Annotated in this window: 115 protein-coding genes, 1 tRNA gene, 3 pseudogenes and 1 riboswitch (2 of these 120 running past the window's edge); of the genes and pseudogenes, 67 read left to right on the forward strand and 52 right to left on the reverse strand. The window is 70.3% G+C overall.

Features of this window, described 5'->3' with window-relative positions:
- Positions 1-282, forward strand: partial view of a GNAT family N-acetyltransferase gene (locus OG542_RS21845; protein ID WP_328413139.1) — the 3' portion only. It extends 981 nt beyond the left edge of the window; only the last 282 of its 1,263 coding nucleotides appear in the window; the start codon falls outside the window, past its left edge; it ends in the stop codon at positions 280-282.
- A gap of 264 nt (positions 283-546) precedes the next feature.
- On the forward strand, positions 547-1,458 hold the full coding sequence (locus tag OG542_RS21850; RefSeq protein WP_328413141.1) for a FadR/GntR family transcriptional regulator: 912 nt from the start codon (positions 547-549) through the stop codon (positions 1,456-1,458).
- Here the strand turns inward: OG542_RS21850 and OG542_RS21855 are convergent.
- Complete coding sequence (locus tag OG542_RS21855) at positions 1,453-1,641, reverse strand: hypothetical protein (protein ID WP_189729472.1); 189 nt, start codon at positions 1,639-1,641, stop codon at positions 1,453-1,455. The genes OG542_RS21850 and OG542_RS21855 overlap by 6 nt on opposite strands.
- 197 nt (positions 1,642-1,838) lie before the next feature.
- Between OG542_RS21855 and OG542_RS21860 the strand changes: the two genes are divergently transcribed.
- From OG542_RS21860 to OG542_RS21880, 5 genes are all read left to right on the forward strand, one after another.
- Positions 1,839-2,690 carry a winged helix-turn-helix domain-containing protein gene (locus tag OG542_RS21860; RefSeq protein ID WP_311130326.1) on the forward strand — a complete coding sequence of 284 codons (852 nt, stop codon included), beginning with the start codon at positions 1,839-1,841 and terminating at the stop codon, positions 2,688-2,690.
- A gap of 29 nt (positions 2,691-2,719) precedes the next feature.
- Positions 2,720-3,433, forward strand: coding sequence for an HAD family hydrolase (locus tag OG542_RS21865; protein ID WP_311126430.1), 714 nt, complete (start codon positions 2,720-2,722; stop codon positions 3,431-3,433).
- Positions 3,434-3,826: 393 nt separating this feature from the next.
- On the forward strand, positions 3,827-4,912 hold the full coding sequence (locus tag OG542_RS21870) for an aminoglycoside phosphotransferase family protein (protein ID WP_328413145.1): 1,086 nt from the start codon (positions 3,827-3,829) through the stop codon (positions 4,910-4,912).
- A gap of 39 nt (positions 4,913-4,951) precedes the next feature.
- On the forward strand, positions 4,952-5,575 hold the full coding sequence (locus OG542_RS21875; protein ID WP_328413147.1) for a TetR family transcriptional regulator: 624 nt from the start codon (positions 4,952-4,954) through the stop codon (positions 5,573-5,575).
- A gap of 41 nt (positions 5,576-5,616) precedes the next feature.
- Positions 5,617-7,638: a HelD family protein gene (locus OG542_RS21880; RefSeq protein WP_328413149.1), complete on the forward strand. Its 2,022-nt coding sequence runs from the start codon at positions 5,617-5,619 to the stop codon at positions 7,636-7,638.
- A 70-nt stretch (positions 7,639-7,708) separates the two neighbouring features.
- Here the strand turns inward: OG542_RS21880 and OG542_RS21885 are convergent, their stop codons facing one another.
- The 3 genes from OG542_RS21885 to OG542_RS21895 form a co-directional block, all read right to left on the reverse strand.
- Positions 7,709-8,890 (reverse strand): GDSL-type esterase/lipase family protein, encoded by a 1,182-nt coding sequence (locus OG542_RS21885; RefSeq protein ID WP_328413152.1) that lies wholly within the window; start codon positions 8,888-8,890, stop codon positions 7,709-7,711.
- A 4-nt stretch (positions 8,891-8,894) separates the two neighbouring features.
- The gene (locus tag OG542_RS21890) at positions 8,895-9,482 is read right to left on the reverse strand and encodes a TetR/AcrR family transcriptional regulator (protein ID WP_328413154.1); all 588 of its coding nucleotides are present in this window, start codon (positions 9,480-9,482) and stop codon (positions 8,895-8,897) included.
- A 69-nt stretch (positions 9,483-9,551) separates the two neighbouring features.
- On the reverse strand, positions 9,552-10,088 hold the full coding sequence (locus OG542_RS21895) for a DUF2269 family protein (RefSeq protein ID WP_328413156.1): 537 nt from the start codon (positions 10,086-10,088) through the stop codon (positions 9,552-9,554).
- Between the two features lie 110 nt (positions 10,089-10,198).
- Between OG542_RS21895 and OG542_RS21900 the strand changes: the two genes are divergently transcribed.
- The gene (locus tag OG542_RS21900) at positions 10,199-10,846 is read left to right on the forward strand and encodes a class I SAM-dependent DNA methyltransferase (protein WP_328413158.1); all 648 of its coding nucleotides are present in this window, start codon (positions 10,199-10,201) and stop codon (positions 10,844-10,846) included.
- Positions 10,847-10,857: 11 nt separating this feature from the next.
- Here OG542_RS21900 and OG542_RS21905 read toward each other — a convergent pair whose 3' ends face one another.
- The gene (locus OG542_RS21905; RefSeq protein WP_311126422.1) at positions 10,858-11,607 is read right to left on the reverse strand and encodes a hypothetical protein; all 750 of its coding nucleotides are present in this window, start codon (positions 11,605-11,607) and stop codon (positions 10,858-10,860) included.
- Between the two features lie 107 nt (positions 11,608-11,714).
- Between OG542_RS21905 and OG542_RS21910 the strand changes: the two genes are divergently transcribed.
- The gene (locus tag OG542_RS21910; RefSeq protein ID WP_328413161.1) at positions 11,715-12,125 is read left to right on the forward strand and encodes a VOC family protein; all 411 of its coding nucleotides are present in this window, start codon (positions 11,715-11,717) and stop codon (positions 12,123-12,125) included.
- Between the two features lie 96 nt (positions 12,126-12,221).
- Entirely contained in the window at positions 12,222-12,785 is a 564-nt protein-coding gene (locus tag OG542_RS21915) for a DUF6817 domain-containing protein (protein ID WP_328413163.1), read from the forward strand.
- A gap of 138 nt (positions 12,786-12,923) precedes the next feature.
- Here OG542_RS21915 and OG542_RS21920 read toward each other — a convergent pair.
- Positions 12,924-13,412 (reverse strand): annotated as a pseudogene (locus OG542_RS21920) (imine reductase family protein); the annotation flags it as partial.
- 722 nt (positions 13,413-14,134) lie between these two features.
- Between OG542_RS21920 and OG542_RS21925 the strand changes: the two are divergent.
- The 4 genes from OG542_RS21925 to OG542_RS21940 all read left to right on the forward strand — a co-directional run bounded on the left by OG542_RS21925 (position 14,135) and on the right by OG542_RS21940 (position 18,560).
- Entirely contained in the window at positions 14,135-15,571 is a 1,437-nt protein-coding gene (locus OG542_RS21925; protein ID WP_328413165.1) for a carboxylesterase family protein, read from the forward strand.
- A 41-nt stretch (positions 15,572-15,612) separates the two neighbouring features.
- Positions 15,613-16,671: an alcohol dehydrogenase catalytic domain-containing protein gene (locus OG542_RS21930; protein WP_328413167.1), complete on the forward strand. Its 1,059-nt coding sequence runs from the start codon at positions 15,613-15,615 to the stop codon at positions 16,669-16,671.
- Positions 16,672-16,884: 213 nt separating this feature from the next.
- Positions 16,885-17,724, forward strand: coding sequence for an alpha/beta hydrolase fold domain-containing protein (locus OG542_RS21935; RefSeq protein WP_328413169.1), 840 nt, complete (start codon positions 16,885-16,887; stop codon positions 17,722-17,724).
- A 227-nt stretch (positions 17,725-17,951) separates the two neighbouring features.
- Positions 17,952-18,560 carry a TetR family transcriptional regulator gene (locus tag OG542_RS21940; RefSeq protein WP_328413171.1) on the forward strand — a complete coding sequence of 203 codons (609 nt, stop codon included), beginning with the start codon at positions 17,952-17,954 and terminating at the stop codon, positions 18,558-18,560.
- Between the two features lie 48 nt (positions 18,561-18,608).
- Here OG542_RS21940 and OG542_RS21945 read toward each other — a convergent pair whose 3' ends face one another.
- A complete protein-coding gene (locus OG542_RS21945; RefSeq protein WP_328413173.1) occupies positions 18,609-18,848 on the reverse strand; it encodes a hypothetical protein in 240 nt (79 codons plus the stop codon).
- A gap of 98 nt (positions 18,849-18,946) precedes the next feature.
- Here OG542_RS21945 and OG542_RS21950 point away from each other — a divergent pair, with 98 nt between their 5' ends.
- The 3 genes from OG542_RS21950 (at position 18,947) to OG542_RS21960 (ending at position 20,435) form a co-directional block, all read left to right on the forward strand.
- Entirely contained in the window at positions 18,947-19,933 is a 987-nt protein-coding gene (locus OG542_RS21950) for an aldo/keto reductase (RefSeq protein ID WP_328413175.1), read from the forward strand.
- A gap of 154 nt (positions 19,934-20,087) precedes the next feature.
- Complete coding sequence (locus OG542_RS21955) at positions 20,088-20,213, forward strand: hypothetical protein (RefSeq protein WP_328413177.1); 126 nt, start codon at positions 20,088-20,090, stop codon at positions 20,211-20,213.
- Between the two features lie 75 nt (positions 20,214-20,288).
- Positions 20,289-20,435, forward strand: a complete 147-nt coding sequence (locus OG542_RS21960) for a hypothetical protein (RefSeq protein ID WP_328413179.1) — start codon at positions 20,289-20,291, stop codon at positions 20,433-20,435.
- A 10-nt stretch (positions 20,436-20,445) separates the two neighbouring features.
- On the opposite strand, the gene OG542_RS21965 is transcribed toward OG542_RS21960, so the two are convergent.
- Positions 20,446-21,384, reverse strand: coding sequence for a helix-turn-helix domain-containing protein (locus tag OG542_RS21965; RefSeq protein WP_328413180.1), 939 nt, complete (start codon positions 21,382-21,384; stop codon positions 20,446-20,448).
- A gap of 88 nt (positions 21,385-21,472) precedes the next feature.
- On the opposite strand from OG542_RS21965, the gene OG542_RS21970 reads away from it, so the two are divergent.
- The 6 genes from OG542_RS21970 to OG542_RS21995 all read left to right on the forward strand — a co-directional run bounded on the left by OG542_RS21970 (position 21,473) and on the right by OG542_RS21995 (position 25,728).
- On the forward strand, positions 21,473-21,868 hold the full coding sequence (locus tag OG542_RS21970; RefSeq protein WP_328413182.1) for an MmcQ/YjbR family DNA-binding protein: 396 nt from the start codon (positions 21,473-21,475) through the stop codon (positions 21,866-21,868).
- Positions 21,865-22,233, forward strand: coding sequence for an MmcQ/YjbR family DNA-binding protein (locus OG542_RS21975; protein ID WP_328413185.1), 369 nt, complete (start codon positions 21,865-21,867; stop codon positions 22,231-22,233). The genes OG542_RS21970 and OG542_RS21975 overlap by 4 nt, the downstream gene beginning before the upstream one ends.
- A gap of 101 nt (positions 22,234-22,334) precedes the next feature.
- Positions 22,335-23,639 (forward strand): replication-associated recombination protein A, encoded by a 1,305-nt coding sequence (locus OG542_RS21980; protein WP_328413189.1) that lies wholly within the window; start codon positions 22,335-22,337, stop codon positions 23,637-23,639.
- Between the two features lie 156 nt (positions 23,640-23,795).
- Positions 23,796-24,506: a helix-turn-helix domain-containing protein gene (locus tag OG542_RS21985; RefSeq protein WP_328413191.1), complete on the forward strand. Its 711-nt coding sequence runs from the start codon at positions 23,796-23,798 to the stop codon at positions 24,504-24,506.
- Positions 24,507-24,595: 89 nt separating this feature from the next.
- The gene (locus tag OG542_RS21990) at positions 24,596-25,270 is read left to right on the forward strand and encodes a hypothetical protein (RefSeq protein ID WP_328413193.1); all 675 of its coding nucleotides are present in this window, start codon (positions 24,596-24,598) and stop codon (positions 25,268-25,270) included.
- Between the two features lie 125 nt (positions 25,271-25,395).
- Positions 25,396-25,728 carry a DUF2516 family protein gene (locus tag OG542_RS21995; protein ID WP_184599452.1) on the forward strand — a complete coding sequence of 111 codons (333 nt, stop codon included), beginning with the start codon at positions 25,396-25,398 and terminating at the stop codon, positions 25,726-25,728.
- A gap of 75 nt (positions 25,729-25,803) precedes the next feature.
- Here OG542_RS21995 and OG542_RS22000 read toward each other — a convergent pair whose 3' ends face one another.
- The 5 genes from OG542_RS22000 to OG542_RS22020 form a co-directional block, all read right to left on the reverse strand.
- Positions 25,804-27,153: a PP2C family protein-serine/threonine phosphatase gene (locus OG542_RS22000; protein ID WP_311126414.1), complete on the reverse strand. Its 1,350-nt coding sequence runs from the start codon at positions 27,151-27,153 to the stop codon at positions 25,804-25,806.
- 279 nt (positions 27,154-27,432) lie between these two features.
- A complete protein-coding gene (locus tag OG542_RS22005) occupies positions 27,433-28,521 on the reverse strand; it encodes a C40 family peptidase (RefSeq protein WP_328413195.1) in 1,089 nt (362 codons plus the stop codon).
- A gap of 252 nt (positions 28,522-28,773) precedes the next feature.
- Positions 28,774-29,598 carry a class I SAM-dependent methyltransferase gene (locus OG542_RS22010; protein ID WP_328413197.1) on the reverse strand — a complete coding sequence of 275 codons (825 nt, stop codon included), beginning with the start codon at positions 29,596-29,598 and terminating at the stop codon, positions 28,774-28,776.
- A gap of 54 nt (positions 29,599-29,652) precedes the next feature.
- Positions 29,653-30,264, reverse strand: coding sequence for a dihydrofolate reductase family protein (locus tag OG542_RS22015; RefSeq protein ID WP_328413199.1), 612 nt, complete (start codon positions 30,262-30,264; stop codon positions 29,653-29,655).
- 134 nt (positions 30,265-30,398) lie between these two features.
- Positions 30,399-31,199: a calcium-binding protein gene (locus OG542_RS22020; RefSeq protein ID WP_328413201.1), complete on the reverse strand. Its 801-nt coding sequence runs from the start codon at positions 31,197-31,199 to the stop codon at positions 30,399-30,401.
- 398 nt (positions 31,200-31,597) lie between these two features.
- On the opposite strand from OG542_RS22020, the gene mshA reads away from it, so the two are divergent.
- Together mshA and OG542_RS22030 are read left to right on the forward strand one after the other, a co-directional pair.
- Positions 31,598-32,935 carry a D-inositol-3-phosphate glycosyltransferase gene (gene mshA, locus OG542_RS22025; RefSeq protein WP_261679625.1) on the forward strand — a complete coding sequence of 446 codons (1,338 nt, stop codon included), beginning with the start codon at positions 31,598-31,600 and terminating at the stop codon, positions 32,933-32,935.
- A complete protein-coding gene (locus tag OG542_RS22030; protein WP_328413203.1) occupies positions 32,928-33,434 on the forward strand; it encodes a type III secretion system chaperone family protein in 507 nt (168 codons plus the stop codon). The genes mshA and OG542_RS22030 overlap by 8 nt, the downstream gene beginning before the upstream one ends.
- Here OG542_RS22030 and OG542_RS22035 read toward each other — a convergent pair.
- Positions 33,431-34,243 carry a helix-turn-helix transcriptional regulator gene (locus OG542_RS22035; RefSeq protein WP_311126409.1) on the reverse strand — a complete coding sequence of 271 codons (813 nt, stop codon included), beginning with the start codon at positions 34,241-34,243 and terminating at the stop codon, positions 33,431-33,433. The genes OG542_RS22030 and OG542_RS22035 overlap by 4 nt on opposite strands.
- A gap of 49 nt (positions 34,244-34,292) precedes the next feature.
- On the opposite strand from OG542_RS22035, the gene OG542_RS22040 reads away from it, so the two are divergent.
- The 3 genes from OG542_RS22040 (at position 34,293) to OG542_RS22050 (ending at position 36,698) form a co-directional block, all read left to right on the forward strand.
- On the forward strand, positions 34,293-34,739 hold the full coding sequence (locus OG542_RS22040) for a DUF2000 domain-containing protein (protein ID WP_261679628.1): 447 nt from the start codon (positions 34,293-34,295) through the stop codon (positions 34,737-34,739).
- A gap of 181 nt (positions 34,740-34,920) precedes the next feature.
- On the forward strand, positions 34,921-35,619 hold the full coding sequence (locus tag OG542_RS22045; RefSeq protein WP_328413206.1) for a YqeB family protein: 699 nt from the start codon (positions 34,921-34,923) through the stop codon (positions 35,617-35,619).
- Positions 35,620-35,675: 56 nt separating this feature from the next.
- Entirely contained in the window at positions 35,676-36,698 is a 1,023-nt protein-coding gene (locus OG542_RS22050) for a hypothetical protein (protein ID WP_328413208.1), read from the forward strand.
- Positions 36,699-36,720: 22 nt separating this feature from the next.
- Here the strand turns inward: OG542_RS22050 and OG542_RS22055 are convergent, their stop codons facing one another.
- Entirely contained in the window at positions 36,721-37,158 is a 438-nt protein-coding gene (locus OG542_RS22055; protein WP_328413210.1) for a nuclear transport factor 2 family protein, read from the reverse strand.
- Positions 37,159-37,264: 106 nt separating this feature from the next.
- Positions 37,265-37,888: a DinB family protein gene (locus OG542_RS22060; RefSeq protein ID WP_408057778.1), complete on the reverse strand. Its 624-nt coding sequence runs from the start codon at positions 37,886-37,888 to the stop codon at positions 37,265-37,267.
- Between the two features lie 5 nt (positions 37,889-37,893).
- On the opposite strand from OG542_RS22060, the gene OG542_RS22065 reads away from it, so the two are divergent.
- Positions 37,894-38,508, forward strand: a complete 615-nt coding sequence (locus OG542_RS22065) for an AAA family ATPase (RefSeq protein ID WP_328413213.1) — start codon at positions 37,894-37,896, stop codon at positions 38,506-38,508.
- 392 nt (positions 38,509-38,900) lie between these two features.
- Here OG542_RS22065 and OG542_RS22070 read toward each other — a convergent pair whose 3' ends face one another.
- Positions 38,901-39,812 carry an alpha/beta fold hydrolase gene (locus tag OG542_RS22070; RefSeq protein ID WP_328418043.1) on the reverse strand — a complete coding sequence of 304 codons (912 nt, stop codon included), beginning with the start codon at positions 39,810-39,812 and terminating at the stop codon, positions 38,901-38,903.
- A gap of 109 nt (positions 39,813-39,921) precedes the next feature.
- Between OG542_RS22070 and OG542_RS22075 the strand changes: the two genes are divergently transcribed.
- The 3 genes from OG542_RS22075 (at position 39,922) to OG542_RS22085 (ending at position 42,015) form a co-directional block, all read left to right on the forward strand.
- Positions 39,922-40,542 carry a TetR/AcrR family transcriptional regulator gene (locus OG542_RS22075; RefSeq protein WP_311126398.1) on the forward strand — a complete coding sequence of 207 codons (621 nt, stop codon included), beginning with the start codon at positions 39,922-39,924 and terminating at the stop codon, positions 40,540-40,542.
- Positions 40,543-40,562: 20 nt separating this feature from the next.
- On the forward strand, positions 40,563-41,120 hold the full coding sequence (locus OG542_RS22080; RefSeq protein ID WP_328413217.1) for a GNAT family N-acetyltransferase: 558 nt from the start codon (positions 40,563-40,565) through the stop codon (positions 41,118-41,120).
- A 412-nt stretch (positions 41,121-41,532) separates the two neighbouring features.
- Positions 41,533-42,015, forward strand: a complete 483-nt coding sequence (locus OG542_RS22085) for a GNAT family N-acetyltransferase (RefSeq protein ID WP_328413219.1) — start codon at positions 41,533-41,535, stop codon at positions 42,013-42,015.
- Between the two features lie 458 nt (positions 42,016-42,473).
- Here the strand turns inward: OG542_RS22085 and OG542_RS22090 are convergent, their stop codons facing one another.
- The gene (locus OG542_RS22090) at positions 42,474-43,046 is read right to left on the reverse strand and encodes an HD domain-containing protein (RefSeq protein WP_328413221.1); all 573 of its coding nucleotides are present in this window, start codon (positions 43,044-43,046) and stop codon (positions 42,474-42,476) included.
- A 14-nt stretch (positions 43,047-43,060) separates the two neighbouring features.
- Positions 43,061-44,176, reverse strand: coding sequence for a helix-turn-helix domain-containing protein (locus tag OG542_RS22095; protein ID WP_328413223.1), 1,116 nt, complete (start codon positions 44,174-44,176; stop codon positions 43,061-43,063).
- Between the two features lie 246 nt (positions 44,177-44,422).
- Between OG542_RS22095 and OG542_RS22100 the strand changes: the two genes are divergently transcribed.
- From OG542_RS22100 to OG542_RS22115, 4 genes are all read left to right on the forward strand, one after another.
- The gene (locus OG542_RS22100) at positions 44,423-44,920 is read left to right on the forward strand and encodes a hypothetical protein (protein WP_328413224.1); all 498 of its coding nucleotides are present in this window, start codon (positions 44,423-44,425) and stop codon (positions 44,918-44,920) included.
- A complete protein-coding gene (locus OG542_RS22105; RefSeq protein ID WP_328413226.1) occupies positions 44,917-45,135 on the forward strand; it encodes a hypothetical protein in 219 nt (72 codons plus the stop codon). Before OG542_RS22100 ends, OG542_RS22105 begins: the two co-directional genes overlap by 4 nt.
- A 951-nt stretch (positions 45,136-46,086) precedes the next feature.
- On the forward strand, positions 46,087-46,620 hold the full coding sequence (locus tag OG542_RS22110) for a hypothetical protein (RefSeq protein ID WP_328413228.1): 534 nt from the start codon (positions 46,087-46,089) through the stop codon (positions 46,618-46,620).
- Positions 46,617-47,093: a hypothetical protein gene (locus OG542_RS22115; protein WP_328413230.1), complete on the forward strand. Its 477-nt coding sequence runs from the start codon at positions 46,617-46,619 to the stop codon at positions 47,091-47,093. Before OG542_RS22110 ends, OG542_RS22115 begins: the two co-directional genes overlap by 4 nt.
- Before the next feature lie 135 nt (positions 47,094-47,228).
- Here OG542_RS22115 and OG542_RS22120 read toward each other — a convergent pair whose 3' ends face one another.
- Positions 47,229-48,476: a helix-turn-helix domain-containing protein gene (locus tag OG542_RS22120; RefSeq protein WP_328413232.1), complete on the reverse strand. Its 1,248-nt coding sequence runs from the start codon at positions 48,474-48,476 to the stop codon at positions 47,229-47,231.
- 135 nt (positions 48,477-48,611) lie between these two features.
- Between OG542_RS22120 and OG542_RS22125 the strand changes: the two genes are divergently transcribed.
- Positions 48,612-49,145: a hypothetical protein gene (locus tag OG542_RS22125; protein WP_328413234.1), complete on the forward strand. Its 534-nt coding sequence runs from the start codon at positions 48,612-48,614 to the stop codon at positions 49,143-49,145.
- Positions 49,142-49,678, forward strand: a complete 537-nt coding sequence (locus OG542_RS22130) for a DUF6415 family natural product biosynthesis protein (protein WP_328413236.1) — start codon at positions 49,142-49,144, stop codon at positions 49,676-49,678. Before OG542_RS22125 ends, OG542_RS22130 begins: the two co-directional genes overlap by 4 nt.
- Positions 49,679-49,759: 81 nt before the next feature.
- Here OG542_RS22130 and OG542_RS22135 read toward each other — a convergent pair whose 3' ends face one another.
- Entirely contained in the window at positions 49,760-50,521 is a 762-nt protein-coding gene (locus OG542_RS22135) for a phosphoglyceromutase (RefSeq protein ID WP_328340375.1), read from the reverse strand.
- Between the two features lie 189 nt (positions 50,522-50,710).
- Between OG542_RS22135 and OG542_RS22140 the strand changes: the two genes are divergently transcribed.
- Both OG542_RS22140 and OG542_RS22145 read left to right on the forward strand, forming a co-directional pair.
- Positions 50,711-51,997: an MDR family MFS transporter gene (locus tag OG542_RS22140; protein ID WP_328413238.1), complete on the forward strand. Its 1,287-nt coding sequence runs from the start codon at positions 50,711-50,713 to the stop codon at positions 51,995-51,997.
- 57 nt (positions 51,998-52,054) lie between these two features.
- Positions 52,055-53,350, forward strand: a complete 1,296-nt coding sequence (locus tag OG542_RS22145; protein ID WP_328413240.1) for a serine hydrolase domain-containing protein — start codon at positions 52,055-52,057, stop codon at positions 53,348-53,350.
- Between the two features lie 32 nt (positions 53,351-53,382).
- On the opposite strand, the gene OG542_RS22150 is transcribed toward OG542_RS22145, so the two are convergent.
- From OG542_RS22150 to phoU, 3 genes are all read right to left on the reverse strand, one after another.
- Positions 53,383-53,634: an SCO4226 family nickel-binding protein gene (locus OG542_RS22150; RefSeq protein ID WP_193479694.1), complete on the reverse strand. Its 252-nt coding sequence runs from the start codon at positions 53,632-53,634 to the stop codon at positions 53,383-53,385.
- Between the two features lie 149 nt (positions 53,635-53,783).
- Positions 53,784-53,939, reverse strand: coding sequence for a hypothetical protein (locus tag OG542_RS22155; RefSeq protein WP_184599362.1), 156 nt, complete (start codon positions 53,937-53,939; stop codon positions 53,784-53,786).
- A gap of 151 nt (positions 53,940-54,090) precedes the next feature.
- A complete protein-coding gene (phoU, locus tag OG542_RS22160) occupies positions 54,091-54,795 on the reverse strand; it encodes a phosphate signaling complex protein PhoU (RefSeq protein WP_311126391.1) in 705 nt (234 codons plus the stop codon).
- Positions 54,796-55,059: 264 nt separating this feature from the next.
- Between phoU and OG542_RS22165 the strand changes: the two genes are divergently transcribed.
- Positions 55,060-56,403, forward strand: coding sequence for a sensor histidine kinase (locus OG542_RS22165; RefSeq protein ID WP_311126390.1), 1,344 nt, complete (start codon positions 55,060-55,062; stop codon positions 56,401-56,403).
- Positions 56,400-57,080, forward strand: a complete 681-nt coding sequence (locus OG542_RS22170; protein WP_004929857.1) for a response regulator transcription factor — start codon at positions 56,400-56,402, stop codon at positions 57,078-57,080. Before OG542_RS22165 ends, OG542_RS22170 begins: the two co-directional genes overlap by 4 nt.
- 76 nt (positions 57,081-57,156) lie before the next feature.
- Here OG542_RS22170 and OG542_RS22175 read toward each other — a convergent pair whose 3' ends face one another.
- A complete protein-coding gene (locus OG542_RS22175; protein WP_328413243.1) occupies positions 57,157-57,861 on the reverse strand; it encodes a DUF461 domain-containing protein in 705 nt (234 codons plus the stop codon).
- Between the two features lie 600 nt (positions 57,862-58,461).
- On the opposite strand from OG542_RS22175, the gene OG542_RS22180 reads away from it, so the two are divergent.
- The 6 genes from OG542_RS22180 (at position 58,462) to OG542_RS22205 (ending at position 64,875) form a co-directional block, all read left to right on the forward strand.
- A complete protein-coding gene (locus OG542_RS22180; protein ID WP_003953493.1) occupies positions 58,462-58,944 on the forward strand; it encodes a CarD family transcriptional regulator in 483 nt (160 codons plus the stop codon).
- 287 nt (positions 58,945-59,231) lie between these two features.
- A complete protein-coding gene (gene ispD / locus OG542_RS22185) occupies positions 59,232-59,996 on the forward strand; it encodes a 2-C-methyl-D-erythritol 4-phosphate cytidylyltransferase (RefSeq protein WP_311126388.1) in 765 nt (254 codons plus the stop codon).
- On the forward strand, positions 59,986-60,480 hold the full coding sequence (gene ispF, locus OG542_RS22190; RefSeq protein WP_311126387.1) for a 2-C-methyl-D-erythritol 2,4-cyclodiphosphate synthase: 495 nt from the start codon (positions 59,986-59,988) through the stop codon (positions 60,478-60,480). The genes ispD and ispF overlap by 11 nt, the downstream gene beginning before the upstream one ends.
- A gap of 127 nt (positions 60,481-60,607) precedes the next feature.
- Entirely contained in the window at positions 60,608-62,005 is a 1,398-nt protein-coding gene (cysS, locus tag OG542_RS22195) for a cysteine--tRNA ligase (RefSeq protein ID WP_328413246.1), read from the forward strand.
- 117 nt (positions 62,006-62,122) lie between these two features.
- Positions 62,123-63,058, forward strand: a complete 936-nt coding sequence (gene rlmB / locus OG542_RS22200) for a 23S rRNA (guanosine(2251)-2'-O)-methyltransferase RlmB (RefSeq protein ID WP_311126386.1) — start codon at positions 62,123-62,125, stop codon at positions 63,056-63,058.
- A gap of 128 nt (positions 63,059-63,186) precedes the next feature.
- Positions 63,187-64,875, forward strand: a complete 1,689-nt coding sequence (locus tag OG542_RS22205; RefSeq protein ID WP_328413248.1) for a DoxX family protein — start codon at positions 63,187-63,189, stop codon at positions 64,873-64,875.
- Between the two features lie 79 nt (positions 64,876-64,954).
- Here OG542_RS22205 and OG542_RS22210 read toward each other — a convergent pair whose 3' ends face one another.
- The 3 genes from OG542_RS22210 to OG542_RS22220 all read right to left on the reverse strand — a co-directional run bounded on the left by OG542_RS22210 (position 64,955) and on the right by OG542_RS22220 (position 67,545).
- A complete protein-coding gene (locus OG542_RS22210) occupies positions 64,955-65,686 on the reverse strand; it encodes a nucleotidyltransferase family protein (RefSeq protein ID WP_311126384.1) in 732 nt (243 codons plus the stop codon).
- 101 nt (positions 65,687-65,787) lie between these two features.
- Positions 65,788-66,243 (reverse strand): hypothetical protein, encoded by a 456-nt coding sequence (locus OG542_RS22215; RefSeq protein WP_328413250.1) that lies wholly within the window; start codon positions 66,241-66,243, stop codon positions 65,788-65,790.
- A gap of 219 nt (positions 66,244-66,462) precedes the next feature.
- Positions 66,463-67,545 carry an ABC transporter ATP-binding protein gene (locus OG542_RS22220; protein WP_328413252.1) on the reverse strand — a complete coding sequence of 361 codons (1,083 nt, stop codon included), beginning with the start codon at positions 67,543-67,545 and terminating at the stop codon, positions 66,463-66,465.
- Positions 67,546-67,783: 238 nt separating this feature from the next.
- Here OG542_RS22220 and OG542_RS22225 point away from each other — a divergent pair.
- Positions 67,784-67,857: transfer RNA gene (locus tag OG542_RS22225), tRNA-Thr, on the forward strand.
- Between the two features lie 2 nt (positions 67,858-67,859).
- Here OG542_RS22225 and OG542_RS22230 read toward each other — a convergent pair.
- Both OG542_RS22230 and OG542_RS22235 read right to left on the reverse strand, forming a co-directional pair.
- Positions 67,860-68,963 carry a DUF4037 domain-containing protein gene (locus tag OG542_RS22230; RefSeq protein WP_328413254.1) on the reverse strand — a complete coding sequence of 368 codons (1,104 nt, stop codon included), beginning with the start codon at positions 68,961-68,963 and terminating at the stop codon, positions 67,860-67,862.
- A gap of 3 nt (positions 68,964-68,966) precedes the next feature.
- On the reverse strand, positions 68,967-69,890 hold the full coding sequence (locus OG542_RS22235) for an aminoglycoside phosphotransferase family protein (protein ID WP_408057779.1): 924 nt from the start codon (positions 69,888-69,890) through the stop codon (positions 68,967-68,969).
- Between the two features lie 119 nt (positions 69,891-70,009).
- On the opposite strand from OG542_RS22235, the gene OG542_RS22240 reads away from it, so the two are divergent.
- On the forward strand, positions 70,010-73,288 hold the full coding sequence (locus OG542_RS22240; protein ID WP_328413258.1) for a Tat pathway signal protein: 3,279 nt from the start codon (positions 70,010-70,012) through the stop codon (positions 73,286-73,288).
- A 105-nt stretch (positions 73,289-73,393) separates the two neighbouring features.
- On the opposite strand, the gene OG542_RS22245 is transcribed toward OG542_RS22240, so the two are convergent.
- Entirely contained in the window at positions 73,394-74,377 is a 984-nt protein-coding gene (locus tag OG542_RS22245; protein WP_328413260.1) for a zinc-binding dehydrogenase, read from the reverse strand.
- Positions 74,378-74,442: 65 nt separating this feature from the next.
- Positions 74,443-75,602, reverse strand: a pseudogene (locus OG542_RS22250) (FAD-dependent oxidoreductase).
- Between the two features lie 134 nt (positions 75,603-75,736).
- On the opposite strand from OG542_RS22250, the gene OG542_RS22255 reads away from it, so the two are divergent.
- Positions 75,737-76,414 (forward strand): pentapeptide repeat-containing protein, encoded by a 678-nt coding sequence (locus OG542_RS22255; protein WP_184599390.1) that lies wholly within the window; start codon positions 75,737-75,739, stop codon positions 76,412-76,414.
- Between the two features lie 11 nt (positions 76,415-76,425).
- Here OG542_RS22255 and OG542_RS22260 read toward each other — a convergent pair whose 3' ends face one another.
- Complete coding sequence (locus tag OG542_RS22260; protein WP_328413263.1) at positions 76,426-77,082, reverse strand: hypothetical protein; 657 nt, start codon at positions 77,080-77,082, stop codon at positions 76,426-76,428.
- A gap of 103 nt (positions 77,083-77,185) precedes the next feature.
- Positions 77,186-77,686, reverse strand: a complete 501-nt coding sequence (locus tag OG542_RS22265; RefSeq protein ID WP_311126375.1) for a hypothetical protein — start codon at positions 77,684-77,686, stop codon at positions 77,186-77,188.
- Between OG542_RS22265 and OG542_RS22270 the strand changes: the two genes are divergently transcribed.
- Complete coding sequence (locus OG542_RS22270; RefSeq protein ID WP_328413266.1) at positions 77,676-79,115, forward strand: M1 family metallopeptidase; 1,440 nt, start codon at positions 77,676-77,678, stop codon at positions 79,113-79,115. The genes OG542_RS22265 and OG542_RS22270 overlap by 11 nt on opposite strands.
- Before the next feature lie 11 nt (positions 79,116-79,126).
- Here OG542_RS22270 and OG542_RS22275 read toward each other — a convergent pair whose 3' ends face one another.
- Together OG542_RS22275 and OG542_RS22280 are read right to left on the reverse strand one after the other, a co-directional pair.
- Positions 79,127-79,651 (reverse strand): GNAT family N-acetyltransferase, encoded by a 525-nt coding sequence (locus OG542_RS22275; RefSeq protein ID WP_328413268.1) that lies wholly within the window; start codon positions 79,649-79,651, stop codon positions 79,127-79,129.
- A 118-nt stretch (positions 79,652-79,769) separates the two neighbouring features.
- Complete coding sequence (locus OG542_RS22280) at positions 79,770-80,345, reverse strand: TerD family protein (protein WP_184599395.1); 576 nt, start codon at positions 80,343-80,345, stop codon at positions 79,770-79,772.
- 153 nt (positions 80,346-80,498) lie between these two features.
- Between OG542_RS22280 and arfB the strand changes: the two genes are divergently transcribed.
- Positions 80,499-80,936: an alternative ribosome rescue aminoacyl-tRNA hydrolase ArfB gene (gene arfB / locus OG542_RS22285; protein WP_261681860.1), complete on the forward strand. Its 438-nt coding sequence runs from the start codon at positions 80,499-80,501 to the stop codon at positions 80,934-80,936.
- On the opposite strand, the gene OG542_RS22290 is transcribed toward arfB, so the two are convergent.
- The 3 genes from OG542_RS22290 to OG542_RS22300 all read right to left on the reverse strand — a co-directional run bounded on the left by OG542_RS22290 (position 80,933) and on the right by OG542_RS22300 (position 82,600).
- Positions 80,933-81,400: a GNAT family N-acetyltransferase gene (locus OG542_RS22290; protein ID WP_328413270.1), complete on the reverse strand. Its 468-nt coding sequence runs from the start codon at positions 81,398-81,400 to the stop codon at positions 80,933-80,935. The two genes, arfB and OG542_RS22290, sit on opposite strands and share 4 nt — an antisense overlap.
- Positions 81,401-81,449: 49 nt before the next feature.
- Complete coding sequence (locus OG542_RS22295; protein ID WP_328413272.1) at positions 81,450-82,034, reverse strand: flavin reductase family protein; 585 nt, start codon at positions 82,032-82,034, stop codon at positions 81,450-81,452.
- Positions 82,035-82,138: 104 nt separating this feature from the next.
- Positions 82,139-82,600, reverse strand: coding sequence for an ester cyclase (locus OG542_RS22300; RefSeq protein ID WP_328413274.1), 462 nt, complete (start codon positions 82,598-82,600; stop codon positions 82,139-82,141).
- 118 nt (positions 82,601-82,718) lie between these two features.
- Here OG542_RS22300 and OG542_RS22305 point away from each other — a divergent pair, with 118 nt between their 5' ends.
- The 3 genes from OG542_RS22305 (at position 82,719) to OG542_RS22315 (ending at position 86,201) form a co-directional block, all read left to right on the forward strand.
- Positions 82,719-83,186: a MarR family winged helix-turn-helix transcriptional regulator gene (locus tag OG542_RS22305; RefSeq protein WP_193479718.1), complete on the forward strand. Its 468-nt coding sequence runs from the start codon at positions 82,719-82,721 to the stop codon at positions 83,184-83,186.
- A gap of 271 nt (positions 83,187-83,457) precedes the next feature.
- Positions 83,458-85,116, forward strand: coding sequence for a diguanylate cyclase CdgB (gene cdgB / locus OG542_RS22310; protein ID WP_328413276.1), 1,659 nt, complete (start codon positions 83,458-83,460; stop codon positions 85,114-85,116).
- A gap of 119 nt (positions 85,117-85,235) precedes the next feature.
- Positions 85,236-86,201 carry a carbohydrate-binding protein gene (locus OG542_RS22315; RefSeq protein ID WP_328413278.1) on the forward strand — a complete coding sequence of 322 codons (966 nt, stop codon included), beginning with the start codon at positions 85,236-85,238 and terminating at the stop codon, positions 86,199-86,201.
- A 106-nt stretch (positions 86,202-86,307) separates the two neighbouring features.
- Here OG542_RS22315 and OG542_RS22320 read toward each other — a convergent pair whose 3' ends face one another.
- From OG542_RS22320 to OG542_RS22330, 3 genes are all read right to left on the reverse strand, one after another.
- Complete coding sequence (locus OG542_RS22320; protein WP_328413280.1) at positions 86,308-87,237, reverse strand: 1-phosphofructokinase family hexose kinase; 930 nt, start codon at positions 87,235-87,237, stop codon at positions 86,308-86,310.
- A gap of 116 nt (positions 87,238-87,353) precedes the next feature.
- Complete coding sequence (gene nagA, locus OG542_RS22325) at positions 87,354-88,565, reverse strand: N-acetylglucosamine-6-phosphate deacetylase (protein ID WP_328413282.1); 1,212 nt, start codon at positions 88,563-88,565, stop codon at positions 87,354-87,356.
- Positions 88,565-89,506, reverse strand: coding sequence for an ROK family protein (locus tag OG542_RS22330; RefSeq protein WP_328413284.1), 942 nt, complete (start codon positions 89,504-89,506; stop codon positions 88,565-88,567). Before OG542_RS22330 ends, nagA begins: the two co-directional genes overlap by 1 nt.
- A gap of 134 nt (positions 89,507-89,640) precedes the next feature.
- On the opposite strand from OG542_RS22330, the gene OG542_RS22335 reads away from it, so the two are divergent.
- Both OG542_RS22335 and OG542_RS22340 read left to right on the forward strand, forming a co-directional pair.
- Positions 89,641-90,894 (forward strand): ABC transporter substrate-binding protein, encoded by a 1,254-nt coding sequence (locus OG542_RS22335; protein WP_328413286.1) that lies wholly within the window; start codon positions 89,641-89,643, stop codon positions 90,892-90,894.
- A 33-nt stretch (positions 90,895-90,927) separates the two neighbouring features.
- The gene (locus OG542_RS22340) at positions 90,928-91,173 is read left to right on the forward strand and encodes a DUF3263 domain-containing protein (RefSeq protein ID WP_328413288.1); all 246 of its coding nucleotides are present in this window, start codon (positions 90,928-90,930) and stop codon (positions 91,171-91,173) included.
- Between the two features lie 130 nt (positions 91,174-91,303).
- On the opposite strand, the gene otsB is transcribed toward OG542_RS22340, so the two are convergent.
- The 3 genes from otsB to OG542_RS22355 all read right to left on the reverse strand — a co-directional run bounded on the left by otsB (position 91,304) and on the right by OG542_RS22355 (position 94,564).
- A complete protein-coding gene (otsB, locus tag OG542_RS22345; protein WP_328413290.1) occupies positions 91,304-92,155 on the reverse strand; it encodes a trehalose-phosphatase in 852 nt (283 codons plus the stop codon).
- Positions 92,152-93,546 carry an alpha,alpha-trehalose-phosphate synthase (UDP-forming) gene (locus OG542_RS22350; RefSeq protein ID WP_328413292.1) on the reverse strand — a complete coding sequence of 465 codons (1,395 nt, stop codon included), beginning with the start codon at positions 93,544-93,546 and terminating at the stop codon, positions 92,152-92,154. Before OG542_RS22350 ends, otsB begins: the two co-directional genes overlap by 4 nt.
- A gap of 73 nt (positions 93,547-93,619) precedes the next feature.
- Positions 93,620-94,564, reverse strand: coding sequence for a glucosyl-3-phosphoglycerate synthase (locus tag OG542_RS22355; RefSeq protein ID WP_311126362.1), 945 nt, complete (start codon positions 94,562-94,564; stop codon positions 93,620-93,622).
- A gap of 155 nt (positions 94,565-94,719) precedes the next feature.
- A riboswitch (SAM riboswitch) is annotated at positions 94,720-94,876 on the forward strand.
- An 18-nt stretch (positions 94,877-94,894) separates the two neighbouring features.
- Here OG542_RS22355 and thrC point away from each other — a divergent pair.
- The 6 genes from thrC to OG542_RS22385 all read left to right on the forward strand — a co-directional run bounded on the left by thrC (position 94,895) and on the right by OG542_RS22385 (position 102,128).
- On the forward strand, positions 94,895-96,181 hold the full coding sequence (thrC, locus tag OG542_RS22360; protein ID WP_328413295.1) for a threonine synthase: 1,287 nt from the start codon (positions 94,895-94,897) through the stop codon (positions 96,179-96,181).
- Between the two features lie 103 nt (positions 96,182-96,284).
- A complete protein-coding gene (locus OG542_RS22365; RefSeq protein ID WP_125505655.1) occupies positions 96,285-96,560 on the forward strand; it encodes a ubiquitin-like small modifier protein 1 in 276 nt (91 codons plus the stop codon).
- A 448-nt stretch (positions 96,561-97,008) separates the two neighbouring features.
- Positions 97,009-97,212, forward strand: a complete 204-nt coding sequence (locus tag OG542_RS22370; protein ID WP_003949956.1) for a cold-shock protein — start codon at positions 97,009-97,011, stop codon at positions 97,210-97,212.
- A gap of 332 nt (positions 97,213-97,544) precedes the next feature.
- Positions 97,545-99,170, forward strand: a complete 1,626-nt coding sequence (groL, locus tag OG542_RS22375; protein WP_184599411.1) for a chaperonin GroEL — start codon at positions 97,545-97,547, stop codon at positions 99,168-99,170.
- Positions 99,171-99,349: 179 nt separating this feature from the next.
- Positions 99,350-100,474: an NADH:flavin oxidoreductase gene (locus OG542_RS22380; protein WP_408057780.1), complete on the forward strand. Its 1,125-nt coding sequence runs from the start codon at positions 99,350-99,352 to the stop codon at positions 100,472-100,474.
- A gap of 97 nt (positions 100,475-100,571) precedes the next feature.
- Positions 100,572-102,128, forward strand: a complete 1,557-nt coding sequence (locus tag OG542_RS22385; RefSeq protein ID WP_328413298.1) for a carboxylesterase/lipase family protein — start codon at positions 100,572-100,574, stop codon at positions 102,126-102,128.
- Position 102,129: 1 nt separating this feature from the next.
- Here OG542_RS22385 and OG542_RS22390 read toward each other — a convergent pair whose 3' ends face one another.
- From OG542_RS22390 to OG542_RS22410, 5 genes are all read right to left on the reverse strand, one after another.
- Positions 102,130-102,699, reverse strand: a complete 570-nt coding sequence (locus OG542_RS22390) for a hypothetical protein (protein WP_328413300.1) — start codon at positions 102,697-102,699, stop codon at positions 102,130-102,132.
- A 14-nt stretch (positions 102,700-102,713) separates the two neighbouring features.
- Positions 102,714-103,385 carry a Uma2 family endonuclease gene (locus tag OG542_RS22395; protein WP_328413302.1) on the reverse strand — a complete coding sequence of 224 codons (672 nt, stop codon included), beginning with the start codon at positions 103,383-103,385 and terminating at the stop codon, positions 102,714-102,716.
- Between the two features lie 59 nt (positions 103,386-103,444).
- Entirely contained in the window at positions 103,445-104,293 is an 849-nt protein-coding gene (locus tag OG542_RS22400; protein ID WP_408057781.1) for a hypothetical protein, read from the reverse strand.
- A 208-nt stretch (positions 104,294-104,501) separates the two neighbouring features.
- Positions 104,502-104,714, reverse strand: coding sequence for a DUF397 domain-containing protein (locus OG542_RS22405; protein ID WP_328413304.1), 213 nt, complete (start codon positions 104,712-104,714; stop codon positions 104,502-104,504).
- Entirely contained in the window at positions 104,698-105,537 is an 840-nt protein-coding gene (locus OG542_RS22410) for a helix-turn-helix domain-containing protein (protein ID WP_328413306.1), read from the reverse strand. The genes OG542_RS22405 and OG542_RS22410 overlap by 17 nt, the downstream gene beginning before the upstream one ends.
- A gap of 114 nt (positions 105,538-105,651) precedes the next feature.
- On the opposite strand from OG542_RS22410, the pseudogene OG542_RS22415 reads away from it, so the two are divergent.
- Positions 105,652-105,843, forward strand: a pseudogene (locus OG542_RS22415) (hypothetical protein); the annotation flags it as partial.
- An 81-nt stretch (positions 105,844-105,924) separates the two neighbouring features.
- Here OG542_RS22415 and OG542_RS22420 read toward each other — a convergent pair.
- Complete coding sequence (locus tag OG542_RS22420; RefSeq protein WP_328413310.1) at positions 105,925-106,893, reverse strand: LysR family transcriptional regulator; 969 nt, start codon at positions 106,891-106,893, stop codon at positions 105,925-105,927.
- A gap of 172 nt (positions 106,894-107,065) precedes the next feature.
- Here OG542_RS22420 and OG542_RS22425 point away from each other — a divergent pair, with 172 nt between their 5' ends.
- Positions 107,066-108,187 carry a PrpF domain-containing protein gene (locus tag OG542_RS22425; protein ID WP_328413312.1) on the forward strand — a complete coding sequence of 374 codons (1,122 nt, stop codon included), beginning with the start codon at positions 107,066-107,068 and terminating at the stop codon, positions 108,185-108,187.
- 102 nt (positions 108,188-108,289) lie between these two features.
- Positions 108,290-109,543: an SLC13 family permease gene (locus tag OG542_RS22430; protein ID WP_328413314.1), complete on the forward strand. Its 1,254-nt coding sequence runs from the start codon at positions 108,290-108,292 to the stop codon at positions 109,541-109,543.
- Positions 109,544-109,647: 104 nt separating this feature from the next.
- Here the strand turns inward: OG542_RS22430 and murQ are convergent, their stop codons facing one another.
- Positions 109,648-109,931 carry the 3' portion of an N-acetylmuramic acid 6-phosphate etherase gene (gene murQ, locus OG542_RS22435; RefSeq protein ID WP_328413316.1) on the reverse strand. Its footprint extends 649 nt past the window's final position, so 284 of the gene's 933 nt are visible here — the last part of the coding sequence; its start codon lies off the right edge, out of view — the gene reads right to left on this strand; its stop codon occupies positions 109,648-109,650.

Genomic DNA, 109,931 nt, shown 5'->3' on the forward strand with positions numbered 1-109,931 from the left:
GGGGAGGGGGCGCTGGTGCTGGAGGTCGCCGGTGTGGACGGTCTGACCGGCGGGCGGTACCGGCTGGAGGCCTCCGCTGCCGGGGCGTCCTGCACACCGACCACCGAGAGCGCTGAACTGGCGCTGGAGATAGGTGAGTTGGGGGCGCTGTGGCTGGGGGACGAGTCGGCGGTGCGGCTGGCGGCGCTGGGGCGGGTGCGGGAAGAACGAGCGGGCGCCGCCCGGAAGGCCGACGCCCTGCTGCGTACGTCCAGGCGGCCTTGGTGCCCGGACATGTTCTGAGCCGCTCCCTTCCGCCGAGGTACAGGGACCCGCATCCGTAGCGAGCTGTTCGGTTGTGGTTGTTGTGCGGTGGTGCTCACCGACCGGGCTCCCGGCTCCCCTCCGGAAGGGAGGCCCGTAGGTGGAGGGTGGATGGCCAACCCGTTGAAGGTCTGACCATGTTTCCTAAGTTGGCGACCAACTTCACTGTACTTATCTCCGCTAGGAAGCGTCTCATAACCACCTAGCACTGAACTGCCGGAAGATGGCGGGAAGTTGTAGTGTTTGGTTGTGGACCCGGAACACACCTCCGTCAACGGACGGAAGAGGTCGCAACGGCCACAGAGAACACATCAAGAGGTGGCCGACGAACTGCGCGCCCGGATCAGGTCAGGAGTGCTGCGGTCCGGTGAGCGCATGCCGACACAGGCGCAGCTGGCCGACGAGTTCGGCGTCGAGCGCGGTGCCGTACGCCAGGCGCTGCGCATCCTGCAGTCCGAGCAGCTGCTCACCAATGTGTCCAAGGGGAGCCCGGCGACCGTCGCCTCCGACCTCGCCAGGGCGCTGACCGGCCCGCAGGCCCCGCCAATGCCCACGACGGTGGGCCTCGCGCCCCGGATCGCCACGGCGTTCGCGGCGGAGCACGTCGAGATCGACGCCGTGTGCCTGACCTCCATCTCCCTCACGCTGGCGATCGGCGAACCCCTGCGGCAGATCCACGCCGGACGGCTGAAACCGGCCAAGGTCGACGTCCGGGTCCTGCTGCCCAGCCGGGACATCGACCTCGCCTTCCCGGTGCCGGTCGGGGGGCGCGGCGACGACTGGGTGCACGAGCGGTGGCTGGCGATGCGCAACGCCCAGGGGCAGGTCCTCCAGCACAATCTGCTGGCCCTGCGTGCCACGCACGGTATCGATGTGCACGTCACGTTCCGGGCCCTGCCCTTCACCCCGCCGGTGAAGCTGTACCTGCTCAACGGCTCGGAGGCGCTGTTCGCGTACTACACGCTGACGCGCCGGGAGGCCGAGATCGACCACGAGCAGAGGGAGATGTACGACGCGCGGGGCACCCAGTCGATGCTGTTCTCCTTCCGGCAGGGCCCCGGCCTGCGCGACACGACCTTCGTCGAGCAGTCGTACCTCTGGTTCAACGCACTGTGGGAGACGATCAGTTCGGAGCTGGTGCTCACGAGCTCATAGGGCGGTCCGCAGCACCAGCAGCGCCAGCACGACGGCTCCTGTGGAGCTGACCGCCGAGTTGTTGGACTTGAGCCCCACGGTGAGGAGGAGCAGGCCGACGATGCCGACCGGGCCGTACTTCCACTGGACGAACTGCTCGAAGGCGACGACTGCGATGGCTGCGAGAAGAGTGAGGGCGGGCATTGGTTTCCCCCTTCGGAGGTTCGGAAGCAAAACTTCCGCCAACTAAGGTAAGTTGGCAACCAACTCTGATTAAGTTGTCCCCACTTGGCCCCTACTCATAAACAACTTTCAAACAACTCCCGCCAGATGGATCAGAGTTGTAGCGTTTGGTCGTGATCCAGGCGGACGTGGCGGAGGACGTGGCGGAGATCGTGGCAGTGAACGGCAGCAGAAGGCTCTCGCCCCAGGAGATCGCCGACAACCTGCGGGAACGCATCCGCACGGGTGAGCTCAAGCCCGGTGACCGGCTGCCCACCCAGGCCGACCTCGCGGAGGAGTTCGGCGTGGAACGCGGCGCCGTCCGCCAGGCCCTGCGGGCACTCCAGGAGGACGGTCTCCTCACCAACGTCAGCAAGGGCAGCCCCCCGCGGATCGCCGCGCCCGCTCCGGCCCGGGGCGAGCCCCAGCCCACGATGGTGGGTCTGGCGCCACGGCTGACCGAGGCGTTCTCGGCTCGTCGCGTACGCGTGGACGTGGTCTGCCACACCGCGGAGACCCTGATGGTCGCCATCGGCGAACCGCTCCGCCTGATCCACGAGGGCCGTATCCACCCCGAGTCGATCGACGTCCGCATCCTCGTCCCGTCCCGGGACATCGAGCTGGCCTTCCCCGTCCCCGTGGAGGCACACGGCGACGACAACCCGGTCCACCAGCGCTGGCTGACCATGCGCAACGCCCAGGGCCAGGTCCTCCAGCACAACTTCCTGGCCCTGCGCTCCACGCACGGCATCGACGTACACGTCACGTTCCGCGCGCTGCCCTTCACCCCGCCGGTGAAGCTGTACCTCCTCAACCAGGAGGAGGCGCTGATCGGCTACTACATGCTGACCAGGCGCGAGGAGGAGTGGGGCAGCCGGACCCTGGACATGTACGACGTCCTCGGCTCCCAGTCCCTCCTCTTCTCCTTCCTGAAACGAGCGGGCCAGCGGGACGCGGCGTTCGTCCAGGAATCCCAGAAGTGGTTCGACGCCCTCTGGGAAACCATCACGACGGACCTGACACTCTCCTAGTGACTCCTGATACGACGAAGACTGGTTCGGTGACAGTCGAGACCGAGAACGATCAGCACCATCTCCTGGCTCTGATCAAACGTGCCCGTGTCGTGCTCTGGGACTTCGACGGGCCCGTCTGCCGTCTGTTCGCCGGGCACTCGGCGGACGGTGTGGCGAGCGACCTGGTGTCCTGGCTGGAGGGCCGGGGGCTGCACGGCCTGCTGACGGACACAGAGCGCGAGTCGCTCGACCCGCAGGTCGTCCTGCGCGCCGTGGACCGCAGGCATCCCGGCAGCGACCTCGCCGCCGAGCTGGAGGAACGGCTCACCCAGGAGGAGCTGCGGGCCGCGTCCTCGGCGATGCCGACCCCGTACGCGGATCCGCTGATACGCACCTGGTCGGCGGTGGGCTCCCGGCTCGCCATCGCCACCAACAACTCCCCGCGGGTGGTGCGCAAGTACCTCGAAAGCCGCGGCCTCGTCGGCTGCTTCGCCCCCCACATCTACGGCCGCACCGAGGAGCTCAGCCACCTGAAGCCGGACCCCCACTGCCTCAACCGTGCGCTGAACGCCATGGGTGCCGCCCCGGCCGACGCCCTGATGATCGGCGACACCCCCTCGGACCACGAGGCGGCGGCACGGGCCGGGGTGCCGTTCCTCGGGTACGCGAACAACCCCCGGAAGGCCAAGATCCTGAGGGAAGCGGGAGCCGGCACCGTGGTCGAGTCCCTGGAGCGCGTACTGGAACTACTGCGCGGCTAGGGGGCTTCTGAGGGATCTCCGCGGCGTCGCGACGCCCGGCACGCACTCTCGCCGCACCGGACAAAAGGCCTAGTAGCTCCTCCCCCACTCTCGGCTTCGCTCGAGCGGGGGGACCCCCATCGAGGCCTTCCGCCCGGCACGCCGAGAGCACGCACCGAACGCCGCTCCTTCTTCCACGGAGATCCCTCAGAAGCCCCCTGGGCCCGCTGTCCGGGCGGGCGCCCCGGTCACCCGGGAGGGGATGAGTTCGGCTCGATAGCCGGGTTCTCCCCTGATCACGGCGTCCGGTGGAGTAACGTGCCTTCCCCCTTACACCATCCGCACCACCGGGGCAGGCTGAACCACCCAATGACACCCCCATCGGTCTCCGGTGCTCGGCAGCGAGCAGTCGAGATGAGCGGCGACCCGAACCTGGTCAAGGGGCCGCTCAAGGGGTACCACCACGAGACCTACGTCCTCGCGTTGCCCGGTGGGACACGAACCGTCAAGGTCCGTGAGCCGCGCTCCGAGATCCTGTGGTTCGACCGGAGGTGCTTCAGGTCGGAGGAGGAGCTGCTCCGCGCCCTCCAGGGGCACATCAGCCGTGTCCCCGGCATCATCGACGTCGCCGGCATGGCGCTTCAGGGTTTCATCGAGGGGCGGACCCTCGGTGAGCAGCGGCGGCCGGGGCGGCGCGTACCCGACGCGGTGTTCGACCAGATCGTCGACCTCTTCCGGGAGATGGTGCGGGTCACGCCGGACATGGTGAGTGCGGGGCGGCGCTGTGGGGACCGGGACCGCGCCGAGGACGGGGACAGCGCCGGCTTTCTGGAACGTCTGATCGTCTTCGTCGAGGAGCGGGTCTACAGGAAGAACCACACGGCGTTCGCCGGCCTGTTCCGCGCGCTCGGTGTCTCGGACGAATCGTTCACCCTGCTGAGGAAGCACGTGCTGGGGCTTCAGGAGCGCCCGTTCTGTCTTCTGCACGCGGATCTGCACCGTGAGAACTTCGTCCTCGATCCGAAGGGCCGGCTCTGGGCCATCGACTGGGAGCTGGCGATGCTGGGCGATCCGCTCTACGACCTGGCCACCCACCTCTACCTGATGCGCTACCCGGGCGATCAGGAGAGCCGTATGGTCCGTGAATGGTGCGACCTGGTCGAGAGGATCCGGCCGGGCAGCTCGTCCGGGTGGGAGCGGGACCTGCCGCTGATCCTCGACTTCAAGCGGGCGCAGTCGGTCTTCACCGATGTCATCCGGGTGTCGCTGTCCCTGCGCGAGGACGCGGGCTTCAACTGGGTGGCCCTGCCCGTGGCCGCCGGCAAGCTGCAGAAGATCCTCACCGCCGCCGCACGACCTCTGGGCCTCGCGCAGGTGCCGAGCCGTTCGCAGATCATGGCCGCGCTGATCCGCTGGCGCGGCGACCAGGAGGCGGCGGATGCGCGCCGGGGGGCGGCGCAGGAGGATCGGCCCGTGCTCACCGAGTCGGGCGCTTCCTGACGCGGACTGCCACCTCGCCGTACTGCGTAGGCTCCCCCCATGAGCGAGACCGGGCTGCGTGAGCGCAAGAAGCGGCGGATGTACCAGGTCGTGTCGGACATCGCGGTGCGGCTCTTCCTGGAGAAGGGGTTCGACGCGGTGTCCGTCGCGGAGGTGGCGGCGGCGGCCGAGATCTCCAAGCCGACGCTGTTCCGGTACTTCCCGGCCAAGGAGGATCTGGTGCTGTACCGGATCGCCGACCACGAGGGGGAGGCCGCGCGGGTCGTGGCGGAGGGGGATGGGCCGCCGGTGGAGGCGTTGCGGCGGCATTTTCTGGAAGGGCTGGAGCGGAGTGATCCCGTGACCGGGCTCAACGACCATCCTCAGGTGCTCGCCTTCCATGCCCTGCTCTACGGGACGCCCTCCCTGGTCGCCCGTGCGCACACGCACCAGGAGCGGTCGGAGGCCGCGCTGGCCGAGGTGCTCGGGGGTGATCTGGACGCGCGGCTGGCGGCCGGGCAGATCATGGCCGTACTGCGGGTTCTCGCGCTGGAGAACTGGCGGCGGATCGCGGCGGGGGAGCGGGTGGCGGACGTACGGGCGGATGCGGTGGCGGCGGCGGAGCGGGCGTTCGGCCGGCTGGCGGCCGGGATGCCGCCACGGCTTCGGGGTGAGGGTGGGTAATAAATTTAACTCGGTTACGTTTTACCCGTACGCTCGGTGGAATGACGTCGACCGAACCTGCCCTCCAGCACGCCCTCAGCCGTGAACGCGCCCACCACGAGCGCTGCCGGGCCGCCCTCGCCGCGATGGTCGAGGGCGCCGGTGAACAGGTCGTCATCGGGGAGGACGTCTCCGCGTCCGGTGCCGACGCGGAGGTGCTCGGGTACCGGCTGCGCAGCCATGCCAAGGCGCTGCGGGAACTGCCCGAGGGGCCGTTGTTCTTCGGGGCCCTGGAGTTCGAGGGGGCCGGTGGGCGGCTGCACATCGGGCGGCTGCGCATCTCCGAGCACCCGGCCGAACCGCCCCTCGTCGTCGACTGGCGCGCACCTGTCTCGCGTGCCTTCTACCAGGCCTCCGCCCGTGACCCGCAGGACGTCGCCGTACGCCGGCGCTTCGGGTGGGCGCCCGGCAGCCGCGGGGACTCCGGCGATCTCACCGGCCTGGAGGACGAGCACCTGGGGGAGGGGGAGAACCGCGCCAGCGAGATCGTCGCCCGGGAGATCGAACGGCCTCGCGTCGGGCCGATGCGGGACATCGCCGCGACCATCCAGCCCGAGCAGGACGACCTCGTACGCGGGGACCTGACCATGTCGGTGTGCGTGCAGGGCGCGCCGGGCACCGGCAAGACGGCCGTCGGCCTGCACCGGGCCGCGTATCTGCTCTACACGCACCCGCAGCGCATCCGGCGCGGCGGCCTGCTGATCCTCGGGCCCAACCGCACGTTCCTGTCGTACATCGCGGAGGTGCTGCCGGCCCTCGGCGAGACGGGGGTGCGGCAGTCGACCCTCGCCGAGGAGATCGCCCGGTGGCCGGTCCGTGGCACCGACGACGAGTCCGCCGCCGTCGTCAAGCACGACGCCCGGATGGCGGAGGTGCTGCGGCGGGCGCTGTACGCGCGCGTGCGCACCGCGGGGGCGGGCTCGCTTACGGTGCCGGACGGGTCGTACCGCTGGCGGGTGCCCGAGGCGGAACTGGCGCGGATCGTCACGGACGTACGGGAGGAGGAACCGCCGTACGGGGTCGGGCGGGAGCGGGTGCGCGCACGGATCGTGCGGAGTCTGCGCGAGCGGGTGGAGCGCCGGGCCGGGCCGCCCACGAACGCCTGGGTGCGCCGGGTCGAGCGGGCGCGGCCGGTGTCCGCGTACCTCGACGCCGTCTGGCCCCGGGTGCGGCCGGAGGAGGTCGTGGCCGAACTTCTCACCGGACGGGAGGTGCTGGCGGGAGCGGCCGACGGGCTGCTGGACAGCGCCGAGCAGCGGGCGCTGCTGTGGCTCGAGCCGCCCCGGTCGTGGAAGTCGGCGCGCTGGTCGGCCGCCGACCTGGTGCTGCTCGACGAGGTGGCCGGGCTGATCGAGCACCCGGAGGGATACGGGCATGTCGTCGTCGACGAGGCGCAGGACCTGTCCCCGATGGAATGCCGGGTCATCGCCCGCCGGGCCCCCTTCGGCTCGCTGACGGTCCTGGGCGATCTGGCGCAGGGGACGACGCCGTGGGCGGCACGGTCGTGGCCGACGGTCCTCGCGCACCTGGGGAAACCGGACGCGGCCGTGGTCGGGCTGACCACCGGCTTCCGCGTGCCGCGGGCGGTCGTCGGCCTCGCCAACCGGCTGCTGGAGCGGCTGGACGTGGACGTGCCGGCGGCCCGTTCGCTGCGCGGGGACGGCGAGTTGCGGATGCGGGAGACGGCACCGGACGGGGTTCCGGCGGCGGTCGTGGACGCCGTACGGGACGCGCTGGGGCAGGAGGGCTCCGTGGGGGTCGTCGCGGCGGACGCGGACGTGCCCCGGGTGCGGGAGGCCCTGGACGCGGCCGGCCTCGAGGCGGCGGGACCAGGGGAACTCGGCGCGCGGCTGTCCCTGGTACCGGCGAGCTTGGTCAAGGGACTCGAGTACGACCATGTCGTGGCCGTCGAGCCGGCGGCGATCGCCGAAGCGGAGAAACGGGGACTGCACCGGCTGTACGTGGTGCTGACGCGGGCGGTGTCGAGGCTGGAGGTGGTGCACGGGAGGCCGCTGCCGTTCTAGACACGGCTCGGCGCAGGGCGGCTGGGGTCCGTGGCATGGGGGACCTGCGCAGCCGCCGTTCGTCCGGCAGTCAGCCCCGCGCCGCGAAGGGGCCTTTCTCGGTGAAGGCCAGTGCGCCGAAGCGTTCGCCGATGTGGCGGTGGGTCGCGGCGTCCGGGTGGACGTGGTCGGGGAGGGGGAGCCCGGCGGCGTCGGACTCGCCGTAGAGGTCGAGGCCGTCGAGGTAGTGGAGGTTCGGGTCGTCGGCCGCGCGTTGCCGCACGATGCGGGCCAGTTCCTCCCGGATGACGCCGAGCGTGAGCTTCCCGGTGGCCTTCTCCGCCGGGTCGCCCATGGCGGCGAACAGCAGCCGGCCCTTGCTGATCTCGCTGAGGTCCGGGGCGGTGGGACCGGGGGTGTCCTCGTGGATCGCGCAGTGGATGGGGGAGACGACCAGCAGCGGGGTGTCGGGGTGCCCGTCGCGGATCGTGTCGAGGAAGCCGTGCACGGCCGGGCCGAATGCGCGCAGCCGCATCACGTCCCCATTGACGATGTTGATGCCCATCTTGACGCTGATCAGGTCGGCCGGGGTGTCCCGCATGGCACGCGCGGTGAACGGGTCGAGCATCGCGCTGCCGCCGAAACCGAGGTTGACCAGTTCCACACCGCCCAGGGACGCGGCGATCGCGGGCCAGATGGCCGTGGGGCTCGCGGCGTCGGAGCCGTGGCTGATCGAACTGCCGTGATGCAGCCACACCCTGCGGCCCCGGTCCGGCACGGGCTCGACCGGTGCGTCGGTGCGCAGGGCGACGAGCTCGGTGGTCTCGTTGTGCGGCAGCCAGATCTCGACGTCCTTCTCACCCGCGGGCAGGCCGGTGAAGCGGACGGTCCCGACCGGGCCCGGCGTGACCTCGCCGTCCCAGGTGGCCATGTCGATCGTGAGGACGTTGCCGCCGGTCCCGGAGGCCTGGCCGGCCGGGCGGCCGTCGACGAGCAGGTCGTACAGGCCGTCCGGGCGGGACGGGACGCCGACGTAGTCGCGCTTGGTGCGCAGCGTGTCGAGTTCGACGGCCGTCGCGGCGGTACGGAGGACCAGCCGCACGCCGGAGGGCTGGGCCTCGGCCATGGCGAGCTGGGGGTTGGTGTTCTGGGCGCGGGCCCGGGCGGGCAGCCGGTGCGGGAGCAGGCCGTGCTCCGTGCGCTCCAGGTCGAGGGCGCCGCGCAGCAGGTCCGCCGTGAGCGGGGTGGTGATCCAGTCGTGCTCGGTGTGCATGGTGTCAGCCTCGGAGATCCGTAGGGGGCGCGGGCCAGTTGCGCAGCAGCGTGTCGAGGGCGTCGATGATCCGTGCCCACGTGACGTCGGTGCCGGGGGCGCTGTGGCTGAACCCGCCGCCCAGCTCCAGGCTGACGTACCCGTGGAAGACGCTGCCCAGCAGCCGTACCGCGTGAGTCTGGTCCGGTTCCGCCAGGTCGTAGCCGCGCAGCAGCGCCCGGGTCATCTGCGAGTGCCGGACGCCCGCGCTCGCGGCCGCCGTCTGAGGGTCGAGCCGCAACTGGGCCGCGGCCCAGCGGCCGGGGTGTTCCCGGGCGTAGTCGCGGTAGACGTTGGCCAGGGCCGCCAAGGCGTCCTTGCCGGCCCGCCCGGCCAGGGCGTCGGCGGCCCGGTCGGCGAGTTCCGTCAGCGCGAGCAGGGCGATCCTGGTCCGGAGGTCCTGGGAGTTCTTCACGTGCGAGTACAGGCTCGCGACCTTGACGTCGAACCGCCGGGCGAGCGCCGAGACGGTCACCTCGTCGAAACCGACCTCGTCGGCGAGTTCCGCGCCTGCCTCGGTCAGACGCTCCGGCGTGAGTCCCACGCGTGCCATACGGCCCCTCCCTTCTGCCTGAAGGGATTGTGCATCTGCCTAAGGATCTTAGGCAAGTTGGATTCGGTCTTAGGCGTCCTGGAGGGTGCGTCGGGCTGGTGCCCGCAGCCTCCTGCCCCGCCTGGTCAGGCCACAGGGCTTCAGCACGGAGATCACCGTCATGAAGACATAGGCGGTCAGCGAGACGACCGGCCCGAACAGGACGTCCCCGGCATCGGGCAGCGGACCCCCCGCGGCGACGGCGGCGACCGCGGAGTTCACCCCGGGGCGCAGGGCGAACACCGTGGCGGTGGTCGTGGCGAGGGTCAGCCAGAACTTCGTGCAGACCCACCGGTGCCGCGCCAGACCCCACGGCGTCCCCAGCGACAGCACCAGACCGCTGAGGAGCGTGAGGAACGCGACGGGGAGCAGCAGCCAGTCGGCGAAGAGCCGCATGGCCCGGACGGACGCCTCCACGGTCACGGCGGCCCCGGTGGTGGCCGCGGTGGTCCCGAGCGCGAGCAGCCCGAGCGTGAGCCCGAGCCAGCTCGCGGAGGCGATGACGTGCACGACCAGCACGGCCCGGCGGGCGGGACGGCTGAGTTTCTGTGACGGGTTCGGTTTCACACGGAACACGGTGCCGGGCGGCGGCGGTGGGGGCGTCTTACAGCGGGAGTAACCCGGTGTACTGGCGTCGGCGTACGGGGCATGTCAGTGCCGTCGCCTACTTTCGTGTCATGACCGAGCCCTCCCACCTCACCGCGGTCCGGGAGTCCTACGACACCGTCGCCGCCGACTACGCCCGACTCGTCAAGGAACCCGCCGAGTTGGACCCGGTGTCCCGCGCGATGCTGGCCGCCTTCGCCGAACTGGCGCGGCCTCTTGGACCGGTCGCCGACCTGGGCTGCGGTCCCGGCAAGGTGACGGCACACCTGGCCGCCCTGGGAGTGCGGGTGCTCGGCGTAGACGTGTCACCGAGGATGGTCGAGCTGGCCCGGGCGGCGTATCCGGAACTCCGTTTCACCGTCGGCTCGATGACCGCGCTGGAGATCGGCGGCGGCGAACTCGGCGGCATCCTGGCGTACTACACCACCCACCACACCCCGCCGCAGTGGCTGCCGACCGTGTTCGCCGAGTTCCACCGCACCCTCGCGCCCGGCGGCCGGCTGATGCTGGCCGGCCATGTGGGCAACGGCGAACACCTGCACCCGACGCGCGCGTACGGTGACCATCCGGTGTCCTACGAGTCGCATCTGCTGCCGCCGGACCGGATCGCGGAACTGCTCCAGCAGGCGGGGCTGGTGGTCACGACACGAGTGGTGCAGGAACCGGAGGGCGGGGCGAAGCGGCAGGCGGGCACCTTCCTGGCGTACAAGCCGCAGTAGCCGCGGGCCGGTCAGCCGTGGTGTGTCCACACCCGCAACGGGCCGAGCGGCTCGAAGCCGTACCGGAGGGCGACCGCCAGATCGTCACCCTGCTCGTATCCGACGACGGGCAGGGTGGGGAAGAGGCGGGCGAGCGCGTGCAGGACGACCGGCCAGGCCGCGTCGGGGCCGCCGTCCCGCGCGAAGACGTTGGAGACGCCGACGACGTGCTCGCTGCGGCTAGCCACGGCTCCGGCGACCACTCGGCCGTCGGCGTCGTCGTCGGTGTCGGCGGCGGACCGCCCCAGGATCACGAAGGTGTCCGGGTCGGCGAGCAGCCCGGGCCGGAACAGGTCCGCGTCGCCGGCCCCGTCGTCCCAGGCCAGGGCCCAGGCGCGCAGTGTGTGCGCGTCGTGCGCCACCTCCCACACGAGTTCCGGCGGACCCTGCTCGGTGGCGGATGCGGGTGCCCCCGCCGGACGGTGGATCCACCGCGCCTCGAACAGCACCCGGAAGCCGGCCTCCGCCAGCTCCAGGTCGGCGAAGCTGTCCTTGACCGAGGCGCCTGGCGAGGCCGTGTCGATCCGCGCCACGAGCGCGTCCCTGTCGGCGTCCGGCTCCAGCGTCACGGCGTCGGGGTAGTAGAGCGGCGTCCGCACCGTCGCGGCCCAGGCCTCGGCCCCGAACTCGCCCGTCACCCCGTGCGCCCGGCACATCGCCGCGCACCACTCGGCGTTGTTCCGGGCGGCGGCCCGGACCAGGAACTGCTGCGAAGTCGTCACGAGTGCGGATCATGACCGCGCCCGAGCCGACTCGTCGAACGATTTAGCGACGGGCCGCTTCTAGGGTGAGCACTGCGAGAGACCCCGTCGATCGGCCCGGAGGCGCCATGACCCCGCTGATGAAGTTGAGCGCGATCACCCTGGACTGCCCAGATCCGCTCGCCCTTGCGGCGTTCTACCAGGAAGCCACCGGACTTGAGCTCCATCCCGAGTCGGACGCCGAGTTCGCCGCGCTGGACGGTGAGGGCGGGTTCAACATCGGGTTTCAACGGGTCGACGGCTATCGAGCCCCGAGCTGGCCCGGCCAGGTCGTTCCGCAGCAACTGCACTGCTGTTTCAGGGTCGTGGACGTCGATGAGGCCGAGGCCCGGCTACTGGAACTGGGGGCCGGTAAACCAGATCAGCCGCAGGAGGACAGATGGCGGGTCCTCACGGATCCGGCCGGGCATCCCTTCTGCATTGTCGGGGGGTTGTCCGTCTCCGACGAAAGTCCTGTGCCTGGACAGTCCGTGGCTTGATGTGGCGCGGCCAGATCACGCGGAAGAGATCGGTGACTCGGCCCGAGGGGCTCACGATGGTCAGTGACGACCTAGAACGACGGAAGGACACGCCCTGTGCCTGCTTCTCCTCCTGCCGCCGCCGACCAGGCCATCGCCCTGCTGCGCGAGCTCGGTGCCGCGGACATCGCCCATCCGGGCGGCACGCTCGTCGCCCATCTCCAGCGTGTCCAGGGACAACTCGCCGAATGGGGCGCCCGCCCCGCCCTCCAGCTCGCGGGCCTGTGCCACGCTTTCTACGGCACCGACGGCTTCCCCACCGCATTACTGTCTCCGTCCAGCCGCACCGAACTCGCAGAGGTGATCGGTGCCGAGGCTGAGGCCATCGTGTATCTCTACGCGTCTTGCGACCGGCAGACCACCTATCCGACGCTCGCTGATGCCGACGGGGCCTTCCGGAACCGGTTCACCGGCCGCCTCCACACTCCGGAGGCGCCCCTGCGACGAGACTTCGCCGAGCTGTCCGTCGCCAACGAACTCGACCTCGCCCGCGTCGACTCCGCCTTCCGCGAGAAGTGGGGAGCCGAACTCCTCGCCCTGTTCACCCGCTTCCGGCCGCTGCTGAGCGAGCTCGCTTGGTCGGGCTGCCGCACGGTGCTCGCCGCGGCTGAGCAGGACTGAGTGGAGCGAAGGGGAACCGGTCCGCCGGTGGCCCGGGACCATGCCCAGGCCGCCGGTCCGCTGGAGGGCCGGGAGAATGCCCGGCCCGAAGCGAGAGCTCCCGGCCGACCTGAGACCCCCTGTGGTGATGCAGATCCCTCAGCGTCGGCCCAGGAGTTCGGCGATCCGTATGAACCCGTCGGCGCCGTGTCCCCGTCCGACGGCCCGGCGGGCCATGCCCTCGGCCGCGCGCATCACTCCCGCGTCAATGCCATGCGCTTCCGAGGTGTGGACGATGTGCGCCATGGAGGACACGGCCGAGGTGATCGGGTTGCCCTCACCGGAGTAGCTGCCGCTGCCGGCCTCCTTCGCGGCCTCTTCGAAGATCGGCGGGAGGATGTCGCCGATGCCCTTGGCGAACGGTGCGAGTTCCCGCGCGGCGATGCCTTCGGCCCGCGCCACCGCCAGGGCGTGCACGTAGCCCGCCATCGCGGTCCAGAAGATGTCGAGCAGCGCGATGTCGTACGCCGCCGCCCGGCCGATCTCCTCGCCGAGGTGGGTGTCGGTCCCGCCCAGTGTGTCCAGGACGGGCCGGTGCTCACGGTAGAGATCCCCCGGGCCGCTGTGGAGGAACACGGCGGCCGGAGTTCGGGGGCGCCGGTCCCCGTCGCGCACTACTTCGCCGACCTGCGAGCGGTGGTCCCCGTGATCTTCCGGACCTGGCCAGAGGCCCGCCCGTACGCCAGCACTCCGACCCTGTCCGCCGCGCTCGACGGAGCACGCCTCCCGCGCCGCGCGGGCCCAGCCCTTGCTGAACACCGGCGGCAAAAGGAAGACCTCCAAGCCCTACACCGCGCCGCCGCAAGACTCCCTGGCCGCGGGCGCGGTCATGGACATCGCGTCGCAACTGCTCGCAGCCTCGGACCCGCATGGAGCGCGTGAGCACATGGCTCCGCTCATCCGGCGGCTGCGCGATGAAGATCGCGCGCTCAGCGTCTACTTGCGTCGCTCGGGCCGGATCTCCCCGCCGCTGAGAAATGCCGTCCCGGACGACGGGCCGGGCCTACGCAGGTCACGGGCGTCGTAGACAGGGACGCCACCTAGCCCGCACGGGACGGCGACGGTCCGGCGAGGCAGGCGCGGTCCGGCTACCCGGAAGGGCCGCATCGGGGGAGGGGCAACGCGTGGGCAGCAGGGGTCCGCAGACGACGAGGAAGAGGAGCGGGCTAACTGTCACCAAGTGACCACCACGTGACCGCTGCCCGGCGGGCGTTTGTCGGATCCCGGGGAACGATGGGAGGGCGTCACCAGGAGCGACCAGTTGCCGATACACCGCGCGAGGCATCCGCACCGCGCCGGAAGGACATGTCATGACCGCCACCGCACCCAAGGCCCCGACCGCACCAGGGGTGCGGTCCTGGTGGGGAATTCCGTACGCCACCGCCGAGCGGTACCGCAGTCCCGTGGTCGCGGACTTCGATCCGGACCTCCCCTATGACCGTAAGGGCGTCGCCTCCCCCCAGCCCGATACCGGTGACTGGCTGGAGGCGGACAGCGGGACAGGCGAGGACTGCCTGAATCTGAACGTGTGGGCCCCCGAGCAGCCGGCCGGCGAGGCGCTGCCGGTGACCGTGTACATCCACGGCGGCGGATTCGAGTTCGGCGCGAACACGCAGATCACGTCGAACGCCTCCGGTCTCGCGGCGACGGGGCGCGTGGTGAGCGTGTCGGTCAACTACCGGCTCGGTGCGCTGGGCGCGGTCTCGCTGTCGCAGTACGGCGGGCGACTCGCCGAGGCCAGCAACCTCTGCCTGCAGGACGACATCGCCGCGCTGACCTGGATCCAGCGGAACATCGCCCACTTCGGCGGCGACCCCGACAACGTCACCGTCTACGGCCACAGCGGCGGCGCCTACTCCACCTTCGGTCTCCTTGGTGCCTCCTCCGCCAACGGCCTGTACCGGCGGCTGGCCGGGTTCTCCGCCGGGCCCACGCGTCTCCAGCCGGCCTGGTGGGCCGAGGAGCTCGCACATCTGTTCGTCACCGAACTCGGTGTCGCGGACAACCCGGAGAAGCTCCTCGACCTCGACACGGCCTCCCTGGTGGCCGCCCTGCGCAAGGTCACCCCGACGGACCTCGGTGTCCGGGGCGGGATCGACAGCAAGAGCCTCGGTGTCGTCCTGGACATCGGGCAGCCGGGCGCGGTGCTGGACACCCACCCCATGGACGCCCTCGCCTCCGGCGCACATCGTGATGTCGACGTGCTGCTGAGCATGGCCAGTGACGACATGGGCTGGTGGGTGGCGAACGACCTCGACCGGTTCGACCCGGGCGCCGTCGACCGCATCGTCGACGAGGTCGCGGGATGGCGGATTCCCCGCTCCCGGGCCAAGCAGATCGTCGATGGTTACGACCGTGGCGGCCGCACTCCCGCCGAGGTCCGCGCCGCGCTCCTGACGGACTACATCTTCGGACTTCCCGCGGCCCGTGGCGCCCTGGCGCACACCGCCGGCGGCGGCAACGCCCATCTCCTTCTGATCGGGCCCGCAGAGGGCGCGCCCGCCGTGCACGGCACCGAGATGTACGCCCTGGTCGGTCAGGAGCAGCCGGGCCGCAGCGCGGAACAGGCCGAGCGTGACACGCATATCCGCGACGTCGTGCTCGACTTCGCCACCGGCGAGCAGTCCCGCCTATGGCCGGCCGTCACGGACCGGCCCACCTCGCAAAGCGTCGGCAACCCTCCCTTCGAGGCCACCGCCCACTACGAGCAGGCCCTCGCTCTGTGGGAGGGCATCGACCGGCCCTGATGGTCGGCGGGCGATATGGAACACAGAGCAAGGAACTCGACATGAGCCAACCGACAGCAGCTGGCGACTCCGCACCCGCGACGATGCGGGCCGTCGTCATCACCCACCCCGGCGGCCTGGACGCCCTGGAGATCAAGGAAGTACCCGTCCCGGTACGCAAGCCCGGCTGGGTGCGAATCAAGGTGAAGGCGTTCGGCGTCAACGAGTCCGAGGTCACCACCCGCAAGGGAGAGTCGGACGCCGAGGTCACCTACCCTCGTGTGCCCGGCATCGAGGGCGTCGGCGTCATCGACGAGGCTGACGAGGACAGCGGGCTGTGCCCGGGTCAGCAGGTGGCGACCATGATGGGCGGCATGGGCCGCTCGTACGACGGCGCGTACGCCCAGTACGTGACCGTCCCCGCCGGGCAGGTCATCCCGTTCGAGACCGGCCTGCCGTGGGAGGTCGTCGGTGCGCTGCCGGAGATGTTCCAGACCGCCTACGGATCGCTGACCACCGGCCTGGACCTCAAGGCCGGGCAGACACTGCTGATCCGCGGCGGCACCTCCACGGTCGGGCTGAGCGCGGCCACGATCGCCAAGGAGCTGGGAGCCACCGTGCTGTCCACCACCCGCAGCCCCGGCCGGGCCGGGGACCTGCGGGCGGCGGGCGTCGACCATCCCCTGGTCGACGACGGCACCCTCGCCGACCAAGTCCGCGATCTGGTGCCGGACGGCGTCGACGCCGCACTGGAACTGGTCGGCTGCTCGGCCCTCCCCGACACCCTGCGCACCGTCCGCCGCCACGGCACCGTCTGCTTCACCGGAGCCCTGGCAGGCCAGTGGTCCATCCCCGACTTCACCCCGTTCATGATCCCCTTCGGGGTACGCCTGACCTCCTACGGCGGTCAGGCCGGCGACCTCCCGGCCGACGTCTTCGCCCACCAGCTCCAGGCCATCGCCGAAGGACGCCTCAACGTCCCGGTCGCGAAGGTCTACCGCGGCCTGGAACAGGTCCCTGACGCCCAGGCCGGTCTCGAGTCCGGCACCACGCCGGGCAAACACGTCGTCGTGGTCGTGGACTTCGAGCCGGACCTCGAATCCGCACATCGTGCGCGGTGAGGACCGCAACCCGGCAGTGAGCGTCGCCGCCGCTCCCCGCCGTTTCCGAAGGAGAGAACAGATGACAGGCCGGACAGCAGCAGACTCTCTCGGCGCCTTGACCACCCGGCCCCCGTTGGACCCGGAGCTCGCACCCGTCGAGGAGGCGCGGGGCGCCGCTGTTCCGCCCCTGACGTACGAGATCCTGCAACGATCCGAGAGGGGATCGCCGGGATGGAACCGGAGGATCTGACAGCCGGCGGCAGGGTGCGGGTGGAGGAGCGCCAGGTACCCGGGCCGGACGGCGCGCCGGACATCACTGTGCTGATTCTCAGCCCCGTCGAGGACCGAGGGCCCAAGGGCGGCATCGTCCACATCCACGGCGGCGGGATGGTCATGGGGGGGCGCCGGGACCACGTGACCCGTCTCCTCCCCCATGTGATCGACGGGAGTGCGGTCGTCGTTTCGGTCGAGTACCGGCTGGCGCCGGAGCACCCCGATCCCGCTCCGGTCGAGGACTGCTACGCGGGGCTGGTGTGGACGGCGAAGAACGCCGCCGAGTTCGGGATCGACCCCGAGCGGCTCATGATCACCGGAATCAGTGGCGGCGGCGGCCTCGCGGCAGGGGCCGCGCTGCTCGCCCGCGACCGCGCCTTTCCCAAGCTCAGCCACCAGGTGCTGCTCTGCCCCATGCTCGATGACCGCTTCGAGACGCACAGCAGCCGCATGGTGGACAGCGACGGCGTATGGGACCGCTACAGCAACCTGTACGCGTGGACCGCCGTACTGGGCGCGCGGCGCGGCGGCCCGGACGTGTCGCAGTACGCCGCGCCGGCCCGCGCCGAGGACCTCGGCCGACTGCCGCGCACCTACATCGACACCGGCTCGGCGGAGGGGTTCCGCGACGAGGCCCTGCTCTACGCGGGCCGCCTGTCCGAGGCGGGCGTGAGCGTCGATCTGCACATGTGGGGCGGGGCCTTCCACGGGTCCGACATGGCGGCGGGTGATGCGGCTGTCTCGCGCGCTTCCAACGCGACCCGCGAGGAGTTCATCCGGCGGGCTCTCGACTCGTGAGCAGGGTGACCATGGCCGTGGAGGCGTCGACTTCAGGGCCTTCCGCAGCGTGAGCCGCTGACACACGGGCCGCCCGCCATCGCCACGAACCCGCCGCAGAACCGGTCCGCACAGGCCGTCCGCGCCGGGTTCGTGGCCGTTCCGCGTTCCGGATCGCACGCCCCCGGAGGGAAGATCTGACTGCAAGGCTGGCAAACCGAACAGTTTGGTCGTCTATCGTGTTTCCTATGCCTCGCTCCGCCGTCTCCCGTAAGACCTCGAACTCCTCGACCGCCGACACCCGGCAGCGGATCCTTGCCGCGGCGAAGGACGAGTTCGCCCGGTACGGCATCGCAGGTGCTCGAGTGGACCGCCTCGCCAAGCAGGCGCGGACCAGCAAGGAACGGGTCTACGCCTACTTCAGCAGCAAAGAGGCCCTCTACCACCACATCGCCGGGCACGAAACGGCCGCGCTCATCGAGGCCACCCGCATGGACCCGGCGGACCTGCCCGGCTACGCCGGCATCCTCTTCGACCACTTCACGGCTCACCCGGACCACTATCGGCTCCTCACCTGGGGCCGCCTCGAACTCGCCGACAGCGACAGGGTCGACCCCATGCTGACCACCATCACCGGCAAGGTCGAACAGCTCCGCGACGCGCAGCGCGCCGGCCTGATCGATCCCGCCTGGGATCCGGTCGACGTGCTCGCCCTGATCAACCAGATCGCCACCACCTGGGCAGGTCAGCCGGAGATCGGCGCCGCCGCGGCCAAGCTGGCCGCGGACACCTCCGTCGGCGCACGCCGCGCGGCCCTGGTCACCGCCGTCGAGCGCCTGTTCCCCCGCTCACGCTGATCCTCGGACCGCCGGACTCCGAAAAATTCGCATCGCGCTTCAGCACTGCTACAGCAGACCCGCGAGCGAGGTGCCACCACCGAGGGTGACTGCGGCGCAGCGCAGCTGCACCCAGGAAGACGATGAGCGGCAGCTTGCCGTCCCCGGCTTTTCCATGCTTCCTCGACGATCAGCAGCCATGGCGATCCGGTCCATCCACGCCCCGGCGATCCCGCGCAGGGCGAATTCCGCCTTGGCGGCGCTCATGATGCGGTCACGGATCGAGTCTGCGCGGGTTGAGGGGCTCATGCTTGCGAACCATCCGACCAAACCGTTCGGTTTGACGATGGCGCATGGCCGCCGTAAGCTTCAAACCGAACTGTTTGGTTGGACGACGGGAGATCCTCATGCAGCACAGGACACTCGGCACTCAGGGCCTGACCGCCTCGGCCATCGGCTACGGCTCGATGGGCCTGACCATGGCCTACGGCCCCGGGGACGAGGACGCGGGTATCGCCGCCATCCGCCGCGCCCACGACCTGGGCGTCACCTTCTTCGACACCGCCGAGCTCTACGGCTTCGGCACCGGCTCCAACGAGATTTTGGTCGGCAAGGCGGTCAAGGACTTCCGCGACGAGGTGGTCCTGGCCACCAAGTTCGGCTTCGACCTGTCCGACCTGTCCCAGGGATTCGGCGCCCTCAACAGCCGCCCCGACAACATCCGCAAGGTCGCCGACAACAGCCTGCGCTACCTGGGCGTCGACCAGATCGACGTCTTCTACCAGCACCGGGTCGACCCGGACGTGCCGATCGAGGACGTCGCCGGCACCGTCAAGGAACTGATCGACGCGGGCAAGGTGAAGTACTTCGGCCTGAGCGAAGCGGGCCCGGAGACCATCCGCAAGGCGCACGCCGTGCAGCCGGTCTCGGTCCTGCAGACCGAGTACTCGCTCTTCGAGCGCGAGATCGAGCAGCTCTTCCCGCTCCTCCAGGACCTCGGCATCGGCTTTGTTCCCTATTCGCCCCTCGGCCGCGGCTTCATCACCGGTAACGCGAAGCCCGCGGGACAGTACGACGCCACCGACATGCGCAACTCCGACCCGCGCTGGCAGCCCGGCAACTTCGAGAAGAACGTCGAAGCCGTGGACCGGCTCGGCAAGCTGGCCACGGCCAAGGGCATCACCGTCTCCCAGCTCGCCCTGGCCTGGCTGCTCGCCCAGGGCGACCAGATCGTCCCGATTCCGGGCACCCGCAGCGCCGCCCGCATGGAAGAGAACGCCCGCGCCGCCGACGTCGCCCTCACCGAGGCCGATCTCGCTGCGATCCACGAGATCCTCCCGAACGGTGGCTTCGGCGCCCGCTACGCCGAAGAGCATGCCCCCAACTGGGTCTGACCGTCAGCGACCTGGAGCGGATCAAGGAGATCCTCCCCAAGGGTTCAGCGAGCTGCCGCTACCCGGAGCCCAGCCGGATGCTTTCACCACCGGCTGAGCTCCGAACCGCCCCGACCTTCCGCCGAACACACGCCCATCCTCTACGGAGAACACCATGAGCACCCAGATCGAGAACCTTTTCCACTACCGCGTCAAGTCCGGTATGGAGGAGCAGTACCAGGCATGTCTGGACAAGATCCTGCCGGTGACCCAGGAGCAGGAGCCGTACATCCTGGCCTAAGAGATCTCCCGGGGCAGTGACGGCAGCTACTTCCAGCGCGAGCTCTACGAGAACGAGGAAGCCGTCTGGAAGCACATGGCGCTGACCGCCGAGGGCCAGGCTGACTTCGCCGCCTCCACCGAGATGATCGAACTCGTCATCCTGGGCGAGCTCGGCGAGAAGTTCCGCGACACCTACTCCATCACCACCACCTACACGCCCTTCCGTCAGATCACGCGCTGACACGGCACAGCTACCTGCGTGTTGCATCCCGGGCCGCGAAGGCGGCCGGGGTGAGGCCGGTGCGGTCGCGGAAGAAGCGGCCGAAGTTCGCGGGGTCGGTGAAGCCGAGGTGTGCGGCCACGGACCGGGCATCCCATCGGGCGTTTCCCAGCAGGCGGCGGGCTTCGAGCAGGCGCCGCTCGTCGATGAGCTCACGCACTCCCTTGCCGGTGGCTTCCCGGGCGGCGCGGCTGAGGGTGCGGACCGAGCAGCCGAGCAAGTCTGCGTAGTCCGCGGCCCGGTGCAGTTCGCGGAAGTGCAGCTCCAGGGCGTCCGCGAACCGTCCGTAAGTGTCACCACGGCTTGTGCCGGCACTCGTGTCGGCGGAAATAATCCCGGGGGCGTTGGCGAGGCGCAGCAGCAGCGATTCGAGCAGGCTGCGCCGCAGGGCGTGGTGGACATCGAGGGGTCGGCGCCCCAGGGCGCGGTGTTCGTCCAGAAGCTGGAGTGCCGTCTGCTGGAGCCATACGGCGTCGTCGGGGTGCGGGCTCAGCACGGCAGGAGCCTCGTGTGCGGTGAGCGGGGCCAGCAGGCGGGCGATGTCGGGCCGCAGTACATCCGGTTCGAACAGGATGAAGGTGCCACGGGCGGCGCCGGGCGGATGCCAGCACTGCGTGTGTCCGGGACGCACCCACAGCCACTGGCCGGGGCCGACGGTCCGCGTGAGGTGGTCGACGTCGTGCCGCAACTCGCCCTCGGTGACGGCGATCAGGTAGTGGAAGGTGGCACGTCCCGGACGGGGCGGGTTCCACGGCCAGTCGTCGTGCTCGGCGAAGAAGTCCTCGACGGTGCTCACCTCAAGCCCGTACGGAGTGCCGACCGGGGGCTGGAAACCGTACAGCCGAACCTCGGCCGGTCCATCCTGACCAGCCTGGCCGCTCGGCCTGGGGCGTCGCTTGTCGACCATCACGTGTCCGCAGCCTACTGCCCTTTTTGTCGGCTTCGAGGGAAGGATGGAATGTGCCACCGCGACCACCCCCTGAGGAAGGCAACGCCCCATGAACGGAGCCACCCTCCACAAGACCGCCGCCGACTGCGCCGAGAAGCTTCCCGGAGCCCAGCTGGAGCACCCCTTCGGCGACGACTGGGAGGTCTTCAAGGTACGCGGCAAGGTGTTCATCCTGATGACCGAGGTCCCCGGACGCCCCGTCGTGATCCTCAAGGCGGACCCTGGAGACGCACAGACCCTGCAGGCGCAGAACAGCCACATCACCCCCGGCTACTACATGAACAAGAAGCACTGGATCACGCTGGAGGCCGGGGAAGGCATCGACAAGAAGCTGATCAAGGAACTCGTCACCGACTCCTACCGGCTCGTCGTCGCTCACCTGCCAAAAGCCGAGCGGCCCGTCGACCCGCACACCTACGACAGCCACACGCGGGCGGCCTCGTGAGCGCGGCCGGTGACCGGCTCCAGGACACCGCCCGCCAGACGGCCCTGGCCTTGCCCGGCGTCAGCCACGGATACCCCTTCACCCCTGCACTGGACGTGTACAAGGTCGCGGGCAAGGTGTTCCTGATCGTCACCGACGACCCGGACGAGCAGATCATCACGGTCAAGTGCGAACCCGACCACGCCCGCGCGCACGTACACGCCCACGCGTCGATCACACCGGGCCGCTATCTCGACAAACGGCACTGGATCTCGCTCGGACCGGGCCCCGGCATCACCGAGCAACTGGTCACCGACGCGGTCGAGGACTCCTACGACCTGGTTGTCGAGCAGCTGCCCGGGCGCGACCGCCCTCCTGCCCGATGAGCACTGCAGGCGCGCCCGCGGGCGGCTGAGCCCCACAGGGGTCAGTGCCCCGTGCGAGGCTCGCCACGCCCGCACACCTCCGCCCGCGATCCGAGAGTCCGATGGAACCGACCCTGCCGCTCTTCGACGAGGGGCCCACCCGGCCACTCGCCGACCGCCAGCGCCCCAACCAGCTGGAAGAGGTCGTCGGACAGGACCACCTCCTGGCCCCGGACGCCCCGCTGGGCCGCATGGTCGCCCAACAGCGTCTCAGCTCCGCCATCCTGTGGGGCCCGCCCGGCGTCGGGAAAACGACCATCGCCCGCCTCCTCGCGGACGCCGGCAACCTGGCCTTCGAACCGGTGTCGGCCACCTTCTCCGGCGTCGCCGACCTGCGCAAGGTCTTCGCCGCCGCCCGCAGCCGACGCACCATCGGCCAGGGCACCCTGCTGTTCGCCGACGAGATCCACCGCTTCAACCGCGCCCAACAGGACAGCTTCCTGCCCTACGTCGAGGACGGCACGGTCACCCTGATCGGCGCCACCACGGAGAACCCCAGCTTCGAACTCAACGGCGCCCTGCTCTCCCGCACCCAGGTCCTCGTCCTCAAACGCCTCGACGAAGCCGCCCTGTCCACACTCCTCGACCGTGCCGAGGACCTCACCGGCCACCGGCTGCCCCTGGACGGCGACGCCCGCCGCGCCCTGATCGCCATGGCCGACGGCGATGGCCGCTACCTCCTCAACATGGCCGAACAGCTCCAGGCCCTCCCGGACCCCGGCACTCCCCTGGACACCGCCGCGCTCGCCCACCACATCCAGCAGCGCGCTCCGCTGTACGACAAGGCGCAAGAGGGCCACTACAACCTGATCTCCGCGCTCCACAAGTCGATGCGCGGCTCCGACCCGGACGCCGCCCTGTACTGGCTCGCCCGCATGCTCGACGGCGGCGAGGATCCCCTGTTCGTGGCCCGCCGCCTGGCCCGCTTCGCGAGCGAGGACATCGGCATCGCCGACCCGCACGCCCTCCAGCAGGCCCTCGCCGCTTGGGACGTGTACGAGCGACTCGGCTCCCCCGAAGGCGAGTTGGCGATCGCCCAGGCCGTCGTCTACCTCGCCACCGCCCCCAAGTCCATCGCCGTCTACCGCGGGTTCAACGCCGCGCACCGTGCCGCCCGCCGCACTGGGTCCCTCATGCCGCCCGCCCACATCCTCAACGCGCCGACCCGGCTGATGAAGGACCTCGGCTACGGCAAGGACTACCAGTACGACCCCGACACCCCCGACGGCTTCTCCGGCGCCGACTACTTCCCCGACGCCATGGACCACGAGACGTACTACCAACCCACCCGCAACGGCTACGAAGCCCAGATATCCGAGCGCTTGCGCCACTGGGCCGGCTTGCGCGCTCGCCGGCGCAGCGGCTGACGTGGATGGGTGGGCAGCGGACAGAGCCTGGACACGACAGATGTCGTGCTCAGACGACAACTACCGTGCTCAGCCTCACCAGGGCGGTCGGGTGGCGTGGCGCACTTTTGCAAGCGGGTGCTTGCAATAGTTAGCGGGGTGCGGCACTGTGGAGGCATGGCATCGCTCAACGTCGGCAATCTCGGTGACTACCTGCGCGAGCAGCGGCGCAACGCGCAGCTGTCGCTGCGGCAGCTCGCCGATGCCGCCGGGGTGTCCAATCCGTATCTGAGCCAGATCGAGCGCGGGCTGCGCAAGCCGAGCGCGGAGGTGCTGCAGCAGGTCGCCAAGGCCCTGCGGATCTCCGCCGAGACGCTGTACGTCCGCGCCGGCATTCTCGACGCCGAGCGGGACCGGGACGAGGTGGAGACGCGTGCCGTCATCCTCGCGGACCCGACGCTGAACGAGCGGCAGAAGCAGGTGCTGCTGCAGATCTACGAGTCCTTCCGCAAGGAGAACGGGTTCGGGACCGGTGACGGCTCCGACGACGGCGCCGCTGTCGTCGAGGTCGTGGTCGGTGAAGGCGCGGCGGATGCGGACGGGGACGCCCCGGACGGCGGCACCGAGATACGCGGACGGACCCGCACGGTCGACGGCGGCCGGCCCGTCGAGGACCGTACCCACGAGAAAGGCGGCGGTGCGTCGGCCACCCGCCGCAGCCGCAACGAGTCCGGTGGTGCGCCCGCGCCCCGCCGCACCCGCAAGGAGACCGGCGGTACGTCCGCCGCTCGCCGCACCCGCAAGAACGCCGACGGTACGCCCGCCGCCCGCCGCACCCGCAAGGCCACCGGCGGCAGTGACACCGACCCGCAGCAGACGGCCGGCTGAGCCGGACCAGGGCACCGGCCGCTCCGCTGCGGATCACACCACCCTCAGCCGAACCCTCAAGCGAGACAGAATCCGGGAGGACCCTCACCATGGCCATCACCGACGACCTGCGCAAGACCCTCAGCGACCCGACTCCGCTCTACTTCGCCGCAGGCACCGCCGACCTCGCCCTCCAGCAGGCCAAGAAGGTGCCGGCCCTGGTGGAGCAGCTGCGGGCCGAGGCTCCGGCGCGGATCGACGCCGTACGCAACACCGACACCAAGGCCGTCCAGGAGAAGGCGTCCGCCCGGGCCAAGGAGGCCTCCGCCCGCGTCAAGGAGACGCAGGAGACCCTGCAGACCAAGGTCACGGAGTTCATCGGCTCCATCGACGTCGACATCAAGAAGATCGGTAGCACGATCGACTCGGACCTGAAGAAGTTCGGCGAGAACGCCCAGGACTTCGCGCTGCGCGGGGTCGGCGTGGCCGCCGAGTACGCCGTCAAGGCCCGGGAGACCTACGAGAAGGTCGCCGAGCACGGCGAGCAGGCCGTGCGCACCTGGCGCGGCGAGGCCGCCGAGGGCATCGAGGACGTCGCCGAGGGCGTCGAGGAGCTGGCCGTGGCCGTCGAGCCGAAGCCCCAGCCGGTCGAGGTCAAGGAGGAGCCGGCGAAGCCCGCCGGCACCAAGGCCCAGACCGCCCCGGCGAAGAAGGCGCCCGCCGCCAGGAAGGCTCCGGCGCGCAAGACCACCACGGCCAAGAAGACCACCCCGCCGGCCAAGTAGGACGGCAGCCGTCGGACCAAGGACGGCAGCCCACGCGGGCCGGGCACCCTGGGGGTGCCCGGCCCGTTGTACGGGTACGGTGACCGCGTAGGGACGAGCCGAGTCTGGTGGTGGACGTTGTGCTGATGCAGGGCTTCGCAGGGTTTATGTGGCTTCTGAGCATGGCCCTGATCATTTTCAGCGGCTTCGCGTTGTTCGACGCCGCCGTGCGGCGGGAGGACGCGTACCGCGCGGCCGACAAGAAGACCAAGCCCTTCTGGATGATCATCCTCGGGATCGCCTTCGTGGTGAACCTGCTCTTCCCGATCCTGTCGTTCCTGCCGATCATCGGCCTCATCGCGACGATCGTGTACATGGTCGACGTACGGCCGGCCATCCGCGCGCTCCCGGGCGGCGGCCGCAGCCGGCGCGGCTCCAGCAGCGACGGTCCGTACGGCCCCTGGAACGGCGGCCGGTAAGCCCTCCCGGCAGCGCCCCCCCGTAAGCCCTCCCGGCAGCGCCCCCGTAAGCCCCCGGCAGCACCGGAGCCGGGGCTACGGCACCCGGTCCAGCAGCAGTACCGCCACGTCGTCCGTCAGCTCGCCACCGTTGAGTTCGCGCACCTCGTTCACCGCCGCGCGCAGCAGCCGCTCGCCCCGCAGCCCCTCGGCGAACTGGCGGCGGATCATCTCGGTCATGCCGTCCTGGCCGAGCCGCTCCCGGCCCTGGCCGATGTAGCCCTCGATCAGGCCGTCGGTGTAGAGCATCAGGCTCCACTCGGCCCCCAGCTCCACCTGCATACGCGGCCAGCGGGCACCCGGCAGCAGCCCGAGGGCCGGTCCGTTGTTGTCGTACGGCAGCAGGCGGGCCGGTTTGCCCGGGCCGGCCAGCAGCGGCGAGGGGTGGCCCGCCAGGCACAGGCCGGCGCGGCGGCCGTCCGGCGCGATGTCCACCGTGCACAGCGTCGCGAAGATCTCGTCGTCGGCCCGCTCGTGCTCCAGCACCTGCTGGAGCGTGCCCAGCAGCTGGTCGCCGCACAGGCCCGCCAGCGTCAGCGCGCGCCACGCGATCCGCAGCTCCACCCCGAGGGCGGCCTCGTCCGGGCCGTGGCCGCACACGTCACCGATCATCGCGTGCACGGTGCCGTCCGGCGTGCGGACGACGTCGTAGAAGTCACCACCGAGCAGGGCGCGCGAGCGGCCCGGGCGGTAGCGGGCGGCGAACCGCAGCGGAGAGCCCTCCAGCAGCGGGGTCGGCAGCAGACCGCGCTCCAGGCGACGGTTCTCCTGGGCCCGCAGGCGGCCCTCGGCGAGCCGGCGCTCGGCCGACTCGGAACGCTTGCGCTCCACCGCGTAGCGGATCGCGCGGCTCAGCAGCCGGCCGTCCAGCTCGTCGCGGAACAGGTAGTCCTGGGCGCCCACGCGCACCGCCTCCGCGCCGCGCTCGGCGTCGCCCGACGCGGTCAGCGCCAGGACGGCATGCCGGGGCGCGAGCTCCAGCACGTGCTTGAGCACGGCGAGCTCGTCCTCGGCGTCGCTGTGGCCCGGCGCCGGCAGCGCGAGGTCCAGCAGGATGCAGTGGACGTCGTCGGTCAGCAGCCGCCCGGCCTCGGTCAGATTGCGGGCCGTGCGGACGCGGATCGGCTTGCCTGCCTGGTCGAGCATGTCCGGCACGATCGGCGAACCGGCCGGGTCGTCCTCGATCAGCAGCAGCGTCAGATTGGTGTGAGCGGTGTTGTTCTCCACCTTGTCCGTAATGTTCCCGGCGGTGTCCGGCGTGCGCGGGGCCACGGCCGAGGCGTCCGTGACGGAGTCCTCGGCGGAGCCGCCGCACGGGGACGCGGCCTGCGCCTGACCACTCTCCACGGCCGGGATCGCTCTCTGCCGCGGTATGGGTACGGGCATCGTCTTGGGTTCCTTCCCTCCCCCCGAGGGCATGGCGGGGGCGAGGGACCTCGACCCACCGACGGGGACCATAGCGGGTGTCGGCGCCGCATTGGAATGGTGTGAGCCATGCCGCTGCGCCACCGGCCAGTGTCATATGCCGCGATATGTACCGCAGTTGGACAGGCCGGAGATGCTGCGGAGATGACGAACGTCACGTCAGCGCCGCGTTTCGCAGGGGCCCGGCGTGCGGTGGGTCACGTGGCCCGGGTCACCAAAGGTGCCCGATGACCGATATGTTCACCCCGCGTCGGTGCCGGGGTCCGGCCGTACCACCCCGAGGATAGGCATGGATCCCGCTCCCGCGACGGTGATCGCCCGCCCGGGCCGCGGGGCGTGCACCATCGCCCCGTCGCCGATGTACATCGCGACATGGCTGGCGTCGTCGAAGTAGATGATGAGGTCGCCGGGCCGCATGTCCTGGACGTCGATGTGCCGCAGCTGCTTCCACTGCTCCTGCGAGGTGCGCGGTATGCCGCGGCCGGCGGATATCCAGGCCTGTGAGGTCAGCCCGGAGCAGTCGTAGGTCTTCGGGCCCTCGGCGCCCCACTGGTACTGCTTGCCGATCTGGGCCGTGGCGTACTCGACGGCCTTCTTGCCCTGCTCGGACGCCTTGCCGCTGATCTCGTCGAGGACCCCGGAGCCGAGCCAGGCGGACTGCGCCCTGGCCGCGGCGTCCTTCTCCAGCTCGGCGAGGCGCTCCTGCTCGTCCTTCCGCAGCTCGGACTCGACCTTCTCCGCCTGCTTGATCTGCTTCTCGATCTTCTTCTGCGCGGCGGCCTTGGCCTTGCGGCCCGCCTCCAGCTTCTTCCACTGAGCGGAGGCGTCCTTGGCGTACTGCTCCAGGTCCTCCTGCGTGCGGGCCAGTTCGCCGAGCAGGCCCTTGGCCGCGTGCTGGCCCTGACGGACCCGGACCGCTCCGTCGAGGAACTCCTGCGGGTCGTCGCTGAGCGTCAGATGGGCCTCGGGCGGCAGCCCGCCCCCGCGGTACTGCGCGGCGGCCGAGGCGCCGGCGCGGTCCTTCAGCTTCGCCAGCCTCTCCTTGCCCTTGACGATCTTCTTGGCCAGTTCGACGACCTCTGCGGACTGCTTGTCCGCCTTCTCCTCGGCGGCGTTGTACTCGTCGGTGGCACGGCCCGCGGCGCGGTAGAGCTTGTCGAGCTTCTTGCGGACGGCCTCGAGGTCCTTGCTGGGCCCGGGCGTTGGGCTCGCGCTCGGAGTGGGGGAGGGGCTCGGAGCGGCGAACGCCGTGCCCGGTGCCGCCAGCACGGTGATCGCGCAGACCACGGTCACCGCCGTCGCGATCAGGCCACGCTTGCCCGTTCCCATACCTCAGCCCCCAACTGATTAACCGTCAGTAACATCCGGCTCGTCTGGATGCTGCCATGCCGGCGCCCAAAGCGACAGAGGTAGTGCTTCCCGCCGCCCCCTCACCGGTATGCCCCCGGCATGACGATCTCCCCGCCTGTGTGACGAACGACTCAAAGAGATCGTTCCCAGCGCCCCGTTCCCGTCCACGCCGGTCCACGCCGGTCCACGCCGGTTCACGCCGGTCCATGCCGACGGGGCGTGCCGGTGGGATCAGCCCCGAGGGGCCAACGCATCCCACCGCACCGTCACTTCGCCCTGCCGCCACCGCACCGGCCCGTCCGCCACCGGCCAGTCCGCCGTCAGGTCCCGTACCGCCCGGATCCACCGCTGGCGGGCGCCGTAGGAGGCATAGGGCGCGGCGGCCGCCCAGGCGCGGTCGAAGTCGCGCAGGAAGGCGTGCACCGGCTCGCCCGGGACGTTGCGGTGGATGAGCGCCTTCGGCAGGCGTTCCGCCAGGTCCGAGGGGCGCTCCAGGGAGCCGAGACGGGTCGCGAAGGTGACCGTGCGCGGCCCCTCCGGACCGAGCGCGACCCACACGTGCCGCCGCCCGATCTCGTCGCAGGTCCCCTCGACCAGCAGTCCACCGCGCCTGCCGGTTGCCGGGTCGGCCGGTGCGAGCCGCCCGCACAGCCGCTCCCACACGGCCGCTACCTCCCCCTCCTCGTACTGCCGCAGCACGTTCGCCGCCCGGACGAGCAGGGGCCGCTGCGGGACCGGGATCTCGAAGCCGCCGTGCCGGAAGACGAGCCCCGCCCGCTCGTACGGCAGCGCCGCCGCGACCCGGGCAGGCTCGATCTCGACGCCCACCACGCGCGCCCGTGGCGCGACCGTCCGCAGACGGTGCAGCAGCTCGACGGCCGTCCATGGGGCGGCGCCGTACCCGAGGTCGACCGTCACGGGGTCGGCGGCACGGCGCAGCTCCGCGCCGTGCGTGGCCGCGATCCAGCGGTCCATACGGCGCAGGCGGTTGGGGTTGGTCGTCCCGCGCGTCACCGTTCCCACGACGCGGGGGCGGGTCGCTGCGCGGGATGTCATGCGTACGAGGGTATGCGGGGTGCCGATGATCACCTTCCGCCGTGTACCGAGGGCCTACGCGCCGCCCCCGTACGTCCCGAACTCGGGAACACCCGTCGACTCGAAGACATGCACCGACAGCCCGCCCGGCGTCGTCCGGTGGTCGGTGAGCCGCAGCCCGGCCGGTGCCCCGCCGTCCGGGAAGAGGCGACGGCCCTGGCCCACCACGACCGGGGCGATCGCGAGCCGCAGTGTGTCGACCAGCCCGGCGGCCAGCAGGGACTGCGCGAGCCGGGCGCTGCCGTGGATTTGGATCTCCCGGCCGGGCAGCCGCTTCAGCTCCGCCACCTGGGCGGGGACGTCGCCGGACAGGATCGTGGTCGGGTTCCAGCCGGCCGTGGTCAGGCTGTGGGAGGCGACGTACTTCGGCAGGCCGTTCAGTACGGCGGCGGCGGGATGGTCGGTCATCGCAGGCCAGTCCCGGGCGAAGTTCTGGTAGGTACGGCGGCCGAACAGCAGCGCGTCCGCCTCACCGAGCCAGGTACCGGCCAGCCGCTCGAACTCCTCGTCCAGATGCGGCACGAACCAGCCGCCCCGCTCGAAACCGTCGCTGGTGTCCTCGTCCGGGGCGCCCGGCCCCTGGGAGACACCGTCGAGCGTCAGGAACTCCTGCACCACGAGCTTCATCGTGACCCTCTCCTCTCCTCAGTGAGTCAGACGCCCCGGGACGCGGAAACTCATCGGTCCCGAATATGGGTCCCCCGGATATCGGCCCGCGCATACCGGCCCGCGCATACCGGCCTCGAATGGGGAGAACCGCGTCAGTCCTGGCGGACGACGTTCCTTCCCGGGCCGCCGGAGAGCGTGTCCGTGCCGGGTCCGCCGTACAGCTCGTCGTCGCCGCTGTTCCCCCAGATCCGGTCGGCGCCGCCGTTCCCGTGCAGGATGTCGTTGCCCCTGCCGCCGTAGATCTCGTCGTCGCCGGCCCCGCCGTAGACCGTGTCGTCACCGTCGTCGGCGCGCAGGATCTGGTCGCCCGTACCGCCGTGCAGGACATCGTCGCCCGCGCCGCCGTCCACGATCTCGCCGTCGATGCCGGCGTAGAGGGTGTCGTCGCCGGCACCGCCGCCGGCGTACCCCAGCGCGCCCGCCCTGATGATGTCCTCGCCCGCGCCGCCCCGTACCGAAGTGCCGTCGACGCGGCTGCCGGTGGCGCCGGTCCACCGGTCGTCGCCGTCGCCCAGCTCGACCGTGTTGAAGTAGTAGACCTGGTCGGTGGCGTTGTCGAAGGAGGCGGTGTCGGCGCCGTCGCCGAGGTCCATCTCCAGGGAGCTGAGCGGGGACTGGCTCTCGGGGGCCTCGACCGTGCAGGAGATCTTGGTCTGGTCCGCGCTGTCGGGGTGGCCGCAACCGGACCCGGCGCTGATCGGGACGACGTCGTCGATCACGTAGGTGAACCGCGAGCGGTCGCTGGTGAAGGACTGGCTGACGGACACCTTGTTGGCCTGCCCGGGGGCGGCCGTGTAGGTGAGGCGCCAGCCGTACTCGTTCACCGAGGCGGTGGCCGCCGGCTGCGCGGCCCCGGCCGGGCCCGCCAGGGCGATCGGGACGGCCAGTCCCATGCCGAGAATCGGTGTCAGAACCGAGGCGGCGCGTAATATCCGGCGGCCGTTGAGGCGAGAGGGCATTGCATAACCTCCGTGAAGGCGGTGGTCGATCCTTTCGTCGGTTGTGACCGGTGAGGCGGGAGCCCGGTTGTCCGCGAAACCGGAACCGACAGTCTTTTCACGACGGAGACAACGCCCGTGACCTGCGATTTCCGATCGAGTTCACCTGCCTGTCACGCTGCCGGGCCCGGCGGATGCGGGAGCTCTTCGCCCTCGAACGGTTGAGCGGTGAGCGGTAATGATTCGGTAAAAGTCGCGAACGGGGAAATGGAGTGCTCCCTTCCGGTGTTCTCCCCCGTGCAGGGCACACCGCGTCCTGCGCGAGGCATGCCCGCAGCGAGGAGGAACGCCACGTGAGCCAGTACATCGGCAGGCTCGGGCGGCGCTCCGCGTCCGCGCCCGCGCGCCTGAGGCTGCACCGCAGGCCCCGCCGGGTGGCCATGCTCTCCGTGCACACCTCCCCGCTCCACCAGCCCGGCACCGGCGACGCCGGCGGCATGAACGTCTACATCGTGGAGCTCGCGCAGCGCCTCGCCGCGATCAACATCGAGGTGGAGATCTTCACGCGGGCGACCGCGGCCGCCCTCCCGCCCACCGTCGAACTGGCCCCCGGCGTCCTCGTCCGGCACATCGACGCCGGCCCCTACGAGGGCCTCAACAAGGAGGACCTCCCCGCCCAGCTGTGCGCCTTCACCCACGGCGTCATGCAGGCCTGGGCCCACCACCGCCCCGGCCACTACGACCTGGTCCACTCCCACTACTGGCTCTCCGGCCACGTCGGCTGGCTCGCCGCCCAGCGCTGGGGCGTCCCCCTGGTGCACGCGATGCACACCATGGCCAAGGTCAAGAACGCCAACTTGGCCGACGGCGACAGCCCCGAGCCGGCCGCCCGCGTCATCGGCGAGACCCAGATCGTCGCCGCCGCCGACCGCCTCATCGCCAACACCACCGAAGAGGCCGACGACCTGGCACGGCACTACGCGGCCGACCTGGACAAGCTCGCCGTGGTCCACCCCGGCGTGAACCTGAACCGCTTCTCGCCCGCCGACGGCCGCGCCGCCGCCCGCGCCCGGCTCGGCCTGCCCCAGGACGCCCTGATCCCGCTCTTCGCGGGCCGCATCCAGCCCCTGAAGGCCCCCGACGTGCTGCTGCGGGCCATCGCCGTGCTCCTCGACGAGCGCCCCGAACTCCGCTCGCGCATCCTCGTCCCCATCGTCGGCGGCCCCAGCGGCAGCGGTCTCGCCAAGCCCGAGGGCCTGCAGAAGCTGGCCGCCCGCCTCGGCATCGCGGACGTCGTACGGTTCCGCCCGCCGGTCGGCCAGGCACAGCTCGCGGACTGGTTCCGCGCCGCCTCCCTCCTGGTCATGCCCTCCTACAGCGAGTCCTTCGGCCTGGTCGCCATAGAGGCCCAGGCGGCGGGCACCCCGGTGCTCGCGTCGGCGGTCGGCGGCCTGCCCGTGGCCGTGAACGACGGACACACCGGCTTCCTCGTGCGCGGCCACAACCCCGCCGACTACGCGCGCGTGCTGCGCGACTTCGCCGACGACCCGCAACTCGCGCCCCGCATGGGCGCGCAGGCCGCCCGCCACGCCCAGTCCTTCGGCTGGGACACCGCGGCCGCCGCCACGGCGGAGGTCTACACGGCCGCGATGCAGGCGCACCGCCGTCGCGTACGCTCGCACCATGGGTGAGACCGGTCAGGAACAGCGCGCGGCACAGGTCATCGAGGGAGTGCTGAAGGACGCCGACCTGGAGTGGGAGAGCCCCGAGCCCGGCACGTACGTGGCGCAGCTCCCCGGCACCCGCAAGCTCAAGACCACGGTCTCCCTGATCGTCGGCCGCCACTCCCTCTCCCTGAACGCCTTCGTCATCCGCCACCCCGACGAGAACGAACCGGCCGTCCACCGCTGGCTGCTGGAACGCAACCTCAGGCTCTACGGCGTGAGTTACGCCGTCGACCAGCACGGCGACGTCTACGTCACCGGCCGCGTCTCCCTGTCCGCCGTCACCGCCGACGAACTCGACCGCCTGCTCGGCCAGGTCCTTGAGGCCTCCGACGGCAGCTTCAACACCCTCCTGGAGCTGGGCTTCGCCTCGGCGATCCGCAAGGAGTACGAGTGGCGGGTGTCGCGGGGCGAGTCGACGCGCAACCTGGACGCGTTCGCGCACCTGACGCGACGCCCGACCTAGCTCGTCCTGTAACGCCCGGGCGGCACCCCCACGAGCTTCCGGAAGTGCCGGGTGAGATGGGACTGGTCGTAGAACCCGGTCGCCACCGCCACCTCGCTCGGTGTCTGCCCCTCGAGCAGCAGCCGCCGGGCGCGGCCCACGCGCAGGGACGTCAGGTACTGGTGCGGGGCGATGCCGTAGGCCGCACTGAACGCCCGTACGAGATGGGCCGGATGGGCACCGATGAGCCCGGACGCCTCACGGAGCTCCATCCCCTCCACGACCCGCTCGTCCAGCAGTTCGCGCAGCCGGCGTGCGAGGGCGGGATCGGCGGGACGTGGGGAAACGGGGTCGCCCCGCAGATGCCCGCGCAGCCGCTCCCCGACGAACATCAGCCTGCTCTCGGCCTCCAGCTCCTCACCGGGCCGCACCAGCGTGCCGTGCAACTGCCCGACGCGCCGCCGCAACAGCGGATCGCGCAGGTCGGGCCGGTCGACGGCGGCCCCGATGAGCTCGTCACCGAGATACGTCCCGTCGAGATACAGGACCCGCTTGCGGAAGCCCTCCGGCGTGACGGGAGAGCCGTTGTGCGGCACATGCGGCGGCAGCAGCGACACGGTGTCGTGCGGCGTGCCGTGCTCGTGCCGGTCGAGGTCGTACCGTACGGCGCCGGTGTCGACGAGCAGCAGCGTCCAGGCCTCGTGGACGTGCATCGGATACGCGTACTCGGTGAACCGCGCGTGGAAGACCTCGACGACACCCGCGACGGAGGGCCGCCAGGCGGAGACAGTCCGGGAGGACCGAGAGGTCCGGGAGGACTCGGAGGCCATGCAAAAAACGTACAAGACCCTGGCGGGGGCTGCCCGGCACGCTCGCATCATGAACACCGAACCATCCACGGAGCCGGTCGAGCCGATCCGCTTCGACACGAAGATCGCCGTGCTGCTGCGCGAGGACCTCGAGCAGTGGCAGCGCCTCAACGTCACATCGTTCCTGGTCAGCGGCCTGGGCTCGCAGCTCCCCGAGGTGATCGGCGAACCGTACGAGGACGCGGACGGCGTGCCCTACCTGCCGATGTTCCGCCAGCCGGTCATGGTCTTCGAGGCCACGAAGGAAACCCTGACCACGGCCCACACCAGGGCCCTGTCCCGCTCCCTGCCCCGCGCGCTCTTCACGTCCGACCTGTTCTCGACGGGCAACGACCGCGACAACCGCGCGGCCGTACGGGCGGTGCCCACGGCGGACCTGGACCTGGTGGGCCTCGCGGTCTACGGCCCGAAGAACGCGGTGGACAAGGTGGTGAAGGGGGCACGGATGCACCCGTGACCCTTGGCCGTTGGCCGTTGGCCGTTGGCCCTTGACCCGTGGCCCGTGACCCGTGACCCGTCGCGTCGGCGGAGGCGACCAAAGTCGGGGGCACGTAGACCAACGGCTGATGACAGGGCGGACGGCAGGTCCCGAGACTCGTTCCATGGAGGAAGCCAGGAAGGTCCACAGGAAGGTTCACATGGGGAAGAGGCCCGTTCCGCCGAGGGACAAGCCCACGGAACTCGCGGAATCGGCATGGGCCATCGTGCTCTTCTGCGTCGCCTGCGGTGCCGTCGCCGGCGCCCTGCTCCCTCTCCTCGCCCGCGGGCTGCTGATGCTCCCGTGGGCACCGCTGGAGGGCCCCGCCGAACTGCTGACCTCGATCCCGGAACCCGCCCTCACCCTCGGCACGGTCGCGGTGGGGGCGCTCGGCGGCCTCCTGCTCGGCTTGACCGCCGTGCACGAGTCGCTGTCGGTGAGCATCTCCGCCACACACCTGACCCTCACCATCAGGGAGGCCACGCGGGAGTTCACCCGCGAGGAGATCGCGGTGCTGTTCAGGGACGGCAAGCACCTGGTGGTGCTGGCCCCGGACAGCAGGGAATTGGCCCGGGAACACTGCGGCCTGCCCTGGTCCCGTCTGACCGGCACCCTCGCCGCGCACGGCTACCCCTGGGCCGAGGAGGACCCGTACCGCGCCGAGTTCCGCCGCTGGGTCCCCGGCACGCCCGGCCTCCCCGAGGGCGCGGACGCCCTGCTCAGGGCACGCGCCCAGGCACGAAAGAGCGAGGACGACGCCGAGGATGCCCGGGAGCTGCGCGGTGAACTGCTCCGGCTCGGCGTGGTCGTACGGGACGAGGAGAAGCGGCAGTACTGGCGGCTGGCACGACGGAGCTGACGCGCAGGCCCCCGGGGACCCTCGCAGCGATAAAATCCGCCGCGGGAGGAATGCCCGTGACCCGCATACCCGGCTTACGCGCCCTGCTCGTACTCTTCGTCCTCTTCGTCCTCTTCGTCGCCACGGCGGCGGTTGCCGGCTGCGCGGGCCGAGGCCAGGACGCGGCGCCGGACAGGGAACACTCCCCGGCCGCATCGGCACCCCGCCCGGCCATCCACCTCGGTACGGACGGCGATCGCGCGCTGGTCCCCGGCGGCCCGCCGCTCCCCTTCCGCGTCTCCGTCGCCGACCTCACCGAGGCGCAGGCAGCACGGCGCGTACTGGCGCTCTACATCGGCGCGGTCCCCGACAGGCTCCAGATCCGCGAAGACGGAACGTGGCGCGATGTGCCGCTCCAGTGGACCAACGAGCAAGACGACGACGGGGAGTTCGCTGCCGTGCTGCCGCTCTCGCACCGCGGCAAGGCGCGGAAGCAGATCGAGTTCCGGATCTTCACCGCCGATCAGCGGCGCAGCTACGTGGACGGACAGGTCCCTGCCGTGGCCGACACCATCGCCGCGCAGCTGGCCCCGGCCCGGAAAGACTGGGTTCCGGATACCCACCCGGCGGCGTCCGCGTCACGTGTGCGTCTTCCGGTGGATCCCACTCACCTCGCCATCGAGGTCCCGCAGTTGCTCAGGGCGACCGAGGGCGGTCCACCCGTGGAGTGGCAGGTGCGAGTACGCAACGTGGCGGGCAAGCTCACCCGCTCCGGCCTGCGCATCGCGATCACCCTGAGCCCCGGCGCGGCCGGCCGGTCGGTCAGCCGCCTGCACTGGTCGATCGACCAGGGGGGCCGCTGGACCGACCTGACGGGCCGGGCGCACGTCGAGACGGACGAGTTCGCCCTCGCGCCCGGCGAGTCCCGCACGGTCCGCATCCGCCTCGCTCTGCCGACCGGAGCCACGTCGAAGAACACCGGCGACCTCGCCGCGGCCCTGTCCGCAGCGGTCTCGGCCCCTTGGTGGCCCTCCGACCCGGACGAACCCTCGGGAGTCTCCCTCGACGCGGAGTCCACGAACGTCCTGGCCCAGGGCTAGGTGTGCTGTTCCGGGACGTTGGTCACGGGGTGCAGGCCTCGGCGATCGACAGGCTGTTCTCGTAGAGGTGGTGCCGCGTGATCCGCCCGCCCTCCACGGTGAGCCGCAGCGCGAAGGGCCCCTCGAAGGACTTCCCCGTCGCCCGTACGGTCCCCGACAGATGCCCCGTCAGCACAGCGTCGTTCCCGTCCACGAGAAAGGCGTCGACAGAGGCCCGGGCATCCTCGGCCACGGTGTACTCCATCAACTCCTCTGCCTGCGCAGCACACTCGACGGCGGTGGACCGTGGCCGTATCCACGGCACAGCGGGATTCTCGGCGAGCACCCAGTCGACTTCGTCGGCGAAGAGCTCTGTCAGCCGCCCGGTGTCCCCGGCGAGCCGGGCGGCGAGGAACTCCTCGACGACGGCTCGTGTGGACGCGACGGAAGTCGGGGTCGTGGAACTGGACTTGACGGACATGGCACTCTCCTCACGATGGTGTCTGACGCCTCTGATCCTGCTGCGGGAGGCGACAGCGGTCGATTACCCGAGAGGTCATGAGCCGCACGCCGAGGTCAAGGCGTCGTCACTGCCCGACGCGGCCGTCGATCAGCTCGCGCAGCAGGTCGGCGTGACCGCAGTGCCGCGCGTACTCCGCGATCTGCGCCACCAGGACGTCGCGCAGCTGATGCTGCCCACCGGGTTCGGGCCCGAGGTCGGAGAACCCGGCGTTCAGGGTGGTGAGATCGTCGACGCCGGCCAGGTACCGATCGGTCCGTTCCACCTCGACCCGCCACTGCCGCCAGGCATCGTCCACGACCACCGGGTCGGCGACCGCGCCGTTCCAGTCCCCGTCGCGGTCCTCATCGGTCCGGTACAGCTTCGGCGCGTCCTCACCGGCCATCACCCGCCGAAAATGCCGCTCCCCCTCGGCCATGTGCCGCACCAGCCCGAGCAGGGACATCGTGGACGGTGGGACGGACCGCAGGGCCATCTGCTCGGCGTCCAGGCCGGCGCACTTCATTTCCAGGGTCAGTCGGTAGTAGCGCAGATTTTCGCGGAGCGTCCCAAGCTCATCGACGGCATCGACATCGAGATCGACTTCGGTCTCGCGGGGGTCATCATCCGGATCGATCCACATGTCGGGATAGATGGTCGACCGCGTCCACCGAGCCACGGCTCGTTCTTGGGTGTGCTCATCCGAGACCATGGGGCATGGTGGACCGGGCGGGAACGGTTCCGCCACCGAATATCGGGCACCGACCGGGCACCGACCGGGCATCGACCGGGCATCCAGACTTACGGCCGGAGGGTGCTGTGAAGGTACCGGCGAACGCGGGACGCGGGCCGAGACTGATCCTGCTGTGCGGACTCCCTGGCTCCGGAAAGACCACACTGGCCAAGCGCCTGGCACACGAGACTCCGGCTGTACGCCTGTGCCCGGACGAATGGTTGGCAGACCTCGGCATCGACGCGTTCGACGAACAAGCCCGCGCCCGCCTCGAGCGGCGGCTCTCCCGCCATGCCCAGGACCTGCTGCAACTCGGCCAGAGCGTGATCCTGGAGTTCGGCTTCTGGTCCCGCTCCGAACGCAACGAGAAGCGCCTCGAGGCACGCGCTCTCGGCGTCTCCGTCGAACTGCACTACCTTTCGGCGCCACTCGACGAACTGTGCCGCCGCCTCGATGCCCGCAACGGGGCAGCTGAGCGGGGGACGGTTCCGATCAGCCGCGAGATGCTCGAGCACTACGCAGAGCTCTTCGAGGCCCCGAGCCCCGCTGAACTCGCGTTGTTCGACGACCCGTTTCGGGGAAAGACCGGGTCCGGGTGACGACGGTCGGGCCGTACGTGAGGCTCGGCGGCATGGAGATCAGAACGGGCGTGCCGAGCGATGGGAGCAGATCGCGGCGCTTCACGCGGAGAGTTGGCGTACGGCGTCTGCAGGTACTGCGCGCCAATACACGCGCCATTGCCTTCTACGAGCGACACGGCGCGCTCCGTACTGACGAGCGCGTCTGCCTGTTCGAGCAGGGCTTTGAGCTGCCCACGATCGTGAGCTGCCGCACCGTGTGGTTCGGGCCCGGCACAAGGAGGTCTGCAAGCGTCTCCCCTCGCATGACGGAGGGATTCCATGGTGGAACAGTCCTGCAGTCCGGGCGCTACCGGCCCGGGCTCTGGCCGGCCGTCCCTCGGCGCTGTCCTGGCCCGTCGTCGGGGCTGTTGTCAGTCGACGGAGGCCATGAAGTTCAGCATCCTGCGGTTGATCTCCTCCGCGTGGTCAATCTGTGGGCCGTGGCCCGTGCTGGAGATGATCTCGGCTCGGGCACCGGGGATCAGACGCGGCACACGTTCCGCTTGCCGCTGCGGGTGCACGAGGAGGCTTCGCTTGCCGAGCACCAGATAGAGCGGAGTCCGGATGGTGGACAGCTCCTCCTCGGACAGGGAAAGCGGCGCTGGACGGCGTATGCGGTAGGCGCGGACCGCCGTTCTGATCATCGCGCGCAGTTCCGGCACGACGAGGACCGGCTGTTCGAGCCAGGCGGCCAGTCGCGGGCGGAGCACCTTGGGCGCGAAGGTCGCGAAGAGGCTGGCGAAGATCCAGACGAAGAAGCGCAACCCCACCTTCTCCAGGCCGCCGGGGTCGAGCAAGGTGACCGAGGCGAGGCGACCGGGCCTGCGGTGCGCCTGGTTCAGGACAAGCCAGCCTCCGTAGGAGGAGCCGACGAGGTGGACGCGCTCGAGTCCGAGCCCGGCGAGCGTCTCATCCAGCCACCGCGCCGCGTGTTCGGGCTGGTGGATGGGTTCGCGCTGCATGCTGCGGCCGGGATCGCCCAGGGTATCGATCGCGTAGACCGGGCGGTCTGCGCTGAGAGCGGGGGTGTTCGGGTACCACATGGCGGAGCAGGAGCCCGCCCCGTGCACCAGGACGATGGGGGTGCGGGATCGGACAGCCTCGTTCGCGGAGCCATAGCGGTAGACGTGAGTCGTACCGAAGGACGTCTCCACGTCCTCTTCCGCGAGCGCGGGCGCCCCCAGTGCGTAGACCGCATCGCAGGCCGTGAAGTAGCGATCCCGCCAGGCATCGCTCACATAACGGCCGACATCGGCCTGGGGTCGGGCAGCGGTCTCAGGCATGGCCACCTCCGGCATCTCGGTTTTGTGATACGAACGTACCACGGAGTTGGTACATCTGTATCATCAAATGTGGAAGCCATAGCAGGAACGACGAGGGGAGAACCGGCCGATGCCCAAGCGCGTAGACCACGCAGAACGGCGCACCGAGATCGCTGAGGCCCTCGTCCGGGTCGCTGGCCGACGCGGGCTGCATGCCGTCGGGATGCGCGATGTGGCAGCGGAGGCGGGCGTATCACTGCGGCTGGTGCAGTACTACTTCCAGACCAAGGAAAAGTTGCTGTTCTTCGGGCTTGAGCTTCTGGCGGAGAGGTTCGGGGAGCGGGTCTCCGCCCGTGTACGGGCCGCCGGGGACAGTCCTGGTCCGCGCGCGATGGTCAAGGCGCTGCTGATGGCGGCGCTGCCTACAGACGACGAGAGCCGCACCTTCCACCACCTCTACACGTCATACGCAGTTCTGGCCGTGAACGACCCGGCGCTCGCAGCCCAGCCCTTCATCAAGAACCCCGATGCCGCCGAAGATGCGCTGACCGAACTCCTCCGGCAGGCGCAAGAAGCGGCACTGCTTGAGCCCGGTGTGGACGCACGGTTGGAGGCAGCCGGCCTGCTTGCCATGTCTGCGGGACTCGGCACCGGCATCCTCGTCGGCCAGCGCAGCCCGGAGTCCGCGACCACAGTCCTGGACCACCACCTGAACCGAATCTTCCGTACCGGTGATGTGGTCTTGACATGAGTGACCGGAGCCCAGCAGCCGTGGAGCTGCGGACCGCCCGGCTGTTGCTGAGACGCCCGACCGCAGCCGATGTCGACGCGATCTTCGCCGTCCACCGCGATCCTGAGACCTGTGCCCACAACCCGTCCGATGCACTCGCCCGGTTCGAGGAAGCAGAGGCGCTCTACCAGCGTTGGGACGACCAGTGGCAGCAGTACGGATACGGGTACTGGGTTGTCCGGCACCACGGCTCTGCTCAGCAGCTCGGATTCTGCGGAATCAAGCCCATGGAACTGCACGGGGCCCCGGTCCTGAACCTCTTCTACCGTTTCGCCACCTCAGCCTGGGGCCAGGGCTTCGCCGCTGAAGCCGCAGCCGCGGTTGCCACCTGGGCATCCCATCATCTGCCCGACCTCCCGCTGATCGCCCGCGTTCGACCAGCCAACCTTGCTTCTCAGCGCGTGGCGATACGCGCCGGGCTCAACCGAGCACAGCATCTGGACACCGAGGGATACGACGGCTTCGACTGGATCTACATTGCCCAGCCGGCGAACGGGGCTACAAATCCAAACCTGACTGCCGGTGAAAACGGCTTGTGATCAGTGAACCTGGTCCCGAGCCCTTCTCATGGGTAATGGCGGCTATCGGCGTACCCCTTGTTTGGGCTGTGTCGCAGTTGCCCCCTACAAGAGAGTGTGGTCCTGGCGTTCTTCGGTGGCGTGGCGATGGTGGTCTTCGTGGTCATTGCGTGGCTGAGTTCTGATCAGTCGGAGGACGAGCCCTCTGTCAAGATCGACACTCGGAGCCCACGATTGGCGCCTATCCGCTACAGGGAACACGTGCCTGAGCGGTGCTCATGGGAGATGTGCCGTCAGCGCTGCATTGTCGTTGAGTGCCCTCCCACGGCCCCGCCACAGCCCCAGGCTGAGACGTGACCGGGAATATCAGTTGGATTTGTTCTAGCTGTGCGAACATCAACGAACACGCTGTCTCGCGATAGTGGGGGACTCCATGCTGATCAGAGACGCCCGGCCCGACGAGGCCGATGATCTGACCGAACTGGCGCTTCGGTCTAAGGCTTACTGGGGCTACGACGAAGACTTCATGGCAGCCTGCAGAGACGAGTTGACCGTCCACCCTTCGGAGGTTGAAGCTCGGCGAACCACACTGGCCGAGCAGGACGGCCGCATACTCGGATTCACCACTGTGGACGGAAAGCCGCCAGAAGGCGCCGTGGGCATGATGTTCGTAGATCCATCAGCCATCGGCCAGGGCATCGGCCGTAAGTTGTTTGAGCACACTCTCGCTACCGCACGGAACGACGGATTCACCCGTCTAACGATCGACGCTGATCCGAACGCTGAGCCGTTCTACCGTGCGATGGGAGCTGTGCGGATTGGCGCAACGCCGTCGGGTTCCATCGTGGGGCGGATGCTTCCCCTGCTTGCCGTCACGTTGAGAGGGGCGGCTCACGTACAGCGATCGCCTGCCTAAAGCCGTGGAGCCGACCGCCCCAGCCACGACGTGTTCTGACCTCATGCCCGTGTGCCCGCCCGGAGGAGCGAAGCGACGACGGGTGCTTGAAACCCGTAGAGAAAGTTGTAGCTCAGCCCGAAGAGCACTGGTCGGATCGTCCAGGTGATGACGGTAGTGGTGTGCGTGACGGTGCAGGGCTCGGATCGCAGGAGGGCTCTTCTGTTCTCGGCCCCCTTCTCGTCGAGCCACCCTTGCTTCGTCGCATGCTGCGATGTCCAAGGCAGGGAGTTCGGTCACGGGGTCACTCCGGGCGGGTAGGCCACGAGCACGTAGCGGGTGATTCGTCGTGCAAGGTGGGTTGGTAGGCCGTGCCCAATCGCCTGCCGAACTCGACCTCACCCCCTGGCATTTGTGACACGACGGCCCTCTCTCGCCTTCGGGCGTGCGGGGGCCTTTCGTTGCGTCCGGGGTCGGTGCTATTCCCCCATGGTGCTGCGCAGCCAGTCCAGCGGGTCCATCTCGAGGAGCTGGTCGGCGAGTTCGTTCGCCGTCTTCGTGGTGAGCCGGTTGCGGCTGTTGTCGATCCAGCGCTGGGCGAGTTCGTAGCCCTGGGCCTTGTACTCGATGCCCTGGAGCATGCATTCGAGCTTGTCGGCGTCTCGGGCGCAGATCGCTTCGGGAGACTCTCGGGCCTCGTACTCCCCGATCAGCTCTCGCACGGTGGAGGCGAGGATCTCGGGCATGCCCTTCACCTGGTCGGCGGTGACAGTCTGTGGGTCTGCCTCGCCGGCGTACTTCTTCGCGAGGTGGTTGACGTCGCCGGTGCGGGTTTCCTGCGAGTCGTGCCACACCGCCAGGAAGGCGGCACGCGCGGGGTCCGCCCCTTCCAACTTGGCGATGACGGAGGCGATCAGCGAGGTGCGCCACGAGTGCTCGGCCACGCTCTCCGGGTCGCGTACCCCGGCCATCCACCAGCCGGTGCGCTTGGACTGCTTGAGCGTTCCCGCTTCGTACAAGAACCGCGCGACCTTGGCCAGCTCTTCTGCCACGGTTGAGTCCCCTCTCACGCCTCAGCAAGGCGGATCGCGTACCTGACGCTGTCCAGTTCACGGCGAGCGCGAGCAGACAGTTCACGGCTATCCAACATCACGGGCAACCGGTCGCTCAGGGCCCGGGTCGCAGCGCCCGATCTCAAAAGGTTCGGCCTGATGGCGAGCAGGGACCAGAGGGTGTGGATGTTCAGGTCGACGTACCCGTGGTGGGGCGCGAGCCCATGGGCCAGGTGCGACAGCAGTTTGTCCCCGGGCCAGGGCCCGGGGGTGCGAGAGGCAATGAAGTCGTCGGACAGCTCGAGGTGCTGGTTCTCGCCGATCCAGTAGGCCCAGTAGTTCAGGTTCGCTGCCTCACCGCGGTCATCGTCGATCAGGACCGTGTCGATGAAGTGGCCCATGCGGTCACGGTCGCCCTGCCGCGCGGCGACCGCCGCCACGGAGCGGGCGTTGAGCCAGTCGATGAGCTGGCCTCGGGGCCGTTCGGTGGCTTGCTGGTGGGCGAGCCATTCGGAGGTGTCGGCCTGGTCGTCGTAGCCGGACAGGTACAGCGCTTGGCGTCGCAGCAGGAACTGTTCTTCGCCTCGCGCCCGCTCTGCGGTGTCCCGCATCCGTGCGAAGAATCGACGCCGGTCGGTGGCCGGTAGCTCCGGGGCCGACGGCACCGGGCCGCGGCGGGGCCTTGGAGGCGTGGGCAGATCACGGACCGGCTGAGGTGGAACCCGCGTGAGCGGCCAGGCGAGGACCTCGACCAGGTCGCGTTGCATGACCCAGGCCCCCAGTGCGCTTTCGTCAGAGGGCGTTTCCTCGTCCAGGGCGCTCACCAGGAGAACATCGGCCTCGATCGCCCTCTCAAGGGCCTGCAACAGCGAGGGCGAGGTTCCCATCTGCATCAGCCGGCGACGGTGCACGAGCATCTGCCCCAACGGCACCGCGGTCAGCGGCCTGCGTCCCGACTCCCAGCCCGCGATGGTGTCCGGTGAGACCTTCACCTGCTCGGCGACGTCCTCCTGCGTGTGGCCGAGCTGCTCGCGGATGACGCGGAATGCGTAGCCGGAGATGACCCCGATCCGGGGCCGTGAAGGCGTACCCCTACTGCCGGTCCGGGTTTCTCCCGAGCTTGACGGCATCACACCCACCTCTCCCCTCGCGGTCCCCGTCCGTACCCGTACCGCCAGTCACTTCAACCGCTGATCAGGGCCCTCTACCGTCCAGGTAGCCACTCAACTACTGAGCGTATAGGGAAGGGTGCTGCCGTGGACTCCGATTCGCCCGCGAGTACCCGTCGAGGAGCAGGCCCGTCGGGCGCGCTCGGCGTGCTGCGTCCGGTTGCCGCGGGGCCGGGGACGCTCGTACACCCCACCGCGGACCGGCACTTGGCGACAGCGCGCTGGCTGCTGTCGACGCTGCCTGCGCCGAGCCGTGATCGGGCCCGGCTGGAGTGGCAGGAACACCAGGTGGCGATGCTGCCGCTGGGCACTCTGTTCTCCGTCGTGCGGATCCCCGGGCAGCTGGTGGCCGCCCTGACAGGGTGCACAGAGACGGCCGAGCTGGACGCGTTCATGGGCCAGGCAATCGGCGGTGGCCCGGTCATCTGCGATCCACGCCACTTCCGGTACTACGCACTCGTGCCTGCCGTCATGCCGAAGAGGTGGCAGCGGGTGGCCGATGTCTGGCGAGTGATGGGCGTGGAGCTGCTTGGTCTCGGCAGCTATCTCGGGGTGCCGCAGGTGGACGCCGTGGAAGGCGACCGGGCACGTGCCTCGTACTGGTCGGTGCCGATGGACTCGGCCGCGACGCTGTGTTCCCCGCCCTCCGTCGCCCGACTGATCGCCGCCGGACGGCGCAGCACGGATCCGGGGGTGGAAGAGTGAGCGATACCGCATGCGAGGCTCTCGCCGATTCCCTCCAAGTGACGCCCAAGCAGGCCGCGTTCGTACGCTTCGCCGACCACTGCGTCACCTGCCGGACGTGCTGTGCCATGGACGCCGAGGGCGCGAACCTGAACCTCCCCTGTGCGGAGCAGGACCGGCTGCACGAGGAGTACCGGCAGGCGTCCCGGGCCGCCGCTCGAGGAGGAAGCCGGTGAACAGGTTCAAGAGTGCGGTGGAGCGGAGGCTGCCGCTTCCCGAGCCGGAGCCCGTGAGCGGCTGTACGGAGTGCCAGCGGTTTGGTAGTCAGCGGGAGGCCGCCAGGTCAGAGGGCGACATGTCGCGCGTCTCCGACTGCAACGTCCAGATCCGCCGCCACCCTCACGGACCGCGCGGGGCGGGCCACAGCCGTTAGCCCCCCGGTGCCTCGTGCGCCGCCGAACGCGTCGGTTACCACCGCCAAAAAGCCCCCGGCCCCGCGAAGAAACAGCAGGTCGGGGGCTTACTGGCGTCGAGTTACTTCTTCTTCCCCTGGGTGTTGCCGGGGATCTTGGTGAGCTGGGTTTTTGCTGGTCAGAGGCGGTGGGGCCATGGGCCTGGTGGTCGTCGTTGGTCGTCATTGGCCACTGTTGATCGCCTCGGACGGCCCACAGACGGCCCAGCTTTGCCGCACTCGACTTACGGCTGGCACCCTCGATGCCGCCCGTCTGAGCCTCAACTGACGACAGTCGGCCACGACGGCGGGCGCGCCGACCGACCACGCACGCGTATGCCTCGTTGCACCCCCACCGGCCTCAGCCACGATGACATGCCGTCGACCAGAGCAAGCCACGACGGCCGGCCCGTGACAACTGTGCTTGAGTCCTCCAGCTTGTGAAGCTCGCGTTTTGTGGCGGCAGATGCTGCGCTGACCTCCGGCGGGTAGGCGTAGGGGTCATGCTCGTGGCGCGTCCCCATTGTTCCGTGTGTTTCCCCGCAGGATCTGGCACGCGAATGGCACGATGCGTGTGCTCCGGAAAACCGTCGGCTGAGGCTCAGTCTTGGGAGGCTGAGCCTCGAAGACGACAGTCAGCTACGACGGCGGATCCGCTGACCAACTACGCGCGGCGGCGGTCGAAGAGACCTGCACCACAGATCGCGATCAACACTATGTCGCCGTACCGTGGGTGATGAAGCGCATCCGGCTTGGGCGGGCGATTATGGGCACGAGATTCCGCGACTGGTGGGGCGTGAAGCAATTTTTGGGAATCACGCGAGGGATTCAACGGTCTGCGCTGGTAAGAAGACTTGGCTCTCCGACACCGCCGATGGTCAGGGTATATTTCTGGACGATGGGGGTGACGGTGCTTTCCGCTACGGCGGCCTGCTGGCCTTTGATTACCGGTGCCGGAGGGAAACAGGCGGCAGAGGTACTTGGTGGCACGGAGTTTCTGCTGGCCGGAATTGTCATCATGATTGGCGGGGTTACCGACCTGCTATGTGGAATCAATGAGCGGCATCCTCGTCCGCTGGCTCGTGCAATGACTGTGATGGTGAGCATCGTGTGGGGCTTCGCCAGCCTGGGCTACAGCGCGAGAGTGGGTAACCACGTCGGACCGCCGACATCCGGCCAAGTCGCGGTGACCATATTGATATTTATATGCACCGCCGGGTGGGGCACTTATGCAGTTTGGCTGGCTGCGGACGGCGGTCGACTCCCATGACGTTTATTATTGTTTTGATTTCCTTCGGGGCTTTCCTCTCGGCATTGACGATTTATGTGGGATGGCGTGAGGGGAGGAACGACACGGGGCCGGAAGTGGAGCCCGAAGGGTCGGAATTTTCGGAAGATCTGCAAGCTGCAGTTGCGGAAATTCGCGCAGTTATCGAGGAAAGGCTAGCCAGCAAGCAAACTAGCGAATATCGGCGGGGTGAGGAAGAAGAGCTAGCAGATTACGAGGAGGAGCCTGACGAATACGAGGAAGGAGAGGAGGAGCTTGACGAATACGAGGAGGAGGACGAGGCAGAGGAAGGAGGGTTCGGAGAGCACGAAGGGGCGGGCCGTGCAAGAAGGGCAAGCGCGGCGATGAGGGGCCGCCGAGAGCATCCGGCGCGACGCGCTTCCCGGGCCGAGTGGGAACAGGAAGAGGAAGCAGATCCCGCTGGCAGGCCAAAGCCCCGGGGCACGGACAAGTGAGAAGCTAGTCGCTCTCTGGCGTGGGGCGGCTCATTCCTGTGTGCGCGGCCGGGGGCGGGGCCGCGCGCGGGGAGCGGAGCGAGCCGCCTTGAAGCCAGTGGAGAAGGTTGTAACTCAGTGCGTGGCGGGGTCCGTTCAGTCGTGTTCTCGTAGTGCGGCGACCAGTTGGTGTCCTTCTCTGGCTCTGTGTCGTAAGAGAACGGCGGCAGTGGTGTGGAGTTCGTTCCATGCGTGAGGGCGGCCGACAGCTGAGGCGTCGGGAACGGCCGTCGTGGCAACCGCGAGTGCCTGTGCTGCTTCACCGGCGCCGGCGAAAGCGTGGGCGAGGCAGGCCTGGTACCAGGTCCTGTCGCGTCGGTAGTCGTCCGGCAGGGCGTTCAGGCCGGTGGTGAGGTGGGCGATGGCTGTCTGCCAGTTCCGTAGGTGCAGTGCGGCCATGCCTCGTTGGAGGGTGAACCAGGTTTCGCCGTAGAAGTACATCCACGGGGGCTCGTCCTCGGGGTGTTCGGCGGCCTGGCTGATGAGGGTCTGTGCGTCGTCCAGGTGGCGTTCGGCGTCGTCGGCGTCGCCGTTGAGGGCGTGGCCGCGGGCGGTCATCTGGGCGGCCATGCCCTGGACGCCGAGGGATGTGCCGGGGGCGGACCAGCGGGCGGCTTCGGCCAGTCGTACGCAGCGGGTGCCGCGTCCGCCGGACCAGGCCATGTGGGCCTTCATGCTGAGGGTGGTCGCGGCCATGTTGGCGTCGCCGGCTTCCAGGGCCCATTCGTGGCTGCGGTCGTACCAGGCCAGTGCGGCGGCCGTCTGGCCTTGGTCCTGGGCCATCCAGGCGAGGAATTGGGCGTGTTCGGAGGCGAGGCGGACGACGCGGTCGGCGAGTGGGCCGCGGGCGGCGGCATAGAGGTCGACGACGGTGTGGAGTTGTCGGCGCATCACTTCGACGAGGGGGCGGGAGCCGATCACGTCCTCTGCGCGGCGGTGTTCGGCGAGCAGGCGGTCCAGCCAGTCCAGGGTGGGGGCGTCCACGCGGTGCGTCGTGTCGACGACGCTCGTGACGCGGGCCAGGAGGTCTTCGTCGGGGCCTGGGCCGGCTAGGGAGAGCGCGGGGACCGGTGCCGTCTTCGGGTGCTCCGATGGAGTGTGCAGGAGCGGTGGGATATCGAGCCCGGCCGTGATGCGCTGCCGTACTTCGAGCGAGGTCACTCGGCGCCGTCCGCGTTCGATGTCGGAGACGTCGGGTTGGACCAGGCCGACGAGTTCGCCGAGCTTGGTCTGGCTCAGGCCGGTGAGCTTGCGGTAGGTGCGGAAGACCTGGCCCCAGTCTCCGTCGGTGACCGCTGAGGCGAGTGCGGGATGAGACCAGAGGTCCGTGCGGAATTCCCCCATAGCTCCAATATAGGGCGCTCCTATGGGGCTTGGGATGGGATCAATCGGCGTCTGGCGCAAGGGTCTTCCTGCAAGGACCCCGGCGACCGTGCGACCGGTCCCGGGGCGTGGCCAACGCTGGTGAGGAGCGCCGACATGACAGAGATTAGATTCCCGGGGGTGTCCTGCCCATCCCCCGCGGGTTCGCCGGGCTGCGGGACGGTCGAGCGGTGGCTGGCATCGGCCCATCCGTCACCGGACACCGCGCGTAGAGAGTGGAACGGTGCCGCGAAGCTCGCCGTGATTCCGTTGGGAAGAGTCTTCGAGGCGGTTCGTCTGCCTGAGCGGGTCGTGCACCGGGCGGTCGCGAGCGCCGATCGGGACACGGTGAGCGATCGGCTGGCCCGGTGCCTCAGCGGTGCCCCGGTCATTCGCGATCCGGGCTTCCGCCGTTACTACGCCCTCGTACCGCCCGGCACCGCACAGACGTGGTGCGCGCCGGCCGCGGAGTGCCTGGGTGAGGGCACGTACCTCGGAGTGCCACGAGCCGACCGCACCGCATTCGATGAGCAGACGCGGGCGTCCTACTGGGCCGTGCCCCTCCTCCGGCCCGGGCGGCTGGGCATGGCGGTCGACGTGCTGGCTCTCGCGATGGCGGGTCGCTGCATCGGTGACGAGGACGAGCCATGACCGTGCCGCCCGTGAGCAAGGCCGCGCCGCCGCTGGACCTCGAGACCATGCGCGCCAGCGCGGACCGGCTCCTCGCGAACAACGCTGAGGTGCCGTCTCCAGAAAAGCTGGAGACGCTCACGCTCCAGTTGCACGGACACCTCATGCTGGCCGTTCCAGAGGTTGAGTCGGCTGTGCTGGCTCTGTCCGAGGAGAGTGTGGCGAGGGTCTGTGCGCTGTTCTGCGTCGGGGAGGCGCGGTTGCAGCTGAGTGCCCAGCCCGGTCGCAGCCTGTCCGCCCGGGTCGCGCACGCGCAACGCCTCGCCCGTTCCGTCCGCAGGCTTTGCGGCCACTACGAGAACGAGGACCACCAGTGCCCGAACGCCCCCGAGCGAGCCGCCTACCTGCGCATGCTGCTGCATTGCTCCGGGTGCCGGGACTGTCGGATCGTGGATGACAACGGCGAGGCCGTCGGCAGCTGCGTGACCGGGGACCGGCTCTACGAGGAGTATCGGCAGGCCCGGCGCAGCCGTGTCCTCGGAAGCGGCCTCTGACGGCCCAGAGACGACCCACCCCCACCAAAAGGCCCCCGCCCCGTGAACAAATCGCGGGACGGGGGCCTAAGGGGCGTCGAGTTACTTCTTCTTCCCCTGGTTCTTGACCGCCTCAATAGCCGCCGCAGCCGCCTCCGGGTCCAGGTACGTCCCCCCGGGCTTCACCGGCGTGAAGTCCGCGTCGAGTTCGTAGGACAGCGGGATGCCCGTCGGGATGTTGAGGCCCGCGATGTTCTCGTCGGAGATGCCGTCCAGGTGCTTGACCAGGGCGCGCAGCGAGTTTCCGTGGGCCGCGACCAGGACCGTCTTGCCCGTCAGCAGGTCCGGGACGATCGCGTCGAACCAGTACGGGAGCATGCGGTTGACGACGTCCTTGAGGCACTCCGTCTGCGGGCGCAGCTCCGGCGGGAGGGTCGCGTAGCGCGGGTCGGAGAACTGGGAGTACTCGGCGTCGACGTCCAGCGCCGGGGGCGGGGTGTCGTAGGACCGGCGCCACAGCATGAACTGCTCCTCGCCGAACTCGGCGAGCGTCTGCGCCTTGTCCTTGCCCTGCAGGGCGCCGTAGTGGCGCTCGTTCAGGCGCCAGCTGCGGTGGACCGGGATCCAGAGGCGGTCGGCGGACTCCAGGGAGAGCTGCGCCGTGCGGATGGCGCGCTTCTGGAGGGACGTGTGCACGACGTCGGGGAGCAGGCCGGCGTCCTTGAGCAGCTCGCCGCCGCGCGTCGCCTCCTTCTCGCCCTTCGCGGTGAGGTTGACGTCCACCCAGCCGGTGAACAGGTTCTTCTCGTTCCACTCGCTCTCGCCGTGGCGGAGGAGGATCAGCTTGTACGGTGCGTCGGCCATGCCCCAGAGCGTAATCCACGCATTCGCCCGTTCGCGTGACTGCCCGGCAGGCGGACGCTTGACCGGATCTGCTAATTGAGTGGCCACCGTCAAGCAGCCGATCGTAATTTGTGACTCCCATAGGCGCCACTTACATGCGCCCGCCTATAGGCGCCCACCTACATGCGCCACTCATATCCGGGGGAGTCCATGCCGTACGCCGTCCGCGTCAGACGTGCCGTCCAGGAGACCGTCTCGGGGCTGCCCCGTGAGTTCTGGTGGCTGTGGACCAGCACGCTCGTCAACCGGCTCGGCGCATTCGTCGCCACCTTCATGGCGCTGTACCTGACGCTCGACCGCGGCTACTCCGCCACGTACGCCGGTCTGGTCGCCGCCCTGCACGGGCTCGGCGGTGTGATCTCCTCGCTGGGCGGCGGTGTGATGACCGACCGGCTGGGCCGGCGGCCGACGCTCCTCATCGCCCAGGCCTCGACCGCGGTGTCCGTCGCGCTCCTCGGGTTCGTGCGCGATCCGGTCGCGATCGCCGGAGTCGCCTTCCTCGTCGGCATGGCGAGCAACGCCTCCCGGCCGGCCGTGCAGGCGATGATGGCGGACATCGTGCGGCCCGAGGACCGTATCCGCGCCTTCTCCTTGAACTACTGGGCCATCAACCTCGGCTTCGCCGTGTCCTCCATGGCCGCGGGGTTCATCGCCGAGGTCAGCTATCGCGCCGGGTTCCTGATCGAGGCCGGTATGACGATGGCCTGCGCGATCCTCGTCTTCCTGAGGCTGCCGGAATCGAAACCGGCCGAGACGGTGAGCGCGAAGGCGGACCGGGACGACTCCGTCAGCCTCGGCACCGTGCTGCGCGACGGGCGCTTCATGAGCGTCGTCGGGCTGTCCTTCCTCGTCGCGCTGATCTTCCAGCAGGGGTCGGTGGGGCTGCCGGTGGCCATGGGTGAGGCCGGGTTCACGCCGGCCGAGTACGGCATGGCGATCGCCGTCAACGGCGTACTGATCGTCGTCCTGCAGATCCCTGTCACCCGGTTCATCGAGCACCGCGACCCCCGTCGGCTGCTCGTCCTCTCCTCGCTCCTCGCGGGGTACGGCTTCGGGCTCACCGCCTTCGCCGGATCGGTCGGGGCCTTCGCCCTCACAGTGTGCGTGTGGACGCTGGCCGAGATCGTCAACGCCCCGACGCAGACCGGCCTGGTCGTCCGGCTGTCCCCGCTGCACGGACGCGGCCGCTACCAGGGCATGTACACGATGTCCTGGTCCGTCGCCGCCCTCGTCGCCCCGCTGCTGTCCGGCTTCGTCATCGACCGGGTCGGGGCGGAGTGGCTGTGGGGGCTGTGCGCGGTGGTCGGGACGGTGGCCGGGCTGGGATACGGGGCGTTGATGCGGCGACTCCCGGAAGAGACGACGGAGGAGAAACAGGGGGAGCCCGCCCCGGAGGCCCTAGGGCAGGTCCCGGAGGGTTCCGCGTCCGGCCCCTGATGCCGTTCCGGGATGTTCCCGATGGTGGGCGGACACGGCGCTTGATGAGCTGTTTCCATGGCCCACCACGGACAGCAGAAGTCGTCACGCCTCCTCCTCACCGGCCTCGCCGGCATTGCCGGCCTTACCACGCTCGCCGTCGCCACCACCGCCCTGGCCGGCCCGTCCCATCCCCCTCCGCCCCGATTACCGGTGAAGGGCCACGCAACACACCAGAAAACCCAGGCCGTGCTGAACGAGATCGCCGCCCAGGGCACCCCCGGCGTCATCGCCCAGGTGCGCGACCGGCACGGCGTGTGGGACGGGCGGGCCGGTGTCCGAAAGCTCGGTTCCGAGCAGCCGCGGAGCACCCACGAGAGGTTCCGTATCGCCAGCGTGACCAAGACCTTCACCGCCACCGTGCTCCTGAAGCTTGAAGCCGAGGGGAAGCTGTCGCTGGACGACAGCGTGGCCAAGTGGCTGCCGGGTGTGGTGCACGGCAAGGGGCACGACAAGGGGCAGGGGAAGAGGCACGAGAAGAGGCACCAGAAGAGGTACCGGCCCGATCACATCACCGTGCGGCACCTGCTCAACCACACGAGCGGGATCTTCGACTACAACATGGACGCCGGCTTCCGGGCCACGTACGCGGGCGACGAGTTCGACCGGAACAGGCACGTCAGATGGTCCCCGGAAGACCTCGTGGACATCGCGCTCGCCCACCCGCCGAACTTCCAGCCGGAGCAGGGCAGCAGGCCCGGCCGCCCCGGCAAGTGGGACTACTCGGACACCAACTACGTCCTCGCCGGGATGGTCGTAGAGAAGGCCACCGGCCGCAGTTACGCGCACGAGGTCGAGCGCCTCGTCATACGGCCCCTCAACCTGCGCGGCACGAGCGTGCCGGGCATCTCGCCCCGACTGCCCTCACCCCACGCGCGGCACTACTCCACGCTCTTCGAGGACGGGCCGCGGGCGAAGGTGCGCGACGTCACCGAGTTCAGTCCCACGGTCGCCTTCTCCGCGGGGCAGATGATCTCGACCGTCGGCGATGTGAACACCTTCCTGTCCAGGCTGCTGGCCGGTGAGCTGCTGCCGCCCAAACAGCAGCGGCAGCTGCTCGACGCCGTCCCCGTCGACGGGGACAAGGGGCACGGCGGTCCGCAGGACGTCTACGGACTCGGCCTACGGCACTTCAAGCTGGCGGAGGGCTGCTGGGCCTGGGGCCACGGCGGCATGATCCCCGGCTCCGCGACCCGCACCCTCGCCTCGGCGGACGGCCGGCAGGTCATGACCATGAACCGCAACGGCGACTGGGGCGAGCAGCGACTGGAGGACGCCGCCGTCGAGACCGAGTTCTGCCGGAGTGTCCCCTGAGAACGGCGACCGGCCGCTCACCTCACCTCATCTCACTGAACCGACAGCGGCACCGGATGGATCTCGTCGGCCTTGTGCCCGGCGCGCTCGTGAATGCGCTGGATGGCTTCGGCCGAGGGCGCCTCGGAGAGGCAGTACACCAGGCCGGACTCCGGGTCCGCCCAGGCCGCCTCGAAGTGGACGCGCTCGTCCCCCTCTATGGCGAGGTCCGCGTTGTGGGCCTCGCGCAGTTGCTCTTCCGTAATGCCCTTCATGCTGTGGTGGACATCCATGAACTTCGCCATGGCCACGCGCCTCCTTCGATACGTACCTTCCACCTCCATGCTCCGCCTGTACGGACAGGGCGGCGACCCCGTGGCCGACGGTGATCAAAACGCCGTAGGGCCCCGGCAACCGCCGGAGCCCTACGGGTCGTACGAACCATGTGCCGGCGTCAGCCGCACTGGCAGGGGCTGCCCGACTGGCACCCGCAGCCGCAGCCCGAGCCGCAGCCGCACGCGGCGATCAGGGTCAGGTTCCTGATCTCGGCGGGCTGCTCGGTCTCGCGCTCCTGCGTGGGGTCGGGCGTGGTGCTGGGGGAATCGGCCATGGGTTCCTCCTCGAGGCTGGTGCCTGTGCCCATTGGATGCCCGTTCCGCTGGGCGCATCAACGGCGCACTGAGGCTTTGTGCACGCCCCGGCCGGTCCTCACCCGCCCCCAGAGGGGCCCCCACCCCTGGCCCACGCCCACTCCGCCGCGCTCAGGCGCTCTCCGCCTCCGTCGTCACCGCCTGGATCTCCGGCTGCACGTCCGTCTGGAGCTCGTCGGCGTGCTCGCCCGTCACCAGGTACACCACGCGCTTGGCGACCGAGACCGCGTGGTCGGCGAACCGCTCGTAGTAACGGCCCAGCAGCGTGACGTCCACGGCCGTCTCGATGCCGTGCTTCCAGCGGTCGTCCATCAGGTGCTGGAAGAGGGTGCGGTGCAGCAGGTCCATCTCGTCGTCGTCCTGCTCCAGCTGGAGCGCCAGGTCGACGTCCTTGGTGATGATCACCTCGGCGGCCTTGGCCATCAGGCGCTGGGCGAGCTGGCCCATCTCCAGGATGGTGGCGTGCAGGTCGCTCGGGACCGCGCGGTCCGGGTAGCGCAGGCGTGCGAGCTTCGCCACGTGCTGGGCGAGGTCGCCCGAGCGCTCCAGGTCGGCCGACATGCGCAGCGACGTGACGACGATGCGCAGGTCCGTCGCCACCGGCTGCTGCCGTGCCAGCAGGGCTATGGCCCGGGCCTCCAGGTCGTGCTGCAGCTCGTCGACCTTCTGGTCGGCCTCGATGACGTTCTCGGCCAGCTTCAGGTCGGAGTCGAGCATGGCGGTGGTGGCGCGCCCGATCGCCGATCCGACCAGCCGGGCCATTTCCACCAGACTGTCGCTGATCGAGTCCAGTTCCTCGTGGTACGCGTCCCGCATCAGGCTTCCCTCTCGTGCGTCTGTGTCGGGGGTTCATGGGCCGGGGCCCAGCGAACAGGCCGGGGCCCACCGAACGACCGGCGGTACGACCGTCGTATAACCAACGGTCCGAACCCCACGCTCCCACGTTCCGGCCTGTACGCGTCCGTTTCCGTCATCCCAAATGAACCAATACTGGCTCCAAGGTGAACTCTGGGCGACGAGTGTTCGAGGTCGCACTCCGACGGCTGTGGCCCGTGCCCGAGCCATGCCTAACCTGGGTGCATGGACGTGAACGCGGCAGTCGCCGCAGTGGCAGCGATCGCCGGAGTGCTCACCGGTGTCATCGCCATGCTGGCGTTCCGGTGGAGCGAGCGTGAGCAGAAGCGCCCCACGCGTACCTCCCTGCACACGGACCCGGTGCTTCCGCCGGGCGTGGACACCGTCCTGTCGGTCCTCAGGTCCTCCGCCGTCGTACTCGACGAGGCGGACGCCGTGGTCAAGGCGAGCTCGGCGGCGTACGCCCTCGGGCTGGTCCGCGGCGGCAAGCTCGCCGTCGAGCCGATGCTGCAGATGGCCCGGGACACCAGGCGCGACGGGGAGATACGCCAGGTGGAGCTGGACCTGCCGCGGCGCGGTACCGGACGCGGTGAGGCCCTTGCCGTCTCCGCGCGGGTCGCGCCGCTCGGCTCCCGGCTGGTGCTGCTGCTCGTCGAGGACCTCACCGAGGCCCGCCGGATCGAGGCGGTCCGGCGCGACTTCGTCGCCAACGTGAGCCACGAGCTGAAGACTCCGGTCGGTGCCCTCTCCCTGCTTTCCGAGGCCGTCATGGACGCCTCCGACGACCCCGAGGCCGTGGAGCGGTTCGCCGGGCGCATGCAGATCGAGGCCACCCGGCTGACCAGCCTGGTGCAGGAGCTCATCGACCTGTCGCGGGTGCAGAACGACGATCCGCTGGAGGACGCCGAGCCGGTCCGTGTCGACGAACTCGTCGCCGAGGCCATCGACCGCTGCCGGCACCAGGCCGGCGCCAAACAGATCAACATGGCCTCGAATGTGTGGGCGCCCGAAGGGCCCGATCAGGGTGGCGGCGGGCGACGGGCGGGCGATACCGCCGACCTGCGCGTATGGGGAAACCGCGGTCAGCTCGCCGCCGCGCTCGGCAACCTCGTCGAGAACGCGGTCAACTACTCGCCCGCCCGTACCCGCGTCGGCATAGCCGCCCGCAGGGTGAACGCGTCCGGCGGGGAGCACATCGAGATCGCCGTCACCGACCAGGGCATCGGCATCTCCGACAAGGACAAGGAGCGCATCTTCGAGCGCTTCTACCGCGTCGACCCCGCTCGCTCCCGTGCCACCGGCGGTACGGGACTGGGGCTGGCGATCGTGAAGCACGTGGCCGCCTCGCACGGCGGGGAGGTCTCCGTGTGGAGTGCCGAGAACCAGGGCTCCACCTTCACCCTGCGGCTGCCGGAGGCCGGTGCGGCCCGCGACCGCGCACATCAGCAGCCCGCCCGAGATGAACGCGCAGGAGGCGCGGGCCTCGACGAGGAGGCCGGGCGGTCCACCCCCACATCCCCCGAATCAACCGCGTACGAAACGCTTCCTGCCCCGGAGGTCCTTCCGTGACCCGAGTGCTCGTCGTCGAGGACGAGGAGTCCTTCTCCGACGCCCTGTCGTACATGCTCCGCAAGGAGGGCTTCGAGGTCGCGGTCGCGACCACGGGCCCCGACGGACTCGACGAGTTCGAGCGCAACGGCGCCGACCTCGTCCTCCTCGACCTGATGCTGCCCGGCCTGCCGGGCACCGAAGTCTGCCGCCAGCTGCGCGGCCGCTCCAACGTCCCCGTCATCATGGTGACCGCCAAGGACAGCGAGATCGACAAGGTCGTCGGCCTGGAGATAGGAGCCGATGACTATGTCACCAAGCCGTTCTCCTCGCGCGAGCTGGTCGCTCGTATCCGGGCCGTGCTGCGCCGCCGCGGCGAGCCCGAGGAGGTCACCCCGGCCGCGCTGGAGGCCGGCCCGGTCCGCATGGACGTCGACCGCCACGTGGTCACCGTCGGCGGCACCAAGGTCGACCTGCCGCTCAAGGAGTTCGACCTGCTGGAGATGCTGCTGCGCAACGCCGGGCGCGTCCTGACCCGCATGCAGCTCATCGACCGGGTCTGGGGTGCCGACTACGTCGGTGACACCAAGACCCTCGACGTCCACGTCAAGCGCCTGCGCGCCAAGATCGAGCCGGACCCGGGCGCCCCGCGCTACCTGGTGACGGTCCGCGGCCTCGGCTACAAGTTCGAGCCGTAAGCCGACGGCAGACGACGGAAACAGAAGGGGCGGGACCTCGAGGAGGTCCCGCCCCTTCTACGACTGCTACGGCCGGTCAGTGCCCGGCGCCCGCGCCGCCCGTCGCGCTCGCCGAAGCCGCGTCGGTCGGTGTGGCCGGCGACTCCTGACCACCCGGGGTCTCACCGCCGGCGGGGCTCTCCGTGCCGGCCGGCGAGCCCGACTCGCCCTCGGCCGGCGTACCCGACGGCGAACCGGACGGGGCCCCCGACGCGCCCGGCGCGGCCGGGACCTCCGTCGGGCCCCACTCGGTGAAGTAGTGCTTGGCGGGGACGACGAACGCGCGCAGGCTCACATCACCGGTCTTGCTGAAGGTGAAGGTGACCTTCTGGGCGTTGCCGTCCTGGACGGCCTCGCGGCTGCTCGGCAGGCTGGCGGTGGCGTTGTCCTTGCCGCCGAGGATCAGCGAGCCGCCGGCCGGGATGCTGAGGCTGCCTCCCTTGGCGGGCTTGAGCTCGGCGGTCTTGCCGGTGCCGGGGAGGGTGATGGACTCCAGCGTCTCGGCGGTCTTGCCGGAGTTGAAGAAGGTCGCGGAGATCGCGGCCGGGCCGGTCGACTCCAGGTCGGGCTGGGTGATCACCACGGCGTTCTGGATCTTGATGTCGCCGACGCTGGTCGCCGCGTTGTCCGGCTTGATCTCCAGTGTCTGGGCGTTGTTGCCGGCGCCGCACGCGGCGAGCGAGGCGATCGAGAACGCGACGGCGGCAGCGGCGAGGGCGCCACGTCGAAGGCTGCTGCTCACGGCGGCGGCAACTCCTTGACTCGAGCAGAGCGGCCGATAAAGCCGCCCTAAGTGTGTGTCAGCAGGCCTCAGGTTACCGAGCCGTTCCCGCACGGCCGCACCCGACCCCCCGGGACCTCTGATCGCACCTGCGTCACAACTGACTCCAGCATCACATGTGACTCCTGGGTCACATTGGCGGAGTGCTCGTCAGGCATTCACATAAGAGCCCCGGGCAGTACCGCAAGATTTCCGTGAAGGAATGCGCGGGCCACCTCGGAATTGATCACCGACGGCCCGCCCGGAGGCCTCGTGATCAATTTCGGATTCGACCGGAACCCGGCTCGGGCCTCCGAACGGAGTAGCGGAAGTCGATCATACGGAACGGGACATATCGGGATGTTCGGCCGTCTGGAGGGGGGTTCGGATACGTGTAACGTACGCGTTTCGCTCACCCCGGACAGCCGCTCCCACCTGCGAATACCTTCTTCCATCCCCTGGGCGAAGCACGTTCCTGTCGGACTTGTCAAGCCCCGAGATATGCCCTGACCTGCGAAAACGCCATTCAGAACCCGCAGTTTCCGTGTTACCCTGGATAGCCACGGAAGGGGTACCTGTCACATGACGTTCAAGGTTGGCGACACCGTGGTCTATCCCCATCACGGGGCCGCGCTGATCGAGGCTATCGAAACTCGCCAGATCAAAGGCGTGGACAAGACCTACTTGGTGCTGAAGGTCGCCCAGGGCGACCTGACGGTACGTGTGCCAGCGGACAATGCGGAGTTCGTCGGCGTGCGTGATGTGGTCGGTCAGGACGGGCTGGACCGGGTCTTCGAGGTGCTGCGCGCGCCGTACGCCGAGGAGCCCACGAACTGGTCCCGTCGATACAAGGCAAACCTGGAGAAGCTCGCCTCCGGCGATGTCATCAAGGTCGCGGAAGTGGTGCGTGACCTGTGGCGTCGTGAGCGCGAGCGCGGACTCTCCGCAGGCGAGAAGCGCATGCTCGCCAAGGCCCGCCAGATTCTGGTGAGCGAACTCGCCCTCGCGGAGAACACCAACGAGGACAAGGCCGAGGCCCTGCTCGACGAGGTACTCGCCTCCTGAGGCGAAGCCCGTCGCTCAGCACTCTGCTGATCAACGCTGCACATCGAAATGCCGCGGTGCCCGATGACGAATTTCCTGTCGCCGGGCGCTGCGGCATGTTCGTACTCGGATGCCGGTGCACCGTCACCCCCGGGATGTGTTATCACTCACGCCCCGGTTGCTTGGCGTGCCGGGCCCGGGCAGCCGGCTCGACCAGCGTCACGGAAGGGTCCGGTCGAGCGCGTCGCGCCCGGCACTCCTCCAGGCCATACCCACGCCAGGCCAGCACACAAACCTGACAGGAACCGATGTCTGACGAATCACGCCCTTCGCCGCCGGCCGCCCCCGCGGCAGCCCGTACGGCGGCAGTGATCCCGGCCGCCGGCCGCGGTGTACGGCTGGGCCCGGGCGCCCCCAAGGCGCTCCGCGCACTGAGCGGCACCCCCATGCTCATCCACGCGGTCCGCGCGCTGGCCGCCTCCCGTGCCGTCTCCCTGGTCGTCGTCGTGGCCCCGCCCGACGGTGCCGCCGAGGTCAGGTCGCTGCTCGACGCGTACGCGCTGCCCGAGCGGACGGACTTCCTCGTCGTCCCCGGCGGGCAGACCCGCCAGGAGTCCGTGAAGCTCGGCCTGGACGCGCTGCCGTCCGGCCACGACATCGTCCTGGTGCACGACGCGGCCCGCCCGCTGGTACCGGTGGACACCGTCGACGCCGTGATCGAGGCCGTACGGGACGGCGCCCCGGCCGTGGTCCCGGCGCTGCCGCTCGCCGACACCGTCAAGCAGGTCGAGCCCGCCCGGGCCCCGGGCGAGCCGGAGCCGGTCGTCGCCACGCCGGAGCGCGCGCTGCTGCGCGCGGTGCAGACCCCGCAGGGCTTCGACCGGGCCACGCTGGTCAGGGCGCACGAGACGGTGACCGGCGAGGTCACCGACGACGCCGGGATGGTCGAGCGGCTCGGCCTGACGGTCGTGGCCGTGCCCGGGCACGAGGAGGCCTTCAAGGTGACCCGGCCCCTGGACCTGGTCCTCGCGGAGGCGGTCCTGGCCCGCAGGAGGCTCAACGATGGCTTCTGACGAACCAGTGCTGCCCCAGGTCGGTATCGGCACCGACATCCACGCCTTCGAAGAGGGCCGCGAGCTGTGGTGCGCCGGCCTGAAGTGGGAGGGCCAGGGGCCGGGCCTCGCGGGCCACTCCGACGCGGACGTCGTCGCCCACGCCGCCTGCAACGCCCTCTTCTCCGCGGCGGGCCTGGGCGACCTCGGCCAGCACTTCGGCACGGGCCGGCCCGAGTGGTCCGGCGCGTCGGGGGTCGCCCTGCTGACGGAGGCGGCCCGCATCGTCCGCGAGTCCGGCTTCCGTATCGGCAACATCGCGGTGCAGGTCGTGGGCCCGAGGCCGAAGATCGGCAAGCGGCGGGACGAGGCGCAGAAGATCCTGTCGGAGGCGGCGGGAGCGCCGGTCTCCGTGTCGGGCGCGACCACGGACGGCCTCGGCTTCCCGGGACGCGACGAGGGCCTCATGGCGGTGGCAACGGCCCTGGTGGTGAAGCGGGGATGACTGGTCCGGCTATGAGGGGCGCGGGGCTGTGCCTGATGTGCGGCTCCGCCGCGTGGGCGCGACAAGCCCACCCACCCGCACCCGAGAACGGTGCCGTACATACCCCACGGCCTACTACCCTGGTGTCGTGACTATTCGCCTGTACGACACCAGCGCCCGGCAGATCCGTGACTTCACCCCGCTCCAGCCGGGTTGCGTCTCGATCTACCTGTGTGGTGCCACCGTGCAGGCCGCCCCGCACATCGGGCACATCCGGTCCGGGCTGAACTTCGACATCATGCGCCGCTGGTTCGAGTACCGCGGCTACGACGTCACGTTCGTACGGAACGTCACCGACATCGACGACAAGATCATCGCCAAGTCGGCCGACCAGAACCGCCCCTGGTGGGCCATCGGCTACGAGAACGAGCGCGCGTTCAACGACGGCTACCACGCCCTCGGCTGCCGGCCGCCGACCTACGAGCCGCGTGCCACGGGCCACATCACCGAGATGGTCGAGATGATGCGCGGCCTCATCGAGCGCGGACACGCCTACGAGGCCGACGGCAACGTCTACTTCGACGTGCGCTCCTTCCCGGGGTACCTGGAGCTGTCCAACCAGGAGCTGGACAACCTCCAGCAGCCGTCCGGCGCCGGCGAGACCGGCAAGCGCGACCCGCGTGACTTCGCCATGTGGAAAGCGGTGAAACCGGGGGAGCCCAGCTGGGAGACGCCCTGGGGCCGCGGCCGCCCGGGCTGGCACCTGGAGTGCTCGGCGATGGCGCACAAGTACCTCGGCGCCGCCTTCGACATCCACGGCGGCGGCCTCGACCTGGTCTTCCCGCACCACGAGAACGAGATCGCCCAGGCCAAGGCCTACGGCGACGAATTCGCGCGGTACTGGGTGCACAACGCCTGGGTCACCATGAGCGGCGAGAAGATGTCCAAGTCGCTCGGCAACTCGGTCCTGGTCAGCGAGATGGTCAAGCGCTGGCGGCCCATCGTGCTGCGCTACTACCTCGGCACCCCGCACTACCGCTCGATGATCGAGTACAGCGAGGAGGCGCTGCGCGAGGCCGAGTCGGCGTTCGCGCGGATCGAGGGCTTCGTGCAGCGCGTGGTGGAGAAGGCCGGCGTCGTCGAGCCCTCCGCCGAGGTGCCGCTCGCCTTCGCCGAGGCCATGGACGACGACCTGGGCGTGCCCCAGGCGCTGGCCGTGGTGCACACCACCGTCCGGCAGGGCAACAGCGCGCTGGCCGCCGACGACAAGGAAGCCGCCGTGGCCCGGCTCGCCGAGGTCCGCTCGATGCTCGGCGTCCTCGGCCTCGACCCGCTGGACCCCCAGTGGGCCGGGGAGGGTGACCGCGGCGAAGACCTGCACGGCGTGGTCGACACGCTCGTGCGCATGGTCCTCGACCAGCGGGAGGCCGCCCGGGCCCGCAAGGACTGGCCCACCGCGGACGCCATCCGCGACCAGCTGGGGCAGTCCGGTCTGGTCATCGAGGACGGTCCGCAGGGTCCGCGCTGGAGCCTCGGCCCCCGCTGAGACAAGGCCCACGGCTGATCGACTGTGCCGCCCGGGCCTCCGGGCGGCACACTGCAGAGACGTAACAGACGTACACAGACGTACGTACGAATCAACTTTCACGGAGACGGGTAGCTCATGGCCGCGAACAACCGCCGCATGTCCGGCAAGAAGGGCGCGCAGGTCGGCAGTGGCGGCAAGCGGCGCCGGGGCCTGGAAGGCAAGGGGCCGACGCCGCCCGCCGAGGCGCGTAAGGGGCACGCCAAGCAGCGCGCCGCCCAGGCCAAGTCGCGCCGCGCCCAGAGCCGCACCAAGGGCCCGCGCGCCAAGGGCACCTCCGAACTCGTCGTCGGGCGCAACTCCGTCGTCGAGGCGCTGCGCGAGGGCGTGCCGGCCTCCACGCTGTATGTGCAGCAGTTCATCGACAGCGACGAGCGGGTGCGCGAGGCCCTGCAACTCGCCGCCGAGCGCGGGGGCATCAACCTCATGGAGGCGCCGCGCCCCGAGCTCGACCGGATGACGAACGGGCTGAACCACCAGGGGCTGGTGCTCCAGGTCCCGCCGTACGAGTACGCCCACCCCGAGGACCTCGCCCGCGCCGCCGCCGACGAGGGCGTGGACCCGCTGATCGTCGCGCTCGACGGGGTGACCGACCCGCGCAACCTCGGCGCGGTCGTCCGGTCCGTCTCGGCCTTCGGCGGGCACGGCGTCGTCGTACCCGAGCGGCGGGCCGCCGGGATGACGGCGGGTGCCTGGAAGACGTCCGCCGGTGCGGCCGCCCGTACGCCCGTCGCCCGCGCCACCAACCTGACGCGCGCGCTGGAGGCGTACAAGAAGGCCGGCATCGTGGTCGTCGGCCTCGCCGCCGACGGTGAGGTCGAACTCGGCGAGCTGGAAGCCCTGGGCGGGCCCGTCGCCATCGTCGTCGGCAGCGAGGGCAAGGGGCTGGGCCGGCTGGTCGGCGAGACGTGCGACTACCGGGTGCGGATCCCCATGCCGGGCGGTACCGAGTCGCTCAACGCCGGTGTGGCGGCGGGGATCGTGCTGTACGAGGCGGCGCGCCGGCGTCGCTGAACAGGCATCCGGAACTTCACCCGTACGGGGTAATTCCGGAGGTGTCGGGGCGACAAGGGCAAGCTTGACGGGGTCCGGACAGATCCGGCCGGTCAAAGCAGTGTCCTATCGCGACGTCACTCGGTTAGATGAGTGTGGACACCAGAACACCCCGCACTCCCACGGGGGACCGCTCGTCTGGACTCGACGACGCTCCCGCGCTGAGCATGGTGAAGGTGCCGAGCGACCCGGCGCAGGTCATCGTCAATCACGCGAGTTTCCGCGTGCAGTTGGGCGTCTCGACGCGTCGCGTCCAGTCCCCACGGGTCGCACGGCACCTGACCGCCAGCGAGGACACCGCCCGCATCCCCGTCGCCACCGCCGGGGGCGGGACGGACGGGGCCACCGCCCGCCGCCGGCCCGTCGTCTGGAGCGGCAGATCCGCGCCCGACGACACCGGCGCCCACCGGCTCCTCCAGGCCGTGCGGCACGAAAGCATCCGCCACACCGAGGAGCCCGCCTCAGACGCCGGAGCCACCCAGGTCATCTCCCGCCCGGCCACCGGCCACGGGAACACGGGCTACGGCGGCACCGGATACCAGGGCGACGGCTACGGCACCGGATACCAGGACGACCTCGACCAGACGGTGGAGACACCCGTCGTCGGCCCCCAGCGCACCCACTCCGACGGCACCCGGCTGCTGCCCCCCATGCGCACCGCCGGCAGCGCCTACGACGAACCCGCCTACGCGGAAGAGGACTTCGAGGACCTCACCGCCGACGCGGAGGAGACCGGGCGGGCCTCCCGGCGCCACGGCGAGGACCCGGCGCGGCACGCCTACTATCCGGGCCGCCGGATGAACCTCGGCGTCGTCCTGCTCCCGCTGCGCGTGTTCCTCGGCTTCATCTCCATCTACGCCGGCATGGGCAAGCTGTGCGACCCCGTCTACTTCGACGGCGGCAAGCGCGGCTCCATGGTCACGTGGCTCAACACCCTGCACCCCTGGGAAGTCGCCGAGCCCCTGCGCCAGTTCGCCCTGCAGCACCCGGTCGGCTCCGGGCTGGTCATCGCCTTCGCCCAGGTCATCGTCGGTGTCCTGACGGTCCTGGGCTGCTGGCAGCGCGTCGCCGCCGCCTTCGGCGCCCTGCTCTCGGCCGCGCTGCTCGTCACCGTCAGCTGGAAGAGCGTCCCCGCCTACGAGACCCCCGACATCATCTACCTCGCCGCCTGGTCCCCGCTGATCATCGCCGGCGCCCCCGTCTACTCCGTCGACGGCCGGCTGGCCGGCAGCGCCTGGCGCCGCCTCGGGCCCCGCGCCGACATCTGGGACCTGCGCAGCTACGTGCTGCGCCGCGGCGCCCTCGTCACCGCCATCACCGCCGGACTCACCCTGCTCGTCGGCTCGCTGCTCGGTGGCGCCGTCCGCGACGCCGACCGGGTCGTCGTTCCCGGCCCCGGCGAGGCCCCGCGCAACGAGCTGCCGGGCTCCCCGCTCCCGGGCGAACCCGGCAAGCGGCAGGAAAAGAGGACCCCGTCGGCCTCCACGTCGCCCACCCAGGGCGCCACGGCCGGCTCTGCCAGCCCCAGCGCGGGCACCACGACCCGGCCGGACGCCACCCGGGGCAGCGGCACCGTCACCGGCGGTTCGCCCAGCCAGACCCAGGGCAGCGCGGGCCAGGCCCCGCCCCGGCAGTCCTCCCCGGCCGACCAGGCACCGAGCACGACCTCCGGCCCCACGTCCGGCGGCTCCGCGACGGGCGGCTCCGGTTCGACCGGCGGCACCGGCGACGGCTCCTCCTCGGGCCAGCCGGGCCTGGTGGGCGGCTTGCTGGGCTAGCCGGCCACCGAAGCAGGAGACAGGAGAGGGCCCCTCACCGTCACGGTGAGGGGCCCTCTCCTGTCTCCTGGGCGCGTTCTCAACGGCCCGTAGCGGCCAGCTCCTTCGCCGCCTCCGTCAGGTCCTTCGCCGTGTCGATGGCACGCCAGTAGGACCCCTGGGGGATCGTGAACCCGGCCAGACGCTGCTCCCGGGCCAGGCGAGGGAACGTCGTACGCTCATGGTCCCCCCGCTGCGGCAGCAGATCCGCGAACTCGGGGGAGAAGACGTAGACACCCGCGTTGATCTCGAAGGTCGACGGCGGGGCCTCGATGAAGTCGGTGATGTGGCCAAAGCCGTCCGTCTTCACCGCGCCCCACGGCAGGCGGGGCCGGGCCAGGGCGAGCGTCGCGATCGCGTCCCGCTCGGCGTGGAAGTCCGCCATGTCACGCAGCGAGAACCGGGTCCAGATGTCGCCGTTCGTCGCGTACCAGGGCTGGTCCGGGTGGGGAAGACGATCCGCGGCGTACTTTAGGCCGCCGCCGCGGCCGAGGGGCTCCGACTCCACGACCGTGGTGACGGAGACGGGCAGATCGGCCGTGTCCAGCCACGTCTGCAGGACCTCGGCGAGGTGGCCGCAGGAGACCACCACGTCCGTCACGCCCTCCTCGGCGAGCCAGGACAGCTGATGGCCGATGATCGGCGTCCCCGTCCCGGGGATCTCGACCATCGGCTTGGGCCGGTCGTCGGTGTACGGACGCAGCCGGGAGCCCTGGCCGCCGGCCAGAACGACGGCTTGAACGGGGCGGGACGCGGCGCTCGGATCGGTCATGAGACCGAACTGTACGGGGCGTCCCGCCCGGGGAATGCGGCGGACGAGGGGTTCCCACGCCTGCCGTTATCGACTTCCCACCCGTTGGCAGGGCGGTGTGCTCAGCTGTGCGCGGCGGCGACGCCTGTGGCGAAGGCGGTGTCGCAGACCGGGCGGGCGTAGGACTGGGCGCGCGTCGGGCCGTAGACCCGGACGGCGGCCTGGCCGAGGGCGCGGGCGAGGGAGGCGCAGTGCCGGGCCAGCGACGGGCGGTCGTGGACGGCCTGCTGGAGGTGGGTGAGGGCGACGCCCGGGTTCTCCTCCTGCAGTTCGGTCAGCAGCTTGTCGCGCAGGACGTCCTGCGGGGCACGCTTGGCGGCACGCGAGGTGCCGGCGGACGTGGCGGTGTCCGCTGCGGTGAGCACCGGGTCGGAGGAGCCCCCCGACCAGTTGACTCGGCTCACCGCGAGGGTCCCGGAGAGCACCAGGACGACGGGCAGGACGAAAGCGAGGGTGCGGCCGATTCGCCGGGCGGGGCCCCGGCCGCGTCGCGTCTGTTTGGTAATGGAGTGCTTCACGCGTGTGAGGGTAGCGCGGGGTAATGGTTTGTAGACATTTAGTCACCGGTTCGGGGGATGAGAGAGGGCCCTCTTTTGGGTAAGGGGTTGACGCACACTGCTCGAAACGTCCGGTCTGCCGGGGTATTTGTCGACAACGAGAAAGGCCCCGCAGCGCTCTGCGGGGCCTTCTTCGTCAACCTGGGTGAATTACCCGGGGTTGGGTGTTTGTGGTTGCCGTCAGTCGGACAGGCGCGCGCCGGTCGACGTCGAGAACACGTGGGTCTCGCCGGAGCGGGGCACGATGTGCAGCTGGCTGCCCTTCTCCGGGACGTCACGGCCGCTGACGCGGACGACGAGGTCCTTGGAGTCGTCGCCGACCTTCGCGGTGCCGTAGACGTAGGCGTCGGCGCCGAGCTCCTCGACGACGTTCACGGTGACCGCGAGGCCCTGCTCGGCGTCCGACACCTCGAAGTGCTCGGGGCGCACGCCGACGGTGACGGTCTTGTCGGTGGCGGCGGCGATCGCGTCGCGCTGCACCGGCACGACCGACTTGCCGAACTTCACGCCGCCGTCGGTGATCGGCACCTCGACCAGGTTCATCGCGGGGGAGCCGATGAAGCCGGCCACGAAGAGGTTGGCGGGCCTGTCGTACATGTTGCGCGGGGTGTCGATCTGCTGGAGCAGACCGTCCTTGAGGACCGCCACCCGGTCGCCCATCGTCATGGCCTCGACCTGGTCGTGGGTGACGTAGACGGTGGTGATGCCGAGGCGGCGCTGCAGGCTCGCGATCTGCGTACGGGTGCTGACACGGAGCTTGGCGTCCAGGTTGGACAGCGGCTCGTCCATGAGGAACACCTGCGGCTCACGCACGATGGCGCGGCCCATGGCGACACGCTGGCGCTGACCGCCGGAGAGCGCCTTCGGCTTGCGGTCCAGGTAGTCGGTGAGGTCGAGGATCTTCGCGGCCTCCTCGACCTTCTGCCGGATCTCCGCCTTGTTGACGCCGGCGATCTTGAGCGCGAAGCCCATGTTGTCGGCGACGGTCATGTGCGGGTAGAGCGCGTAGTTCTGGAACACCATGGCGATGTCCCGGTCCTTCGGCGGCAGGTGGGTGACGTCGCGGTCGCCGATGCGGATGGCGCCGGCGTTGACGTCCTCGAGCCCCGCGAGCATGCGGAGCGAGGTGGACTTGCCGCAGCCGGACGGGCCGACGAGGACGAGGAACTCGCCGTCCTCGATGTCGATCTCCAGCGCGTCAACAGCGGGCTTGTCGGTGCCCGGGTAGATCCGGGTCGCCTTGTCGAACGAGACAGTGGCCATGATGAGTGAACCCCTTCTACCGGCAGGAACGTGCCGGACGATCCGAGTAGGAAGGCGGTGCCACGACGGGTGTTCCGTTGTGGTGTAGTCCACGCGTGTGAACTGGCTCAGGACCGTACCTGGCGTTCACCTGGTCTGTCAGTACCTCCGGGCCTGTGAACTTCGCGGAAATTTTCGACGGGGCCCCTCGGGGACCTGGGTACACTGCTCGGGCACGTGCGGGTGCACACCCGTACGAGCCTCCTTAGCTCAGCTGGCCAGAGCAACGCACTTGTAATGCGTAGGTCGTCGGTTCGAATCCGACAGGGGGCTCTTCACCGCCCAGGCCGGACCTCTCCGGGCCTGGGCTTTTTTCTGTTCTGCACGTCGTTCAGCGCATCGGTGCTGTCCACCCACTGGTCGATCGCGCCGGTGTCCGGCAGGGCGCGCAGGTCCGGGTCTGTGATGCGGGCGCGCAGGGCCGCGGTGAAGCGTTCCGCGTGGAGGACCCGGAAGGGGCGGCGGTGGTAGGGCCGGGTGGTGGGGTCGAGCGGGGGCGTCAGCGCGAGGGTGTTGTGGTGGGTGGCGAGGGCTTCGCAGGCGCGTGCCAGGTGGCGTTCGCGGGTGTGCCAGTCCCCGGCGGTGAGGGCCGCGGCCAGGGTGGGGGTGAGGTCCCGGCCCTGCGGGGTTTCGGCGAAGGCGGTGCCCAGCCACTTGCTGTACGGGGGGTAGCGGCGGTTCATCAGGAGGGACAGGCGCATCAGGTCGCGGACCAGGCGGGCGGCGACGACCGCGGAGCCGAGGTCGTCGCCCACCTCGCCGCAGCGGCCTACGAAGGCCTCCTCCTGGGAGATGCGTTTCCACTGGCAGGCCAGGACGTACAGCCAGACGTCGTGCGGGTACCAGCGGAGGGCTGTGCGGGCCGGGGCGAGCCGGCCCAGGCCGTCGTGGAACACCGCGCCCGCGGTGATCTCGGCCAGGCACTGGGTGGGGGTGGCCAGCCAGTCCGTGGTGGTGACGGTCCCGGTCGGGTCGAAGCCGAGGTGGGCGGTGAACCAGGTGCCCGGGTCCGAGACGTCGACTCGGTGGTGGACCGGTCCGTCGGTCCTGGCCATGACGCGGATGTCGGTGCCCGGGTCTTCGCCGGTGAGGGCGAAGTGGGTGGGGTGGCCGAGGAAGGTCTTGGGGAGGCGGTGGGAAAGGAGGGCGGTGAGTGGGGGGCCGTGGCGGTCGGCGTCCTGGGGGCGTAGGAAGAGCTGGAGGCGTGGGCCCCACTCGTGGTCGGCCGAGCGTGGGGTGTCGTAGCCGAGGACCTCGGAGCCGCTGCCGAGGCGGGCGGCGGAGTGGGGGATACCGGGGAGGGCCTCGTCCAGGAGGGGGCGTACGGCTTCGGTGTAGAAGCGGCGGGAGAGTTCCAGGCCGGGCAGGAACGACGGCATCGGTCAGTTGCCGTGGCTGCGGAGGCGGCGGGCGATTTCAAGTTGGGTGTCGTCGAGGGGGCGGTCGTCCTCGATGTCCCACAGGGTGTTCTGGAGGAGGCGGCCTAGGGTCCAGGCTCGGGCTCGGGGGCGGTCCAGGGCGAGGATGTCGGTCATGGCGTCGAAGCGCCAGAGGATGTCGTCGGGGTCGTAGCGGTTGTCGAGGGCCGGCCACAGTTCGAAGCCGGGGTCGCCGGCCAGGGGCTTGGGGTCGATCGCCAGCCAGGGGGCGCGGTCGGACGCGAGGACGTTCTCGTCGTGGAGGTCCCAGTGCAGGAGGCGGTCGCCCGGTTCGCCGACGACCTCGCGTACGGCGGCCGCGCAGTCGGCGACCAGGCGGCGGGCCTCGGGGTCGGGGATGCGGCCCAGGGCCCACGGGGTCCGGTCGAGCATGGCCCGGGCGATGTCGCCGAGGCGGCGCAGGCCGGGCGGGGCGGGGAAGGAGGTCAGGTGGGCGAGGAGCTCAGCGATCGTGACGACGGCCTGGTGGGTGTCCGGCACGTGGGACAGCATGCGGGTCTCGTCCAGGCGTTCCAGCAGCATGGTGCCGGTGGGCTCGTCGTGGTCGAGTAGGCGGACGGCTCCGTCGCCGTTCCAGGCGCGCAGCGCCACCGGTTCGCCTTCGCTCCCCTCGTCGAGGATCTGGAGCTTGAGGACCGCGGGGGTGCCGTCGGGGCGGAGGACGGGCAGGACCAGGGCGGACACGCCGTGCATGGGGGTTCCGTCGGGTTTCAGTTCCCAGCGGTCGAGGAAGCGGGCCGTCCGCTCCGGCAGTCCGGTGATGAAGGCGCGGCCCGCTTCGCCGTTGAACTTCTCCTGTGATGCCGCCAGTTCGCGTGGAATGTCGATCACTCTCGGCACGGTAGTGGGGGGTGCCGGGTGGGGCATGTGAATTTGGGGCGGGCCGGGGTGGGGCGAGGCGGGCTGGGGAGGCGTATCTCGCGGGCGGTATGTCGTACCTGTGTGCGAGCATCTCGCCAACGACCACTGATCCAGGGGGGATTGCCATGTCGAGTACCGACGCGTGTCCGAGACCGAGATCGCGCGCGAGACGGGGGCGGGCCGTCGCGTCCGCCGTCGCCGTCTCGCTGTTCGCCTCGCTGCTGAGCCTGACGGGGGCGGGGACCGCGGTGGGGGCCGCGGCCGGAGTCGCCAGGGCCGCCGAACCGGAGTGTGCGCCGCTCGCGCTCGCGCCGTTCGGGGACCCGGGGGACGCCGTAGGCCGGGCGACCGTCCCGGCGCAGAGCAGTGCCTGCTTCACCGTGACCGCCGGCTCGGCCGGTCCTCACCTGGTCACCCTGGAGGACAGCGGCAACAACGCCTACGCGGAGCTGTACGACGCCGACGGCGCCCAAGTCGACTGCTACGCCGACGAGCCCCGCACCGAGGGCTGGTGCCAGGTGCCCGCGGCAGGTACGTACACCCTCAAGGTCGTCAACAGTGGCTGGGTGGACGACGAGAAGACCGAACTGACCGTCGTCCCGCTCGGCTCGGGCACCCGCGGCTGCGCCGAGCCCGTCGGCACCGGCTGGGACACGCCGGCCGTGATCCGGAGCGCGGCGAGCCCGCTGGCCGTGGACTGCCAGGCCTTCGAGGCCCGGCCCGGTGAGCGGATCAGGCTGAAGCTGGAGCGGAAGGTGTACGGCGAGTCGGTCGCCTGGATCACCGACGAGACCGGTGCCCGGGTCTGCGAACGTTTCCCGGAGGACGGCGAGGACAGCTGTGTGCTGCCCGGCGACGGCCCCTACCGGGTGCTGTCGAACGTCTCCCGCTCGGAGGGCGGCTTCCCCGCCGCCTACGCGCTCCAGGTACGTCGGCTGAACGACCCGCAGGGCTGCACGACCGCCTCCGTACTGCCGTACGGGCCTCTGAAGCCGCAAGACTTCCGCACCGACCTCTGTTACACCTTCACCGCCGAGCGGGCCGGGCCGTACACCGTGCACGCCGTGGACGAGGACCGGTCGGCCGGAGTGGTCCGGGTCTACGACATCGATGGGCGAACCAGGTGTGACTCCGGCACCGACCCGTGCCGGATCCGCGAGGCGGGCACCTACACCGCCGTCCTGGACCGCTACCCCTTCGAGGCCTCCCGGGACCGGCTGGTCGTGTTCGACCGGGCCTCCGACGCCGGCTGCGAGGAGATCGGGACCGGCCTGTACAAGGGCGAGCTGAGCACGGCCGGGCAGTACGACTGCCTGACGCTGCCCGTGCCGAAGGGCGCCCGGATCGCCGCGCTCACCGCGAACTCCTCGGCCGGGCTGACCCCCGAGGTGGAGGTCCTGGACCGCGCGGGCACCCCGCAGTGCTCCAGTGAGGCGCTCCGGGACGGAGACTGCGCGCTGACCGGTGAGGCACCGTTCCGCGCGCTGGTGCACACCGAGGACAGCGGCGACACGGCCACCGGCCCCTACACGGTCGCCTTCCACCGCACCGACGCCGCCGAGGGCTGCGCCGCCCTGCCCGCGGGCAGTTTCGCCCCGGGCGGCGCGAAGGCCACGCTGACCACGGGCGGCGGCGTCTTCTCGCACTGCCTGGGCATCCCGGCCGACGCGCACTCGAACGCGGAGCTGCTCCAGCTGGCCGCGACCTCGGGGACGGCTCCGGCCGGCTTCTCGGTGCTGGACTCCGACGGCAAGCGCGTCTGCGACCGTTACGCCACCACCGACGGCTGGACGGTCTGCTCGCTGACCCCGGGCAAGGCCCACACCGTGCTGGTGACCGGCCGGGACGAGGCCGCGACGTACAGCCTGACCCGGCGTGACGTCACGGCCGGAGCCTCCGCCTCGGGCTGTGCGACGACCGCCGCGGTGAAGGTCGGCGGCGCGTCCCTGAAGAGCGCGTACGCGGCGCCGGGCACCATCAACTGCCACCAGGTGACCACCGGCGCGACGACCGACGTCGTACACGTCGACGTGCGGGACGCGCTCGGTACCGCCAACAGCGCGGTGGTCGCCGGGGACGGCCGCGTGGAGTGCTCCTTCCGCAACACGTCCTGCGCGGTGAGCGGTTCGACCACCCACCAGGTTCTCGTGCAGACGCCGGCCCGTCTCAAGGCGGCGCCCGAGTACCGCCTTGACCGCCTACGGATCGCGACCGCCGACGGACCGGCCCCGGAGTGCGTGAGGGTGCCGTCCGTGGCCTTCGGATACGGGCCGGTCACCGGCACGCTGGACGAGTCGCGGACCGCCGTGTGCGCGGCGCTGCCCACCGCGGGATTCGACCGGTTCGACACCGACATCAAGGACACGGAGGGCGCCGACGTCAAGGCGGTACCCGTGCTGTACGACGTTTCCACCTGGAGGAACGGCTGCACGCGCTTCCTCCCGGAGGGCTACGACTGCGCCGTGCACGGCTCGTCCTCCGCGAGCACGCCGTCGCTGTTCCTGCTCGGCCTGCCGGAGAAGGCGTCGAGCACGGCCTACAGCGCCGAACTCATCTGCTCGTCCGCGCTGTGCGGCACGGAGAAGACGGGCGTCACCGCCGTTGGTCCCGGCACGGGCGCCACCGGCGGCAAGGTGAAGCTCACGGTCACCGGCACGGCGCTCGGGAAGGACGTCACGGTCCGGCTGAGCCAGGCCGGCAAGACGATCACGGCGGAGGCGGACTCGGTCGCCGCGGACAACCGGACGGTGACCGCGACCGTGGACCTGACGGGCGCGGCGACCGGCACCTGGAACGTCAGCGTGATCACGCGCGGCTCGGAGTACCAGCGCGGCACCTTCACCGTGACGCCCCGGCCCGGGCTGCGGAACACAGCGGCACCGAAGGTGACCGGCACGCCCAAGGTGGGCGCCGAGGTCACCGCCGCGCCGGGCACCTGGTCGGCGGCGCCGACGTCGTACACGTACCAGTGGAAGGCGGACGGGGCCGCGATCGGCGGCGCTACGGCGTCGGCGTACCGGATCCCCGCGGCGCAGGCCGGCAAGAAAATCAGCGTGACCGTCACGGCGGTCAGGAGCGGCTGGCAGAGCGGGTCGGCGTCCTCGCCGTCGGTGACCGTGGCCAAGGGCGACGCGCCCAAGGCGACCAAGCCACCGTTGATCAGCGGGACGGCCAAGGCCGGCAAGACGCTGAAGTCGTCGACCGGGACGTGGAGCCCGGCCGCGTCCTCCTGGTCTTACCAGTGGTACGCCAACGGCAAGGCGATCAGCGGGGCGACGAAGTCCTCCCTCGTGCTGAAGGCGGCGCAGGCCGGCAAGAAGATCACCGTGAAGGTGATGGCTCACCGCGCGGGGCACAAGGACGGGTCGGCGGTGAGCAAGGCGACGAAGGCGGTCGCCCGCTGATCCGCCAGTGGCAAACCCTCTTTGTGGAGGGGAGCAGACGCTTGTGACACAGGCGCTTGTGACGAGGAGGGCCCCGTGGTGCGCGGGGCCCTCCTCGGTGTCGTGTCAGGGTTCCAGGACCACCTTTCCCGTCGTGCCCCGGGTCTCCAGTGCCCGGTGCGCGGCCGCGGCCTCGCGGAGCGGGAAGCGCTGTACGGCCGGGGTGAGCCGGCCGGCGGCGGCCTCGGTGAGGGCGCGCAGTTCGAGAGTGCGCAGGGGGTCGGGGCCGCCGGCCTTCCCCAGCATCGAGGGGCCGAGGACCTGCTCGGAGACGCCGTCGACGAGGCAGGGCTCGCCGTCGAGGATGCCCTGGCCGGACCAGCCGAAGACGATGTGCCTGCCGCCGGGGCCGAGGAGCGCGACGGCTTCGCGGGCCACGTCGCCGCCGACGCCGTCGAAGACGACGGTCACCGTCCGGCCGCCGAGGTGGGCTCTGACCTTCGCGGGCCAGGCCGGGTCCCGGTAGTCGACGGCGAGATCGGCACCGTTCGCCTGCACGCGGGCGACCTTCTCCGGCCCGCCCGCCAGGCCGATGACGGTCGCCCCGGCGTTCTTGGCGTACTGCACGAGAAGGGTGCCGATGCCTCCGGCGGCGGCCGGGACGACGGCCACCGAGCCGGGGCCGAGGTCGGCGAACTGGAGGATTCCCATCGCCGTACGGCCCGTGCCGATCATGGCGACGGCCTCGGCGAAGTCGAGGTTCCGCGGGATCTCGTGCAGGCGTTCGGCCTCGGTGACGGCCAGTTCGGCGTAGCCCCCGGGGACGAAGCCGAGGTGGGCGACGACCCGCTTGCCGAGCCATCCGTCCGCGACGCCCTCGCCCAGCGACTCGACGACTCCGGCGACCTCGCGGCCGGGGATGGTCGGCAGGGGCGTCTGCTCGGCCGACGGTCCTCCCCGCATGCCCTCGCGCAGGGCGGCGTCCAGGAGGTGGACGCCCGCCGCCCGTACGGCGATACGGACCTGGCCGGGGCCCGGCACGGGGTCCTCGATCTGCTCGTGGGCGAGGTTCTCGGCCGGGCCGAAGGCGTGCAGGCGGATGGCGTGCATGGGAGCTCCTCGTGGGTCGCCGGGTGGGCGCCGGCAGGGCGCCGGATGAACCCCAGCCTTCAACCTCAAGCTTGCTTGAGGTCAAGCTCCCGGCGGCCGAGGGCCAGGGACACCGCGGTCAGGGCGCTGTTGAAGGAGACCTCCGACAGCACCCCGGGGCCGCGACCTGGTCGCCGGCCAGGTAGACACCGTCGCCCCGGTCCACGGCGGGCCGGTCACGCCAGCTGGTGCCGGGCAGGTCGACCGCGCCCGTACGGCCGGCCGCGACGGAATCGCGCCGCCAGGTGACCCGCTCGCGCCAGCCCGGGAACCCCAGGTCGAGCAGCTGCTCGGCGCGGGCGGTGCCGTCGGCCTTGGACTCGTGCGGGGCGAGGGGGATCTGCCCCTGGATGAGCTGCTCGCCGGCCGGGGCCAGGCCGCGGTCCTGGGCGGTGAACCGTTCGAGCCAGCCGGGCGCGTCCAGGTCGGAGACCGCGAAGGCGTCTCCGCGCCGTGTGCGCACGGCCAGGTCGACGAGGGTGGTACGGCCGCTCGGCCAGGTCAGGGAGCCGTCGCCGAGCAGACGCCGGGCGGCGTCGAGGGTGGTCGCGACGATCACCGGTGTGTCGGTGGGGAGCGTGTCGACACGGGACAGCGTCTCCATCCGGACGCCCAGGTTCCAGGCCCGGGCGGCCATCCGGTCGATGAGGCCGGCCCAGCCGCCGCGCGGGTACTGGGCCTCGGGCGGCAGCTTGGTGGCCCGGCGCAGGCGCTCCAGCACGAACGCGGCCGACAGGGAGCCGGGGTCGTGGTGGAAGAGGGCGACGGCGGAGTAGTGGGCGGCGGCCCGGGCACCCTCCTCGCCCGCGATGCCGGTCGCCCAGGTCAGGAAGTCGACGTCCACGGGCGCCTGCCGGGCGGACCGGCGCAGCAGCTTCAGCATCGGGAAGGGCGGGGTGCGGCGCAGCACGCCGTGGTGCCGCAACCGCAGCCGGGCGCCCTCCAGGGGCGGGATCGGGGCGAGCGGGCCGATGAGGTCGCGCTGCTTCAGCCAGGCCCAGTGCGGGCCACCGCTGTAGAGGGCGTGCGGACCCTCGTTCGTACGGTACGGGCCCTCAGCGGTGCGGGCCCGGCCGCCGAGGGTGTGGTGGGCTTCGTGGAGGGTGACCTTGACGCCCGCCTCGGCGGCGGTGATGGCTGCGGTCAGTCCGGCGAAGCCGCCGCCGATGACGGTGATGCGGTGCATGGCTGGGATCTCCCTGAGGCCTGAGGTCGGAATCGCCTTCGGGATTACGACCGTTCGCGGGGGCCGGAGTGTGACATGCCCGGTGTTCGCGCAGGTCAGGGGGCGTTGTCAGTGGTGGGGTGCAGCATGGGGAGATGGCGAGGAGAGCGGCGGGCGGTACGGGTGTGAAGGGCGCGCGGCGACCGGAGGTGCGGCTGCCGGTGCTGGAGCCGTACGAGGGCGGTGAGCTGGAGCCGGACGGGGACTACGACGGTCTGGAGTTCCGGGACGCGGATCTCACCGGGCAGGACGGGGCGGGGGCCCGATTCATGGACTGTGCGCTGACGGGGTGCGCGCTGGACGAGACCCGGCTGCGGCACGCCCGGGTCCTGGACTCGGCCCTCACCGGTGTCCGGGGCGTCGGCACCGACCTCGCCGAGGCGACCCTGCGGGACGTGGAGCTGACCGACGCCCGCCTCGGAGGACCGCAGTTGCACGGGGCGGTGCTGGAGCGGGTGCTGATCCGCGGCGGCAAGATCGACTATCTGAATCTGCGCACGGCCCGGCTCAGAGACGTCGTCTTCGAGGGCTGCGTCCTCGTCGAGCCGGACTTCGGGGGCGCCCGCCTGGAGCGGGTGGAGTTCGTGGACTGCGCCCTGAAGGGCGTCGACCTGCACGCGGCGACCCTCACGGACGTCGACCTGCGCGGGGCCGCGTCGCTGGAGATCAGCCGGGGTCTCGACCGGCTGTCGGGGGCGGTGATCAGTACGGCGCAACTGCTGGATCTGGCACCGGTGCTGGCGGTGGAGTGGGGGATCAGGGTGGAGGGCTGATCGCCGCCCGCTCATATCCCGTACCAGCCCCCTGACCCCGCCCGCTCCGGACAGTCGTAGGACTGGTGCAGTCCTATGAGGGCATTGACCAGACGGGGGTCCAGGTCGTGCCTCAGTTGCTGGTAGTCCTCGGCCACCGCGCGGAAGACGAGGTGGGCGCGGTAGGAGCCGTCCCGCCAGGTGATGCGCCGCGGCGGACGGGGAGCGTCGTCGGCTTCCGCCATCAAGACCCAGATCAGGAACAGCAGTTGGACCGGCAGTCCGAACGACCACCACAGCAGCCAGCTCCACAGACGCCCCTGATACCCCTGGAGGACCGGCCCCGCGGCCGGTTCCACGGTCCAGCGCTTGCGGCCCCACCGGAAGGCCCGGCGGCGCCGCAGGGTGATCCGCCCGAGCGGGGCGCCGTACGGATCCAGGACGTGGTACACCGCCGGGCGTCCGCTCAGCCGTGTGCCCAGGGGCTGCTCCGTGACCACGCGGGCGACCGGTGTGCCGTCCTCGGCCCGCAGATGAAAGGCCCGCAGCGAGCGGAGCCGGTCCAGAGCGGGACTGTCGGGGTCACGGCAGAGTCGGGCGGACGTGCCCTGCGGCGCTCCCTCGCCGCTGACGACGGCTGGTGGGTCCACCCTGTAGTTCAGGCCGTAGGTCACTCGCCCTTGGGTCATGCGCCCGCTTCTCCCCGTGTCCGCTGCCGTTCGACGGCGATTGCCGTTCGAAGGGCGATTGCTGTTCGAAGGGCGATCGTTTCAGCTCGGTGGCGGACCGTCGTCAGGAGACCCGGGGAAAGCGGGCCTGGAGGGTCCAGATCGCCGGGTTCTCGGCGAGGTCGTCGTGCAGATCGATGAGGTCGGCGATCAGGTCGTGCAGGAAGTCCCGGGCCTCGCGGCGCAGTTCGGTGTGGGAGACGGTGAGCGGGGGCTCCTCCGCGCGCATCCAGTCGGCCTCGACGTCCACCCAGCCGAAGCGGCGCTCGAACAGCATCCGGTCGGTCGACTCGGTGAAGTCCAGCTCCGCCCGCTGCGGCCGGGACGCCCGCGAGCCCGCCGGGTCCCGGTCGATCCGCTCCACGATGTCGCACAGCGCCCACGCGAAGTCGAGCACCGGCACCCATCCCCAGGCTGTGGACACCTCGTGGTCCGTCTTGGTGTCCGCCAGATAGACGTCACCGCAGAACAGGTCGTGCCGCAGGGCGCGGACGTCCGCGCGGCGGTAGTCGGTCTGCGGCGGGTCGGGGAAGCGGTTGGAGAGGGCGTAGCCGATGTCGAGCACGGAGGTGATGGTGTCATGGGCCCCTAGGATCGAGATCGTGGCCCGGTCCGTACGTCTTGTCCCCGCCCTGCTCGTCTGCGCTCTCGCCCTCACGGCCTGCGGCGGGGTCCACGGCACCCCGGGCGGCTCCGGCGTACGCGACCCGTACTTCCCGAAGGCCGGCAACGGCGGCTACGACGTCACCCACTACGGCCTGCGCCTCGCCTACGACCCGGACGCCCACCACCTCACGGGCACGGCCACGCTCACCGCGCGGGCGACCCAGGACCTCTCCGCCTTCAACCTCGACCTGATCGGCCTGGACGTCGGCAAGGTCACCGTCGGCGGTGAGACGGCGCGCTGGAACCGCGCCGGGCAGGAGCTCACCGTCCGGCCGCGCAAGGATCTCGGCCAGGGCGAGACGTTCCGCGTCACCGTCCGCTACTCCGGGGCGCCCGAGACCGTCACCGACCCGGACGGCTCCCAGGAGGGCTGGCTGCGCACCACGGACGGGGTGCTCGCGCTGGGCGAGCCGACGGGGTCGATGGCGTGGTTCCCCGGCAACCACCACCCGTCCGACAAGGCGTCGTACGACCTCACGGTGACCGTGCCGCGGGGGCTCCGGGCGGTCTCCAACGGGGAGTTGCGCCACGTCACGACCGCGAAGGGCGGCCGTACGGCGTTCAGCTGGCACTCCGCCGAGCCCATGGCGAGCTACCTCGCCACGCTCGCGATCGGCCGCTACGACATCACCCGCTCCACCGCCCGGGACGGTCTGCCGGTGTACACGGCCGTCGACCCGGCGGAGAAGGATACGAGCCGCGCGGTGCTCGCGCGCATCCCCGAGATCCTGCGCTGGGCGGAGCGGCGGTTCGGCCCCTACCCCTTCTCCTCCACCGGCGCGATCGTCGACCGCGCGGCCGAGGTCGGCTACGCCCTGGAGACCCAGACGCGCCCCGTCTTCCCCGGCGCACCCGGCATGACTCTCCTCGTGCACGAACTCGCCCACCAGTGGTACGGCGACTCCGTCACACCGGAGAGCTGGCGCGACATGTGGCTCAACGAGGGCTTCACGACGTACGCGGAATGGCTGTGGCGGGAGGACCACGGCGGGGAGAGCGCGCAGGAGTCCTTCGACGCGCTGTACGAGAACGGGGAGAAGACCTACAAGGACCTCTGGGCGTTCCCGCCCGCGAAGCCCGCGGATGCCGCGAACATCTCCGGCGACCCCGTCTACCAGCGCGGCGCGATGGTCCTCCACAAGATCCGCCAGGCCGTGGGCGACGAACGGTTCTTCGCCATCCTGCGGGGATGGGCGACGGAGCATCGCCATGGGAACGCGGACACGGCCGAGTTCACGACGTACGTCGAGGAGCAGGCGCCCGGGGAGGACTTCGACGGGATCTGGGAGGACTGGCTGTACGGGGAGGGGAAGCCGGAGCGGGCCTGAGGGGGGTGGTGCTACGGCGTGGTCAGATCCTTGCGCAGGACTGCGCACGGGCGTTTCAGTCGCACGTCCTCGCGGTGGTCGATGACCTCGTAGTCGAGAGCCGTCCAGAAGGCGAGAGCCCTCGGGTTGTCGGCCAGGACGGCGAGACGTACGGCCGTGCGGTCCGCTGCCCGGAAGCGGTCCTCCACGAGGGAGGCTAGGCGGCGGCCGTGGCCCTGGCCGTGCAGGCTCGCGTCCACCATCAGCAGGCCGATCCAGGGATCCGGGTCGGAGGGGTCGGGGTGGTGGGCGAGGGTGATCGCGATACCGATCAGACGACCGAAGCTGCGGGCGAGCAGCACGTCGACGCCCGGAAGGGCCCATTCCTCGGCCAGGGCGGCCGCGACCTGTTCCCGGCGGATGTCGTGCGGGTCGGGGAAGTCGCCGCTGAGGGTGTGGAACTCGTGGTTGGAGGCGTAGAGGGCGGTGAGTTCGGTGAGCAGGGGGGCGGGGACGGATGGTCCGGGGGACGGTGGGAGCAGGGGTTCGAGGATCACCCCCGGAACGTAGCGCGGGTGGCTCGGTCGTCGTGGGGACTCCGCCCCGGGAAAGGGCGGAGCCCCCGGCCTCTTCCAAGGCTCGGGGGCTCCGCCGTCACAGCGAGCGGGACGTCCGTCAGACGTTCACACCGAAGTCCTGGGCGATGCCGACCAGGCCCGAGGCGTAGCCCTGGCCGACCGCGCGGAACTTCCACTCCGCGCCGTTGCGGTACAGCTCGCCGAAGACCATGGCCGTCTCCGTGGCCGCGTCCTCCGACAGGTCGTAGCGGGCGATCTCGGCGCCGCCGGCCTGGTTGACGATGCGGATGTAGGCGTTGCGGACCTGGCCGAAGTTCTGCGAGCGGTTCTCGGCGTCGTAGATGGACACCGGGAAGACGATCTTGTCGATGTCGGCCGGGAGGCCGGCGAGGTTGACGTTGATCGCCTCGTCGTCGCCGGCGCCCTCACCCGTGCGGTTGTCACCGGTGTGGACGATCGTGTTGTCCGGGGTCTGCTTGTTGTTGAAGAACACGAAGTGCGCGTCCGAGTAGACCTTGCCCTGCGTGCTGACCGCGATCGCGGAGGCGTCGAGGTCGAAGTCCGTGCCGGTGGTGGTGCGGACGTCCCAGCCGAGGCCCACGGTGACGTCGGTCAGGCCCGGAGCCTCCTTGGTGAGCGAGACGTTGCCACCCTTGGACAGGCTTACAGCCATTGTTGGGAGTCCCTTCCCTCGTTTATGTACGGCAGTACGGCAAAGAAGCTACAGCTACCCCCTGAACGTCGAGAGGGGTACGCGAGGTTCCAGGTCCTTTACTTTCTTTACTCGCGGTTATTGGGATGACGTGGACCGAACAGGAGAGGGAACATGTACGGCATGCCTGGTCCTCACGTCATCCGCGGCTCCGTCTCCCTGCCCGAGGCCGAGCTCCTGTGGCGTTTCTCGCGGTCCTCGGGGCCCGGCGGACAGCACGTCAACACCAGTGACTCGAAAGTCGAGCTCAGCTTCGACCTGGCGAAGACCGAGGCGCTGCCCGAGGTGTGGAAGCAGCGGGCGCTGGAGCGGCTGGCCGGGCGCCTGGTCGACGGAGTCGTCACCGTACGGTCCTCCGAGCACCGCTCCCAGTGGCGCAACCGCGAGTCCGCCGCCGTACGCCTCGCCGCCCTCCTGGCCGAGGCCACCGCACCCCCGCCCAAGCCCCGCAAGGCGACCCGGATTCCCCGGGGTATCAACGAGCGGCGGCTGCGCGAGAAGAAGCAGCGTTCGGAGACGAAGCGGGGGCGTTCCGAGCGGAACTGGAACTAGGCGAGCTCCAGCACGCCTACCGTCTGACCCCCGCTCGTCTCCCCGTTCGGGCGGAAGCCGAGCCCCAGGTAGAAGCCCTCAGGGCCGTTCGGCCCCGGGTGCCACGTGACGTAGAGCTGCTTGGTGCCGCGTCGGCGCAGCTCGGCGGCGACGGACTCGACGGCGAAACGGCCGTACCCCCGCCCCTGCTCCCCGGTCGCGATGTTCAGCCGCCACAGACCCGAGCGCAGCACGCTGCCGTCCTCGTACCAGTCGATGTCGAGGAAGGCCATGAGGAAGCCGACCGGGCGGTCGCCGTCGACGATCAGACGGGGCCAGGCGACGCCGGGATGGACATACGCCTCGGCGAGCGACTTCACGACCGGGGCGACCGCGTGTTCCTGGTCGGGGCGGACGCGGATGCCGAGGGCGGCATCGAGGTTCCCAGGGGTGATCTCTTCGAGACGAAGGCCCGTCGTTGTCATGCGCGCACCCTAGGGTCGCCGATCATCCCCGGGCCACCGGGTTTCCGCCTCACCCCAACTGCCGGTACCGCCCCCGGAAGTACGTCAGCGGCCCGCCCTCCGCGCTCGGTACGCGGGCGGTCAGGACGCGGCCGATGACCAGTGTGTGGTCGCCTGCCGCGACACGCTGCTCGGTGCGGCACTCCAGGACGGCCAGGGCGCCGCCCACCAGGGGTGCCCCGGTGTACTCGCCGCGCGTGTACGGGATGTCGGCGAACAGCAGCCGGTCGCTGACCCGGCCCTTCATGGCGAACCGGCCCGCGATGTGCCGCTGGCTCTCGGACAGGACGGAGACCGCCCACTGGGGCTGCTCGTCGAGCAGGTCGTCCATGCGGGAGCCCTCGCGCAGGCTCACCAGCACCATGGGCGGGTCCAGGGACACCGACATGAAGGCCGTGGCCGTCATGCCCACGTCCTCGACGTCCGGCGCCGAGGGGTCGTCCGGGTCGAGCGATGCCTCCTGCGCGGTCACCAGGACCACACCCGAGGCCAGCCGGGACATGGCGGCGCGGAACTCGTCGTTGCTCACCCCCTCAGCATGCCCGGAGGCGGGCGACGGAATGATCGGGGACGTGGCAGGGGGAGTGTTCGGCACACCCGAAACGCTAATCTCCGCGCCGCGCGCCGCGCATCGGGCCTCCGCCCGATCACGGTCTTAGGTCTCCCGACGGACGCCTCGCCGGCCGCCGATGGGCTTCTTCACTGCCGGGCGGGCCCGTTGGGGCCGGAGACGGCACCGAGCTGGGCCAGGCCGTCGAGGATGTCGGTGCAGGTCCAGTACTCGACGAACCTGCCGTCGGCGACGCGCAGGATGTCGTGGCCGCTGAAGGAGATCTTCGTGCCGGTGGGGGCGGTGGCGTGCGGGATACCGCCGGTGTAGGTGGCGTGCATGGTCCAGCGCGCGGCGATCAGGTCGCCGTCGACGATCGGGCCGAGGTCGACGGTGATGGTGATGTCGCCGAAGGCGGCCATGGTCTGCTCGATCTCGGGCAGCAGCCGTGCCGGGCCGGTGACCGCCTCGGAGTCGCTGCCGTCGGGGCGTGCCTGGTGGACGAGGAAGCCGGGGTTGAGGATGTCCTCGGCGTGACTGAAGTCGCCGCGCCACATCTGGCTCCAGCGGTCGTAGAGGGCGCGCAGTTGATCGGGGGAGTGCGTGGTCATGGTTCTCCTGTGTGGGGCGTAAGTCGTGAGCCGTAGGTCGTGAGTCGTGGGGCGGGGCTAGAATCTCCTGCACGACACATAATCTGCGTGACGCAGATATAAGTACAGGGGTTTTCTCATGTCAGACCGGACCCGCGCGGAGACCGTCGCGGCGGTCACCGCGGCAGCCCGGCGCCATCACGCCGCCTACACCCTGTTCAACCAGGCCATGGCCGAACGGCTGGGCCTGCACCCCACCGATCTGCAGTGCGTGAGCCTGCTCGGCCTGGAGTCCGGCCCGCATACGACCGGGGAGATCGCGAAGCTGACGGGCCTGACCTCCGGGTCGGCCACCCGCCTGGTGGACCGGCTGGAGAAGGCCGGACTGGTCGAACGCCGCCCCGACATCCACGACCGGCGCAAGATGCTCGTCTCCCTGGCCGCCCGGCGCAGCCCCGAGATCGAAGCCGCCTGGGAAATCCCCGGCAGGGCCTTCGGTGAGGCGCTGGGGGAATTCACCGATGAAGAACTCGGCGTGATCGAACGCTACCTGCGGTGCCTCACCGACGTCGGCGGCGAACAGGCCGCACGCCTGCGGAAGGGCTGATCAGGGCACTCGCGAGAGGTCCGGAAGCGGAAACGGAGTACAAACCTGTGTGCATCGTGACAAGGTTTCGCTCGGTGGACGCACGGGAGGAACGCAGAAACTCCAGGCAATTGTTCAGCTTTGCCTGTGACTTGAGTCACAAGGGGCAGGAATTGTTGACCCTGTGTACCGAGTGAGCAGCGCGCTGTGATTCAGTGGCGGGGAAGCTGCCAGGACGATACCGCCGATGAGAACCCTTGATTCGCTGCGAGGTCTCGGGGGGAGGGCGAGCATGGAGACCGAGTCGGAGCCCTACGTCCGTCTTGCGTCCCTGCGACAACTGCACCAGGTCATGGCCGACATGAACACGGCCCGCAGCCTGGCGGACACACTGCAGACCGTCGCGGAGGGCGTCGTCGCCGCTCTCGGTTACGAGCTGGCGTGCGTGAACCTCGTACGCCCCGACGGCGATCTCGTCGTCGCCGCCTTCGCCGGGAACCCCGCCGCCGAGGCCCTCATCACCGGCCGCGTCGGCTCGCGCGACTCCTGGGACCGCCGCCTCGGCATGGGCGAGCACTGGGGCGACCTGGTGTTCATACCGCACACCGAGGGCTGGGTCCTCGACGACGACGACGTCCCACAGTGGTACACCGACGGCCCCGCGCCCCGCTTCGAGGACGAGTGGCATCCGGCCGACCGGCTCTTCGCGCCCATGTACGCGCCCGGGCCGCAGGGCAACGCGGCGTGCGGCGAGCTGATCGGCGTGCTCTCCGTGGACCGCCCCCGCAACGGCCGCCGCCCCGGCGCCTGGGGCCGCGAGGCGCTCCAGATGTACGCCTTCCAGGCCGCCATCGCGATCAGCAACGCCCGGCTGCGAGCCAACATGCAGCGCGCGCTGGTCCGGCTGGAGCGCGAGCAGCAGGCGCTGCGGGCGAGTGAGGAAAGCTTCAGGCAGGCCTTCGAGTACGCCCCGTCCGGTATGGCCATCGCCGAGATGGGCGGCGACCAGCACGGCCGGATCCTGCGCACGAACGACGCCCTGTGCCGGCTGCTGGGCCGCCCCGCCTCCGCGATGCGCCGCTACTCCTTCTCCGACCTGGTCCACCCCGAGGACATAGGCACCCTGCTGCGGACCTCGGCGGAGGGCGGCCGCGCGGAACTCCGCCTCGGCCGCCGCGACGGCACCTACGTCTGGGTCAGCCTGCGCAACAGCGTGGTCGCGGACGCCGCCGACGGACCCCGCTTCCTCCTCACCCACGTCGAGGACATCGAGGAGCGCAAGCGCCGCGAGCTGCAGCTCGCCCACCGCGCCTCGCACGACTCGCTCACCGGCCTGCCGAACTCCGCCGAGCTGCGCTCCCGCCTGTCGGCCAGGCTGTGCCAGCGCAGCGCGTCCCCGCACGCCATGGCCGAGTCGGTCGACGCGGCCTACGGCCACCCGGCCTTCGACGTCGTCGGCCCCGGCTTCGACTTCCGGCAGGCCGCCGAGCCGTACGACGCCTACGACCACCATGTGCACACCGTCGCCCCGGACGGCGACCACGACGACGGCACGAAGGGCCTGGCCGTCCTCTTCTGTGACCTCGACGGCTTCAAGTCGATCAACGACCGGTTCGGGCACAACGCGGGTGACGCGGTGCTCATCGAGGTCGCGCGGCGGCTGAGCGGCGGCGTCCGCGACGGCGACACGGTCGCCCGGCTCGGGGGTGACGAATTCGTCATCCTCGCCGACGGACTCGGCCGGGCCGACGCGCAGGACCTCGCGGTACGCCTCCGTAACGAGATCATCCAGCCCATCCGCGCCGAGGGGCGGGCCGTCCGGGTGGGCGCCAGCTTCGGCATCGGATGGGCACACTGTGGAATGACGGCGGACGAAGTGTTGAAATCCGCTGACGAGCGGATGTACGTCGAGAAACGATCTCGTCCCAAACAACACAGACGCGCTGGGTGAACCCGAGGTCAGCGAGTGGATGCGGTCTGAGTCACCCGTTTGGGTCACTGGGAGCGGGTAGGCTCGCTCTCTCACGACCCGTACCGCATTGCACCGCACCTGACTGAGGAGACCAAGGGATGACGCCCGGCAACAACGGCGCGAGCACGCCCGAGGACGACGACCCGTTCGGCTATCTCTACGCCGACGGGCAGGCCAACGGAGCCCAGCCGCCGTCCGGGGGCTATGGCTACCCGAACTCGGTCAACCGCGTGCGTGCGGTCGGTACCCGCTCGTACGGTCAGCAGCAGCCGCAGGCGGGCGCGGGTCAGACCGCGGCGTACGGCCAGGCCCCGCAGCAGCAGGGTGGCCACGGCCGGCCGAACGCGCACTACGCGGCCCCGGAGACACTGCCCGGCGGCGGAGCCACCACCGCCCCCCAGCACCAGGTGCCCGGCGGCGGAGGCGGCCGTGGCGGCCGCGGCCCGAACACCAAGGGCCTGCTGATCGGCGCGGTAGCGGTGGTCGCGGCGGTCGTGATCGGCATCGGCGTGGCCATGCTGGGCGGCGACAAGGACGACAACAAGTCCGAGGACCAGGCGGGCTCCGGCCAGAACCAGTCCCAGAGCACCGAGCCGAGTCCGTCGGCCAGTAAGAGCGCGGCGAGCCAGGCCGACCTGCCGAAGGTCGACGCGAAGGCCCTGCGCCTCAGCCCCGGCATGTCGACCGCGTCGGAGTTCAAGGGTGCGAAGGCCGACGGCGGGGTCTATGTGACGGGCTTCAACCAGGTCGGTGCCAAGGTGACCTGGACGGTGGACGGCATCGAGAAGGCCGGCGCCTACACGCTCTACGTGAACTACGGCGTCCCGGGCACGGACGCCGACGCGACCCTGGTGGTCAACGGCGATGCCCTCTCCAGGCCCTTGAGTATGAAGAACTTCGGGGGCTCGCCCAAGGGCGACTGGGAACAGGGCTGGAAGAACACCTACGCCACGGTGAACCTGAACAAGGGCACCAACACCATCGAGCTCGCCTGCAACGAGGGCAACAAGTGCGACGCGGTCCTCGACCAGTTCTATCTGGAGAAGGGCAGCCGGACGAGCTGATACGACGAGGGCGGCCGTCTCCCACACAGCGTGGGGGACGGCCGCCGCCGTGTGAGGGGACACGAGGTCAGCCCACGGCGACGCCGACCATGGCAAGCCTTGCGCCCTACGCCGCAGACGCCTCGCTCGTCACCGTGACCCGCCCCAGCAACTCCTCGTACACCCCCCGATCGAACTCCCCGGCCACCGGCGCCTGCACCGTCGCCGCCGACAAGGCCGTCGCCCGGGCCAAGCGATCCGGCCAGGGGAGGTGTTCAACCAGGCCCGAGAGCAGGCCCGCGACCGCCGAGTCGCCGGCGCCTGTCGGGTTGCCTCGTACGACGGTTGGTGGGGCCGCCCGCCAGCGGCCCTCGGGAGATGCCGCCAGCAGGCCTTCCGCGCCCAGGGACGTGACCACCGCACGCGCGCCCCGGCGGCGGGCGTCCTGCGTGGCGCGCAGCGGCTCGTGGGAGCCGGTCAGTTCCGCCAGTTCGTCGGCGTTCGGCTTGATGATGTCCGGGCGGGCCGCGACGCCCCGGCGCAGGGCTTCGCCGCTCGTGTCCAGGAGGACCGGGACTCCGGCGGTACGGGCCGTACGGACCAGTCCGGCGTAGGCACCGACCGGCACGCCGGGGGGCAGGCTGCCGCAGAGGGCCACTGCCGAGGCGGACGGGAGCAGGTCCTCGTAGGCCTCCTGGAAGGCCGACCACTCGGTGGGTGTGACCATCGGGCCCGGTTCGTTGAGCTGCGTCGTGTCGCCGGTCTGCTCGTCGACCACGGCGATCGTGCGGCGGGTCGCGCCCGTGATCGGGACCAGCGCGTCCACCACGCCCGGCACCGACGCGAGCCGCTCCTGTACGACCCGGCCCGTCGCACCGCCCGTGAAACCGGTCACCGTGACCTCGTGTCCGAGGGCCGCGAGGACCCGGGCGACGTTGACACCCTTGCCGCCGGGGCGTTCCGTCACCTCGGAGACGCGGTGGGAGGCGTGCGGCCTGAGGGACCGTACGCGGTAGGTGATGTCGAGAGCGGTGTTCAGCGTGACCGTGAGGATCATCTGGCCGACCTCCCCCGAGACATGCGCTTGCTGCCGTGAACAAGCTCGATCATGCCAAAGAGACGGCGGTCGGCCCAGTCCTGGACTCGGCCACCGTCTCCCGACTGCGGGACGGATCAGTGCAGTTGGGGACCGACCACCCATTCTCCCCGGCGCATCACGCCCTTGAGGTCGTACGCGGAGTCCAAAAGCACCAGGTCGGCGAATTTTCCGGGCTCCAGTGAGCCGATCGTGTCGGCCATGCCGAGCAGGCGGGCCGGGTTGGCGGACAGGGCCGTCACCGCGTCCTCGACGGACAGGCCGTCGACCGTGACCGCCCGTTTGAAGGCGCGGTCCAGGGTGAGGGTGGAGCCCGCGATGGTGCCGTCCTCGACCAGGCGGGCCACGCCGTCGGCGACCTCCACCTCCAGCGGGCCGAGCCAGTAGCGGCCGTCGCCGAAACCGGCCGCGTCCATCGCGTCCGTGATGAACGCCACGCGGTCCGCTCCCGCGTGGTGGAACGCCAGCTGGAGTGCGGCGGGGTGCAGGTGAGTGCCGTCGTTGATCAGCTCGACGGTGATCCGGTCGTCCTCGAGGAGTGCGGTGATCGGGCCGGGGGAGCGGTGGCCGAGGGGTGGCATCGCGTTGAAGAGGTGGGTGGCGACCGTCGCGCCCGCGTCGATGGCCTCGACCGTCTGCTCGTAGGTCGCGTCCGTGTGGCCGATCGCCGCGATCACGCCCTGTTCGGCCAGGAGGCGTACGGAGTCAAGGCCGCCGGGGAGTTCGGTGGCCAGCGTGACCATCCTCGCCTGGCCCCGGGCCGCGTCGATCAGCTTGCGGACGTCCGCGGGGTGCGGGTCGCGCAGGAGGTTTTCGGCGTGGGCGCCCTTGCGGCAGGGGGAGATGAACGGGCCCTCGAAGTGGACGCCGGCGATCTCGCCTTGCTCGGCGAGCTCGCTGAGCAGGCCGGCGCGCCCGGTGAGGAAGTCCAGGTCGCCGGTGACGGTGGAGGCGACCAGGGTGGTCGTGCCGTGCAGGCGGTGGGTGTGGATGCCCTTGAGGAGGTCCTCGGCGGAGCCGGAGGTGAAGGAGGCTCCGCCTCCGCCGTGGTTGTGGAGGTCGACGAAGCCGGGGATGACGTAGTGGCCGGTTACGTCGATGACCGTTGCGTTTTCCGGGGCTGTGGTGGTGATGCGGGTGCCGTGGATGGCTACCTGGCCGTTGTTGACCGTTTCCGTGGGGAGGACGACGGTCGCGCCGGACAGGACCGTGGGCTGTCCGGTCGTCGCGGGATGCGGGTGTGTGGGGGCTGGTCGCGCAGTTCCCCGCGCCCCTGGGTGGGCTGCCATCAGGGCGTTACCTCCGTACGGTCGGTCCGGTCGAGGAGATCCCAGGCGAGCAGGCCCGCCCCCAGGCAGCCGGCACCGTCCCCCAGCGCGGCGGGGACGATCGACGGCTGTTTCTGGAAGGTGATGCGGTGGCGGACGGCCTCCCGCAGGGGTGCGAACAGCGTTTCTCCGGCCTCCGCCAGCCCGCCGCCGATGATCAGAGTGCGGGGGTCCAGCAGGGTGAGGGCCGTGACCAGGCCGTCGGCGAGGGCGTCGATGGCCTGCTGCCAGACCGCCCGGGCGCGTGGGTCGCCGCATTCGACGGCCTTCGCGCAGTCGGCCGCGTCCGCGGCCGGGGCGCCGGAGGCCTTGGCCCAGGCCTCGCTCACGGCCGCCGCCGACGCGAAGCGCTCCAGGCAGCCGCGCTGCCCGCACGGGCACGGGGCCCCTTGAGGCCGTACGACGATGTGGCCGATCTCACCCGCGAAGCCGTGTGCGCCCGACTCGACCCGGCCCTCGACGCCGATACCGCCCGCGATACCGGTGCCCAGCGCCACGAACAGGAACCGGTCGGCGCCGCGGCCCGCGCCGACCCGGCCCTCGGCGAGGGCGCCGGTGCGCACGTCGTGGCCGAGGGCGACCGGGACGCCCAGCCGTTCCGCCAGCAGGTCGCGCAGGGGGACGTCGCGCCAGCCGAGGTTCGCCGCGTAGACGGCGACGCCCCGCGCCTCGTCGACGATGCCGGGCACGACCACGCCGGCGGCGGCCGCGGGCGGGCCGAAGTGCTCGGCGCCGTAGGCGTGCAGCTCGGTGACGAAGTCGAGGATGCCCGCGACCACGGCGTCCGGGCCCTGGTCGCGGCCGGTGGCCCGGCGGGACCGGTGCAGCACCTCGCCCCCTGGCCCGGCCAGAGCGGCCTTCATTCCGGTGCCGCCCACGTCGAGGGCGATGACATGTCTCACGGAACACAGTGTGACCCGGGGACCCGCAAGAGGTCTAGTCCACTCACGTGGTGTAGACCTTATTCCGAATATCGAAAAGTTTTCGGTGGCGGTGACGCCAGGGTTGGGGAAGTGCAGCGGTGCAGCGGCGGCGGATGGCAGGAACGATCGCGGCGGTGTCCGCACTGGGCATGACGGCGGTCCTCGGCGGCTGCGGCGTGACGGGCGGCTCGCCCGACGTGACCCTGAAGCTGGTCGCCGCCGACTACGGCGACAGCAAGGCCAACAGCTCCCAGAAGTACTGGGACAAGCTCGTCGAGGAGTACGAGGCCGAGCACCCCGGGGTGAAGATCGACGTCAGCGTCTACTCCTGGAACGACGTCGACCGCAAGGTCAGGGAGATGGTCGCCGCCGGTGACCCGCCGGACATGGCGCAGATCGGCTCGTACGCCGGTTACGCGGCCCAGAACCAGCTCTACAAGGCCGACGACCTGCTCTCCATACCCGTGCAGGCCGACTTCGTAGGCCAGCTGGCCTCCGCGGGGCAGGTGAAGGGCGTGCAGTACGGCATGCCGTTCGCCTCCTCCACGCGTGTGCTCTTCTACAACAAGACCCTCTTCTCCGAGGCCGGCATCACCCCGCCCAAGACCTGGGACGACCTGGCCGCCGACGCCGAGGCGCTCAAGGCGGAGGGCGTGACGACCCCGTACGCGCTGCCCCTCGGCCCGGAGGAGGCGCAGGCCGAGACCATGCAGTGGATGCTCAGCGGCGGGGGCGGCTACACCGACACCGTCGACAGCTACGGCATCGACGCCCCGGAGAACGTCGACACCTTCTCCTGGCTGAAGACCGAACTGGTCGGCAAGGGCCTGACCGGGCCGGTCGCGCCCGGGGAGCTCGACCGGGCCGATGCGTTCGCCGCCTTCGCCAAGGGCGAGGTCGGCATGGTCAACGGGCACCCGTCGCTGATGAACATCGCCGCGAAGCAGGGCGTCAAGTACGGCATGGTGCCGACGCCGGGCAAGGAAGGCACGAGCAAGTCCACGCTCGGTGTCGCCGACTGGATGACGGCCTTCCGCAAGAACGGCCACCGCGACCAGGTGGGCGACTTCCTCGACTTCGTCTACAGCGAGAAGAACGTGCTGTCCTTCTCCCGCGAGTACGACCTGCTGCCGGTCACCACCTCCGCGTCCGGGACCATGGCCGCCTCCGACCAGGACCGGCACCTCAGGCCGTTCCTGGAGGAGCTGCTGACCTCCGAGCTCTACCCGGTCGGCAAGACCTCGTGGGCCGACGTCAGCGCCGAGATCAAGCAGCGGATCGGCAAGGCCGTCGCCCCCGGCGGCAGCCCGTCGGCCGTCCTGGGCCAGCTTCAGGCGGAGGCGTCCCGGGCGGAGAACGCGGAGTAGGCGCTGTCGGTGGCGGGCGCTACGGTGCCTGGCATGGACGAGGACACGGGTGAGCGGGGGCTCGGGCGCCGGGAGCGGGACATCCTCGCGCTCGAACGCCGGAGCTTCCCCGGCCCCGGCGCGAAGGAACGGGCCGTGCGGGAGGAGCTGGGGCTCGCCCCTGTGCGCTACTTCCAGCTCCTCAACGCCCTGCTGGATGATCCCAGGGCCCTTGCCCACGACCCGGTGACGGTGAACCGGCTGCGGCGGGTTCGGGAACGGCGCCGGGCGGAACGATGAGGATCGTGGGGTAGTCCGGCCGTCGCGGGGTGCGGGTGCGTCGTGGCTGGTCGCGCCCGCGCGGCGGAGCCGCAAATCGATACAGCCCCGCGCCCCTGGGGGCGTGCACCACCGCTCCTGACCAGGGTGTTCAGGAGAGCCGGTCCGCCAGCGCCCCCAGCAGGCGTACAACGCCCTCCGGGCCGTCCACCACCAGGTCCGCTCGCTCGCGGAGTTCGGTCACCTCGTCGCTGCCGCTGCAGACCAGCAGGCCCGGGGTGCCGTCGGAGCGGAGCCGGTCCACGGCGGAGTAGGCGGGCAGGTCGCCCAGGTCGTCGCCGGCGTAGAGGACGGACCCGGCGCCGATCTCGCGGGCGAACTCGCTCAGGGCGACGCCCTTGTCCATGCCGGGCGGGCGGAGTTCGAGGACCATGCGGCCGGGCTCGACGATCAGGCCGTGGCGGCCGGCCAGGCCGGTGAGCGGCTCGCGCAGCAGGTCCAGGGTGGCCTGCGGGTCGGCGGCCCGGCGGGTGTGCACGGCCACCGCCCGGCCCTTCTCCTCGATCCAGGTCCCCTGCGACGCGCCGAGCCGTTCGAGGAGCTCGGGCAGTTCCGTGCGGACGCCCTCGACTCCGGGATGCGGGGCGGGGGCGCTGATCTCGCCGGTACGGGCGTCCCACCGCTCGGCGCCGTAGTGGCCGAGTACGACGAGGTGCTCCAGCCCCGGAACATCCGCGAACCCGCCGTTGCGCACGGCGACCTCGGCGGGCCGGCCGGTGATCACCGCCACGGCGGCCACCTTCGGCGCGAGGGCCGCCAGCGCGGACACCGCCTCGGGGTGGGCCCGGGCCTTCTCCGGATCGGCCACGATCGGCGCGAGCGTCCCGTCGAGGTCGAGACCGATCAGCGCCTTGCCCGGGCGGGCGAGGAGAGCGTCCAGACCCTCCTGTCCGGCCTTTGTGGCAGGCGCCGGAAGTCCGTGATCCGTATGACCGTTCGTCACCGCTCGGCCCTCAGCGCGTCGAGCTGGTCCAGGAACCACTGCGCCGGCGGCAGCGCGGTCGCCGCCGCTGCCAGCCGCTTGGTGCGCTCGGCGCGTTCCTCCGGGCGCATCGAGAGCGCCTCGTGCAGGGCCGCCGCCGTGCCGGTCACGTCGTACGGGTTCACCGTGATCGCGTCCTCGCCCAGCTCCTCGTACGCCCCGGCCTCCCGCGACAGCACCAGCGCGCAGCCCGCGTCGGAGACGACCGGGACCTCCTTGGCGACGAGGTTCATGCCGTCGCGGATGGGGTTCACGAGCGCGACGTCGGCCAGCCGGTACGCGGCCAGGGAGCGCGCGAAGTCGTCCTTGAGGTTGAGTACGACCGGGGTCCACCCCGGCGTCCCGTACTCGGCGTTGATCTCCTCCGAGACCCGCTGCACCTCAGCCGTGTACTCCCGGTACACCGCGAGGTCCTGCCGTGAGGGGTACGCGAAGGCCACGTGCACCACGCGCTCGCGCCACTCGGCGTGGGAGTCGAGCAGCGTGCGGTACGCCAGCAGGCCGCGCACGATGTTCTTCGACAGCTCGGTGCGGTCGACCCGGACGATGGTGCGGCGGCCCTCGCCGATCTCCTCGCGCAGCGCGGCCATCCGCTCCTCGACGTCCTTCTCGTGCGACCGCTGCCGCAGGAAGTCCGCGTCGGCCCCCAGCCCGTGCACGCCGACCCGCGTGCCCCCGAGCCCGCCGGCGAACCGCTCGGCGCACGCGACGAACGCGTCCGCCCAGCGCCGCGTGAGAAAGCCCAGCCGGTCCGCGCCCAGCATGCCGCGCAGCACCTGCCCGGCCACGTCGTCCGGCAGCATCCGGAAGTACTCGGGCGGTGCCCACGGCGTGTGCGAGAAGTGCCCGATCCTCAGGTCCGGCCGCAGCTCGCGGAGCATGCCCGGCACCAGCGTCAGGTGGTAGTCCTGCACCACGACCGTCGCACCCCGCGCCGCCTCCTCGGCCAGCGCCTCGGCGAACGCCCGGTTGTACCTCTCGTACGACGTCCACTGCCGCCGGAACTCCGCGTCGAAGACCGGCTCCAGCGGTGTCTGGTACAGCATGTGGTGGACGAACCACAGCACCGAGTTGGCGACGCCGTTGTACGCGTCGGCGTGCACGTCGGCCGGGACGTCCAGCATCCGCACGCCCTGCTCGCCGACTCCGCGCCGGACGGCCTCGCGGTCGCCGTCGGACAGCGCCGAGCAGACCCACAGCGCGTCCGCGTCCGAGCCGATCGCGGAGAGCCCCGAGACCAGTCCGCCGCCGCCGCGCTTGGCGTTCAGCGAACCGTCCTCGCCCACCGTGTACGAGACCGGGCCCCGGTTGGAGGCCACCAGCACCTGTGCAGCACCGTTCGTAGAAGCCATAAGCCTCAACCTAGCCCGGCCCGGAAACGCTCAAACGTACGGACCTGCCGTACCCGGCCGAAAACAGCACCGGTCAGGCGGCCTTTCGCTCCTGATACTCGGCGATCTCCACCATCGGCGGGCGCTCCTCGGTGTCCACGGAGTACGTCCGCGGCTCGAAGCCGTCCCCGCCCCGCTCGAACTGCGTCAGGGACGGCCGGATCAGATGCCCGCGGGCCAGCCGCAGCTGGGCCGTGCGGTAGATCGCGGCGGCCATCCGGCCCAGCGCCTGTCCGTCCTGGTGCCGGTGCTTGCGCACCCCGACGTCGACCTGGGCGAGGGCGTCCAGGCCCGCCAGATGCAGGGCGTCGACCAGCATGCCCAGCTCGACGCCGTACCCGACGGGGAACGGCAGCTGCTCCAGCAGCGAGCGGCGGGCCGCGTACTCGCCGCCGAGCGGCTGCACGAAGCCGGCGAGCTGCGGCCAGTGCATGTTCAGCAGCGGGCGCGCCATCAGCTCGGTGACCCGGCCGCCCTGCCCGGGCGCACCGCCGAGCGGACGGTCGTACATGGCCTTCACCAGGTCCACGTCCGGGTCGGTGAGCAACGGGCCCACGATCCCGGAGACGAAATCGGACGAGAAGTCCCTCAGGTCCGCGTCGACGAAACAGACGATGTCCCCGCGCGTGGCGAGCAGCGAGCGCCACAGCACCTCGCCCTTGCCGGGCACCGCGGGCAGGCGCGGCAGTATCCCGTCCCGGTGCACCACCGTCGCGCCCGCCGCCGCGGCCACCTCCGACGTACGGTCGGTCGAGCCGGAGTCGACGACGACGAGCTCGTCGACGAGCGGCACCTGCCGCATCAGGTCGTGGCGGATGACGGCCGCGATGTCGCCGACCGTCTCCTCCTCGTTGAGCGCGGGCAGCACGACACTGACCGTCTGCCCCGTGCGCTGCTTGGCGGCGAGTATCTGGTGGAGGGGGCGATCGGTCGCGGACCAGGAACGGGTGCTCAGCCAGCGCTCGACTTCTTCCAGCACCGTGGCGGCTCCTCTGCGTACTCTCGGCGGGACGGACTGTGAGCCATCTCGCGGTTCGGACGACTATCTCAACTGTCCTGGTCGTCGGTTACAGTCTTGAACAACGCGGGTGACCATCGCATGTCCGGGGTCAACCTGCGTCGACAACCGAATACAGCTCATCCAGAGGGGCAGAGGGACACGGCCCGTTGAAGCCCCGGCAACCCTCCAGTCGGTACTCGTAGGTCACTGTCGACCACATGCGCGAGGCTCCCGGCTCGGGAAGGTGCCAAATCCGTCTCACGGCGAGATGCGTCGTGAGGAAGATGAGGAGAAAGGGCCTCGCCTCACATGGCTGCGCAGACTGTTGCAAGCACCACTGAATCCACCGTAGACCTCGGCCCCGCCGCCGCGCTGAGCTGCCGCGAGTGCGGTCACCGCGTCCCCCTCGGCCCGGTCTTCGCGTGCGAGGAGTGTTTCGGCCCGCTGGAGATCGCCTACGACTTCTCGGCCTACGACACCGAAGAGCTCCGCAAGCGCATCGAAGCGGGACCCGCGAACATCTGGCGCTACGCCCCGCTGCTGCCGGTCCCGGCCGACGTGGCGGACAAGCCGAACATCAACCCCGGCTGGACCGCGCTCGTCAAGGCCGACAACCTGGCCCGTGAGCTCGGCGTCGACGCCGGAAAGCTCTTCGTCAAGGACGACTCCGGCAACCCGACGCACTCCTTCAAGGACCGCGTCGTCGCCCAGGCCCTGGAGGCCGCCCGCGCCTTCGGCTTCACCACCCTGTCCTGCTCCTCCACCGGCAACCTCGCCGGTGCGGTGGGTGCCGCCGCGGCCCGGGCCGGCTTCCGCTCCTGCGTGTTCATCCCGCACGACCTGGAGCAGGGCAAGGTCGTCATGGCCGCGATCTACGGCGGCGAGCTCGTCGGCATCGAGGGCAACTACGACGACGTGAACCGCTTCTGCTCCGAGCTGATCGGCGACCCGGCCGGCGAGGGCTGGGGCTTCGTCAACGTCAACCTGCGGCCGTACTACGCCGAGGGCTCCAAGACGCTGGCGTACGAGATCTGCGAGCAGCTCGGCTGGCGGCTGCCGGACCAGCTCGTGGTGCCGATCGCCTCCGGCTCGCAGCTCACGAAGATCGACAAGGGTCTGCAGGAGCTGATCAAGCTCGGTCTGGTCGAGGACAAGCCGTACAAGATCTTCGGCGCGCAGGCCGAGGGCTGCTCGCCGGTGTCGACGGCGTACAAGGCCGGCCATGACGTCGTACGTCCCCAGAAGCCGGACACCATCGCCAAGTCGCTGGCGATCGGCAACCCGGCGGACGGTCCGTACGTGCTCGACATCGCCCGCCGTACGGGTGGTGCGGTGGAGGACGTGAACGACGAGCAGGTCGTCGAGGCGATCAAGCTGCTCGCGCGGACCGAGGGTGTCTTCGCGGAGACCGCCGGTGGTGTGACGGTGGGCGTGGCGAAGAAGCTGCTGGAGAGCGGGCTGCTCGACCCTGCCAAGACCACGGTTGTCCTGAACACGGGCGATGGTCTGAAGACGCTGGACGCGGTGGCGGGCACGGGGCTCACCGCGACCATTCGGCCCAACCTGGATTCGTTCCGGGATGCCGGGCTCGCCTGACCGTTGCTTGCTGCGGGCCCGTGGGGGCTGGTCGCGCAGTTCCCCGCGCCCCTTGGGACGCGCCCCAGCCGTAGCTTCAATCGAAACCGGAGGTCATATTCCGATGAGCGTCACCGTTCGCATCCCGACCATCCTGCGTACCTACACCGGCGGCAAGGCCGAGGTGACTGCCGAGGGGGCGACCCTCGGGGAGGTCATCTCCGATCTGGAGAAGAACCACACCGGGATCGCCGCCCGGGTGCTGGACGACCAGGGCAAGCTGCGCCGGTTCGTCAACGTGTACGTCAATGACGACGACGTGCGGTTCGAGCAGGGTCTTGAGACGGCGACGCCGGACGGTGCCGGTGTGTCGATCATTCCGGCCGTCGCCGGCGGCTGAACCGGTCGACCGGCTTGATTATTACCATCGGTAACGGCCGTCACTGAGAGTTCATCGAATTGCCCCCTCCGTGAGAGAAACGGAGGGGGCAATTCTGTGTGGTTGAGCGCGGTACAGTTGGGGAACGCGATCCCGATCCCCTGATCGGGCACCCTGAATTCCTGCCGCGCGCCCGACAAGATGTAGCCAAAGTGTGTGCGTCTTTTGTGGCTTTTGTTCCCTTTGCGTGGCCCGACTTGCCCTGAAGTCAGGCGAATTCTCCCCACATTCCGGATCCTGCGCGTCCAGAATTCTCGTCCGATTGACCTGTTGCAGAGGGCAGTTGGACAGATACATTCGGCCGCGGTCGACGCGTTCCGGCGCACGCCCCCAATCCGTGGGGGGTGAGGTCTGACCCGGATCCGCGAAGTGCGGGTCTGTGCAAGGGCCAGTAATAGGGGAGTTAGGCATGGCTCAGGGCACCGTCAAGTGGTTCAACGCGGAGAAGGGGTACGGCTTCATCGCGGTCGACGGTGGTGCGGATGTTTTCGTCCACTACAGCGCGATTCAGATGGACGGCTACCGCACCCTTGAAGAGGGTCAGCGGGTCGAGTTCGAGATCTCGCAGGGCCAGAAGGGTCCACAGGCCGACATGGTTCGCGTCGCTGCCTGAACGCGCGACCACGACAAACCGCAAGCGGCAGGTCTTCTCTGAAGGGCCCGTACCCCCCGGGGTGCGGGCCCTTCGGCCTGCTCGAAGGGCCCGCCCGGCGGTGTTCGCGGGCGGCTGACGGCCCTGCCCGATCCCCGGGAGGCGCTTGCACTCGCCATGCCCGAGTGCTAATCATTGCGTTAGCACTCTGAAGGTGAGAGTGACAACGTAAGGACCGGGTCGGTGAGGCCCGCAGGCCGGGTGGGAAGGAACCACGAGGCTGGCGAGCCGTCCGTCGCGGGCGCGGGCGCGGTCCGAAGTAATCACCCCCAGTCCTGGAGGGACCACTTCACATGGCCAAGATCATCGCGTTCGACGAGGAGGCGCGGCGCGGCCTCGAGCGCGGCATGAACCAGCTCGCGGACGCCGTGAAGGTGACGCTCGGCCCCAAGGGCCGCAACGTCGTCCTCGAGAAGAAGTGGGGCGCCCCCACGATCACCAACGATGGTGTCTCCATCGCCAAGGAGATCGAGCTCGAGGACCCGTACGAGAAGATCGGCGCCGAGCTGGTCAAGGAAGTCGCCAAGAAGACGGACGACGTCGCCGGTGACGGTACGACCACCGCGACCGTTCTCGCCCAGGCCCTGGTCAAGGAGGGCCTGCGCAACGTAGCCGCCGGCGCCAACCCGATGGCCCTCAAGCGCGGTATCGAGCGCGCCGTCGAGGCCGTCTCCGCCGCCCTGCTGGAGCAGGCGAAGGACGTCGAGACCAAGGAGCAGATCGCTTCCACGGCCTCCATCTCCGCCGCCGACACCCAGATCGGCGAGCTCATCGCCGAGGCCATGGACAAGGTCGGCAAGGAAGGCGTCATCACCGTCGAGGAGTCCCAGACCTTCGGTCTGGAGCTGGAGCTCACCGAGGGTATGCGCTTCGACAAGGGCTACATCTCGGCGTACTTCGCGACCGACATGGAGCGTATGGAGGCCGTCCTCGACGACCCGTACATCCTGATCGCGAACTCCAAGATCTCCAACGTCAAGGACCTGCTCCCGCTCCTGGAGAAGGTCATGCAGTCGGGCAAGCCGCTGCTGATCATCGCCGAGGACGTCGAGGGCGAGGCCCTGTCGACCCTGGTCGTCAACAAGATCCGTGGCACCTTCAAGTCCGTCGCCGTCAAGGCCCCGGGCTTCGGTGACCGCCGCAAGGCGATGCTGCAGGACATCGGCATCCTCACCGGCGGCGAGGTGATCTCCGAGGAGGTCGGCCTCAAGCTGGAGAACGCCACGGTCGACCTGCTGGGCAAGGCCCGCAAGGTCGTCATCACCAAGGACGAGACCACCATCGTCGACGGTGCCGGCTCCGCCGACCAGGTCCAGGGCCGGGTCAACCAGATCCGCGCCGAGATCGAGAACAGCGACTCGGACTACGACCGCGAGAAGCTCCAGGAGCGCCTGGCGAAGCTCGCCGGCGGCGTGGCCGTCATCAAGGCCGGTGCCGCCACCGAGGTGGAGCTCAAGGAGCGCAAGCACCGCATCGAGGACGCCGTGCGCAACGCCAAGGCGGCCGTCGAGGAGGGCATCGTCGCCGGTGGTGGCGTGGCCCTCATCCAGGCCTCCAGCGTCTTCGAGAAGCTGGACCTCGAGGGTGACGAGGCGACCGGCGCCAACGCCGTGAAGCTCGCGCTCGAGGCCCCGCTGAAGCAGATCGCCGTCAACGGTGGTCTCGAGGGCGGCGTCGTCGTGGAGAAGGTCCGCAACCTCCAGGTCGGCCACGGCCTGAACGCCGCGACCGGTGAGTACGTCGACATGATCGCCGAGGGCATCATCGACCCGGCGAAGGTGACCCGTTCCGCGCTGCAGAACGCCGCCTCCATCGCCGCGCTGTTCCTCACCACCGAGGCCGTCATCGCCGACAAGCCGGAGAAGGCGGGCGCTGCCCCGGCCGGCGGCGGCATGCCGGGCGGTGACATGGACTTCTGATCGACCCTGGTCGATCACCGTCCTTCAGTACCGAGGGCGGCACCCCCTGGAAACAGGGGGTGCCGCCCTCGGGCGTGTTCGGGATCACAGCGCGGACGGGATGCCGTGTGCGGGCCAGGCCGTTGACGCCTACGTCCCATGCGCATGCACATACTGTCTGGTATCCAAGGAGTCCCCACGTGACCGTCGCCGCCTCCGCCTCCCGCGCGGCCGAAATCCTGTCCCGGCCCGTCATGCTCAACGGTCTGACCGTCCCGAACCGCATCGCGATGGCACCGATGACGCGCATGTTCTCCCCCGGCGGGGTCCCCGGCGAGGACGTCATCTCGTACTACTCCCGCCGTGCCGCGGCCGGAGTCGGCCTGATCGTCACCGAGGGCACCTACGTCGGGCACGAGTCGGCCGGGCAGAGCGACCGCGTGCCGCGGTTCCACGGCGAGGAGCAGCTCGCGGGCTGGGCGAAGGTCGCCGAGGCGGTGCACGCCGCGGGCGGCACGATCGTGCCGCAGCTGTGGCACATCGGCATGGTCCGCAACCAGGGTGAGCCGCCGGTCGCGGACGCCCCGGCCGTCGGCCCCTCGGGTCTGCGCATCGGCGCTTCGGAGCCCACCGGCAAGGCCATGACCCAGGCCGACATCGACGCCGTCATCGGCGCGTTCGCTGAGGCCGCGGCCGCCGCCGAGCGCATCGGCTTCGACGGTGTCGAGCTGCACGGCGCCCACGGCTACCTGCTCGACCAGTTCCTCTGGGAGGGCACGAACCGCCGCACCGACTCCTACGGCGGCGACCGGGTCGCCCGTGCCAAGCTGTCGGAGGAGATCGTCGCGGCCGTCCGCGAGACTGTCTCCCCCGACTTCCCCGTCATCTTCCGCTACTCGCAGTGGAAGCAGGAGGCCTACGACGCCCGCCTCGCCGAGACGCCCGAGGAGCTGGAGGCCATCCTGACCCCGCTGGCCGCCGCCGGTGTCGATGCCTTCCACGCCTCCACCCGCCGCTACTGGGTGCCCGAGTTCGACGACTCCGACCTCAACCTGGCCGGCTGGACCAAGAAGCTGACCGGCAAGCCCGCCATCACCGTCGGCTCCGTCGGCCTCAACGGCGACTTCATCAAGGCATTCCAGGGCCAGGGCGCCGAGCTGGGCGACCTCGACAACCTCCTGGACCGCTTCGAGCGCGACGAGTTCGAGATGGTCGCCGTCGGCCGCGCCCTGCTCCAGGACCCGCAGTGGGCGCAGAAGGTGCTGGCCGGCCGCTTCGAGGACCTGGCGCCGTACGACCCGGCGGCGCTGAAGACCCTCAGCTGACCTCACGGGTCCGCCACACGGACTGCCCTGGATTTGCTTGCGTCAGTCAAGGACACTGACCGAGCGCCTGTTCACCGGCATCCGTGAGGAGACCCAGATGACGACGACCGAGTCCCACCGGCCGACCGACGGCCCCTCCGATCAGCCCGCACCGGTGGTGCGCACCACCGCCGGTGCGGTACGCGGCCGAAGGGAGGAGGGACTCGCCGTCTTCCGCGGCATCCCCTTCGCCGCACCCCCGGTGGGCGAGGCCCGCTTCATGGCACCGCGCCCCGCCCACGCCTGGGACGGCATACGGGACGCCTACGCCTTCGGCCCACCGCCCCCGCAGGACCTAGGCAACCTGGGCGGCCCGGGCCTGCTCGACGTACCCGAGGGCGACGAGTGGCTCACGGTCAACGTCTGGACCCCCGAACCGGACCCGGCCGCCCGCCGCCCGGTGATGGTGTGGATCTACGGCGGCGCCTACAAGCTCGGCCACACCGGCAGCCCCGGCTACGACGCCCGGCACATCGCGGCCGACGGTGATGTGGTGGTCGTCTCCCTCAACTACCGCGTGGGCATGGAGGGTTTCGCGTTCATCGAGGGCGCCCCCGCCAACCGCGGCCTGCTCGACCAGGTGGCCGCCCTCGAATGGGTCCGGGACAACATCGAGGCGTTCGGCGGCGACTCCGACCGGGTCACGGTCTTCGGCGAGTCGGCGGGCGCCGGATCGATCGCCTCCCTGCTGGCCATGGAGCGTGCGACCGGCCTGTTCGGGCGGGCGATCGCGCAGAGCGTGCCGGGGACGTTCTTCTCCGGTGAACTGGCCCGTGACATCGGTCTCGCTCTCGCCGCCGAGTTGGGGCTGCGCCCCACGGTCGCCGACCTCTCGACGATCGCCCCGCGCCGACTGACGTCGGCGGGCGAGACGCTGAGCGCCAAGATGCCCCAGTACATCGACCGCTGGGGCCAGGCCGCGCCCACGGTCACGCCCTTCTCTCCGGTGGTCGACGGCGAGGTGCTGCCGACGAGCCCGTATCAGGCGCTGGCGGCCGGTTCGGCGAAGGACATCGACCTGCTCGTCGGCCACAACCGCGACGAGTACCGCCTCTTCATCGCCATGGCGGGCCGACTGGGCCAGATCACCGACGAGCAGGCGACCTCCGCCCTGCGCCTGTTCGCCCCGGGCCCCGACGGCGAGCAGGCCTACCGTGCCGCCTTCCCCGACGCCTCCCCGGGCGAGCTCTACGAACGCGTCCAGACGGACTGGCTGTTCAACATGCCCTCCCTGCACCTGGCCGAGGCGCAGACGGCGGGTGGCGGCCGGGCCCACGTCTACGAACTGACCTGGCCGGCCCCGGGCAGCGGCGGTGCGCTCGGAGCCTGCCACGGCCTGGACATCCCGCTGCTGTTCGGCACGTTCGGCGCGGACCTCGGGGCCCTGCTGTTCGCGGGCACCGAGCCGTCCGCCGAGGCCCAGGCGCTGTCGTCCCGTTTCCGCTCGTCCTGGACGGCGTTCGCGAGGACGGGGGACCCGGGCTGGCCGGCGTACGACGACGGGGAGCGGCTGGTGCAGGTGCTGGACGCGGAGCCGGTGGTGAGGGCGTACCCGGAGGAGGCCTCGCGGCGGCTGTGGGAGGGCTACGACTTCTCCGCCCTGCCCCTCCTGTGAGCTAGAGGTTGCCCATCGGCTCGATGTCGACCTTGACCGGCGTCCCCCACACGCGCAGCACCTCGTAGTCGGTGAACTCGTGCACGAGCCGGTACGCCATGGCCGCCCGGGGAGCCTTGCGCTGGGCGGCGATGTACTGCTCGGCCTCGCGGCGGTCCCGGCGCGGGGTGCCGCACAGTTGCCAGGCCTGGCCGGTCCACAGCTCCGGCAGCCAGCGCTGCTGCGGCTGGGGGCGGTCACCGCTCACGCCGTAGCGGGACTGGACCGGCTCGGCGGGCTGGTGATGCGGGGCGGGGCCGTTGAACTCCGCCCGGCGGGCGGCCCGGCGCCGGGTCTCGCAGAGCAGGCACAGGTCGGGGGCGGCCTCGTCGACCGGGCCGGTGGGGTGCTCCGGGCAGCGCGTACTGGGCGCCGCCGTGGTGACGCTGTCCTCCAGCAGGTCCAGGGCGCGCTTCAGGTCGGCCTTGACCTCGTGCAGTTTGCCGTCCGGCGTGTCGGAGGTGAGGGCCTCCCCGTGCTCACCGAGGAGACGGAGGGCACGGCCTAGGGCGGTGAGCTGGGCGTGGTTCATGGGTCCCATTGTCGTCAGTCGGCGTAGTCCTTGAGTTCTTCGGTGTCCAGAGTGAAGCCGAGAGGAGCGGGCAGCTCGACCGGGGTGCCCCAGGAGTGAGAGGCCTTTTGCTGGTATCGGCCGTCTTCGGGCTCGCTGTACACGACGACCGTGTTGTTGTCGCGGTCGATGAGCAGGTACACGGGGATGTCGACTGCCGCGTATCCGACGGGCTTGTCGATGCGGTCCCGCTGGTTGGTGTCACGGTCGTGGGAGGTGATCTCGACGACCATAAGGACGCCGTTGGCAGCGGACCACTCACCGTGCCCTTTGAAGTGCCCCCGTCGGACGAGGGCCCCGTCGGCCCGGGCACGGCCCTTGCGGTAGGCCTCGGTCCGGACGCCTCGCTCGTGATGGAGGCGCAGATCGGGCCGATGCTGCAGGCACTGCTCAAGCAGCCACATGTGAATCTCGCTGTGGTTGCCGTCCGGCATCGCCTTGACCTCTAGTTTTCCGTTGATGTATTCGAGCCGCACGGTCTCCGGGGCGCGGCGTTCCAGCTCTTCGAAGTCCTCGACGCTGAGTGGGTCCTTCGTACGGACGCGACCGTCGACGTACTCGAGCCGCACGTGGGCCGGGGCAACCTCGGCCAGATCCTCGAAGTCCTCGATGGGCATCAGCGGGCGGTCAGCGATACCAGGGGTCATGGTGGTGCCTCCTCCCTTCCATCGTGCCCTGGGGGAGTGACGTCGCACCGTAGGAGCCGTCATGTGCGTGCCTTCTCTCGGCGTCGTTGGGACATCTCGGCGCGGATCTGGGCCGCGCGGTCGTGAACGGTGGGGGCGGACAGGGGTGCAGCGGGTTGCGCGGGGGCGCGTTCGCCCCGGCAGGCGCTGCAACGGCCCCCTGGCAGGGACTCCGGGCGCCCCGGCGCGCCGCAGTTCGCGCACTCCAGGACCCGCAGGGGTGGACGTGGGGCGGGTGGGGGCGGGAGTTTGCTGGTCAGGCGGTTGCGGACCAGGGCAGCGGCGTGGTGGACGGGGGTCGGTAAGCCGGCCGTGAGCGCACGCCGTACGTCCTCCTCCGAGGCGCCCCGCTCGAACCACTCCGTCACCAGTGGCGCGAGGGTGGCGCAGTCGGCCTGGGAGAGGGACAGGACGGGTGCCGTGCGGCCGAGGGCGGCCAGGAGGATGTGGGCGCGGGAGCGGGTGGGGCGCTGCTGCTTCGGTACGTCGCCGCGTGTGAAGGCCGCCCACCAGTCATCGTCCCGGGCGGTGCGGGAGAACCACGATCGGGTGATCCAGCGGGAGCTGCCGTCGTCCGCCGTCACGCACTCCCGGCCCCGGCGCAAGTGGCCCGCCTGCTGGATCAGGTTGAGGGCGGTGCCGAGGGCGCACTGGCCGTAGGGGAGCTGTTTGGCCAGCGTCTCTACGGAGATGTCCGCGCCGTCGGGTAGCCGGTCGAGGTAGACGGAGATGGCGGCTTCGCGGGGCGGGAGGTGTGCGAAGTCGTGGTTGGTGCGGGTGAGTTGGTCTGGGGCGGAGCGCTTGCCGTAGCCCGGGTTCGCCATTGGGTGCGTGGACGGGAGGGCAGCACTAAGCTGGGTCTCAGCCATGGGATCGAACTTGTCCTTCGACCTCGTTGGTAAGCCCCCGCAGGTGTTGGTAGCACCTGGCGGGGGCTGTTGCTTGTGCACGAACGTTAGAGGCCTGTCACTGTCCGTGGCAAGCCGAACGCGTCAAGTCAACACGCGGGGTGGGAGGGCGGGTTGAGGCCCTCTATCCATTCCTTGAAAAGGGAGCTCGAAGCCCGGGTCCCGAAGCTCAGGCGGCTCCGTCCTTGAGGTTTGCCACAAAGGCGGCCCAGGCCGTGGTCCGGAACACGAGCTTCGGGCCGTGGGGTGCCTTGGAGTCGCGTACGGGTACGAGGGTGGGCTGGTCGCCTGCTATTTCCAGGCAGTCGCCACCGCTGCCGCCGCTGTAGCTGGACTTGTGCCAGGCCACGGCGTCCAGATCGTGCTCAGGGATGCTCCTCATGGCCGTAATCCTGCGCGATGTCCTCGATGAGAGCCAAGGACTCGTCCGGGGAGAGGGCGCATGCTGTGAGGAGTTGGAAGGTGCGCCGCTGGTACCGGACGGTTGACGGGTCGTCCTCCAGTCGTCCCGTGCCGACCCCCTCGAAGTAGAGCAGCGGAGGGGCGTCCTCGAAATCCATCAGCTTCATGGAGCCCTCCATTGATGCATGGGCGCCCGCGCGTAGTGGCAGCACCTGCACGATGATCCGGTTCCTGTGAATCAGGCCAGCGATGTGGCGTAGGGCCTCTGCCATGACCTCCCGGCCACCGGTGTGCCGACGCAGTGCGGCCTCGTCAAGCACGGTCCACAACAACGGGCTTGTTGGATCGTCGAGGATGCGGCTCCTGTCCACACGAGCCGTCACCAACTCCTCGATCGCCTCTGCCGGTGCTGTGGGCCGGTAGGCGCGGAACACGGCCTGTGCGTATGCGGGCGTTTGCAGCAGTCCGGGAATCAGGAGAGGTGAGTACTGCCGGATCTCCGTAGCCAGCGCCTCGGCTTCTACCGCCTCCGCAAAGTGCTCCGGATACTTCGACTTCGCCGCTGCCCCGCAGTTCCGCTGGAAGAAATCCCCCGTGCCCAGCGCCTCGTCCAGCAACCGCGCGTACTCCCGCTGCAACCTCCGCGTCCCCGCCTCCAACTGCCCGATGAACGACCCGCTCACGAACAGCCGCTGCCCCAGTTCCTCCTGGCTCAGGCCGGCCTTCTCGCGGGCGTGGCGGAGTTCGGCGCCCAGGAGGGCCCGAGGGGAGGAGGAGGGGTCTAGGTCCCTGGATCCGGGCATGGGCAACTCCCTGTCGCACACATGGGGTTGTTGGACCGCCGTGTATGGCCAGGCTAGGGGCGCGTCGACCACGCTGTGTGGTGAATCACAAACTCAGCGTGGAGGTAGGGAAACGTGCGCTCGACCGAAGAGATCGTGCAATCGCTGCGGGAGGCCCTCGCCGGAGTCGGGGTCGTCCTGCCGTCGCTGGGCGTCGACCCGGTGACCGGCGCGAGCGACGAGCCGTTCGCCCTGGTCGATCTGGGGCGGTGCAACGTACGGACGGCCGAGCATCTGACGGACGTACTGCGCTCGCTGCCCGTGGGGGAGACGCTGCGGGCTCGTGTGAGGCAGGTCAACCGGGAGCCGAAGTCACGGTGAGGATGGTGTCCCAGGGGCCGGGCCGCGTCAGGCGCGTCCCTGTCCACCCCGTCGTACCGCGCCGAGCTGGGTGCGGTCCAGGTCGGCGCCGGTGAACTTCTGTGCCACGGTACGCAGGATGGCGGCCATGGCTTGCGCGGGCGGGGTGGCCTCGCGTGACGCGGCGCGGGCGAGCAGGATGCGGCGGGTGGGGGCGGGTACGTCGGATCCGAACGGCAGCAGGCGGACGTCGCTGCGGCGGCTGGTGAGGGCGAGCCGGGGTGCGAGGGCGATGCCGAGGCCGGCCGCGACCATGGCCTGGGCCTCCTGGTAGTCGTGTGAGGCGTAGGCGATGCGCGGTTCGAACCCTGCCCGGTGGCAGCTGCGGCGCAGGACGTCGGCGACCGGGTGGTTGTCGGCGCGGGTGATCCACTCCTGGTCGGCGAGATCGCTGAGGCGCAGCGAGGGCAGGGTGCGCAGCGGGGAGTCGGCGGGGACGACCAGGACGGTGGGGTCGTCGAGCAGGTGGGTGAGGGCGAGGGCGTCGTCGTTGACGCGGTTCCACTCGTAGTCCCAGAGCAGCGCCTTCTCGACCTCTCCCGTGTGCAGCATCTCGCGCAGCTGGTCGAGGACTCCGGCGCGTACGACGGTCCGCACTCCGGGGTACCGGCGGCTGAACCGGGTGAGGGCGAGCGGCAGCAGCGAGGCGCTGGCGGTGGGGAACGACCCGAGCCGGAGCTTGCCCTGGTCCAGGTCGGTGAAGGCGTCCAAGTCGGCTTCCGCGGCCCTGAGTTCGCGGCGGATGGTCTGACCGCGCTCGGCCAGGGCGGCGCCCGCGGGGGTGGTGCGGATGCCGCGCGGCAACCGTTCGATGAGGGGCTGTCCGGCCTCCCGTTCCAGCTGGGACATCTGCTGGGAGGCGGCGGAGGTGGTCATGCCCAACGCCTCCGCGGCGGCGGTGAGCGAGCCGCGCTCGGCGGCCTCGGTGAGCAGCAGCAGGCGGCGTACGTTGAGCATGCCTGAGAGTTTAGCTGCACTTAACTGAGGTGAAGAGAACTGCCATTGTGCCCAAGTCTTGCGGCTGCGAAGGTCTTCGCATTCGCCGGAGCGGTTCACCGGGGCGCAACCCACCCGTAACCGTCCGCCCCGGCCTTCCCCTTCCGTCCGTGAACCAGGAAGAGCCTCAGCCGTGCACATTCCCGCGACCTTGGTACGTGGCGGCACCAGCAAGTGCTGGTTGTTCAGTCAGGTCCATGTCCCCACCGACCGCAGTGAGCTGGAGAAACTGCTGGTCGCCGCGTACGGCTCCACTGACCCCGTGGAGCTGGACGGGGTGGGCGGGGCGACACCGACCACCTCCAAGGCGGCCGTCGTCGGTGTTTCCCCCACGCCCGGTGTGGATGTCGACTACCTGTTCGCGCAGATCGGCATCGGCACCGGCACGATCGAGTGGACCAGCAACTGCGGAAACTGCGCCACCGGCATCGCCTTGTACGCCGTCGCGAAGGGACTGGTGCCCATCAGCGGTGACCGGACTCGCGTCGTGATGCGGAACAGCAACACCGGCGCCGTCATGGAAGGGGTAGTGGACACCACCGGCGGAGTGGTACATCACTTCGGTGACCAGACCGTGCCCGGCACCCGGGCAGGCGGCGTGGCGGTCGGCCTTACCTTCCTGAACCCGGCCGGCAGCACCACCGGCTCGCTGCTCCCCACCGGACGGGCGGCCGAAGAGCTACGACTCGGCACCGCGGAGCCGCACCAGGTGACCATGGTGGACGCGGGTGCCCCCGTGGTCCTCGTGGACGCCCGAGGCGCCGGCCGCTCCGGGGCCGAGTCCCTGGAGCAGGTCCGTGCCGACGTGCCCTGGCTGCGAGCGGTCCGCCACACGGCCGCGCCGCTGATGGGACTGCTCACCCCGGGTCAGGAGCCCGGTGACGCGGTGCCCAAGGTGGGCCTGGTCGGGCCCCCGGTGCCGTACACCACCACGCTGGGCGAGCCGGTCGCCGCCGAGGACTACGACGTCTCGGTACGCATGCTCACCATGAACGCCCCGCACCCGGCGATCGGCCTCACCTCCGCGGTCGCCGTCGCGGCCGCGGGCCTGCTGAAGGACTCAGTGGTTTCCCGGGCCGCGGGCGGGCCGACCGGTGAGTGGCTGCGCCTGGGCACCCCCGCCGGCGTCGTGGCCGTCCGCTGCTCGGACCCGCGCGACGGCGTCCCGGACCGCGTCACCGTGCGGCGGGCTGCCCGGCTGCTCGCCGACGCACGTATCTACGTACCGGAATCAGGAGCCCGCAAAGCTGCCTGAACCGGGATGAATCTCCCCGGACGGTCCCCAGCCGTCGCCCCGGGGCAGCCCCGCGCCCCCTGAGGCGCGCCCTCCCGTCCCCTCCCCGCACCAAGGACAAAGATGTCTCCTGAAGTGATCTCCATGGGCGCACTGCTGGTGATGTTCGTGGTCGGTACCGTGTTGCCGATCAACCTGGGCATTCTCGCCTTCGTCGCGACCTTCACGGTCGGAACCGCCTCACTCGGCCTCACCGAGGACGAGATCTTCGAGGGCTTTCCGGTGGAGCTGTTCCTGACGATCGTGGGAGTCACCTACCTGTTCTCCGTCGCCCGCCGCAACGGCACCATCGATCTGCTCGTCGTGGCGGGAGTGCGGCTGGTCCGCGGGAAGGTCGCGCTCATCCCCTGGGTGCTGTTCCTGGTCGCCGCACTGCTGACGGCGTTCGGCACCTTCACCCCGGCCGCCGTGGCGATCCTCGTGCCGGTCGCGATGAACTTCGCCTACCGCTACAAGCTGAACCCGCTCGTGGTCGGCATGATGGTGATCAGTGGCGGCCACGCCGGCGCGTTCTCGCCCCTCGCCGTCTCGGGTGCGCTGGTGCTCGGCATGGTCGACAAGACCGAGCTGCACGTCTCTCCCGTCGCTCTGTTCACCGCCAGTTTCGTGATCAACCTGGTGTTGTCGCTCCTCACGTACGTCCTGCTGGCCAAACGCCCGGTCCCGCTGCTCGACCAGGACGAGACGGCGGGCGCGGACGAGGAACCCGCCGTGTCCGGCAGGCCCGACTGGCGACAGTGGCTGACCCTCGCCTGTCTGGTCGGCCTCGTCGTGGGCGCGCTCGGCTTCCAACTGGAGATCGGCTTCCTGGCCCTGGTCGCGGGCGCCCTGCTGGCGCTGGTGGACATGAAGAGGCAGGAGAAGGCCGTCGACGGCATCAGCTGGACCACCCTGCTGCTGGTCGCGGGCATGATGACGTACATCGCCATGCTGGAGAAGGCCGGGGTGATCGAGAAGATCTCCGAGCACGCCGCCGACCTGGGTGCGCCGCTCGTCGTCGCCCTGTTCCTGTGCTTCACCGTGGCCGTCACCTCGGCCTTCGCCTCGTCCACCGCGATCCTCACCGCGATCATTCCCATCGCCGTACCGCTGTTGCTCTCCAGCCACCTCAGCGCCGCCGGGCTGATCGCCGCCCTCGCGGTGTCCACCACCATCGTCGACACCTCCCCCTTCTCCACCAATGGCGCCCTGGTCCTGGCCAACGCCCGTGGTGTCGACGCTTGCCGCTTCTATCGCCAGGTCATCGGCTACACCGGCGGCATCGTCGCCCTCGGTCCCCTTGTCGCCTGGGGTGCCTTGGTCCTGCCCTGGTCGTAGGGCACCGGCGACGACGGGATGAGGGAGAGCCGCTGAGCGCGATCAACGTGCTCAGCGGCCCTCCGTTCCCACTGCCCGGGATGGATCACGCATCGACACGTGCCCTAGGAGCGTGACTCGAGGGCCGCCCGCAGGTGCCCGCCGGATTCCTCCAGCAGGCGTGCCGCCGTCGGGCCGTCCACGTCGGCCAGGATCGTCAGGATGGCGTTCTTGACCTCGCCGTCCGTGGCGGTCAGGGCTTCTTCGACCTCCTTGTCGCCGGCGCCCGTGGCGAGCGCGACGATGCGGTGGGAGCGGGCGCGGAGTTTGTCGTTCGACGCGCGGACGTCGACCATCAGGTTTCCGTAGGTCTTGCCGAGGCGGATCATCGTGATCGTCGAGAGCATGT

The organism is Streptomyces violaceus, assembly GCF_036014075.1.
GTDB classification, from domain to species: domain Bacteria; phylum Actinomycetota; class Actinomycetes; order Streptomycetales; family Streptomycetaceae; genus Streptomyces; species Streptomyces violaceus.

Coding starts and splice junctions, on each gene's coding strand:
- OG542_RS21855 (WP_189729472.1), bottom strand. CDS start 1,641: ATGCCCGCCCTCACTCTTCTCGCAGCCATCGCAGTCGTCGCCTTCGAG.
- OG542_RS21870 (WP_328413145.1), top strand. CDS start 3,827: ATGAGCGGCGACCCGAACCTGGTCAAGGGGCCGCTCAAGGGGTACCAC.
- OG542_RS21875 (WP_328413147.1), top strand. CDS start 4,952: ATGAGCGAGACCGGGCTGCGTGAGCGCAAGAAGCGGCGGATGTACCAG.
- OG542_RS21880 (WP_328413149.1), top strand. CDS start 5,617: ATGACGTCGACCGAACCTGCCCTCCAGCACGCCCTCAGCCGTGAACGC.
- OG542_RS21885 (WP_328413152.1), bottom strand. CDS start 8,890: ATGCACACCGAGCACGACTGGATCACCACCCCGCTCACGGCGGACCTG.
- OG542_RS21890 (WP_328413154.1), bottom strand. CDS start 9,482: ATGGCACGCGTGGGACTCACGCCGGAGCGTCTGACCGAGGCAGGCGCG.
- OG542_RS21900 (WP_328413158.1), top strand. CDS start 10,199: ATGACCGAGCCCTCCCACCTCACCGCGGTCCGGGAGTCCTACGACACC.
- OG542_RS21910 (WP_328413161.1), top strand. CDS start 11,715: ATGACCCCGCTGATGAAGTTGAGCGCGATCACCCTGGACTGCCCAGAT.
- OG542_RS21925 (WP_328413165.1), top strand. CDS start 14,135: ATGACCGCCACCGCACCCAAGGCCCCGACCGCACCAGGGGTGCGGTCC.
- OG542_RS21930 (WP_328413167.1), top strand. CDS start 15,613: ATGAGCCAACCGACAGCAGCTGGCGACTCCGCACCCGCGACGATGCGG.
- OG542_RS21935 (WP_328413169.1), top strand. CDS start 16,885: ATGGAACCGGAGGATCTGACAGCCGGCGGCAGGGTGCGGGTGGAGGAG.
- OG542_RS21940 (WP_328413171.1), top strand. CDS start 17,952: ATGCCTCGCTCCGCCGTCTCCCGTAAGACCTCGAACTCCTCGACCGCC.
- OG542_RS21945 (WP_328413173.1), bottom strand. CDS start 18,848: ATGAGCCCCTCAACCCGCGCAGACTCGATCCGTGACCGCATCATGAGC.
- OG542_RS21950 (WP_328413175.1), top strand. CDS start 18,947: ATGCAGCACAGGACACTCGGCACTCAGGGCCTGACCGCCTCGGCCATC.
- OG542_RS21955 (WP_328413177.1), top strand. CDS start 20,088: ATGAGCACCCAGATCGAGAACCTTTTCCACTACCGCGTCAAGTCCGGT.
- OG542_RS21960 (WP_328413179.1), top strand. CDS start 20,289: ATGGCGCTGACCGCCGAGGGCCAGGCTGACTTCGCCGCCTCCACCGAG.
- OG542_RS21970 (WP_328413182.1), top strand. CDS start 21,473: ATGAACGGAGCCACCCTCCACAAGACCGCCGCCGACTGCGCCGAGAAG.
- OG542_RS21980 (WP_328413189.1), top strand. CDS start 22,335: ATGGAACCGACCCTGCCGCTCTTCGACGAGGGGCCCACCCGGCCACTC.
- OG542_RS21985 (WP_328413191.1), top strand. CDS start 23,796: ATGGCATCGCTCAACGTCGGCAATCTCGGTGACTACCTGCGCGAGCAG.
- OG542_RS21990 (WP_328413193.1), top strand. CDS start 24,596: ATGGCCATCACCGACGACCTGCGCAAGACCCTCAGCGACCCGACTCCG.
- OG542_RS21995 (WP_184599452.1), top strand. CDS start 25,396: ATGCAGGGCTTCGCAGGGTTTATGTGGCTTCTGAGCATGGCCCTGATC.
- OG542_RS22000 (WP_311126414.1), bottom strand. CDS start 27,153: ATGCCCGTACCCATACCGCGGCAGAGAGCGATCCCGGCCGTGGAGAGT.
- OG542_RS22005 (WP_328413195.1), bottom strand. CDS start 28,521: ATGGGAACGGGCAAGCGTGGCCTGATCGCGACGGCGGTGACCGTGGTC.
- OG542_RS22010 (WP_328413197.1), bottom strand. CDS start 29,598: ATGACATCCCGCGCAGCGACCCGCCCCCGCGTCGTGGGAACGGTGACG.
- OG542_RS22015 (WP_328413199.1), bottom strand. CDS start 30,264: ATGAAGCTCGTGGTGCAGGAGTTCCTGACGCTCGACGGTGTCTCCCAG.
- OG542_RS22020 (WP_328413201.1), bottom strand. CDS start 31,199: ATGGGACTGGCCGTCCCGATCGCCCTGGCGGGCCCGGCCGGGGCCGCG.
- OG542_RS22030 (WP_328413203.1), top strand. CDS start 32,928: ATGGGTGAGACCGGTCAGGAACAGCGCGCGGCACAGGTCATCGAGGGA.
- OG542_RS22035 (WP_311126409.1), bottom strand. CDS start 34,243: ATGGCCTCCGAGTCCTCCCGGACCTCTCGGTCCTCCCGGACTGTCTCC.
- OG542_RS22040 (WP_261679628.1), top strand. CDS start 34,293: ATGAACACCGAACCATCCACGGAGCCGGTCGAGCCGATCCGCTTCGAC.
- OG542_RS22045 (WP_328413206.1), top strand. CDS start 34,921: ATGGGGAAGAGGCCCGTTCCGCCGAGGGACAAGCCCACGGAACTCGCG.
- OG542_RS22055 (WP_328413210.1), bottom strand. CDS start 37,158: ATGTCCGTCAAGTCCAGTTCCACGACCCCGACTTCCGTCGCGTCCACA.
- OG542_RS22060 (WP_408057778.1), bottom strand. CDS start 37,888: ATGGTCTCGGATGAGCACACCCAAGAACGAGCCGTGGCTCGGTGGACG.
- OG542_RS22065 (WP_328413213.1), top strand. CDS start 37,894: ATGGTGGACCGGGCGGGAACGGTTCCGCCACCGAATATCGGGCACCGA.
- OG542_RS22070 (WP_328418043.1), bottom strand. CDS start 39,812: ATGCCTGAGACCGCTGCCCGACCCCAGGCCGATGTCGGCCGTTATGTG.
- OG542_RS22075 (WP_311126398.1), top strand. CDS start 39,922: ATGCCCAAGCGCGTAGACCACGCAGAACGGCGCACCGAGATCGCTGAG.
- OG542_RS22085 (WP_328413219.1), top strand. CDS start 41,533: ATGCTGATCAGAGACGCCCGGCCCGACGAGGCCGATGATCTGACCGAA.
- OG542_RS22095 (WP_328413223.1), bottom strand. CDS start 44,176: ATGCCGTCAAGCTCGGGAGAAACCCGGACCGGCAGTAGGGGTACGCCT.
- OG542_RS22110 (WP_328413228.1), top strand. CDS start 46,087: ATGAAGCGCATCCGGCTTGGGCGGGCGATTATGGGCACGAGATTCCGC.
- OG542_RS22115 (WP_328413230.1), top strand. CDS start 46,617: ATGACGTTTATTATTGTTTTGATTTCCTTCGGGGCTTTCCTCTCGGCA.
- OG542_RS22120 (WP_328413232.1), bottom strand. CDS start 48,476: ATGGGGGAATTCCGCACGGACCTCTGGTCTCATCCCGCACTCGCCTCA.
- OG542_RS22125 (WP_328413234.1), top strand. CDS start 48,612: ATGACAGAGATTAGATTCCCGGGGGTGTCCTGCCCATCCCCCGCGGGT.
- OG542_RS22130 (WP_328413236.1), top strand. CDS start 49,142: ATGACCGTGCCGCCCGTGAGCAAGGCCGCGCCGCCGCTGGACCTCGAG.
- OG542_RS22135 (WP_328340375.1), bottom strand. CDS start 50,521: ATGGCCGACGCACCGTACAAGCTGATCCTCCTCCGCCACGGCGAGAGC.
- OG542_RS22140 (WP_328413238.1), top strand. CDS start 50,711: ATGCCGTACGCCGTCCGCGTCAGACGTGCCGTCCAGGAGACCGTCTCG.
- OG542_RS22145 (WP_328413240.1), top strand. CDS start 52,055: ATGGCCCACCACGGACAGCAGAAGTCGTCACGCCTCCTCCTCACCGGC.
- OG542_RS22150 (WP_193479694.1), bottom strand. CDS start 53,634: ATGGCGAAGTTCATGGATGTCCACCACAGCATGAAGGGCATTACGGAA.
- OG542_RS22155 (WP_184599362.1), bottom strand. CDS start 53,939: ATGGCCGATTCCCCCAGCACCACGCCCGACCCCACGCAGGAGCGCGAG.
- phoU (WP_311126391.1), bottom strand. CDS start 54,795: ATGCGGGACGCGTACCACGAGGAACTGGACTCGATCAGCGACAGTCTG.
- OG542_RS22165 (WP_311126390.1), top strand. CDS start 55,060: ATGGACGTGAACGCGGCAGTCGCCGCAGTGGCAGCGATCGCCGGAGTG.
- OG542_RS22180 (WP_003953493.1), top strand. CDS start 58,462: ATGACGTTCAAGGTTGGCGACACCGTGGTCTATCCCCATCACGGGGCC.
- ispD (WP_311126388.1), top strand. CDS start 59,232: ATGTCTGACGAATCACGCCCTTCGCCGCCGGCCGCCCCCGCGGCAGCC.
- ispF (WP_311126387.1), top strand. CDS start 59,986: ATGGCTTCTGACGAACCAGTGCTGCCCCAGGTCGGTATCGGCACCGAC.
- rlmB (WP_311126386.1), top strand. CDS start 62,123: ATGGCCGCGAACAACCGCCGCATGTCCGGCAAGAAGGGCGCGCAGGTC.
- OG542_RS22205 (WP_328413248.1), top strand. CDS start 63,187: ATGAGTGTGGACACCAGAACACCCCGCACTCCCACGGGGGACCGCTCG.
- OG542_RS22210 (WP_311126384.1), bottom strand. CDS start 65,686: ATGACCGATCCGAGCGCCGCGTCCCGCCCCGTTCAAGCCGTCGTTCTG.
- OG542_RS22220 (WP_328413252.1), bottom strand. CDS start 67,545: ATGGCCACTGTCTCGTTCGACAAGGCGACCCGGATCTACCCGGGCACC.
- OG542_RS22230 (WP_328413254.1), bottom strand. CDS start 68,963: ATGCCGTCGTTCCTGCCCGGCCTGGAACTCTCCCGCCGCTTCTACACC.
- OG542_RS22235 (WP_408057779.1), bottom strand. CDS start 69,890: ATGCCCCACCCGGCACCCCCCACTACCGTGCCGAGAGTGATCGACATT.
- OG542_RS22240 (WP_328413258.1), top strand. CDS start 70,010: ATGTCGAGTACCGACGCGTGTCCGAGACCGAGATCGCGCGCGAGACGG.
- OG542_RS22245 (WP_328413260.1), bottom strand. CDS start 74,377: ATGCACGCCATCCGCCTGCACGCCTTCGGCCCGGCCGAGAACCTCGCC.
- OG542_RS22255 (WP_184599390.1), top strand. CDS start 75,737: ATGGCGAGGAGAGCGGCGGGCGGTACGGGTGTGAAGGGCGCGCGGCGA.
- OG542_RS22260 (WP_328413263.1), bottom strand. CDS start 77,082: ATGACCCAAGGGCGAGTGACCTACGGCCTGAACTACAGGGTGGACCCA.
- OG542_RS22270 (WP_328413266.1), top strand. CDS start 77,676: ATGTCGAGCACGGAGGTGATGGTGTCATGGGCCCCTAGGATCGAGATC.
- OG542_RS22280 (WP_184599395.1), bottom strand. CDS start 80,345: ATGGCTGTAAGCCTGTCCAAGGGTGGCAACGTCTCGCTCACCAAGGAG.
- arfB (WP_261681860.1), top strand. CDS start 80,499: ATGTACGGCATGCCTGGTCCTCACGTCATCCGCGGCTCCGTCTCCCTG.
- OG542_RS22290 (WP_328413270.1), bottom strand. CDS start 81,400: ATGACAACGACGGGCCTTCGTCTCGAAGAGATCACCCCTGGGAACCTC.
- OG542_RS22300 (WP_328413274.1), bottom strand. CDS start 82,600: ATGACCACGCACTCCCCCGATCAACTGCGCGCCCTCTACGACCGCTGG.
- OG542_RS22305 (WP_193479718.1), top strand. CDS start 82,719: ATGTCAGACCGGACCCGCGCGGAGACCGTCGCGGCGGTCACCGCGGCA.
- cdgB (WP_328413276.1), top strand. CDS start 83,458: ATGGAGACCGAGTCGGAGCCCTACGTCCGTCTTGCGTCCCTGCGACAA.
- OG542_RS22315 (WP_328413278.1), top strand. CDS start 85,236: ATGACGCCCGGCAACAACGGCGCGAGCACGCCCGAGGACGACGACCCG.
- OG542_RS22320 (WP_328413280.1), bottom strand. CDS start 87,237: ATGATCCTCACGGTCACGCTGAACACCGCTCTCGACATCACCTACCGC.
- nagA (WP_328413282.1), bottom strand. CDS start 88,565: ATGGCAGCCCACCCAGGGGCGCGGGGAACTGCGCGACCAGCCCCCACA.
- OG542_RS22335 (WP_328413286.1), top strand. CDS start 89,641: ATGGCAGGAACGATCGCGGCGGTGTCCGCACTGGGCATGACGGCGGTC.
- OG542_RS22340 (WP_328413288.1), top strand. CDS start 90,928: ATGGACGAGGACACGGGTGAGCGGGGGCTCGGGCGCCGGGAGCGGGAC.
- OG542_RS22350 (WP_328413292.1), bottom strand. CDS start 93,546: ATGGCTTCTACGAACGGTGCTGCACAGGTGCTGGTGGCCTCCAACCGG.
- thrC (WP_328413295.1), top strand. CDS start 94,895: ATGGCTGCGCAGACTGTTGCAAGCACCACTGAATCCACCGTAGACCTC.
- OG542_RS22365 (WP_125505655.1), top strand. CDS start 96,285: ATGAGCGTCACCGTTCGCATCCCGACCATCCTGCGTACCTACACCGGC.
- OG542_RS22370 (WP_003949956.1), top strand. CDS start 97,009: ATGGCTCAGGGCACCGTCAAGTGGTTCAACGCGGAGAAGGGGTACGGC.
- groL (WP_184599411.1), top strand. CDS start 97,545: ATGGCCAAGATCATCGCGTTCGACGAGGAGGCGCGGCGCGGCCTCGAG.
- OG542_RS22385 (WP_328413298.1), top strand. CDS start 100,572: ATGACGACGACCGAGTCCCACCGGCCGACCGACGGCCCCTCCGATCAG.
- OG542_RS22390 (WP_328413300.1), bottom strand. CDS start 102,699: ATGAACCACGCCCAGCTCACCGCCCTAGGCCGTGCCCTCCGTCTCCTC.
- OG542_RS22395 (WP_328413302.1), bottom strand. CDS start 103,385: ATGACCCCTGGTATCGCTGACCGCCCGCTGATGCCCATCGAGGACTTC.
- OG542_RS22400 (WP_408057781.1), bottom strand. CDS start 104,293: ATGGCTGAGACCCAGCTTAGTGCTGCCCTCCCGTCCACGCACCCAATG.
- OG542_RS22405 (WP_328413304.1), bottom strand. CDS start 104,714: ATGAGGAGCATCCCTGAGCACGATCTGGACGCCGTGGCCTGGCACAAG.
- OG542_RS22410 (WP_328413306.1), bottom strand. CDS start 105,537: ATGCCCGGATCCAGGGACCTAGACCCCTCCTCCTCCCCTCGGGCCCTC.
- OG542_RS22420 (WP_328413310.1), bottom strand. CDS start 106,893: ATGCTCAACGTACGCCGCCTGCTGCTGCTCACCGAGGCCGCCGAGCGC.
- OG542_RS22430 (WP_328413314.1), top strand. CDS start 108,290: ATGTCTCCTGAAGTGATCTCCATGGGCGCACTGCTGGTGATGTTCGTG.